The sequence below is a fragment of the Phaeobacter piscinae genome (genome assembly GCF_002407245.1).
GTDB lineage: Bacteria > Pseudomonadota > Alphaproteobacteria > Rhodobacterales > Rhodobacteraceae > Phaeobacter > Phaeobacter piscinae.
In genome coordinates this window covers 1,419,556-1,534,116 of sequence record NZ_CP010681.1, presented here as the reverse complement: position 1 = coordinate 1,534,116, position 114,561 = coordinate 1,419,556, and the positions used below count along the sequence as shown (strand labels likewise).

Annotated in this window: 107 protein-coding genes and 1 tRNA gene (2 of these 108 cut by a window edge); 59 read left to right on the top strand and 49 right to left on the bottom strand. The window is 60.3% G+C overall.

The genetic code is table 11. The annotated features are described in order from the left end of the window. The 6 genes from phaeop14_RS07155 to phaeop14_RS07130 all read left to right on the top strand — a co-directional run. Positions 1–10: the end of an alpha/beta hydrolase gene (locus tag phaeop14_RS07155; protein ID WP_024097294.1), read on the top strand. 644 nt of this gene lie to the left of the window's left edge; 10 of the gene's 654 nt are visible here — the last part of the coding sequence; its start codon lies off the left edge, out of view; it ends in the stop codon at positions 8–10. After that, on the top strand, positions 10–258 hold the full coding sequence (locus phaeop14_RS07150) for a hypothetical protein (protein WP_076615216.1): 249 nt from the start codon (positions 10–12) through the stop codon (positions 256–258). Before phaeop14_RS07155 ends, phaeop14_RS07150 begins: the two co-directional genes overlap by 1 nt. Then, positions 251–1,423 carry an HD domain-containing protein gene (locus tag phaeop14_RS07145; protein WP_096789144.1) on the top strand — a complete coding sequence of 391 codons (1,173 nt, stop codon included), beginning with the start codon at positions 251–253 and terminating at the stop codon, positions 1,421–1,423. Before phaeop14_RS07150 ends, phaeop14_RS07145 begins: the two co-directional genes overlap by 8 nt. Positions 1,424–1,468: 45 nt before the next feature. Next, a complete protein-coding gene (locus phaeop14_RS07140) occupies positions 1,469–1,804 on the top strand; it encodes a DMT family transporter (RefSeq protein WP_040169078.1) in 336 nt (111 codons plus the stop codon). Between the two features lie 148 nt (positions 1,805–1,952). After that, complete coding sequence (gene typA, locus phaeop14_RS07135; RefSeq protein ID WP_096789143.1) at positions 1,953–3,773, top strand: translational GTPase TypA; 1,821 nt, start codon at positions 1,953–1,955, stop codon at positions 3,771–3,773. 117 nt (positions 3,774–3,890) lie between these two features. After that, positions 3,891–4,472, top strand: coding sequence for a VOC family protein (locus phaeop14_RS07130; protein ID WP_096789142.1), 582 nt, complete (start codon positions 3,891–3,893; stop codon positions 4,470–4,472). A gap of 91 nt (positions 4,473–4,563) precedes the next feature. Here the strand turns inward: phaeop14_RS07130 and phaeop14_RS07125 are convergent, their stop codons facing one another. The 3 genes from phaeop14_RS07125 to recA form a co-directional block, all read right to left on the bottom strand. Further along, the gene (locus phaeop14_RS07125) at positions 4,564–4,851 is read right to left on the bottom strand and encodes a DUF1330 domain-containing protein (RefSeq protein WP_040169075.1); all 288 of its coding nucleotides are present in this window, start codon (positions 4,849–4,851) and stop codon (positions 4,564–4,566) included. Positions 4,852–4,945: 94 nt separating this feature from the next. Further along, entirely contained in the window at positions 4,946–7,597 is a 2,652-nt protein-coding gene (alaS, locus tag phaeop14_RS07120; RefSeq protein WP_096789141.1) for an alanine--tRNA ligase, read from the bottom strand. Between the two features lie 214 nt (positions 7,598–7,811). Beyond that, positions 7,812–8,879, bottom strand: a complete 1,068-nt coding sequence (gene recA / locus phaeop14_RS07115) for a recombinase RecA (RefSeq protein ID WP_096789140.1) — start codon at positions 8,877–8,879, stop codon at positions 7,812–7,814. Between the two features lie 204 nt (positions 8,880–9,083). On the opposite strand from recA, the gene phaeop14_RS07110 reads away from it, so the two are divergent. Next, a complete protein-coding gene (locus phaeop14_RS07110) occupies positions 9,084–9,677 on the top strand; it encodes a gamma-glutamyl kinase (RefSeq protein ID WP_096789139.1) in 594 nt (197 codons plus the stop codon). Positions 9,678–9,738: 61 nt separating this feature from the next. Here phaeop14_RS07110 and phaeop14_RS07105 read toward each other — a convergent pair whose 3' ends face one another. The 3 genes from phaeop14_RS07105 to guaB form a co-directional block, all read right to left on the bottom strand. Then, on the bottom strand, positions 9,739–12,054 hold the full coding sequence (locus tag phaeop14_RS07105; protein WP_040169068.1) for an ATP-binding response regulator: 2,316 nt from the start codon (positions 12,052–12,054) through the stop codon (positions 9,739–9,741). A gap of 94 nt (positions 12,055–12,148) precedes the next feature. Further along, positions 12,149–13,360 (bottom strand): RsmB/NOP family class I SAM-dependent RNA methyltransferase, encoded by a 1,212-nt coding sequence (locus phaeop14_RS07100; RefSeq protein WP_096789138.1) that lies wholly within the window; start codon positions 13,358–13,360, stop codon positions 12,149–12,151. A 50-nt stretch (positions 13,361–13,410) separates the two neighbouring features. After that, complete coding sequence (guaB, locus tag phaeop14_RS07095; protein ID WP_040178455.1) at positions 13,411–14,859, bottom strand: IMP dehydrogenase; 1,449 nt, start codon at positions 14,857–14,859, stop codon at positions 13,411–13,413. A gap of 263 nt (positions 14,860–15,122) precedes the next feature. On the opposite strand from guaB, the gene phaeop14_RS07090 reads away from it, so the two are divergent. The 4 genes from phaeop14_RS07090 to phaeop14_RS07075 all read left to right on the top strand — a co-directional run bounded on the left by phaeop14_RS07090 (position 15,123) and on the right by phaeop14_RS07075 (position 19,329). Further along, positions 15,123–16,298: a CaiB/BaiF CoA transferase family protein gene (locus phaeop14_RS07090; RefSeq protein ID WP_096790250.1), complete on the top strand. Its 1,176-nt coding sequence runs from the start codon at positions 15,123–15,125 to the stop codon at positions 16,296–16,298. Positions 16,299–16,459: 161 nt separating this feature from the next. Then, positions 16,460–18,556, top strand: a complete 2,097-nt coding sequence (locus tag phaeop14_RS07085) for an ASKHA domain-containing protein (RefSeq protein WP_096789137.1) — start codon at positions 16,460–16,462, stop codon at positions 18,554–18,556. A 75-nt stretch (positions 18,557–18,631) separates the two neighbouring features. Continuing rightward, positions 18,632–18,705 (top strand) — tRNA-Gly (locus tag phaeop14_RS07080). Positions 18,706–18,852: 147 nt separating this feature from the next. Then, the gene (locus phaeop14_RS07075; protein ID WP_167385674.1) at positions 18,853–19,329 is read left to right on the top strand and encodes an acyl-CoA thioesterase; all 477 of its coding nucleotides are present in this window, start codon (positions 18,853–18,855) and stop codon (positions 19,327–19,329) included. A 34-nt stretch (positions 19,330–19,363) separates the two neighbouring features. Here the strand turns inward: phaeop14_RS07075 and pgl are convergent, their stop codons facing one another. The 3 genes from pgl to phaeop14_RS07060 all read right to left on the bottom strand — a co-directional run bounded on the left by pgl (position 19,364) and on the right by phaeop14_RS07060 (position 22,051). Further along, positions 19,364–20,035: a 6-phosphogluconolactonase gene (gene pgl / locus phaeop14_RS07070; protein WP_096790249.1), complete on the bottom strand. Its 672-nt coding sequence runs from the start codon at positions 20,033–20,035 to the stop codon at positions 19,364–19,366. Next, complete coding sequence (zwf, locus tag phaeop14_RS07065; protein WP_096789135.1) at positions 20,032–21,519, bottom strand: glucose-6-phosphate dehydrogenase; 1,488 nt, start codon at positions 21,517–21,519, stop codon at positions 20,032–20,034. Before zwf ends, pgl begins: the two co-directional genes overlap by 4 nt. 262 nt (positions 21,520–21,781) lie before the next feature. Then, complete coding sequence (locus phaeop14_RS07060) at positions 21,782–22,051, bottom strand: usg protein (protein WP_040169058.1); 270 nt, start codon at positions 22,049–22,051, stop codon at positions 21,782–21,784. Positions 22,052–22,244: 193 nt separating this feature from the next. Between phaeop14_RS07060 and gyrA the strand changes: the two genes are divergently transcribed. Next, complete coding sequence (gene gyrA, locus phaeop14_RS07055) at positions 22,245–25,001, top strand: DNA gyrase subunit A (RefSeq protein ID WP_040178446.1); 2,757 nt, start codon at positions 22,245–22,247, stop codon at positions 24,999–25,001. A 131-nt stretch (positions 25,002–25,132) separates the two neighbouring features. Then, positions 25,133–25,483 (top strand): DUF6614 family protein, encoded by a 351-nt coding sequence (locus phaeop14_RS07050; protein ID WP_040169054.1) that lies wholly within the window; start codon positions 25,133–25,135, stop codon positions 25,481–25,483. Between the two features lie 94 nt (positions 25,484–25,577). Here phaeop14_RS07050 and phaeop14_RS07045 read toward each other — a convergent pair whose 3' ends face one another. The 3 genes from phaeop14_RS07045 to phaeop14_RS07035 all read right to left on the bottom strand — a co-directional run bounded on the left by phaeop14_RS07045 (position 25,578) and on the right by phaeop14_RS07035 (position 29,036). Next, the gene (locus tag phaeop14_RS07045) at positions 25,578–27,047 is read right to left on the bottom strand and encodes a carboxypeptidase M32 (protein ID WP_096789134.1); all 1,470 of its coding nucleotides are present in this window, start codon (positions 27,045–27,047) and stop codon (positions 25,578–25,580) included. A 2-nt stretch (positions 27,048–27,049) separates the two neighbouring features. Beyond that, positions 27,050–28,198, bottom strand: a complete 1,149-nt coding sequence (ctaA, locus tag phaeop14_RS07040) for a heme A synthase (protein ID WP_096789133.1) — start codon at positions 28,196–28,198, stop codon at positions 27,050–27,052. 91 nt (positions 28,199–28,289) lie between these two features. After that, positions 28,290–29,036 (bottom strand): RNA methyltransferase, encoded by a 747-nt coding sequence (locus phaeop14_RS07035; RefSeq protein ID WP_096789132.1) that lies wholly within the window; start codon positions 29,034–29,036, stop codon positions 28,290–28,292. A gap of 207 nt (positions 29,037–29,243) precedes the next feature. Between phaeop14_RS07035 and phaeop14_RS07030 the strand changes: the two genes are divergently transcribed. Then, on the top strand, positions 29,244–29,879 hold the full coding sequence (locus phaeop14_RS07030; protein ID WP_040169046.1) for a thiamine phosphate synthase: 636 nt from the start codon (positions 29,244–29,246) through the stop codon (positions 29,877–29,879). Between the two features lie 70 nt (positions 29,880–29,949). Here phaeop14_RS07030 and phaeop14_RS07025 read toward each other — a convergent pair whose 3' ends face one another. Next, entirely contained in the window at positions 29,950–31,158 is a 1,209-nt protein-coding gene (locus phaeop14_RS07025; protein ID WP_096789131.1) for a HupE/UreJ family protein, read from the bottom strand. Between phaeop14_RS07025 and phaeop14_RS07020 the strand changes: the two genes are divergently transcribed. The 4 genes from phaeop14_RS07020 (at position 31,157) to phaeop14_RS07005 (ending at position 34,697) form a co-directional block, all read left to right on the top strand. Then, positions 31,157–32,002, top strand: a complete 846-nt coding sequence (locus phaeop14_RS07020) for a DUF4198 domain-containing protein (protein WP_096789130.1) — start codon at positions 31,157–31,159, stop codon at positions 32,000–32,002. The genes phaeop14_RS07025 and phaeop14_RS07020 overlap by 2 nt on opposite strands. 48 nt (positions 32,003–32,050) lie before the next feature. After that, entirely contained in the window at positions 32,051–33,010 is a 960-nt protein-coding gene (locus tag phaeop14_RS07015; RefSeq protein WP_244905817.1) for a PfkB family carbohydrate kinase, read from the top strand. Continuing rightward, on the top strand, positions 33,007–33,921 hold the full coding sequence (locus tag phaeop14_RS07010; protein ID WP_096789129.1) for a pseudouridine-5'-phosphate glycosidase: 915 nt from the start codon (positions 33,007–33,009) through the stop codon (positions 33,919–33,921). Before phaeop14_RS07015 ends, phaeop14_RS07010 begins: the two co-directional genes overlap by 4 nt. Before the next feature lie 83 nt (positions 33,922–34,004). Next, positions 34,005–34,697 carry a DUF502 domain-containing protein gene (locus phaeop14_RS07005; protein ID WP_024097322.1) on the top strand — a complete coding sequence of 231 codons (693 nt, stop codon included), beginning with the start codon at positions 34,005–34,007 and terminating at the stop codon, positions 34,695–34,697. Positions 34,698–34,744: 47 nt separating this feature from the next. On the opposite strand, the gene phaeop14_RS07000 is transcribed toward phaeop14_RS07005, so the two are convergent. Continuing rightward, on the bottom strand, positions 34,745–35,773 hold the full coding sequence (locus phaeop14_RS07000; protein ID WP_096789128.1) for a patatin-like phospholipase family protein: 1,029 nt from the start codon (positions 35,771–35,773) through the stop codon (positions 34,745–34,747). Positions 35,774–35,907: 134 nt separating this feature from the next. Next, positions 35,908–36,681, bottom strand: a complete 774-nt coding sequence (locus tag phaeop14_RS06995; RefSeq protein WP_096789127.1) for a 3-hydroxybutyrate dehydrogenase — start codon at positions 36,679–36,681, stop codon at positions 35,908–35,910. 394 nt (positions 36,682–37,075) lie between these two features. On the opposite strand from phaeop14_RS06995, the gene phaeop14_RS06990 reads away from it, so the two are divergent. The 5 genes from phaeop14_RS06990 to phaeop14_RS06970 all read left to right on the top strand — a co-directional run bounded on the left by phaeop14_RS06990 (position 37,076) and on the right by phaeop14_RS06970 (position 41,352). Beyond that, the gene (locus phaeop14_RS06990; RefSeq protein ID WP_096789126.1) at positions 37,076–38,902 is read left to right on the top strand and encodes an extracellular solute-binding protein; all 1,827 of its coding nucleotides are present in this window, start codon (positions 37,076–37,078) and stop codon (positions 38,900–38,902) included. Between the two features lie 112 nt (positions 38,903–39,014). After that, positions 39,015–39,836 (top strand): arsenate reductase/protein-tyrosine-phosphatase family protein, encoded by an 822-nt coding sequence (locus phaeop14_RS06985; protein ID WP_096789125.1) that lies wholly within the window; start codon positions 39,015–39,017, stop codon positions 39,834–39,836. Between the two features lie 20 nt (positions 39,837–39,856). Next, positions 39,857–40,333 carry an arsenate reductase ArsC gene (locus tag phaeop14_RS06980; RefSeq protein WP_096789124.1) on the top strand — a complete coding sequence of 159 codons (477 nt, stop codon included), beginning with the start codon at positions 39,857–39,859 and terminating at the stop codon, positions 40,331–40,333. Next, positions 40,330–40,986, top strand: a complete 657-nt coding sequence (locus tag phaeop14_RS06975; protein ID WP_040178427.1) for an MIP/aquaporin family protein — start codon at positions 40,330–40,332, stop codon at positions 40,984–40,986. The genes phaeop14_RS06980 and phaeop14_RS06975 overlap by 4 nt, the downstream gene beginning before the upstream one ends. A 135-nt stretch (positions 40,987–41,121) precedes the next feature. Next, complete coding sequence (locus tag phaeop14_RS06970; RefSeq protein WP_040169031.1) at positions 41,122–41,352, top strand: hypothetical protein; 231 nt, start codon at positions 41,122–41,124, stop codon at positions 41,350–41,352. 153 nt (positions 41,353–41,505) lie between these two features. Here phaeop14_RS06970 and phaeop14_RS06965 read toward each other — a convergent pair whose 3' ends face one another. Further along, positions 41,506–42,129 (bottom strand): helix-turn-helix domain-containing protein, encoded by a 624-nt coding sequence (locus phaeop14_RS06965; RefSeq protein ID WP_024097329.1) that lies wholly within the window; start codon positions 42,127–42,129, stop codon positions 41,506–41,508. 65 nt (positions 42,130–42,194) lie between these two features. On the opposite strand from phaeop14_RS06965, the gene phaeop14_RS06960 reads away from it, so the two are divergent. The 3 genes from phaeop14_RS06960 to phaeop14_RS06950 all read left to right on the top strand — a co-directional run bounded on the left by phaeop14_RS06960 (position 42,195) and on the right by phaeop14_RS06950 (position 45,909). Continuing rightward, positions 42,195–43,802, top strand: coding sequence for a class I adenylate-forming enzyme family protein (locus tag phaeop14_RS06960; protein ID WP_096789123.1), 1,608 nt, complete (start codon positions 42,195–42,197; stop codon positions 43,800–43,802). Further along, positions 43,799–44,464 (top strand): DsbA family oxidoreductase, encoded by a 666-nt coding sequence (locus phaeop14_RS06955; RefSeq protein WP_040178421.1) that lies wholly within the window; start codon positions 43,799–43,801, stop codon positions 44,462–44,464. The genes phaeop14_RS06960 and phaeop14_RS06955 overlap by 4 nt, the downstream gene beginning before the upstream one ends. A 221-nt stretch (positions 44,465–44,685) precedes the next feature. Continuing rightward, positions 44,686–45,909, top strand: coding sequence for an MFS transporter (locus tag phaeop14_RS06950; RefSeq protein ID WP_096789122.1), 1,224 nt, complete (start codon positions 44,686–44,688; stop codon positions 45,907–45,909). A gap of 77 nt (positions 45,910–45,986) precedes the next feature. Here the strand turns inward: phaeop14_RS06950 and mfd are convergent, their stop codons facing one another. After that, positions 45,987–49,454: a transcription-repair coupling factor gene (gene mfd / locus phaeop14_RS06945; protein WP_096789121.1), complete on the bottom strand. Its 3,468-nt coding sequence runs from the start codon at positions 49,452–49,454 to the stop codon at positions 45,987–45,989. Between the two features lie 34 nt (positions 49,455–49,488). Beyond that, positions 49,489–50,013 carry a hypothetical protein gene (locus tag phaeop14_RS06940; protein WP_040169020.1) on the bottom strand — a complete coding sequence of 175 codons (525 nt, stop codon included), beginning with the start codon at positions 50,011–50,013 and terminating at the stop codon, positions 49,489–49,491. Between the two features lie 198 nt (positions 50,014–50,211). Here phaeop14_RS06940 and hemB point away from each other — a divergent pair, with 198 nt between their 5' ends. Further along, positions 50,212–51,210 (top strand): porphobilinogen synthase, encoded by a 999-nt coding sequence (hemB, locus tag phaeop14_RS06935; protein WP_096790248.1) that lies wholly within the window; start codon positions 50,212–50,214, stop codon positions 51,208–51,210. Between the two features lie 211 nt (positions 51,211–51,421). Next, positions 51,422–51,997, top strand: a complete 576-nt coding sequence (locus phaeop14_RS06930; protein WP_014874602.1) for a lipid-binding SYLF domain-containing protein — start codon at positions 51,422–51,424, stop codon at positions 51,995–51,997. Between the two features lie 110 nt (positions 51,998–52,107). Here the strand turns inward: phaeop14_RS06930 and phaeop14_RS06925 are convergent, their stop codons facing one another. Then, positions 52,108–52,980, bottom strand: coding sequence for an NAD(P)-dependent oxidoreductase (locus phaeop14_RS06925; protein WP_096789120.1), 873 nt, complete (start codon positions 52,978–52,980; stop codon positions 52,108–52,110). Between the two features lie 136 nt (positions 52,981–53,116). Between phaeop14_RS06925 and phaeop14_RS06920 the strand changes: the two genes are divergently transcribed. Further along, entirely contained in the window at positions 53,117–55,606 is a 2,490-nt protein-coding gene (locus phaeop14_RS06920) for a penicillin acylase family protein (RefSeq protein ID WP_096789119.1), read from the top strand. A gap of 98 nt (positions 55,607–55,704) precedes the next feature. Here phaeop14_RS06920 and hflX read toward each other — a convergent pair whose 3' ends face one another. The 4 genes from hflX to trkA all read right to left on the bottom strand — a co-directional run bounded on the left by hflX (position 55,705) and on the right by trkA (position 60,269). Further along, positions 55,705–56,976 (bottom strand): GTPase HflX, encoded by a 1,272-nt coding sequence (gene hflX / locus phaeop14_RS06915; protein ID WP_040169016.1) that lies wholly within the window; start codon positions 56,974–56,976, stop codon positions 55,705–55,707. Then, positions 56,976–57,215, bottom strand: a complete 240-nt coding sequence (hfq, locus tag phaeop14_RS06910; RefSeq protein WP_008204623.1) for an RNA chaperone Hfq — start codon at positions 57,213–57,215, stop codon at positions 56,976–56,978. Before hfq ends, hflX begins: the two co-directional genes overlap by 1 nt. Before the next feature lie 128 nt (positions 57,216–57,343). Further along, a complete protein-coding gene (locus tag phaeop14_RS06905; protein ID WP_040169012.1) occupies positions 57,344–58,891 on the bottom strand; it encodes a TrkH family potassium uptake protein in 1,548 nt (515 codons plus the stop codon). Position 58,892: 1 nt separating this feature from the next. Next, complete coding sequence (trkA, locus tag phaeop14_RS06900; RefSeq protein WP_024097341.1) at positions 58,893–60,269, bottom strand: Trk system potassium transporter TrkA; 1,377 nt, start codon at positions 60,267–60,269, stop codon at positions 58,893–58,895. A 45-nt stretch (positions 60,270–60,314) separates the two neighbouring features. Between trkA and phaeop14_RS06895 the strand changes: the two genes are divergently transcribed. Next, positions 60,315–60,860 (top strand): hypothetical protein, encoded by a 546-nt coding sequence (locus phaeop14_RS06895; RefSeq protein WP_096789118.1) that lies wholly within the window; start codon positions 60,315–60,317, stop codon positions 60,858–60,860. Positions 60,861–60,936: 76 nt separating this feature from the next. Here the strand turns inward: phaeop14_RS06895 and ntrX are convergent, their stop codons facing one another. The 5 genes from ntrX to dusB form a co-directional block, all read right to left on the bottom strand. After that, on the bottom strand, positions 60,937–62,352 hold the full coding sequence (ntrX, locus tag phaeop14_RS06890) for a nitrogen assimilation response regulator NtrX (RefSeq protein ID WP_040178411.1): 1,416 nt from the start codon (positions 62,350–62,352) through the stop codon (positions 60,937–60,939). Beyond that, positions 62,349–64,628 carry a sensor histidine kinase NtrY-like gene (locus tag phaeop14_RS06885; protein ID WP_040169006.1) on the bottom strand — a complete coding sequence of 760 codons (2,280 nt, stop codon included), beginning with the start codon at positions 64,626–64,628 and terminating at the stop codon, positions 62,349–62,351. The genes ntrX and phaeop14_RS06885 overlap by 4 nt, the downstream gene beginning before the upstream one ends. 99 nt (positions 64,629–64,727) lie before the next feature. Then, the gene (locus phaeop14_RS06880) at positions 64,728–66,140 is read right to left on the bottom strand and encodes a response regulator (protein ID WP_096789117.1); all 1,413 of its coding nucleotides are present in this window, start codon (positions 66,138–66,140) and stop codon (positions 64,728–64,730) included. A 6-nt stretch (positions 66,141–66,146) separates the two neighbouring features. Next, on the bottom strand, positions 66,147–67,292 hold the full coding sequence (locus phaeop14_RS06875) for a two-component system sensor histidine kinase NtrB (RefSeq protein WP_096789116.1): 1,146 nt from the start codon (positions 67,290–67,292) through the stop codon (positions 66,147–66,149). Beyond that, a complete protein-coding gene (gene dusB, locus phaeop14_RS06870) occupies positions 67,289–68,302 on the bottom strand; it encodes a tRNA dihydrouridine synthase DusB (protein ID WP_096789115.1) in 1,014 nt (337 codons plus the stop codon). The genes phaeop14_RS06875 and dusB overlap by 4 nt, the downstream gene beginning before the upstream one ends. Positions 68,303–68,493: 191 nt before the next feature. Between dusB and phaeop14_RS06865 the strand changes: the two genes are divergently transcribed. The 4 genes from phaeop14_RS06865 to phaeop14_RS06850 all read left to right on the top strand — a co-directional run bounded on the left by phaeop14_RS06865 (position 68,494) and on the right by phaeop14_RS06850 (position 72,104). Further along, on the top strand, positions 68,494–69,714 hold the full coding sequence (locus tag phaeop14_RS06865) for a bifunctional 2-C-methyl-D-erythritol 4-phosphate cytidylyltransferase/2-C-methyl-D-erythritol 2,4-cyclodiphosphate synthase (RefSeq protein ID WP_096789114.1): 1,221 nt from the start codon (positions 68,494–68,496) through the stop codon (positions 69,712–69,714). Continuing rightward, a complete protein-coding gene (locus tag phaeop14_RS06860) occupies positions 69,711–70,217 on the top strand; it encodes a phosphatidylglycerophosphatase A family protein (RefSeq protein ID WP_040169000.1) in 507 nt (168 codons plus the stop codon). Before phaeop14_RS06865 ends, phaeop14_RS06860 begins: the two co-directional genes overlap by 4 nt. Before the next feature lie 17 nt (positions 70,218–70,234). Next, positions 70,235–70,717 carry a CinA family protein gene (locus tag phaeop14_RS06855; protein ID WP_096789113.1) on the top strand — a complete coding sequence of 161 codons (483 nt, stop codon included), beginning with the start codon at positions 70,235–70,237 and terminating at the stop codon, positions 70,715–70,717. A gap of 205 nt (positions 70,718–70,922) precedes the next feature. Continuing rightward, positions 70,923–72,104 carry an ammonium transporter gene (locus tag phaeop14_RS06850; protein WP_096789112.1) on the top strand — a complete coding sequence of 394 codons (1,182 nt, stop codon included), beginning with the start codon at positions 70,923–70,925 and terminating at the stop codon, positions 72,102–72,104. Between the two features lie 82 nt (positions 72,105–72,186). On the opposite strand, the gene phaeop14_RS06845 is transcribed toward phaeop14_RS06850, so the two are convergent. Next, on the bottom strand, positions 72,187–72,633 hold the full coding sequence (locus phaeop14_RS06845) for a type II toxin-antitoxin system RatA family toxin (RefSeq protein WP_040168995.1): 447 nt from the start codon (positions 72,631–72,633) through the stop codon (positions 72,187–72,189). Positions 72,634–72,706: 73 nt separating this feature from the next. Between phaeop14_RS06845 and hpt the strand changes: the two genes are divergently transcribed. Both hpt and phaeop14_RS06835 read left to right on the top strand, forming a co-directional pair. Beyond that, complete coding sequence (gene hpt, locus phaeop14_RS06840; RefSeq protein ID WP_040168993.1) at positions 72,707–73,252, top strand: hypoxanthine phosphoribosyltransferase; 546 nt, start codon at positions 72,707–72,709, stop codon at positions 73,250–73,252. A gap of 214 nt (positions 73,253–73,466) precedes the next feature. Continuing rightward, entirely contained in the window at positions 73,467–73,793 is a 327-nt protein-coding gene (locus tag phaeop14_RS06835; RefSeq protein ID WP_096789111.1) for a hypothetical protein, read from the top strand. A gap of 51 nt (positions 73,794–73,844) precedes the next feature. On the opposite strand, the gene phaeop14_RS06830 is transcribed toward phaeop14_RS06835, so the two are convergent. Together phaeop14_RS06830 and lipA are read right to left on the bottom strand one after the other, a co-directional pair. Next, positions 73,845–74,987 (bottom strand): amidohydrolase, encoded by a 1,143-nt coding sequence (locus tag phaeop14_RS06830; protein ID WP_096789110.1) that lies wholly within the window; start codon positions 74,985–74,987, stop codon positions 73,845–73,847. After that, the gene (gene lipA / locus phaeop14_RS06825; protein ID WP_040169582.1) at positions 74,984–75,934 is read right to left on the bottom strand and encodes a lipoyl synthase; all 951 of its coding nucleotides are present in this window, start codon (positions 75,932–75,934) and stop codon (positions 74,984–74,986) included. The genes phaeop14_RS06830 and lipA overlap by 4 nt, the downstream gene beginning before the upstream one ends. A gap of 394 nt (positions 75,935–76,328) precedes the next feature. On the opposite strand from lipA, the gene phaeop14_RS06820 reads away from it, so the two are divergent. After that, a complete protein-coding gene (locus tag phaeop14_RS06820; RefSeq protein WP_040168987.1) occupies positions 76,329–76,877 on the top strand; it encodes a peroxiredoxin in 549 nt (182 codons plus the stop codon). Positions 76,878–76,991: 114 nt separating this feature from the next. On the opposite strand, the gene phaeop14_RS06815 is transcribed toward phaeop14_RS06820, so the two are convergent. Beyond that, the gene (locus phaeop14_RS06815) at positions 76,992–78,065 is read right to left on the bottom strand and encodes a DUF6456 domain-containing protein (RefSeq protein WP_040169579.1); all 1,074 of its coding nucleotides are present in this window, start codon (positions 78,063–78,065) and stop codon (positions 76,992–76,994) included. Positions 78,066–78,304: 239 nt separating this feature from the next. Between phaeop14_RS06815 and phaeop14_RS06810 the strand changes: the two genes are divergently transcribed. Next, the gene (locus phaeop14_RS06810) at positions 78,305–78,601 is read left to right on the top strand and encodes a DUF6477 family protein (RefSeq protein WP_040169577.1); all 297 of its coding nucleotides are present in this window, start codon (positions 78,305–78,307) and stop codon (positions 78,599–78,601) included. A 101-nt stretch (positions 78,602–78,702) separates the two neighbouring features. Here phaeop14_RS06810 and phaeop14_RS06805 read toward each other — a convergent pair whose 3' ends face one another. Continuing rightward, positions 78,703–80,256, bottom strand: coding sequence for a trimethylamine methyltransferase family protein (locus tag phaeop14_RS06805; protein WP_096789109.1), 1,554 nt, complete (start codon positions 80,254–80,256; stop codon positions 78,703–78,705). Between the two features lie 239 nt (positions 80,257–80,495). Between phaeop14_RS06805 and guaA the strand changes: the two genes are divergently transcribed. The 9 genes from guaA to phaeop14_RS06760 all read left to right on the top strand — a co-directional run bounded on the left by guaA (position 80,496) and on the right by phaeop14_RS06760 (position 90,627). Further along, positions 80,496–82,064: a glutamine-hydrolyzing GMP synthase gene (guaA, locus tag phaeop14_RS06800; RefSeq protein ID WP_040168984.1), complete on the top strand. Its 1,569-nt coding sequence runs from the start codon at positions 80,496–80,498 to the stop codon at positions 82,062–82,064. 145 nt (positions 82,065–82,209) lie between these two features. Next, a complete protein-coding gene (locus phaeop14_RS06795) occupies positions 82,210–83,790 on the top strand; it encodes a hypothetical protein (RefSeq protein ID WP_096789108.1) in 1,581 nt (526 codons plus the stop codon). Positions 83,791–83,899: 109 nt separating this feature from the next. Next, positions 83,900–84,802 carry a DMT family transporter gene (locus phaeop14_RS06790; RefSeq protein ID WP_096789107.1) on the top strand — a complete coding sequence of 301 codons (903 nt, stop codon included), beginning with the start codon at positions 83,900–83,902 and terminating at the stop codon, positions 84,800–84,802. A 107-nt stretch (positions 84,803–84,909) separates the two neighbouring features. Then, the gene (locus tag phaeop14_RS06785; RefSeq protein WP_040168979.1) at positions 84,910–86,016 is read left to right on the top strand and encodes an outer membrane protein transport protein; all 1,107 of its coding nucleotides are present in this window, start codon (positions 84,910–84,912) and stop codon (positions 86,014–86,016) included. A gap of 198 nt (positions 86,017–86,214) precedes the next feature. Beyond that, positions 86,215–87,078 (top strand): ATPase, encoded by an 864-nt coding sequence (locus phaeop14_RS06780; RefSeq protein ID WP_096789106.1) that lies wholly within the window; start codon positions 86,215–86,217, stop codon positions 87,076–87,078. A 108-nt stretch (positions 87,079–87,186) separates the two neighbouring features. After that, a complete protein-coding gene (gene metA, locus phaeop14_RS06775) occupies positions 87,187–88,104 on the top strand; it encodes a homoserine O-acetyltransferase MetA (protein ID WP_014874573.1) in 918 nt (305 codons plus the stop codon). Then, positions 88,055–89,086 (top strand): alpha/beta fold hydrolase, encoded by a 1,032-nt coding sequence (locus phaeop14_RS06770; RefSeq protein WP_244905815.1) that lies wholly within the window; start codon positions 88,055–88,057, stop codon positions 89,084–89,086. The genes metA and phaeop14_RS06770 overlap by 50 nt, the downstream gene beginning before the upstream one ends. Positions 89,087–89,147: 61 nt before the next feature. Continuing rightward, complete coding sequence (gene ppk2 / locus phaeop14_RS06765; protein WP_096789104.1) at positions 89,148–90,017, top strand: polyphosphate kinase 2; 870 nt, start codon at positions 89,148–89,150, stop codon at positions 90,015–90,017. Continuing rightward, positions 90,010–90,627, top strand: coding sequence for a TetR/AcrR family transcriptional regulator (locus phaeop14_RS06760; RefSeq protein ID WP_040168970.1), 618 nt, complete (start codon positions 90,010–90,012; stop codon positions 90,625–90,627). Before ppk2 ends, phaeop14_RS06760 begins: the two co-directional genes overlap by 8 nt. Positions 90,628–90,739: 112 nt before the next feature. Here phaeop14_RS06760 and rpsI read toward each other — a convergent pair whose 3' ends face one another. Further along, the gene (gene rpsI / locus phaeop14_RS06755) at positions 90,740–91,225 is read right to left on the bottom strand and encodes a 30S ribosomal protein S9 (protein ID WP_040168968.1); all 486 of its coding nucleotides are present in this window, start codon (positions 91,223–91,225) and stop codon (positions 90,740–90,742) included. A 5-nt stretch (positions 91,226–91,230) separates the two neighbouring features. Then, positions 91,231–91,689 carry a 50S ribosomal protein L13 gene (gene rplM / locus phaeop14_RS06750; protein WP_014874569.1) on the bottom strand — a complete coding sequence of 153 codons (459 nt, stop codon included), beginning with the start codon at positions 91,687–91,689 and terminating at the stop codon, positions 91,231–91,233. 297 nt (positions 91,690–91,986) lie between these two features. On the opposite strand from rplM, the gene phaeop14_RS06745 reads away from it, so the two are divergent. Then, complete coding sequence (locus tag phaeop14_RS06745; protein WP_096789103.1) at positions 91,987–92,511, top strand: hypothetical protein; 525 nt, start codon at positions 91,987–91,989, stop codon at positions 92,509–92,511. A gap of 94 nt (positions 92,512–92,605) precedes the next feature. Here the strand turns inward: phaeop14_RS06745 and phaeop14_RS06740 are convergent, their stop codons facing one another. Then, positions 92,606–94,021 carry an aminotransferase-like domain-containing protein gene (locus phaeop14_RS06740; protein WP_096789102.1) on the bottom strand — a complete coding sequence of 472 codons (1,416 nt, stop codon included), beginning with the start codon at positions 94,019–94,021 and terminating at the stop codon, positions 92,606–92,608. A 91-nt stretch (positions 94,022–94,112) separates the two neighbouring features. Here phaeop14_RS06740 and phaeop14_RS06735 point away from each other — a divergent pair, with 91 nt between their 5' ends. The 5 genes from phaeop14_RS06735 (at position 94,113) to asd (ending at position 97,259) form a co-directional block, all read left to right on the top strand. Then, positions 94,113–94,346, top strand: coding sequence for a DUF1127 domain-containing protein (locus phaeop14_RS06735; RefSeq protein ID WP_096789101.1), 234 nt, complete (start codon positions 94,113–94,115; stop codon positions 94,344–94,346). Between the two features lie 212 nt (positions 94,347–94,558). Further along, the gene (speD, locus tag phaeop14_RS06730) at positions 94,559–95,080 is read left to right on the top strand and encodes an adenosylmethionine decarboxylase (protein WP_040168959.1); all 522 of its coding nucleotides are present in this window, start codon (positions 94,559–94,561) and stop codon (positions 95,078–95,080) included. Then, entirely contained in the window at positions 95,077–95,931 is an 855-nt protein-coding gene (gene speE, locus phaeop14_RS06725) for a polyamine aminopropyltransferase (protein ID WP_096789100.1), read from the top strand. The genes speD and speE overlap by 4 nt, the downstream gene beginning before the upstream one ends. 104 nt (positions 95,932–96,035) lie before the next feature. After that, entirely contained in the window at positions 96,036–96,272 is a 237-nt protein-coding gene (locus phaeop14_RS06720; protein WP_096789099.1) for a hypothetical protein, read from the top strand. Between the two features lie 96 nt (positions 96,273–96,368). Next, a complete protein-coding gene (asd, locus tag phaeop14_RS06715; RefSeq protein ID WP_096789098.1) occupies positions 96,369–97,259 on the top strand; it encodes an archaetidylserine decarboxylase in 891 nt (296 codons plus the stop codon). Positions 97,260–97,277: 18 nt separating this feature from the next. On the opposite strand, the gene phaeop14_RS06710 is transcribed toward asd, so the two are convergent. Next, positions 97,278–97,700: a PaaI family thioesterase gene (locus phaeop14_RS06710; RefSeq protein WP_040168952.1), complete on the bottom strand. Its 423-nt coding sequence runs from the start codon at positions 97,698–97,700 to the stop codon at positions 97,278–97,280. Between the two features lie 128 nt (positions 97,701–97,828). Between phaeop14_RS06710 and phaeop14_RS06705 the strand changes: the two genes are divergently transcribed. The 4 genes from phaeop14_RS06705 (at position 97,829) to gluQRS (ending at position 101,847) form a co-directional block, all read left to right on the top strand. Then, positions 97,829–98,617: an enoyl-CoA hydratase gene (locus tag phaeop14_RS06705; protein ID WP_096789097.1), complete on the top strand. Its 789-nt coding sequence runs from the start codon at positions 97,829–97,831 to the stop codon at positions 98,615–98,617. Positions 98,618–98,983: 366 nt separating this feature from the next. Beyond that, positions 98,984–100,327 carry a methylenetetrahydrofolate--tRNA-(uracil(54)-C(5))-methyltransferase (FADH(2)-oxidizing) TrmFO gene (gene trmFO / locus phaeop14_RS06700; RefSeq protein WP_096789096.1) on the top strand — a complete coding sequence of 448 codons (1,344 nt, stop codon included), beginning with the start codon at positions 98,984–98,986 and terminating at the stop codon, positions 100,325–100,327. 33 nt (positions 100,328–100,360) lie between these two features. Continuing rightward, positions 100,361–100,975 (top strand): class I SAM-dependent DNA methyltransferase, encoded by a 615-nt coding sequence (locus phaeop14_RS06695; protein WP_096789095.1) that lies wholly within the window; start codon positions 100,361–100,363, stop codon positions 100,973–100,975. Then, complete coding sequence (gluQRS, locus tag phaeop14_RS06690; RefSeq protein WP_096789094.1) at positions 100,972–101,847, top strand: tRNA glutamyl-Q(34) synthetase GluQRS; 876 nt, start codon at positions 100,972–100,974, stop codon at positions 101,845–101,847. Before phaeop14_RS06695 ends, gluQRS begins: the two co-directional genes overlap by 4 nt. A gap of 56 nt (positions 101,848–101,903) precedes the next feature. On the opposite strand, the gene hisI is transcribed toward gluQRS, so the two are convergent. Next, positions 101,904–102,281, bottom strand: coding sequence for a phosphoribosyl-AMP cyclohydrolase (gene hisI, locus phaeop14_RS06685; protein ID WP_040168941.1), 378 nt, complete (start codon positions 102,279–102,281; stop codon positions 101,904–101,906). Between the two features lie 59 nt (positions 102,282–102,340). Between hisI and phaeop14_RS06680 the strand changes: the two genes are divergently transcribed. Then, positions 102,341–102,793, top strand: a complete 453-nt coding sequence (locus phaeop14_RS06680) for an iron-sulfur cluster assembly scaffold protein (RefSeq protein ID WP_096789093.1) — start codon at positions 102,341–102,343, stop codon at positions 102,791–102,793. A gap of 302 nt (positions 102,794–103,095) precedes the next feature. Here the strand turns inward: phaeop14_RS06680 and phaeop14_RS19970 are convergent, their stop codons facing one another. The 5 genes from phaeop14_RS19970 to sciP form a co-directional block, all read right to left on the bottom strand. Next, positions 103,096–103,218 (bottom strand): hypothetical protein, encoded by a 123-nt coding sequence (locus phaeop14_RS19970; protein WP_024097384.1) that lies wholly within the window; start codon positions 103,216–103,218, stop codon positions 103,096–103,098. Positions 103,219–103,409: 191 nt separating this feature from the next. Beyond that, positions 103,410–105,500: an ATP-dependent DNA helicase RecG gene (gene recG, locus phaeop14_RS06675; RefSeq protein ID WP_096789092.1), complete on the bottom strand. Its 2,091-nt coding sequence runs from the start codon at positions 105,498–105,500 to the stop codon at positions 103,410–103,412. Beyond that, positions 105,497–107,755, bottom strand: a complete 2,259-nt coding sequence (gene ligA, locus phaeop14_RS06670) for an NAD-dependent DNA ligase LigA (RefSeq protein WP_096789091.1) — start codon at positions 107,753–107,755, stop codon at positions 105,497–105,499. The genes recG and ligA overlap by 4 nt, the downstream gene beginning before the upstream one ends. 138 nt (positions 107,756–107,893) lie before the next feature. Next, complete coding sequence (gene ctrA / locus phaeop14_RS06665) at positions 107,894–108,613, bottom strand: response regulator transcription factor CtrA (RefSeq protein WP_014874550.1); 720 nt, start codon at positions 108,611–108,613, stop codon at positions 107,894–107,896. 125 nt (positions 108,614–108,738) lie between these two features. After that, complete coding sequence (gene sciP, locus phaeop14_RS06660; protein ID WP_040104126.1) at positions 108,739–109,017, bottom strand: CtrA inhibitor SciP; 279 nt, start codon at positions 109,015–109,017, stop codon at positions 108,739–108,741. 149 nt (positions 109,018–109,166) lie between these two features. Between sciP and mnmA the strand changes: the two genes are divergently transcribed. Then, the gene (gene mnmA, locus phaeop14_RS06655) at positions 109,167–110,312 is read left to right on the top strand and encodes a tRNA 2-thiouridine(34) synthase MnmA (protein ID WP_040168934.1); all 1,146 of its coding nucleotides are present in this window, start codon (positions 109,167–109,169) and stop codon (positions 110,310–110,312) included. A gap of 98 nt (positions 110,313–110,410) precedes the next feature. Here the strand turns inward: mnmA and lpxB are convergent, their stop codons facing one another. The 6 genes from lpxB to bamA all read right to left on the bottom strand — a co-directional run. Beyond that, positions 110,411–111,574: a lipid-A-disaccharide synthase gene (gene lpxB / locus phaeop14_RS06650; RefSeq protein WP_096789090.1), complete on the bottom strand. Its 1,164-nt coding sequence runs from the start codon at positions 111,572–111,574 to the stop codon at positions 110,411–110,413. Then, positions 111,571–112,359: an LpxI family protein gene (locus tag phaeop14_RS06645; RefSeq protein ID WP_040168931.1), complete on the bottom strand. Its 789-nt coding sequence runs from the start codon at positions 112,357–112,359 to the stop codon at positions 111,571–111,573. The genes lpxB and phaeop14_RS06645 overlap by 4 nt, the downstream gene beginning before the upstream one ends. A 4-nt stretch (positions 112,360–112,363) precedes the next feature. Next, a complete protein-coding gene (gene lpxA, locus phaeop14_RS06640) occupies positions 112,364–113,149 on the bottom strand; it encodes an acyl-ACP--UDP-N-acetylglucosamine O-acyltransferase (RefSeq protein WP_040178372.1) in 786 nt (261 codons plus the stop codon). Between the two features lie 5 nt (positions 113,150–113,154). Beyond that, positions 113,155–113,619 carry a 3-hydroxyacyl-ACP dehydratase FabZ gene (gene fabZ / locus phaeop14_RS06635; RefSeq protein WP_024097392.1) on the bottom strand — a complete coding sequence of 155 codons (465 nt, stop codon included), beginning with the start codon at positions 113,617–113,619 and terminating at the stop codon, positions 113,155–113,157. Positions 113,620–113,734: 115 nt separating this feature from the next. Then, complete coding sequence (locus phaeop14_RS06630) at positions 113,735–114,385, bottom strand: OmpH/Skp family outer membrane protein (protein ID WP_040168928.1); 651 nt, start codon at positions 114,383–114,385, stop codon at positions 113,735–113,737. 5 nt (positions 114,386–114,390) lie between these two features. Then, positions 114,391–114,561, bottom strand: partial view of an outer membrane protein assembly factor BamA gene (gene bamA / locus phaeop14_RS06625; protein ID WP_040168926.1) — the 3' portion only. It continues 2,226 nt past the right edge of the window; 171 of the gene's 2,397 nt are visible here — the last part of the coding sequence; its start codon lies beyond the right edge, outside the window — the gene reads right to left on this strand; it ends in the stop codon at positions 114,391–114,393.

Below are 114,561 nucleotides of genomic sequence, written 5' to 3'. Positions count from 1 at the left end.
CTCCCGCTGATGGGCACAATTGAGACGCTGGCCCAAAAACTGGCCGCCGACACGCTAAAGGTACAGGACGCCACCGGCGAAGAGCGCCTTTATATGGAGGTGAGCCAAGTTCTGGGGGCGGCGTCTCAATCCCTTGAGGAAGCCTTCCTCACTGAAATGCGGGTGCGCCTTGCCGAGCGTAAGGCGCGCGCCTTCCTCAACAGCAAAATCAGCGCCGCCAAGGCTAAGATTGCATCCAAGGCTCCAGACCATGACTGACACCTCAACGCGGCTTGAAAGCCAGTTCCGTTTTTTGTTGGAGGCGGACAAGCTGCGCCGCGTGGATCGTCAGAACCTGATCCTGGACGGCTCGCGCTGCGAAAACTCCGCCGAACACAGCTGGCATCTGGCGCTTTATGCGCTGGTCCTGGCCCCGTTTGCACCGGCTGACGTCTCGATTGAACGGGTGGTGCAGATGTTGCTGTTGCATGATCTGGTTGAGATTGATGCGGGCGACCATCCGATTGACGGTGATGTGGACTGGGAGGCGGTTGCCAGCGCCGAAGCGGTTGCCGCGACCCGGCTGTTCTCGCTGCTTCCGGCGGATCAATCTGCCTTTCTGCATGGTCTGTGGCGCGAGTTCGAAGCGAGCACAACGCCCGACGCGCAATGGGCCAAGCGCATTGATCACTGTCAGCCAATCTTTCAGACCCTTTACAATGCGGATGTGCCAGCAGCGCATATCGAGGTGGTCCGTGGCAACCTCTATGGCGGGCGTGCCGCAGCACTGAAAGAGGCCTTTCCTGAGGTTTACACCCATGCGGTCACGAAGCTTGAGGGGGGCAATCCACAGGATGTGCTGACCGCGCCCCTTGCCTTCCTCAATGAGGTCGATGCGTTGAAGACCGTTCTGCGCGCAACCACGCTCGGCGACGGCAGCCGCCATGAGAATTCCGCCGAACACAGCTGGCACATCATGCTTTACGCTTGGGTACTGGCGCAACACAGCCACGCGCCGGTGGATATGGCCAAAGTGCTGCAGATGCTGATGCTGCATGACATTGTCGAAATTGATGCAGGCGATGTGCCGATCCATTCGACCCTGTCGGAGGCTGATCACGCTGCCATCGCCGCAAGTGAACAGGCCGCTGCAGAACGGATCTTCGCCCTTCTGCCAGAAGATCAGGGCCAGGCCTTCCGCAGCATCTGGGAGGAATTTGAAGCCGCAGAGAGCGCCGAAGCGATCTACGCCAAGGCCATTGATCGCGTGCAGCCGGTCTTGCTGAACCTGATGTCCGGCGGCGGCAGCTGGCGAGAGTATAACGTCACTCTGGCTCAACTGGAGGCGCGTGTTGGCCAGAAAGTCGCCCGCGGCGCACCTGCTGTCTGGGAGTATGTCCGGGCCACTGTTGCCCCTTGGTTTGCCGAAAACACCAGCGCCTGATCCAAGCGCTGCGTGGGCAGGCAGATCCCCACTGGAAGTCTAAACATGCCGCTTCACTATCTCTATCTGGTCCTTGCGGTTGCCGCAGAAACCATTGGCACCACCGCCTTGCAGGCCAGCCAGCAATTCACCCGGCTTGGCCCGTCACTGCTCGTAGTGGTTGGCTATGGGTTGGCGTTTTACCTCATGGCGCTCACCCTGCGGCACATGCCTGTGGGGATCGTCTATGCGATCTGGTCCGGCCTTGGCATTTTCCTCATCGCGATCATTGGCTGGGTTGTATTCGGACAACGGCTTGATCTGCCTGCTGTTCTGGGATTGTTGCTGATCCTGGCCGGCATCCTGGTGATCCATTTGTTTTCTAACACCACCGGACATTGACAGCGATCATCACGTCCTCACGTATGGCCAGCCAAACGCCACAACACGGGTTCGATTGGGGCCACGCGGGCAAAAAGATGTATTTCCTCTGGCCTTTGGTGGCCTATCACGCTATGCGCGCGTCAACTTCCTTACAAAGGCTGACGTCATGGACCTGCGCAACATTGCGATCATTGCTCACGTGGACCACGGGAAAACCACCCTGGTTGACGAGCTTCTGAAACAATCCGGCGCCTTCCGCGAAAACCAGGCTGTGGCGGAACGCGCCATGGACAGCAACGATCTGGAACGCGAGCGGGGCATCACAATTCTGGCCAAGGCCACTTCGGTGGAGTGGAACGGCACCCGGATCAATATCGTCGACACCCCTGGCCACGCCGATTTCGGCGGCGAGGTTGAGCGGATCCTGTCGATGGTGGACGGTGTTGTCCTGTTGGTGGACGCCGCTGAAGGTCCGATGCCACAGACCAAATTCGTGACCTCCAAGGCGCTGGCACTGGGTCTGCGCCCGATCGTGGTCGTGAACAAAGTCGACAAACCCGATGGCGAACCAGACCGCGCACTGGACCAGTGTTTTGACCTCTTCGCCAACCTTGGCGCGGATGACGACCAGCTGGACTTCCCATCCATGTATGCGTCCGGTCGCTCTGGTTGGGCAGATATGGAGCTGGACGGTCCCCGCAAGGATCTCTCTGCCCTATTCGACCTCATCGTGGATCACGTCCCTGCGCCAAAGCAGATCGAGCACAAAGACGAGCCGTTCCGCATGCTCGCCACCACACTGGGCGCCGACCCTTTCATGGGTCGCATCCTGACCGGCCGTGTTGAATCCGGTACGCTCAAGGCGGGCGACAACCTCAAAGCGCTGAGCCGTGAAGGCGATCTGATCGAGAACTTCCGCTGCACCAAGGTTCTGGCCTTCCGTGGTCTTGGCCAGCAGGCCATCGACGTCGCCGAAGCCGGCGATATCGTCTCCATCGCGGGGATGACCAAGGCCACCGTGGCGGATTCGCTGGTAGATACCTCAGTCAGTGAAGCCCTGCCCGCGCAGCCGATTGATCCGCCCACCATCACCGTCACCTTTGGCATCAATGACAGCCCGCTGGCTGGTCGCGATGGCAAGAAGGTTCAGTCCCGCGTCATTCGCGATCGTCTGATGAAGGAAGCCGAATCCAACGTCGCGATTCAGATCTCCGACACCCCCGGCGGCGAGGCCTTTGAGGTTGCCGGTCGCGGCGAACTCCAGATGGGTGTTCTGATCGAGAACATGCGCCGCGAAGGCTTTGAACTGTCGATCTCCCGTCCGCAGGTTCTGTTCAAAGAAGAAGACGGCGTCCGCATGGAGCCGGTTGAGGAAGCCACCATCGACGTCGATGATGAATATTCCGGCGTTGTCATCGAGAAGCTGACCGGTCACCGCAAGGGTGAGCTGGTCGAGATGAAACCGGCAGGCGTTGGCAAGACCCGCATTATCGCGCATGTCCCCTCTCGTGGCCTGATCGGCTATCACGGTGAGTTCCTGACCGACACCCGCGGCACCGGCGTTCTGAACCGCGTGTTCCACGGCTGGACCCCGCACAAAGGCTCCATTCCTGGACGTCGCGCGGGTGTTCTGATTTCCATGGAAAACGGCACCTCGGTCGCCTATGCCCTGTGGAACCTGGAAGAGCGCGGCAAGATGATGATCGGCGCGCAGGAAGACGTCTACACCGGCATGATCATTGGCGAGCACAGCCGCGACAATGATCTTGAGGTGAACCCGCTGAAAGGCAAGAAACTGACCAACGTTCGTGCCTCCGGCACCGACGATGCGGTGCGCCTGACAACGCCGATGAAGCTCTCTCTGGAAGAGGCGATTGCCTATATCGACGATGACGAGTTGGTGGAGGTGACCCCGAACTCCGTGCGTCTGCGCAAGCGCTACCTCGACCCGCATGAGCGCAAGCGGATGGCCCGCGCCAACGCTTAAGATACAGTTGATACAGAAAATATCAGAGGCCGCCCAGAATTCAGGGCGGCCTTTTTGCTATCCGTTTGCCGCGTGCTACCCTGCGAGAAACAGGGGTTCATCCAAGGGAAAGACAGCATGCGCAAACTACAGGTCCAGGGCGTTCATCATATCACCTTGACCGGTGCCGACCGGCAGACGTCAATCGAGTTCTGGGAGGGCGTGCTGGGGATGCCGTTCATCTTCGACCAACCCAATCTCGATGACCCGGACGAAGGGCATCTCTACTTCGACCCCGGCGATGGCCGCCTGATCACCGTCTTCACCAATGAGACCCGCACGGCTGACCGTCGTCGCACGCCGATGGATCCTGGCTGTGTCCATCATCTGGCCTTCAACGTCTCAAAGGCCACTTTTGCCCAGGCCGTTGAACGGCTCAACGAGCGCGGCATCGGACATTCCGGTCCGAAGGATCGCGGCTTCATGGATTCGATCTACTTCAAGGATCCGATGGGGTTGCTGATCGAACTCGCCTGCTACAAATTTGAACCCCCGATGGGGTGCTCCCATACGGATGTGATGATCACCGCACATAAGATCCGGGTTGCGGCCGGAGACTATAATATTCAGGAAAAACACCTGGCCGACGCGATAGAGCAGCTGGTTGAGCGGCGGCAACAGACCCTGTCTGAGGATCGCACACCCCGCAATCCCTATTGAGAGATCTGCCACACTGCTAACAACGCTTTGACAAATGAATAAGAGCGGCCAAAGGCCGCTCTTATCACATCTGCAAGAGGCTGATCAGTTGTTATTCGCTGATCTCAACCACCATCAACTCCCGCTCGGAGGCGTCCCGGGCATGGCTCAGCGCCTCTTGGTATTCGGGGCTGTTATAGCACTCCACCGCGGCATCGACACTGGGGAATTTTGCCACGACATTGCGCGGACGTTCCTTGCCTTCCAGCTGCACAAACCGGCCACCACGGGCGATGAACTGACCGCCATGTTTGGCAACCGCCGGGCCGGCCAATTCAGCGTATTTGCCGTAAGCGTCTGCGTCGGTGACGGTGACATGTGCAATCCAGAGTGCTGGCATCGGGGACGTTCCTTTGTCTGACGATCTTTCCGGCAGGTTACGGGAATTGCCGGAAAGACCAAGTCATTTTTGATCAGATGATCAAACAGATGTTTTACACAGCCAACAGGGCCTCAGCTGCCTTGATCGCCTCCTCGGCGCCAGCGAAGTCCTTGCCGCCGCCCTGCGCCATATCAGGACGACCACCGCCGCCTTTGCCACCGACTGCCGGAACGGCTGCTTTCAAGACATCAACCGCAGACACTTCTGCCGTCAGATCATCCGTGACACCTGCGGCCACCGCCACCTTGCCGCCGTCATTGGCGATCAGCAGGATCACACCGGAGCCGATTTTCTGCTTATGGGCATCAATCAATCCGCGAAGATCCTTGCCCGAAACACCTTCCAGCGCCTGACCGAGGAAGGTCTTGCCACCAATTTCTTTGGTCTCGGATCCGCCACCAGCGCCGCCGCCCATGGCAACCTGCTGTTTCAGCTGCGACACCTCGTTCTGCAGCGCCTTGCGTTCATCCATCAGCGCCTTGAGACGGTCCATGACCTCCTCCGGCTGAGCCTTGAGACTATTGGCGACCTCCGCCATCCGCAGGGCCTCGCGGTCCAGATGAGCAAAGGCCTCTGCACCGGTCAGTGCCTCGATCCGACGCACCCCAGCGGAGGAGGCACTGTCGCTCAGGATCACAAAGGTGCCGATATCTCCGGTCTGGCGCACATGGGTGCCGCCGCACAGTTCGATGGAATAGGTGGTGCCATCCTGTCCCTTGCCAGTGTCGGCCTCACCCATGGAGACGACGCGCACCTCATCGCCGTATTTCTCACCAAACAGCGCCTGCGCGCCCAGGGCGCGGGCATCATCCGGCGTCATAATGCGGGTTTCGACCGCAGTGTTCTGGCGAATAAACCGGTTCACATCAACGGCCACCCGGCGCAGTTCTTCCGCGCTCAGCGCCTTGTTGTGGCTGAAGTCGAACCGCAGCCGGTCATCCGCATTGAGCGAACCGCGCTGCGCCACATGATCCCCCAGCGCCTCGCGCAGAGCCTCATGTAGCAGGTGCGTGGCCGAATGGTTGGCGCGAATGGCGCTACGGCGGATGTGATCGACCTCCAACTGGGCTGCGGCACCTTTGGTGATCAGGCCGCTTTCGACCTTGCCAAAGTGGATGAACACGCCAGCGGCTTTCTTGGTGTCCGTCACCCGAACCACGCCACCCTCGACACGGATCTCACCGCTGTCGCCGACCTGGCCACCGGACTCCGCATAGAACGGCGTCTGGTTCAGAACCACCTGCACGTCAGTGCCGGCCCCGGCTTCGGCAACCTGAGCGCCATCAACCACAAGCGCCATGATCTGACCTTCAGCCGCCTCGGTCTCATAGCCAAGGAAATCAGTGGTGCCCGCCTGATCGGCAACATCAAACCAGATGGTGCTATCCGCAGATTCACCCGACCCGGACCATGCCGCCCGCGCCTTGGCCTTCTGCTCCGCCATAGCGCTGTCGAACCCGTCGGTGTCCACGGTCCGGCCCTTTTCGCGCAAGGCGTCCTGGGTCAGATCCAGCGGGAAGCCGAAAGTGTCATACAGTTTGAACGCCGCAGCACCGGGCAGCGGTGCGCCCTCATCCAGACCGGCCAGCTCGTCATCCAGCAGTTTCAGGCCACGATCCAGCGTCTGCTTGAAACGGGTCTCTTCCTGATGCAGCGTCTCTTCGATCATCGGCTGTGCGCGACCCAGTTCGGGATAGGCTGCCCCCATCTGCTGCACCAGCGCCGGGACCAGACGGTGCATCACCGGATCCTTGGCACCCAGCAAATGCGCATGACGCATCGCGCGGCGCATAATACGGCGCAGCACATAGCCGCGCCCATCGTTTGACGGCATCACACCATCGGCCATCAGGAAGGATGTCGACCGCAGGTGGTCCGCAATCACCCGGTGGTGGACGTTCTGGTCCCCATAGGGATCCACATTGGTCACATCGGCCGAGGCCTCGATCAGCGCCTTGAACAGGTCGGTGTCGTAGTTGTCATGGCTGCCCTGCAACAGTGCGCCGATCCGTTCCAGCCCCATGCCAGTGTCGATCGACTGCATGTCGAGCGCCTTCATCGTGCCGTCTTCGAATTGCTCGTTCTGCATGAAGACGACATTCCAGATCTCGATGAACCGGTCGCCATCTTCATCAGCGCTGCCCGGAGGGCCACCCCAGATGTGATCGCCGTGATCATAGAAAATCTCGGTGCAGGGCCCACAGGGACCAGTCGGCCCCATCTGCCAGAAATTGTCGGAAGTATCGATGCGAATGATCCGGTCTTCCGGCACGCCGACCTTCTTCCAGATCTCGAACGCCTCGTCATCGGTGTGATACACCGTGGTCAGCAGACGGTTCTTGTCGATGCCAAATTCCTTGGTGATCAGCTCCCAGGCAAAGGTGATCGCCTCTTCCTTGAAGTAGTCGCCAAAGGAGAAATTCCCCAGCATTTCAAAGAACGTATGGTGACGCGCGGTATAGCCGACATTGTCGAGGTCGTTGTGCTTGCCGCCTGCCCGCACACATTTCTGCGAGGTCGTCGCGCGTTTGTAGTCGCGGGTTTCAACCCCGGTAAAACAGTTTTTAAACTGAACCATGCCAGAGTTGGCAAACATCAGGGTCGGGTCATTGCGCGGCACCAGCGGGCTGGAGGACACGACCTCGTGCCCCTGCTTGGCAAAGTAGTTCAGAAAGGTAGAGCGGATATCATTGAGCGTCGGCATAATCGGGATCTCTCGGCTGGCTGTCTCAGCGGTTCGGGAAGATGTATCCGCCCCCAGAGAGCCTGTCCAGCGCTGCGGTGCGGAAAGCCGACATGAAAAAGGGCGCGGAGAGGTCCGCGCCCTGTTTTGATCAGATTCTTCCGGCGTCATCTGTGCTTATGAACGGGCACTGCCGCATCCATGGCACGTGACCGGGCGACCTGCGCCCCTGTCGTCAGGCTTCCAGGATGTCATCATCCGCGCCTTCCGGCCGGTCAAACTCAAGCCCATGAGCCGCGCGGATCTTATCTTCGATATCAAAGGCGATATGGGCGTTTTCGCGCAGATAGGTTTTGGCGTTTTCACGCCCCTGCCCGATACGCTCATCCCCGTAGGAGAACCAGGCCCCGGATTTCGCGACAACACCTGCGGCCACACCCAGATCCAGCAGTTCGCCCATCTTGGAGATGCCTTCACCATACATGATGTCGAATTCCACCTGTTTGAACGGTGGGGCCACCTTGTTCTTCACGACCTTCACGCGGGTTGCGTTGCCGACAACCTCGTCCCGATCCTTGATCGCGCCAATGCGGCGGATATCCAGACGGACGGAGGAGTAGAATTTCAACGCGTTGCCGCCTGTGGTGGTTTCGGGCGAGCCGAACATGACGCCAATCTTCATCCGGATCTGGTTGATGAAAATCACCATGCAGTTGGAACGGCTGATGGAGCCGGTCAGTTTGCGCATGGCCTGGCTCATCAAACGGGCCTGCACGCCGACATTGCTGTCGCCCATGTCGCCTTCCAGCTCCGACTTTGGTGTGAGGGCTGCAACGGAGTCCACGATCACCATATTCACTGCGCCGGAACGCACCAGCGTATCAGTGATCTCCAGCGCCTGCTCACCGGTATCGGGCTGTGAAATCAGCAGCTCGTCCAGATCGACACCCAGCTTGGCCGCATATTGCGGATCAAGCGCATGTTCCGCATCCACAAAGGCGCAAACGCCACCTTTCTTCTGCTGCTCTGCAATACAATGCAGGGTCAGCGTGGTCTTGCCCGAGCTTTCAGGGCCGTAGATTTCGACGATCCGCCCCATCGGCAAACCGCCGATGCCAAGGGCAATATCCAGCCCCAACGATCCGGTCGACGACGCCTCGATCTCGTTCAAGGGGTTGCCGTCGCCGAGCTTCATAATGGAGCCCTTGCCGAACTGCCGCTCAATCTGCGCCAGAGCGCTATCAAGCGCCTTTTGTTTGTCGCCGCTCTTCTTATTGTCTTTCATGGTCAAAAGATCCGCCATAGTCCCTTGTCCCTTTCTATGTGTCACACCCGCGAGCGGGCGGCAATCACTGCTTTGTTCGCCTCTTGTTCTATATGAGATCAAAAGGAGAACATTGCAATGAAAATCTGACGTGGCCACTCCTGCCCTGATCTGGTGGCCAAGAGGGTTAAGAGAGTGTTATCCAAGGAAGACCCTTCGTCTTAGCCGCGGATTTTTCACGCTATGCTGATCTTTTTCAAGGAACGACTGGCACTGCTGAGCGTGCCCAAAACCGGCACCACGGCCTATCAGGCGGCGCTGAGCGCCCGCGCCGATATGGTCTTTGCGAACCCGCCACAGCTGAAACACGCCCCTGTCTACCGCTACAATCGCTGGATTCGCCCGATGCTGGCCAAGATTTGCGATGCCGAAATGGAGCTGGTTGCGGTCATGCGTGAACCGGTCAGTTGGCTGGGCAGCTGGTATCGGTTCCGGCAGCGCGACGATCTGCGCGGCCATGCCAACAGTACGCTGGGGATCAGTTTTGACGATTTTCTGCGGGATGCCTGCAAAGGAAAGCCGCCGCGTCACGCCGATGTCGGCAGTCAGGCAAAATTTCTGGAAGCCCAGCCCAATGGCTGCGCCGTCAGTCATTTGTTCCGCTATGAGGACCCAGACGCGCTCCATGGGTTTCTTCAGGAGAGGCTCCAGACTGACATCAACCTGCCCCGGCTGAATGTCAGCCCGCCGGGCGATCTGGCCCCCAGCAGTGCTGCGCTAGAGGTTGTCAGACGCAAACGTGCGGATGAGTTCTCACTTTATGCCAGTCTGAGCTGACACGTTCATGATCGCCATCACACGGAGCACAGCAACACCGCTCGAGAGCCCGTGAAGATGCTTAGTGCAGCTGTTCGTGAACGGTTTCTGTCAACTGGTTGAGCGAGAAGGGTTTTGGCAGGAACACCGAATTCGGGACCGATGGCTCGGCCTCGCCAAAGGCGCCTTCGGCATAGCCGGAGACAAAGACCACGCGGGTATCCGGACGCGTCTTCAATGCCTCACGCACCCAGCTGGGCCCGTCCATGCCGGGCATCACCACATCCGTGACGAAGACATCGACGGTAAGACCCGGATCTTCCAGGGTGCGCAATGCGTCCTCGGCAGATTCCGCCTCAAGCACCGTATAGCCGCGCATCCGCAGCGCGCGGGACGCAAAGGCCCGTACGGGCGCTTCGTCCTCCACCAGGAGAACAACCCCTTCGCCGTGCTGGGCGGCGACCGGTTTTGCGGTGGTATCTACAGTGATCGCAGCAGCGGCTTCCGCCTCCACCTGCGTGTTCACCGGGAAGAACAGGGTGAACTGAGTGCCCTGATCTTTGATCGAGTCGACGAAGATATAGCCGCCGGTCTGCTTGATGATGCCATAGGCTGTCGAAAGACCAAGGCCAGTGCCCTCACCCGTCCGCTTGGTGGTGTAGAACGGTTCAAACACCTTCTGTAGCTTGTCCGGGGATATGCCGACGCCTTCATCAGAAACCTTGACCGTAACCCAGTCGCCCGCAGGTACCACCGCACGGTTGCGTTCCAATGGTTGATCCAGCACCACGGCCTCAGTCTCGATCCGGATCTCGCCGCCCTGTGGCATCGCATCGCGCGCATTCACCACCAGATTCATCAGCACCTGTTCCAGCTGACGTTTGTCTGCCCGGATCGACCGCATCACGGGATCATGGCTCAGCGTCAGCGTTACTTTCTCCCCGACCAGTCGGTTCAACAGATGGGTGAGGTCAGACAGGGTGTCGCGCACATCCAGAACTTCAGGCTGCAACGTCTGCTTGCGGGAGAATGCCAGCAGCTGACTGACAAGAGCCGCCGCGCGGTTGGCGTTCTCATGGATCTGGATCAGATCACCAAAGTCCTGATCGCCCTGATCATGACGCAACAGCAGCAGATCGCAATGCCCGGAAATGGCCGTCAGCAGGTTGTTGAAATCATGCGCCACACCGCCCGCCAGCTGACCAATCGCCTGCATCTTCTGGCTCTGCACAAATTGCGCCTCAAGCGTCTTCAGCTCGGTCGCATCGTTCAGCACCGCGATGAGGACGGTTTCGCCCTCCTCGATGACCCGGGTCAAGGTCACCTGCACAAACACTTCCTTGTCACGGCGCGTCAGGCGCAGGAACTCGGACTTGTGCGAGGCTTGTCCGTCAGCGGTGTCGCGCAGCCAGTCCGACATCGGACGGCCAAGACCATCCATCAGCTGGCCGATATTCAGATTGCCGCAGGAGCTGATGCCCAGCAGGTGCATCCCCATCTTATTGGCCGAGATCAGCGCCCCCTTCGGATCAACCTTCACAAATGGCACCGGCAGGCTCTCGAGAGAGGCCTGTCCAACCGAGGTTTCGCTGTCATCCAACTGCAGGAAATACAGCTCGCTGCGCCCCTGACTGCGGTTCTTCTCGCAGACCAGAACCTCAATCAGCCCAGTTTTGGTGCTCATGGTGTTGATCTGTCCGGACAGCACCGGCAACGATGTGAAGAGGCGGTCGGTGGACTTCACCCGTTCGCCGATCACCCCGCGGGCCGCCTCGTTCATGAACAGGACTGCCCCGGTGCGCCCAACCGTCAGCATCGGAATTGGCACCGCATCGGCGCCACGGCTGGTGGTGGGGCGATCCGTGATCTCCTCCACCCGCCACAAAAAGCTACCGCCCTGCATCTGATGGACCGCCAGCCGTACATGGCCACGGCGGGTCACGATATCTTCGCGCGCAGCCCCATCAACACGGGCGCGACTTTGCAGGCGGAACAGAACCGCAGAGGGATTGGCAAGGATCGAACGCAACGTGCCGGCCAGCGTCTCGGTATCGGCATCGGCAAACCGTTTCAGCGCGGCCCCGTTGGAGGCATGGATCATCCCATCATCATCACAGACGAACGTCGCGGTCGCGTCCTTCTCGATGAACCCGGTGAGCAGCGCTGCCGCCATTGAGCGCGCCCGCAACCGCGTGCGCGCCTGCACCAGCATCATCAGCGCGACGGCAATCAGCGTCAGGCCAACCGTCACAAGCCCGCGCGTGATCCATTCTGGCGTTTGGAACAGCCAAGGCGCAGTGATGACCATGGCCGACAATAGCAAAACCGCCGCCAGGCGAGCATGTTCCGGCGTGTAGACGCGCAACTGGGGAACGGGTGAAGCATGGCGACCGTTCATTGCGGCTCCCTCGATGAAATTTATGTGCTTATATCGAGACGAATTAGGTTAAAACTGCGTTAAGACCGCAGGTTCCGAATTGCCTTAGTGTCGATCAACCGTCGCTGAAATGGGACAGAACGGCAACATAGAAACCATCGGTTCCGTCCTGGACCTGCCAGCCGTGATCCCGTTGCAACTGCCAATCGGGGTTTCGATCCAGGAACGCTGCGACCTGGTCGCCATTTTCTGCGTCCAGCATGGAGCAGGTCGCATAGGCTAGCGTTCCGCCGGGGGCCACCAGCTGGCTGGCGTCGTGCAGGATCTGCGTCTGCGTCTGGCACAGCTCATCCAGCCGCGCCTGCGTCAGGCGCCATTTGCCTTCGGGTGCGCGCCGCCAAGAGCCAGAGCCGGAACAGGGCGCGTCACACAGAACCAGATCAAAGGGTGCCTTGGCAGCGACATCATCGGGGGCCAGCACTGTGATGGCGGCCCCGGCCCGATCTGCGCGTGCGGGCAGGTCTTTCATTCTTTGCGGCGCGATATCATGGGCAAAAACTGCAAGCTTGGCGCGCGCCGCGATGGCGAGGCTCTTGCCACCGCCACCGGCACAGTAATCAAGCACCCGCTGGCCATCAGCCAGGGGCAGCGCCTCGATCACCGCCTGACTGGCAGCGTCCTGCAATTCGACCAATCCGGTCAGATAGGCGGAACTGTTGCGCAGCTTGCGCGCGCCTTCCGTTACCGACAAAGCCGTGTCTGCAGCGGGGTGCGCCTCGGTAAGGATCCCCTCCTCCGCCAGCGCGCGCACCGCTGCGTCACGATCAGTTTTGTGCCGGTTGACGCGCAGATGCACTGGCGCGCGTTGCTGCAACGCGCGCGCGGCCGCCTCAGCCGCATCGCCAAGGCTGGCGGCAAAAGCAGGCCAGAGCCAGTCCGGAATATCAAGCGCCTCCGCCTGCTGCATCTGAGACGCGGCGCTGATTGCGGTCTCCTCAGCCTCCTCAAGCGGCGCAGGTGCGTGGCCCACTCCAGTGAAGATCTCGCCTATATCAGCGCCTTCTGCCCGCAACGCCCCCAAGATCAACTGCCGACCCGTTGTATTGGCATCCGAGATCTCCCCCGCGCCACCGCCGCCGCCAAGGGCCGCATAGGAGCGCAAGCATCGCAGAGCATCAAAGACGTGATCGCGCACCGCTGCGCGGTCTTTGGATCCGGCAAAACGGCTGCGCCGCGCCCAAGCTGTCAGTGCTTTTTCCGCAGGCTCTCCGGTCAGGATCTGATCGAGGATTTCGATAGCGGCCTGACGGCGGGCAGCCGGGGTCATACCCCGGCCTCATGGTGATGCGTCACAGTCATCCGGCAGCGCTCCTGTGTTTAGCCGATACGGTAATTCGGGCTTTCGCGGGTGATCTGCACATCATGCACGTGGCTTTCTTTCAGGCCCGCGCCGGTGATGCGAACAAATTCGCAGTTTTTGCGCATCTCATCCACGGTTGCACAGCCGGTATAGCCCATAGCCGCGCGCAGACCGCCCACCAGCTGGTGGATCACCGCGCCAGCCGAGCCTTTGTAGGCGACCTGACCTTCGATCCCCTCGGGCACCAGTTTGTCGCTGGCCGCGTCTTTCTGGAAATAGCGGTCTGCGGAACCGCGCGCCATTGCGCCCAGCGATCCCATGCCGCGATAGGATTTAAACGAACGCCCCTGATAGAGGATCACCTCGCCCGGGCTTTCGTCGGTACCTGCAATCATCGAGCCAACCATGGCACAGGACGCGCCTGCCGCGATGGCCTTGGCAAAATCGCCGGAAAATTTGATGCCACCGTCCGCGATGATCGGAATATCGCCAGCAGCGCCGGCACAATCCATAATCGCCGTCAGCTGCGGCACACCCACACCCGCCACCATACGGGTGGTGCAGATGGAGCCCGGACCAATGCCAACCTTCACTGCATCGGCACCAGCATCAATCAACGCGCTGGTCGCTGCTGCGGTTGCGACATTACCCGCCACAACCTGCACACCGGAGGACAGCGCCTTGATACGTTTCACGGCCTCGATCACGCCTTCGGAATGACCGTGGGCGGTGTCCACGACGACAATATCAACACCGGCATCAATCAGCGCCTCGGAGCGGGCAAAGCCGCTGTCGCCAACAGAGCTGGCAGCCGCCACGCGCAGGCGCCCCAGATCATCCTTGCAGGCGGTGGGGTTCAAAACCGCTTGTTCGGTGTCTTTCAGCGTCAGCAGGCCTGTCAGTTTCCCGTCACCATCGGTCACCAGCAGCTTTTCGATGCGGCGCGCCTTCATCATCGACTTGGCCTCTTCCAGCTCAGCCGGCTCATGCAGCAGCGCGAGATTGTCAGAGGTCATCATCACCGAGACCGGCGTGTTGTCATCGGTGGCAAAGCGCATATCGCGGTTGGTAACGATGCCAACCACGCGCCCGTCGTTATCGACAACGGGGAAGCCGGTGACACGGTAGCGCTCCTGCAGGGCCTTGGCATCGGCCAGGGTCTGATCTGCGGTCAGGGTGATTGGGTTGTAGACAATGCCGCTCTCAAAGCGTTTGACCCGGCGCACCTGACGGGCCTGTTCTTCCAGATCCAGGTTTTTATGAATGACACCCATACCGCCGGCCTGCGCCATAGCGATGGCCATCCGCGATTCCGTCACCGTATCCATCGCCGAGCTGAGCAAAGGAATGTTCAGAGAGATGCCACCCGTGACGCGCGTGCGCGTGTCAGCCGTGTTCGGCAGAACGCTAGACGCAGCCGGAACCAGAAGAACATCATCGAATGTGAGAGCCTCACGAATCTGCATTTGTCATCCCCATGCATAACCCCGTTTGGCGATGACCCTATGGCACAGAAGCCGAAGGGGGAAAAGAGGTGGCGCCGGAAAAACGGGAGAATTGCGACGGTTTCTCAACCGGTGATGTGATGACCGCTGCCCCGCCTGCGACACTGGCCATGGACACCACGGCTGACAGCCTGCTCACCAAGACCGGGCTGATCTGCATCAAGGCAGGCTGCGGAGCATTCCGCCACCAAGAAACCGCGAACAGATCAGATAGGAGCCTCGCCATGATCCGTCCCCTCAGCGATATTGTTGTCCTCGACCTCACCCATGTGCTGGCAGGGCCTTATGCCTCCATGACGCTGCGCGATCTGGGCGCACGGGTGATCAAGGTGGAACGGCCGGGTCTTGGCGATGACACCCGTGCCTTTCCCCCCTTCAAAGACGGCGACAGCGCCTATTTTGCCACCATCAACCACGGGAAAGAAAGCATCGCTCTGGATCTGCGCGCCGAAGAGGATCGCGGCACCTTCGAACAGCTGCTGACGCAGGCTGATGTCATCCTTGAGAATTTTCGCCCCGGCGTGATGGAGCGGCTGGGGTACGGCTGGGAGGCGTTGCATGCCCGTTTCCCGAAACTCGTCTATGGCGCGGTCTCCGGCTTTGGTCACACCGGACCTGACCGGCTGCGCCCGGCCTATGACATGGTGGTGCAGGCCCGTGGTGGGGTGATGTCAATTACGGGCGAACGCGACCGCGAGCCGGTGCGCGTCGGCGCCTCCATCGGCGATCTCGCAGCGGGCATGTTCCTGTGTCAGGGTGTTTTGGCGGCGCTCTATGCTGTGCAAGGGGGCGCGCCTGGTCAAAAGGTGGATATCGCAATGCTCGACAGCCAGCTTGCGCTGTTGGAACACGCGGTGGCGATCACCTCGGTAACGGGCGAACCCCCACGCCCGTCAGGGGCGCGCCACCCGTCGATCACCCCGTTTGAGACGTTCCACGCCAGCGATGGGTTGTTTGTGATCGCGGCCGGCAATGACGCGCTGTTTGCGACGCTGTGTACCGCGCTGGACCTGCCGTTGGCCACGGATGCGCGCTTTGCCAGCAATCAGGCGCGCTGCGAAAACGCCCGCCTTCTCAAACGGTTGATTGAGGCTGTGACGCTGGACCAGCCCGCATCCTATTGGATTGACCGGCTGCAGCGCGCCGGTGTGCCGACCGGTCCGATCCAGTCCGTCGCCGAGGTGATGCAGGATCCCCAGATCCTCGCCCGCAATATGCTGGTGGATGTCTGTGGCCACGACGGCGCGCCACGGTTCAAGGCGGCGGGCAACCCGGTCAAACTCTCCGCACTGCCTGATGAGACCACGCGCCCGCCTGCGCCGATGCTTGACGAACACCGTGGCCAGATCCTGCATTGGCTGGGCGACATCGCGTCAAGATCACCCGACAACAACACCTGAGGCGGCTTGATTTTTGTCATCAATCCGCCAGCCGCAGCGGTCTTTCTCCAAAACCGCGCAGAAATGACGCCACGAGACCGCAAAATGACGCGCGCCGCCTTTCCTCCCGCCAAAAACGCCATATGCTCCGCCCAAACCGCGCAAGCAAGATAGGTACAGGCATGGCAAACGATCCCGCCCCCGAGATCTCGACCGAGACCGCAACTGATCCCGCATCGCATCCGCTGGTGGTCTTTACACCGTCCGGCAAGCGTGGCCGGTTTCCGATTGGCACGCCAGTTCTGACAGCAGCCCGCCAGCTGGGAGTCGATCTGGATTCCGTCTGCGGCGGGCGGGGTATCTGTTCGAAATGTCAGATCACGCCATCTTATGGTGAATTCTCCAAACATGGCGTGACCGTCGCCGATGACGCCCTGACCGAATGGAACAAGGTCGAACAGCGCTACAAGGACAAACGCGGCCTGATCGACGGGCGGCGCCTGGGGTGTCAGGCCCAGGTACAGGGCGATGTGGTGATCGACGTGCCACCGGAAAGCCAGGTCCACCGTCAGGTCGTCCGCAAACGCGCCGAGGCGCGCGACATCACCATGAACCCCTCCACCCGCCTTTATTATGTCGAGGTGGAAGAACCCGACATGCACAAACCCACAGGCGATATGGAGCGGCTGATCGAGGCGCTGGATGCCCAGTGGGATCTGAAGGGTGTCAAAACCGATTTGCACATCCTGAACGTGCTGCAACCGGCCCTGCGCAAGGGCGGCTGGAACGTCACCGTCGCCGTGCATCTGGGCGATGAAAATCACCCGCCCAAGATCATGCACATCTGGCCGGGATTCTACGAGGGCTCGATCTATGGTCTGGCGGTTGACCTCGGCTCCACCACCATCGCCGCGCATCTGTGCGATCTGAAAACCGGTGAGGTCGTCGCCTCCTCCGGCATCATGAACCCGCAGATCCGCTTTGGCGAAGATCTGATGAGCCGGGTTTCCTATTCGATGATGAACAAGGGCGGCGACCGGGAAATGACCCGCGCGGTGCGAGAGGGGATGAACGCGCTGTTCACCCAGATCGCGTCTGAGGCGGAAATCGACAAGGCGCTGATCGTGGATGCGGTGTTCGTCTGCAACCCGGTGATGCACCACCTGTTCCTTGGCATTGATCCGTTTGAACTGGGTCAGGCCCCCTTTGCGCTGGCGACCTCCAATGCGCTGGCACTGCGCGCCGTTGAGCTGGACCTGAATATTCACCCGGCCGCCCGCGTCTACCTGCTGCCCTGCATTGCCGGCCATGTGGGGGCTGACGCCGCCGCGGTGGCACTGTCGGAAGCGCCCGACAAATCAGAAGATCTGGTGCTGGTCGTGGATGTGGGCACCAATGCGGAAATCCTGCTTGGCAACAAGGACAAGGTGCTGGCCTGTTCTTCCCCCACCGGCCCCGCGTTTGAGGGCGCGCAGATCTCCAGCGGTCAACGGGCGGCCCCCGGTGCCATCGAACGGGTTGAGATCAACCCGGAGACCAAGGAGCCGCGCTTCCGGGTGATCGGCTCCGACATCTGGTCGGATGAGGACGGTTTTGCCGCCGCAGTCGCCACCACCGGCATCACCGGCATCTGCGGCTCCGGCATTATCGAGGCGATTGCCGAGATGCGGCTTGCTGGCGTGCTGGATGCCTCCGGGCTGATTGGCTCAGCTGAACAGACCGGCAGTGCGCGTTGTATCCAGGACGGGCGCACCAATGCCTATCTGCTGTGGGACGGCTCGTCCGAGGGCGGCCCGACCATCACCGTGACCAACCCCGATATCCGCGCGATCCAGATGGCCAAGGCGGCGCTCTATTCCGGCGCACGTCTCCTGATGGACAAATTCGGCATCGATACCGTTGATCGGGTGGTGCTGGCGGGCGCCTTTGGTGCGCATATCTCTGCGAAACACGCGATGGTCCTTGGAATGATCCCGGATTGTCCGCTGGACAAGGTGACCAGCGCGGGCAATGCCGCAGGCACCGGTGCCCGTATTGCGCTGCTCAACACAAAGGCCCGCACCGAGATTGAGGCCACCGTCCAGCGGATCGAAAAGATCGAAACCGCCGTGGAGTCACGGTTCCAGGAGCATTTCGTCAATGCCTCTGCCATCCCGAACTCCGCCGAACCCTTCCCGATCCTGAACAGCATCGTCACCCTGCCGGAGGCGAATTTCAACACCGGAGGTGGCGACGGCAATGAAGACGGCGGACGCCGTCGTCGGCGGCGGCGCGGATAAGGCATTTTTGCCGGTCGCGGGGGTGGTTGGGCGCTTGACCCTCCCCCGCGAAACCGGTAATCACCCCTTATTGGCGCGGGTATGGTGAAAAGGTATCACGGCAGCTTCCCAAGCTTTAGTTACGAGTTCGATTCTCGTTACCCGCTCCAAAATCCCTCACATTAAGACAGCCTCGCAGTTCACTGGATTTTCAGTGGTATTTTGCATTCACGGCATGTTGCGAATGCCCCTTATGAGACATCCTGTAGCGGCGTGCTGACTTGCACCTTGCTGCCAATCTCGCTAGCGACTTTCGCATGGATCTGATCTTTCACACCCCGCTCAGCCCGGATGCCCAACGCCATCACGGTCTCAAAAGCCCGCAGCCGCTGGCAATGGCAGACCGGGTGCGGTTTTCCGAGCTGGATATTCTGCATCACGTAAACAACAAGGCCTATCTGAGCTGGTTCGAGACCCTGCGCGTGGCCTACTACAATCGGTTTTTCGCTCCCCATTTCAACGGGATGCCTGCCCCTCGCAATGTGCTGCGCAACGCAAATGTGCATTACATGAAAGAGATGGTGCTGGACGAGGACTATATCACCACGGCTCGCGTCGTGTCCTTCCGCCGGACCTCATATGTGATGGAGCAGCAGATCTGGTCTGGTGATCTGCGTGCAACGATGACCGGTATCATGGTTCTCCGCACACCAGATGGGCAATCGGGCTACCCGCTGCCAGACAGCCTCCGCACCGCCCTGATCGAGCGAGACGGCGCTGTTTCAGAGGGTTAAGCGGCGGATCTCAACCCTCAACACTTTACCTGATCTAGGGCGCCCAATGCACTGTCATTTCTGACAATACTGCCTGAATTGGCGCCTCCTCCGGCGGCAAGGATTTGGCGGTTTCAAGCGCCTCCCGCTTTGCCTCTCCGTAAATCACCAGATGTTTGGCAATCGCCGCGTCCAACACCCGCGCCGATAGGCTGACACGCGGTTCCGGCTGGCTGTCGGGCCGCATCACCGCCAACACCGGCGCATCTGGCGCCAGTGCCTCGCTCAGCCCGCGCACGCCGGGAAACAGAGAGGCCGTGTGCATGTCTTCGCCCATCCCCAACAGGACAACAGAAAGCGGCAGATCCGGCTCAATCTGGCTTTCGACCTCAGCCAGCACATCCTCTGGCGCCCGCGCAGGCACATGAAACGGCACGAAGGTCGCGGATGCCGCCCGATTGACCAGCAGACGCTCGCGGATCATGCGCGCATTGGAACGTGCGCTGTCGGCGGGCACCCAGCGTTCATCCGTCGCCATCAGGCGCACCCGCACCCAGTCGATATCCGCGGCGCACAGATCGTCGAAAATCGGCGCTGGGGTGGTACCGCCTGCGACGGCAAAGGACGCGCTGTCATGGTGCAAAAGATGGGTTTTCAGATCACCAGCCAGTTGATTGGCCACGTCAATCGCCAGCATATCCCGATCTGCATATTCGATAATATTCATGGGTTGATCCCCCGCCATTCCCGTTCATCGCGCCGCATCAGGAGATCCGCATCTCCCGGTCCGGTGCTACCGCTATCATAGGGTTTTGGCACATCTCCGCGCGATGTCCAGCCCGCAATGATGGGATCCGTCCAGGCCCAGGCGGCTTCCACCTCATCACCGCGCATGAACAGCGTCTGATTGCCCCGGATCACATCGGTGATCAGCCGCTCATAAGCATCGGGCGCGCCGTCGATATCCGCCCCCAGCGCCTGGGCAAAGCTCATATCCAGCGGCACATCGATCAGCCGCATACCGCCGGGTCCAGGCTCCTTGATGGTCACCTTGAGGGTGATGCCCTCATTCGGTTGCAGACGAATGGTCAGCAGATTGGCGTGGCGTCCGGCATCGGCGCCAAAAATCGAATGGGGCGCGTCCTTGAAGAACACATTGATCACAGAGGAGCGCGCCACCAGCCGCTTGCCCGTGCGCAGATAAAACGGCGTGCCCGCCCATCGCCAATTGCTGATATGGGCCTTCAGCGCGACATAGCTTTCGGTGGTGGAGCGCGGATCCCCCACGGTTTCGCGGTAAGATTGGTCGTCGTCGCGCCCTGCCCCGTCCTCAGCCGACGTGTATTGACCGCGCACAATATGGTGGGGTTCCACCGGCTCCAGCGCCCGGATTACCTTCAGCTTTTCGTCGCGCACGGCATCGGGATCGAATTTTGCCGGGGGTTCCATGGCAATCAGGCACAGCAGCTGCATCAGGTGGTTTTGCATCATGTCCCGCATCGCACCGGACTTGTCATAATACGACGCTCTACCGTCAACACCGACCGATTCAGCGACGGTAATTTGAATATGATCCACATACTGACTGTTCCAGAGGGGCTCAAACAGCATATTGCCAAACCGGATCGCCATCAGGTTCTGCACCGTTTCCTTGCCCAGATAGTGATCAATCCTGTAGATCTGACTTTCATCGAAGTGGCCTGCCAGAGTGCGATTGAGCGCTTTTGCTGAACTCAGGTCATGGCCGAAGGGTTTTTCAACCACAATCCGGGTCTGGTCATCCGCCAGCTGATGCGTCCAGATCTGCTCCGCCAGTGGCGCAAACAGCGCCGGGCCGACGGAAAAATAAAACACCCGCACTCGATTCGAACTTGGCAGACCAAGCATTTGTTTCAGCGCCGCCCAGCCATCGCGCGCCTCCGCATCAATCGCCAAATACTCCAGCCGCGCCAGAAATCGCTCCAGTTCCTCACCGCGCGCAGCAATCTCCCCGCCTCTCAACTCATTTTGCAAGGCATCGCGGATCAGATCGCGATAGCCATCGCTGCCGAGCGCCCTCCGCGCCGCGCCCACAATCCGCGCATCCTGCGGCAATTGGCCCGCACAATGGCGCCGGAACAGTGCAGGCAGGATTTTGCGCCGCGCCAGATCCCCCGTGCCGCCAAATATCACAAGATCGAAGGCCTGAACCGGAATAACTCGGGAAACCATATTGCGCTTTCTCTCAACCAGGGGGGCACATTCCAACTTGAGGCGCATCAAACACGTCCCACAGGCCAGCACCTGTCACCGCAGCACCGGCTTGCACACGCAAAAGCCACTGCCATCGGGTCCATTCGGCGCCAGTATAAGCAGTTGCCTCAGAAAGAAAACAGATCTCCGCCCATGGTCGTCGCGACGCGCAGCCGAGCCCCGCGCACCCGAAGCGCCACGGATCTCACTTATAGCCCGGACTGGCCATTTAGCGGCGCGATCAGTGCATATGCAGCACACCCTTCACGTTGCGCCACTCGCCGGGGCTGATCATTTTGCGATGGGTAAATCGAACCGAATGCAGCGGGCCGTCAATCTCACGGTTCCAGAATTCGATGAACTCAAACAATCGCGGATGGTCTGGCGCCAGATCATATTCCTGCCAGACGAAAGTGTTCAGAACATGGGTGTGATCCGGCATGTGATAGGTCATCTCAGCCGTTGTCAGACCGTAGCCCTTCAGCATCAATTCAGTTTCGCGTGTCTCCATTTCAGGTCTCCCTTACGGATCCCCCCAAAGTAGCTTACCACGGAAAGGGTTAATTCCGAACAAATACAGCCCATTGGCAGAAAACCTCCAACGCGGGGGCGCTCCGCCGCCCTGCTTGCTTGCGCCTTATATGCCCTGTCTGTTATGGTGCAGACACAATATATAGACCCAATAATAACAACGGGCAGCCAACGTGAACGATACGCCGGAAACTCCTGAAAACATGGACGAAAACAAACCTGAACGGCCCCAGTATGACGGCCCAACGGTGTCCATCGAATCCGAGATGCGCACATCGTATCTCGACTATGCGATGTCGGTTATTGTCAGCCGCGCCATTCCTGACCTGCGTGACGGGTTGAAACCGGTTCATCGCCGGATTCTCTACGCCATGCATGAGGTCGGCAATTCGCATGACAAACCCTACCGCAAATCGGCGCGCCCGGTTGGCGATGTCATGGGTAAATACCACCCCCATGGCGACTCCGCGATTTATGACGCCTTGGTGCGGATGGCGCAGGATTTCTCCATGTCACTGCCGCTTCTCGACGGTCAGGGCAACTTTGGGTCCATGGATGGCGATAACCCAGCCGCCATGCGCTATACCGAAGTGCGGATGGACAAACCCGCCGCCTCAATCCTGGCTGACATTGAAAAAGACACGGTCGATTTTCAGGACAACTACGATGGCAAGGACCGTGAACCGACGGTTCTGCCCGCGCGGTTCCCCAACATGCTGGTCAATGGCGCTGGTGGTATCGCGGTTGGTATGGCCACCAATATCCCGCCCCACAACCTGGGCGAAGTGATTGATGCCACGCTCGCGCTGATCGAAGACCCGGATCTGACCAGTGAACAGCTGATCGACTTTGTTCCCGGCCCGGACTTTCCGACCGGCGGCGTGATGCTGGGTCGGTCCGGCGCGCGCAAGGCCTATCTGGAAGGGCGCGGCAGCGTCGTCATTCGCGCCAAGACCCGCGTTGAGGAAATCCGCAAGGACCGCTACGCCATCGTGGTCGAGGAGATCCCGTATCAGGTCAACAAGGCGGCGATGATCGAAAAGATCGCCGAACAGGTGCGCGAGAAAAAGATCGAGGGTGTCAGCCACGTTCAGGATGAATCCGATCGCAACGGCGTGCGGGTTGTTGTCGAACTGAAACGCGATGCCACGGCTGAGGTGGTGCTGAACCAGCTCTATCGTTTCTCGCCCATGCAGACGCACTTTGGCTGCAACATGCTGGCTCTGAATGGTGGTCGCCCTGAACAGCTGACCCTGCGCCGGTTCCTGACGTCTTTCCTTGATTTCCGCGAAGACGTGATTGCGCGGCGCACCGCCTATGATCTGCGCAAGGCGCGGGAACGCAGCCATATTCTGTGCGGTTTGGCCGTCGCGGTTTCTAATGTAGACGAAGTGGTCGCAACCATCCGCGCCTCTGCGGATGCAGCCGAAGCGCGGCAGAAGCTGATGACCCGGCGCTGGCCTGCGGTCGACATCGCACCTTATATCCGTCTGATTGACGATCCGACCCACACCATGAATGACGACGGCACCTATAATCTCTCCGAGATTCAGGCCCGCGCCATTCTGGAACTGCGTTTGCAACGTCTCACCCAGATTGGTGTCAAAGAAGTCACGGATGAGCTGGAAGAACTGGCAGGCAAGATCAAGGAATACCTTGAGATCCTGTCCTCGCGTGAGCGTATTCTGGGCATCATCTCGGACGAGCTGCGCGAAGTACGTGATAATTTCGCCGTTCCCCGTCGCACCCAGATCGTCGACTGGTCCGGCGACATGGAAGACGAGGATTTGATCGAGCGCGAAGACATGGTCGTGACGATCACCAGCGGCGGCTATATCAAGCGGACCCCTCTGGCCGACTTCCGGGCGCAGAAGCGTGGCGGCAAAGGGCTGTCGGGTATGCAGACCAAGGAAGAGGATGTTGTCACCAACCTCTTTGTGGCCAATACCCATACCCAGCTGTTGTTCTTCACCACCGATGGCATGGTTTACAAGCTGAAGACCTGGCGCCTGCCGCAAGGTGGCCGCACGTCGAAGGGTAAGGCGATTGTCAACATTCTGCCGATCCCGCCGGGCGTCTCCATCGCGGCGATCATGCCGGTCGATGTGCCAGACGACGAATGGGAAAACCTACAGGTGGTCTTTGCCACCTCGGGCGGGGACGTGCGTCGCAACCGCCTGTCGGATTTCACCAATGTGCGCCGCAACGGCAAAATCGCGATGAAGCTGCCGGAGGATGGCTCGGTCAGGCTGGTTAACGCGCGCATCTGCTCCGAGGATGATGACGTGATGCTGGTGACCAATTCCGGGCGGGCAATCCGCTTCCGCTCCACCGACGTCCGCGTCTTCAACTCCCGTGAATCGACCGGGGTGCGTGGGATCCGACTGGTAAGCGATGGGGATGAGGTCGTCTCGATGTCGGTGATCCGCCACTTCAGCGCAGAACCCTGGGAGCGCAATGCCTTCATTAAACGGTTCCGCTCCGAGTTTGGCGGCGAGGTTGCCGAAGACGAAAATGGTGAAGAAACCGAAGGTTCACTCTCCGAGGAGCGCTATCAGGAAATGCTGGCGGCCAATGATCTCTTGGTGACCATCAACCGCTCTGGTGTGGGCAATCTGACCTCCGCACATGACTACCGTGTCAGCGGGCGTGGCGGACAGGGTGTTGGTGCCATGAAAGGCGGCGCCATCGTCGCGACCTTCCCGGTCGAGCTTGAGGATCAGATCATGCTGGCAACGTCCAAAGGCCAGTCGATCCGCTGTCCGGTCAACGGCATCTCGTTCCGTTCCCGCAGCGCCGGTGGTGTGCGCGTGTTCAACACGGCCAAGGGCGAAGAGGTCGTCTCGGTTGCCTGGATCGCGGAACGCGACGACGAAGATGCAGAGGTTCCCACGTCTGAGGGTGCCAGCGAAGCTGCTGAGGCAACCTGATCTCACCCCTGTTATTGCGCCATGACGTCACTAAAACGCCGCCCTCCGGGGTGGCGTTTTTCGTTAATCGAAACCTAAGCAGTTTCTGTCAGCCTTCCAGCGATACACGCCATCGCCAAGGGAGGCCTGACATGAACCTCTATCACTGCTCGATCGATTTGCATCACGAGGCGAAGGCGATTGCCTTTGCAAATGCCGTGGACCAATGGATGTCCTATCTGCGTGAACGGGATGTCATTCAGGGCTGGCGCCTGCTGCGCCGCAAACTGAACCTGGCCAGCGACAATCACCGGGATTTTCTGCTGGAAATCGAATTCGCGAATATGACCCAGCTGGATCAGGCGTTTCGGGTGCTGGGTGAAATGGACGAGAATGTCGAGCGGCTCTATGCCAATGTGAATGCGCTGATTGCCTCTGCTGACTTCGGCCTGTACCGACCCTTCCCTGATCCTGAACGCGCCGAGCGTATGGCGCTGATCTGAACGGACCTGCGCCAGCGAGACGCGCGCGGCACCGGAACGGAAAAAACCCCGCCAGTGACTGACGGGGGCTTCGTTGATTGTGTGGCGTGTCGCTTTACAGCCCGTAAAGCGCGCCGAACTTCTCTTCCAGATAGCTGAGCAGCGGCTCCGGGCTGGGCGCCATGCCTGCGGCATGGGTGATGGTCTCAACCGGGCTGCGCAGCCCGCCATGGGTTTGCAGATTATCGCGCAGCCAGCTGGTTGCGGCGACCGTATCCCCCGCCGCCAGTTGCTTATCCAGATCCGGCACCGCCTGACGCAGCGTTTGATAGAGACAACCCGCATAGACATTGCCCAGCGAATAGGTCGGGAAATAGCCAAACAGCCCCACCGACCAATGCACGTCCTGAAGGCAACCATTGGAGGGTTTATCAACGTCATAGCCGAAATCAGCGGCGAAACGGTCATTCCAGGCCGCCTCCAGATCCTGCACCTGCAAATCACCGGACATCAGCGCGCGCTCCAGATCAAAGCGCATCATCACATGCAGGTTATACTGCAACTCATCGGCCTCAGTCCGGATGTAGCCGTTGTGAACCGCGTTCACGGCCGCATAGAACGCATCGGCATCTGCAATGCCAAAGTCACCGAACTGCGGCACCATTTGATCAAACAACCAGCCGGTAAAGGCACGGCTGCGGCCCAGTTGGTTCTCATAGATCCGGCTTTGGCTTTCATGCACACCCATAGATACGCCGCGCCCCAGTGGGGTCAGCAGATAGGCCTGATCAATGTTCTGCTCATAGGCAGCGTGGCCGACCTCGTGAATGGTGGAATAGAAACAGTTGAAGGGATCATCGTCGCTGGTCCGCGTGGTCACGCGCACATCCAGACCGCTTCCGGAACAGAAAGGATGCACTGCCTTGTCGACCCGACCATGGCGCATCTGGTAGCCAAAAGTCTCCGCCAGCGTTGTGGTCAACGCCATCTGCTTGTCGGCATCGAAATGCCCGCTGACGCCCTTCGGCGCGGGTTTGTCCAAAACGCGCGCGCGCAGATCAACCAGACGCGGGCGCATGGCATCAAACAGAGCTGCAATCTCGGCAGCGGTGGTGCCATGTTCATAGTCAGCGATCATCGCGTCATAGACATCGCCCCCGGCAGCCAAGGCCTGCCCCTCTTCGCGTTTCAGTGCGACCACTTCCTCCAGCACCGGCAGGAAGGCTGCGACGTCCTCAGCCGCCCGAGCGGCGGCCCATTTTCCCTGTGCCTCGGAGGTGACGCGGGCGATGCGTTTCGCCAGATCGCCGGGCACCTTGACGGCACGCTCATGACTGCGACGGATCTCGCGCAGCTGCGCCGCACCCACCTCATCCGGGGCCTCAGCCCGTGCCAGCCAGTCAGCGACCTGCGGATCGGAGCGCCGGGCATGCAGAACCGCCTCAATCGCGGCCATTTCTTCGCCCCGCTGGGGGGCGGCACCGCGGGGCATCATGGTCTCCTGATCCCAGCCCAATCGGCCCGCAATCTGGCCAAGCGCCTGGGTGTCCCGCTCATAGGCCATCAAGTCGTCAAATGCGCTCATTCTCAGTGATCCTTAATCGAAGTTGCAATGGGATAACCCGACAGATACCGCGCCCTGAGGATCAGGACCCAGAGGCAGACAGCCATCAGCTGATGCAGGATCGCGATCTGCCAGGGCGCCGCATAGAGCACGGTGACAATACCGAGGACCATTTGCAACAACAGCGCGGCAAAGACCGCGTTAAAGGCAAAGCGCGTGCGCAGGTGGGCGCTGTTACGCCCGCGCAACCACACCACCACGCCAAAGGCCAACAGGAGATAACCGCTGATCCGGTGAATGAACTGCACAAGGCCCGGGTTTTCAAAGAAATTGGTCCAGAGCGGCTGCAGCATAAACGGCTCAGGCGGCAGGATCTGCCCACCCATCAAGGGCCAGTCGGTGTAGGACCGCCCCGCGTCGATGCCCGCAACAAGCGCACCGAGGATGATCTGCAAAAAGCTGAAGTGCAGCAGGCCGGTAGAGAGACCAAACAGCTTGGTCTCCTTGGCCCGGCGCGCCTGCATCAGATCGCGCTCTTCGCGCCCCAGTAGGAACATATACCAAGCGATGAAGCCCAGAATGACAAAGGCCAACCCCAGATGCGTCGCCAAGCGGTAAGACGCGACCGAGGTCATGCCCTCGCCCTGCGTTACACCGGAGGCCACCATCCACCATCCGATCGCGCCCTGAACAGCGCCCAGAAGGCCGGGCAGTGCCAGCCGTCCGGCCCAACCAACCGGGATCTGCCGTGTAACCGCAAAGCCAAGGAACCCCAGCGCCCAGACCAGGCCAATCACCCGGCCCAACTGGCGATGGCCCCATTCCCACCAATAGATTTCTTTGAAATCCGCCAGCTGCATCCATTGGTTCTCAATGCGCCACTGATCGATTTCTTTGTATTTGTCGAATTCCGCCTGCCAGTCTGCCTCGCTCAGCGGTGGCATGGCACCGGTCACAGGCCGCCATTCGGTGATCGACAGCCCACTGTCGGTCAGCCGGGTCAACCCGCCGACAACAATCATCGTCACCACCAGCGCAAACAGCACTGCCAGCCACGCCCGAATTGCGCCTCTTGCGCCGCGGCGGGTGCGATCAATACCGCCGGGTGTCGCCTGTCGGCGTTCTTGCGGCTCGTTGCCAGAGACCTCTTCGAAAATGCTGCGCTTGCTCATGCTTGCCTCTTCCAATTTCCCGTCAAGCTAGGCCGCATGTTCGGCCCCGTCCAGTGGGCGACTGTGGTGCAAATTCGCCCGAAGTCGCGTCTCAGTCGCGTTTTTCTTTCCAGCGGACCATCTGTCGCATGACACCATGCAGCATCTGAACGTCTGCACGGGTCAGCGGCATCCGGCTGAACATGTTGCGGAACACTGTTTTCATGCTGGGCGCCTTATCCGGCGGAAAGAAGAACCCTGCCTCATCCAAACGGTCCTCATAATGGTTAACCAGCGCATCAACATCCGCGTGGCTGGCCCAGTCGGATTTGCCAAGATCGGTCACGACGGGCGCGACCTCAGCCATCTGACGCCGCCATTCATAGGCCGTCAGCAATACGCATTGGCCAAGGTTTAGCGACGCAAACTCGGGATTCACGGGGACCGAGATAATGGCGTTCGCGCGGGCAATGTCCTCATTCTCAAGGCCTGCTCGTTCAGGGCCGAACATCACCGCCACTTTTTCCCCTGTCGCAATTTTCTCTGCGGCCAGTTTCATCGCGGCTTCCGGGCTGTAAACAGGTTTCGTCAGCTCGCGCGGGCGCGCGGTGGTGGCAAAGACGAAATCGCAATCCTCTAGGGCGCCTGCCAGTTCCTCTGCCAGCCGCGCCTCATCCAGCAACCGCCCCGCGCCTGAGGCCATGGCGACGGCCTTGGGGTTGGGCCAGCCATCGCGCGGCGCCACGATGCGCATCCGGTCCAGCCCAAAGTTCCACATCGCGCGGGCGGCGGCGCCGATGTTCTCGCCCATCTGCGGGCGCACGAGGACAAAAGCGGGTTGAGGGGTGTCGCTGGGCATCCGGTTCTCCAAAAAAGCTGCACTGCTGTAGTCGGCACAGGCGTGATGGGCAAGGCCGCGCGGGGCGACTTCTGCGGGAAACCCGCTATATTCCTGATATATCAGCGCTGCATCACACGGAAATATCCCGCTCGGGATGTCGCCAAATCCTTGCGTCCAGTGGCAGATGCGCTAAACACCGACAACCACTGAACAGGAGCCCTCCCCATGGACAGCCCCGCTGACGCCCCCGAAACGCCGCAGATCTATCTGACGACGCCCCCCAGTTTTGAGCTTGGTCGCTTTCCCGACCAACTGGCGCGGGTGTTGGATTCGGTGGACATTGCCTGCGTCCGTCTTGAGCTGGCCAGCCGCGATGAGGACACGCTGAGCCGGGCGGGTGATGCCCTGCGCGCTGTGGCCCATGCCCGCGATGTGGCCATCGTGATTGCCGACCATCAGATCCTGGCAGAGCGTCTGGGCCTTGACGGGGTGCATCTGTCGGACGCCGCCCGTCCCATTCGCGCGGCACGCAAGGCGCTTGGCGCCGATGCGATTGTTGGCAGTTTCTGCGCGGCGTCGCGCCACGATGGTCTGACCGCCGCCGAAGCCGGTGCCGATTATGTCAGTTTCGGCCCGGTTGGGACCTCCGGTCTGGGCGATGGCAATCAGGCCCAGAAAGAGCTCTTTGAGTGGTGGTCCCAGATGATCGAAGTGCCGGTGGTGGCAGAGGGCGGCCTCACACCTGAGCTGGTCCGCGATCTGACGCCTTATACGGATTTCTTCGGCATCGGAGATGAGATCTGGCGCGAAGAGGACCCGCTCATGAGCCTGCGCAGCCTGCTGGCGGCGATGGAGGGCTAAAAGGCCCACACCGGTTGAATGTCGCCAAAGACACGTCCGAGACAGCACATCTGACCGGCGTCCCGTCCGGTCAGAGGAACAGCCGCTCCACGCACCAGTAGCCACCGATCAGCGCAATGGTGAAACTGGCCGGGATGGCGACCCGGCCCCGATATTTCGGATGCCGCCAGAACCAGAACCCGAGGAGCGCATAAGCCGCCCCCACAACGGTCAGCTGCCCCAGTTCGACGCCAACATTGAAGCCCAGCAACGCAGGCAGGAACTGCGCATCCGGCAGGCCAAACTCGCCCAACACCGAGGCGAACCCCAGCCCGTGCAGCAACCCGAAGCCAAAGATCACCAGCGTTCGCCAGCTGTGCAGTTTCCGGGCAAAGATGTTCTCCACCGCGACGAATACAATTGATCCGGCAATCAGAGGTTCCACAATGGCAGGATTGATCTGCACCAACCCCAGAGCGCCAAGCGCCAGGGTGATGGTATGTGCCACCGTGAAGGCGCTGATCTGCCAGATCAGAGGCCGCAGCCGGGTGCTGAAGAAGAATAAGCCCAGCACAAACAGGATATGATCCAGCCCCTTTGGCAGAATATGGGTGTAGCCGACGGGGATATAATCGACAAACGCCTCACTCGGCGTCTGCGCCAGTCCGCCAGACAGGGGAATGGTCGGGGTGGTTTCCCCGCCCTGCAGATAGCCGGTGTAGGGACCTTCGACACCATTTTGGCGCAGAACCACACCGCCCGACCCCTTTGGCCAGCCCAGTTTCAGCCCGCGCGCGCCGTCCGGGATTTCGCCCGAAAGCCGCAGCAAGGTACTGCGCGGCAGGCCAATGTCCCCCGGTTCCGGGATCTCAATCGCGGTTACCTCCATCGCGATAGCGCCGCGTGCCTCTACCTGAAGGCTCTGCAACCAATCTTCGGCAAAGAGCTGCACCATCGGCGCCAGCTCATCCGGGCCGAGCGCGCGCAGGTCGTCATAGTCCTGCGCCTGATCAGCCGTGTCAGTATCGGACATGCCATCCAGATCAATACCCGCCACAAATGCCTCGGCGTTGATCCGCAGATCCATGGCCAGCTGATCACCGGAAATCTCAAAATCCGCAATCGTCGGCGTGACTTCATGGGCGAAACCGCTAGAGTGTGAGACGCTCCAGAAGAGCAGGACCAGCAGCAGACGCCTCAGGTGATGCCGCCAGCGGATCAGCCCTCCGCGCGGCATCTGCGCCGCGCTCTGCCAATGTCTGTAACCCACCGTCCCAGCCAGAGGTCTCATCTGCGCCATGCGTTTTGCCCGCCCTGTTGCTTTTATCCTGCTCGCGCTTGCCGCAAACACCGTCGGTCGCGCTGCCCTTGCCCACGAGTTTTGGATTGCGCCAGAAAAATATCAAGTAAAATTAGGCGCCTCGGTTCAGGCAGATCTGCGCAACGGGCAAGTGTTCAGCGGTGCGCGGCTGCCATATTTCGACCGAAACATCGCCCGCTTCGAGATCTGGGATCAGGCGGAGGCCCGCCCCTATAGCGGACGCATGGGCGACCTGCCTGCGCTTCAGCTGGAGCCGCCTGCAGAGGGGCTGCTGGTGGTGGCTCACGAGACCACACCGGACGATCTGACCTATGACAGCTGGGAGGATTTCGCAAAATTCGCGGCCCATAAGGACTTCCCGGATATCGAGCAGCGCCACAGCGCCCGCAACCTGCCCCGCACAGGGTTTGCCGAGCGGTACACCCGCCACGCAAAATCACTGATCGCTGTTGGCAGTGGTGCGGGATCGGACCGCGCGGTTGGCCTGCTCACTGAATTTGTCGCGTTGGCCAACCCCTACAGCGATGATCTGAGCACCGGCCTACCGGTCGACCTGCGGTTTCAGGACCGCCCACGCAGCCACGCTCAGGTTGAGGTCTTCGAACGAGCGCCGGATGACACTGTGTCGATCACATTGATCCGCACTGATGCAGATGGCCGCGCCGTGGTGTCTGTGAAATCAGGCCACGTCTATCTCCTGGATGCCGTGGTGCTGCGCCCATTGGATCCTGAGGCCACATCCGGGCATGATAGCGCGACCACAGGCAAGCCCGCGCCGGTCTGGCAGACGCACTGGGCTGCCCTGACTTTCGCCATTCCCTAGGTCTGTTGTCGCTTGCGGGGGGCGAAAAAACGCGGCAATACGGGATTTATGACACAGCCTCCGCATGTTCCCGCCTCGCATCAATCTGACGCCACGCCCCCAACCGGCGGCACTGCCTCAGCGCAGCCTGATATCCTCTGTATCGGATCAGTGCTCTGGGACATCATTGGACGGTGCACCGCGGAAATGCAGCGCGGGTCGGATATGCCGGGGCGGATCACCCGCCTGCCCGGCGGTGTTGCGATGAACATTGCGATGACACTGGCCCGTTTTGGCCTGCGCCCGGCCCTCCTGAGCGCGATCGGTCGCGATCCTGAAGGGGATGAATTGGTCCATGCCTGCGCCCATCTTGGCCTGATCACGGACCACCTCTACCGCTCTGAGGATCTGCCCACCGACCGCTATATGGCGGTCGAGGGTGCCAATGGTCTGATTGCCGCCATCGCAGACGCCCATTCGCTGGAAGCCGCAGGTGCGAAGATCCTGCGCCCGCTGATTGATGGCGCCCTTGGCAGCGAGGATGCACCATATAGTGGCCCGGTGGCGCTGGACGGCAATCTGACCTTGTCGCTGCTGGATGATATCACCGCCAACCCGGCCTTTGCGAAAGCAGACCTGCGCGTCGCCCCTGCCTCACCCGGCAAGGCCGAGCGTCTGCGCCCGTTCCTGCTGCGCAGCTGTGGCACGCTTTATGTGAACCTTGAGGAAGCAGGCCTGCTCTGTCAGGACGAATTCACCGACAGCCCCACCGCCGCTCGCGCCATGCTGGATCGCGGCGCCGCGCGGGTACTGGTCACCGATGGCGGCAGCACCGCCACCGAAGCGGACCACAATGGGCTGATCACCCAGGCCCCGCCGCGCGTGACCGTCGCGCGCGTGACGGGCGCTGGCGATACCTTCATGGCTGCACATATCGCAGCCGAGGCCCGCGGCGAAGACCGCGAAACCTCCCTTGCATCGGCGCTGAAGGCCGCTGCAACCTATGTTTCAGGAGAACCCCCCCTTTGATCAACATGACATTTTCCGCCGAAGTCGCAGCAGCCCGCGCCTCCGGCCAGGCCATCGTTGCGCTTGAAAGCACCATCATCACCCACGGGATGCCCTATCCCCAGAACGTAGAGGTGGCCGCACAGGTCGAGGATGATATCCGCGCCGCGGGTGCCGTTCCGGCCACCATGGCCGTGATTGACGGCGTGCTGCACATCGGGCTTGAGGCGGACCAACTGCAGGCGCTTGGCCAGGCCAAGAATGTCGCGAAGATTTCGCGTGCGGATATGCCCGCCTGTATCGCCACCGGCGGCACTGGCGCCACCACCGTTGCGGCGACCATGATCGCGGCCCGGCTGGCCGGGATCAGTGTTTTTGCCACTGGCGGCATCGGCGGCGTCCATAAGGGCGCAGAAACCAGCTTCGACATTTCTGCCGACCTTATGGAACTGGCGCAAACCCCGGTTACCGTGGTGGCCGCAGGCGCCAAGGCGATCCTAGATATTCCCAAAACGCTTGAGGTGCTGGAAACCCAAGGTGTGCCGGTCATCGCCTATGGGCAGGACAGCATTCCGGCGTTCTGGTCGGCGACCTCTGACTTGGCTGCCCCCCTGCGCATGGACAGCGCCGCAGAGATCGCCCGCGCCCATGCCACCCGTCAGGCTATGGAGCTGCCCGGCGGACAGCTGATCGCCAACCCGACCCCGGCAGGCGACCAGATCGCTGCCGAAGATCTGGCACCGGTTCTGGCGCAGGCCCAGTCCGAGGCGGATGCGCAAGGCGTCGCCGGCAAGGCGGTAACCCCCTTCCTGCTGCAACGCATCTTTGAGCTGACCGAGGGCCGGTCACTGACCGCCAATATTGCGCTAGTGCGCAACAATGCCCGGCTGGCCGCTGAAATCGCCAAGGAATTGGTCAACTTGAAGCAATAAAGGCTCTTTCTGCGCAGCTGCCCATTGCGGTTGCGCAGATCCCTGCCTAGCTTCCTTACGTTCCTCACCGGTGAAACGCACAGATGACCACGCCATTTGACGACGAAAACACGCCCCGCCGCCCCGGCCTTTTTGCCCGGCTGCGGTCGTCCTTCTTTACCGGCATCGTGGTCATTGCACCGGTCGGGCTGACCATCTGGCTGTTATGGACGGTGATGGGCTGGATCGACGGTGTGGTGCTGCCGCTGGTGCCGCATACCGTGCGGCCCGAGCAATATATCGGAATCAACCTGCGCGGGGTTGGTCTGATCATCTTCCTGCTGTTCACCATTGTGGTGGGCTGGATCGCCAAGGGCATCATCGGCCGTTCACTTATCGGTTTTGCCGAAAGCCTGGTGGACCGCATGCCGGTGGTGCGCTCGATCTATTCGGGGATCAAACAGATCTCGGAAACGGTGTTTGCCCAGACCGAACGCAGCTTCGACACGGCCTGCCTTATCCAGTATCCGCGCCGTGGCATCTGGGCAATCGGATTTGTCTCCACCACCGCCAAAGGTGAGGTGGCAGCGCGGGCCGAGACGGGTGGCAACCTCCTGTCGATTTTTGTGCCGACCACACCAAACCCCACATCCGGGTTTCTGCTGTTCTTTCCTGAGGAAGATGTGATCCCGCTGGACATGACTGTGGAAGAGGCTGCCAAACTGGTGATCTCCGCCGGACTTGTCTATCCCAACGCCAAGGATCCGACGAAACCTGCCGAGCTCGTCTCAGACTGACTTCCGGCGCTCCCTATAGGGGGCACCATCAGGCCGAGGTTCTGCGCTCAGCCAAACATCTCCGCCAGATCCACCGTGGACCGGAGGCCGATGGCGTCGCTGTCCTGCTCCAGAAACTGCTCCGCAGCTGCACGTCCGGCGGCTTTCAGCTTCGCCAGAATCTGTGGGATCGGGATCAGCTTGGTATTGACGGACAGCTCCCGCATCAGATCATCATCGGCGATCATATGCACCAACACCCGTTTCATCTCTCCCGCCGCCAGCTGTCCCTCCGCCAGCAACCGCTGAACGAAGGAAATCGCCCGCAGCTCTCGCAACAGAGATGAGTTGAAGCTGATTTCATTCACCCGGTTCTGGATCTGCTGCGGCGTGCGCGGCAGCTCATCGCGTTCCAGCGGGTTGATGCTGACGATTACCACATCCGATGGCAATTCAGGCCGGTAAAGCGGAAACAGCGCCGGATTGCCGGTATAACCGCCATCCCAATAGCGCTCCAACCGTCCGGTCTTCGGGTCTTCAATCTCAATCGCCTGAAACAGGTTCGGCAGACAGGCTGAGGCCAGGATCGCGTCGGTCGTGACCTCCTCACCGGAAAACACCCGCACCTTGCCACTGCGTACCGATGTGGCGCAGATGAACAGCTGTGGCCCCTGATCTGCGCAAACCTCGGCAAAGTTGAACCCCTCCACCACGGGTCTGAGCGGATTGCGATAGAACGGCCCATAGCTATAGGGCGACAGGATCTGGCCCATGGCCTCACGCGGGGAAAACGGCGCGATCCAGTCCAATGCGCCCAGCAGCGGTGCTGCATCAAGCCCAGCCAGCCAATGGGCAAACCGCATGTCACCCACCGCCCCCATCCGGTGCCAGAGATGATCAAGACAGGCCCGCGCCCCTGCACGCCCTCCCTGAACCAGCCCGGATTTCAACGCCGCCCCGTTCAGGGCACCGGCAGAGGTCCCGGTGATCGCGGCGATCTCCAGATTCTCACACTCCAAGAGCCGGTCCAGAACACCCCAGGTAAACGCCCCATGCGCGCCGCCGCCCTGCAGGGCCAGATTGATCCGCTTTGTCACACTCTATCTCCTGACCGGCGGCGCAGATCGGGGCCTGCGCATTTCGCTTTTCACCTTTCCCAAAATACTCCGGGGGTGAATTGCCCCTGATGGGGCAAGAGGGGGCTGGCCCCCTCTCCACGTCTGCATCGCGACTACAGCGCGGTCCAGCCACCATCGACGCTCAGGGTGGTGCCTGTCATCTGCGCCGCCGCATCGGAACAGAGAAACACTGCCGTGCCGCCCAATTGTTCGACCGTTGCAAACTCGCGCGAGGGCTGGCGCTCCAGCATCACCTTTTTGATCACCTCTTCCCGGCCCATATTGTATTTTTCCATCGTGTCGGGGATCTGCGCCTCCACCAGCGGGGTCAGCACATAGCCCGGACAGATGGCGTTTGCGGTGATCGGTTCCTCTGCGGTTTCCAGCGCCAGCGTCTTGGTCAGACCGACCACGCCATGTTTGGCGGCGACATAAGCCGACTTGTAGGGTGACGCCGTCAAACCATGCGCCGAGGCGATATTAACCACCCGACCCCACCCTGCACTGCGCATCATCGGCAGGGCCGCGGCGGCGGTGTGAAAGGCCGACGACAGGTTGATGGCAAGGATGGCATTCCACTTGTCGACGGGAAATTCATCGACTGGCGCCACATGCTGAATACCCGCATTATTGATCAGTATATCGCAGCGGCCGGATTTGGTGATCAGGGCCCGACAGGCTTCCGCATCGGACATATCGGCCTGTATATAGCGTGCCTCAACACCGAATTCGGCGGCGATCTCGGCGGCCAGCGCATGGTCCTCGTCCCGGTCGGTGAACGAATTCAGAACCACATCTGCCCCGGCGCGCGCCATCTCCCGCGCAACCCCAAGACCGATCCCAGAATTCGATCCGGTAATCACCGCACATTTGCCGCTCAACGTCATCTTGCTCTTCCCTTCCCGTGCAAAACCTGATTGGTGCAACTGTGGCATGCTGCACCTGCAAAGGAAACGGCAATCACTGCGTGAAAGTTGCAAGAAACCGGTCAGAAAAATGCGCGTCCAGCAACCGGTGAGGCAGATCAGATGACATCCGGATCCGCCCTCTGCGGTGTAACAGGCTGATGCAATTGGAAACCGCTAAGCCAAAAAAAAACGCCCGCACGAAGCGGGCGTTAAGTTATTGAGGCAGGTTTCATACAGGCAAGAAACCTATCGAGCAGTGAGACCTTTATAAGCAATTTCCCCCGCTCATCCAAGCTAAAAGTTTGAATTGACCTGACAGCGCCGTTAGCGTTGGTGTTCATGAAAATAAGGCCAGAGCAGGATTGTTGCAAAAGTGCGTCCAGATTTTTTCTTTAGAGTTCGACCGGTCTTGGCCGGAATCATCCTCAGCGCAAGCGTTAATTTTGCACAAGCAGAATCAGCGCACGGCATAGCTATGTATGGGGACCCGGCATTACCACCGGATTTTGTGTCTTTACCCTATGCAAACGCTAATGCGCCCAAGGGCGGCAGGGTGGTCTTTGGCAACACCGGCGGCTTTGATACGTTGAACCCCTTCGCCGAGAAAGGCACCCCCCCTTGGCAGATGAGGTTCTGGGGATATGAGAGTCTGATGGGTCGATCCGCGGACGAGGCGTTCACGCTTTATGGGCTGCTCGCCGAATCGATTGAGGTGCCGGAGGATCGCGCATGGGTTGAATTCACACTGCGTCCGGAGGCCCGATTCTCCGATGGCTCACCAGTCACGGTCGCAGATGTCATCTGGTCTTATGAAACCCTCGGACAGGAGGGGCATATCCGCTATCGGCGGTTCTGGAACCAGATCGACAGCATCGAACAAACGGGCGCGCGCAGCCTGCGCATTACATTTAATGAGGACAATCGTGAACTGGCGCTCATCGCAGGTCTGCGTCCGATCCTGAAAAAGGGACAGTGGGAGGGCAAGGATTTTGCCGCCTCCGGTCTGGATGAGGCACCGATTGGCTCTGGTCCCTACACCGTCGCTGATTTCGAACCGGGCCGCTTCATCCGCTTTTCCCGCAACCCTGACTACTGGGGGCGCGATCTGCCGCTCAGACGCGGCACCAGTAACTTCGATGAGATCCGGCTGGATTTCTACGGCGACCAGACTGTTCTGCTGGAAGCCTTCAAAGCTGGCGAGATTTCTGCAATCCGCGAATTCAACGCCGCCAAATGGGACAAGGCCTATGATTTTCCTGCGGTGACATCCGGCGAGGTGATCAAGAGCGTCATCCCCAACGGCAAACCCTCCGGCATGACGGGTATCGCGATGAACACCCGCCGTGCCCCATTGAACGATTGGCGGGTGCGCGAGGCGCTGATCCAGGCGTTCAACTTCGAATATATGAACGAAACACTGACAGGTGGCAGCCAGCCGCGGATTTCCTCCTATTTCTCGAACTCCACCCTGGCCATGCAGCCCGGAGCTGCCGAAGGCAAGGTGCGCGAGCTCTTGAGCCCATTCAAAGACAGCCTGCTCCCCGGCGTGATGGAGGGCTATACGCTGCCGGTCAGCAACGGCAGCGAGCGCAATCGCAAGAACCTGCGCATCGCAACCAAACTGCTGGCGGAGGCCGGATGGACGGTCCAAGACGGCATCATGCGCAACGCAGATGGCGACGTGCTTGAATTCAAGGTGCTATTGACCCCCGGCAATCTGGGCGAGGGTGAGATGCGTTCGGTCGTGGAAATCTATGCCCGCGCGCTGGAACGCCTCGGCATCGCGCTCGAATCCGACATGGTGGACAGCGCCCAGTTTGTGCAGCGTCAGCAGGCGTTTGACTACGACATGACCTTCTTCCGCCGCTCGATGTCGCTCAGCCCTGGCAACGAGCAATATCTGTATTGGGGCAGCGCCGCTGCGCAGCAGCCGGGATCACGCAATCTGATCGGGATTGAGGATCCGGCGGTGGATGCAATGATCGACACCATGCTGACCTCCAAGAGCAAGGAGGATTTCACAGCCGCCGCCCGCGCGCTTGACCGTCTGCTGACAGCGGGACGCTATGTGATGCCGGTCTGGCAATACGCCGAAGCGCGCATTGCCCATCGCAAGGAGTTGAAATTCCCCGAGCAGCTACCAGTCAGCGGCGATGGCATCGCCTATATGCCCGAAGTCTGGTGGTATCAGGCCGACTGACGCCAGGACCCGCGCCGACATCCCGGCCCGCTCCGACCTTTTTCGGGGCGGGCCTTTTTATGGCCAGAACTTCTCGTTGACCCAACATATATAATTCTGTATTTCGTGAAATATGGAAATAGAGATCACATCGCAACTTTCGGCTTTGGCGCATCCAAATCGGCTGGCGCTGTTTCGCCTGCTGATGCGGCGCTATCCCGATGCTGTTCCGGCGGGTGAAATCGCCACCGCTTTGGCGCAGAAGGCCAACACCGTTTCCAGCTACCTCTCGACGCTCAGCTCCGCCGGCTTGATCCGCGCCGAACGGCAAGGCACCTCGCTGCTCTACCGGGCGCAGTTGGAGGGGCTGCGGAGCTTGTTCGACGATCTGTTGTCTGATTGCTGCTACAATCGACCCGATATCTGCCAGCCTGCCGTGGTTCAGCAACCCTTGGTGCCTCGCAGCGACCATCCCCTGAACGTTCTGTTTCTCTGCACTGGCAACTCCGCCCGCTCCATCATGGCAGAGGCGATCCTGCAAAAGGAAGGCGACGGACGGTTCCGCGCCTATTCCGCAGGTAGCCGCCCCTCCCCCGCGCCGCGTCCGGAGGTTCTAGATCTGTTGCAAGAGAAAGGCCACGAAACCAATGGGCTTCGTTCCAAGGATCTCACCGCGTTTTCGACCGGTGCTGCGCCGCAAATGGATTTCATCTTCACCGTCTGCGACCACGCCGCGAACGAAGACTGCCCCACTTGGCCCGGTCAGCCCATGAGCGCCCATTGGGGGCTCCCCGATCCCGTCAAAGCCACAGCACCTGATCTTGCATATCAGCAGACCTATGAGGCGCTGCGCAACCGCATCCGCAACTTCGCCACACTCCCCTTTGAAAGCCTCGACCGAATATCGCTACAGCACCAGCTGGATGACATCGGCCGTCTTACATCTTCTGCATAGCCATCAAACGAGTTCATCATATGAATATTCTGGTCCTCTGCACCGGCAACTCAGCGCGCTCTATCCTATTGGAAACCCTCCTGAACAGCCATGGCAACGGGCGCGTCAACGCCTATTCCGCAGGCTCCAGGCCGGCTGGGGCTGTTCACCCGCAGTCGCTCACGCTTCTGGCGGAGAAAGGCCATGACGCCAGCGCTGCACGGTCTAAGAGCTGGGATGAATTTGCCACCGAGGGCGCACCTCAGATGGATCTGGTGATCACCGTCTGTGCCTCCGCTGCGGGCGAGACCTGCCCGATCTGGCCCGGCACCCCGTTGCGCGCCCATTGGGGCGTCGAAGATCCGGCGGCAGCCGCGAAACCTGACTGGGATGCGGCCTTCCGCGTTGCCTATGATCGGCTGGAGCGACGCGCGCTGGCGTTTCTGGACCTGCCACTGGAAGACCTCGACACTGACACACTACGCCAAGACCTGATCCGTATCGGAGAGCTGCCATGACCATACAAAAACTGATCGCCGAAACGCTCGGCACCGGCTTTCTGCTGATCGGCGTTGTGGGGTCGGGGATCATGGCCGAAACCCTGTCGGGTGGAAACATCGGCTTGGCTTTGCTGGCCAACGCCGTAGCGACGGGCGCCATGCTCTATGTGATCATCACGACGCTGGGGCCGATTTCTGGCGCACATTTCAACCCGGCGGTCACGCTGGCCTTCGCGCTGCGAGGTGATCACAGCTGGGGGGCGGTGCCGCCCTATGTGGCCGCGCAGATCATTGGCGGCATCCTCGGCGTCTGGGCCAGCCATGTGATGTTTGATCTGACCATCCTGCAGACCTCTACTACCATGCATCGGACCGGGGGCGCCCAATGGTTCTCGGAAATCCTCGCAACCTTTGGTCTGTTGTTTGTGATCTTTGGGGGGCTGCGATCACGCCCCGATGCAGTGCCCGCCCTTGTCGCTTTTTATATCACCGGAGCCTACTGGTTCACTGCGTCGACCAGTTTTGCCAATCCGGCGGTGACCATTGCGCGCGGGTTCAGCGATACATTTGCAGGCATCTACCCCGGTCATATTCTGATGTTCATCGTCATGCAGTTTATCGGTGTTGGCCTCGCGCATCTGGTGCTGACCCGCCTGTTTCGGCCCGATTAACTGCGGCCCGGCCCAAAGCAAACCTCAGGTGAAACCCGGCCCCCGGATGCATTCGACAGGACGCGGACTTTCTTTTTTTGCAAAAAATGCTAGCATCAATACCCATTCGAAATTTTGACCCGGAGGGAGCCCCCCATGCCTGTTCAAACAGCCCGCGCCAGCTGGTTCGACAGGATGCCCCGTCTCAAACAACGGTTTCCGCATCTGCAGACCCGCTCGGCCCCATCCCTGTTCGACGATAAAGATAAGTTCGTCGCCTATCTGGCCCGCACCCATCACCTGACGCTGACAGAAGCGCGGGAGGAGGTGGATGATTTCCTCTACACCGAGAGCCTGCACCGGGAGCTGGAACGTAAATTCAACTGATCTAAACCGACCCTGCTGCGGTCGAAAACACACCCAGGGACGGCTAGTCTGTGGAAATCTGAATGATGTAATCAGTCAAGAACAGATCCGTTTTGACCGTGAAGTTCACGCTCGGCGCTGGACTGGCGAGAGATTTGTTTCAAAGCCACCTGCTCAGGACAGCGATGTCACCCAGAGGATCGTTGCATCCTCGTCGCTGAGCGAGATCACGTTATGCCCCATGGCCGCGTCGTAATAGGCGCTGTCGCCACGCCGCATTTCGATCGGTTCGTAGAACTCAGTATAAAGCCGTACGACACCGGTCAGTACGTATAGGAATTCCTCACCGTCGTGGCGCACCCAGCCCTCGAACTCATCCATCGATCTCGCCCGTACACGGGCGCGATAGGGCAACATCTGTTTGCGTGTCAGGCTGTCGGCCAGCAGCTCATGTTCATAGGTCGTGGTGGCATGGGCAGATCCCTGACCGGTTTTGGTAACAGTCAAACGGCCATTCACCTGATCCCGTTGCGGCTGGGTAAACAGCTGTGGAACCGAGATCTGAAGCCCCACCGCCAGCTTCTTCAACGCCTCGTAAGTCGGTGACATCTGACCATTTTCAATCTTCGACAGGGTTGATCGCGCCAGCCCCGCCTGATTGGCGGCATGTTCCAGCGTCCAGTCCCGCGCCTTGCGCAACTCGCGCACCCGAGCGCCGAGATCCAATGGCTCGGTTTCGGCAGCCTCACCCGATGCACGGGCAATAGTGATAAGCGATTTGGGATCACGAGCGGTCATGCTTTTTCCTATAGGCCGGGGGACGCAATCTTGCAACGCGTGGTTTGCCAAGTTAGCCAATCGAGATGCAATCTGTGTTTGACAGCGGGCCTTTCGCGCCCTGCCCCATGCCGTTCAATCTGGCCGACCACGTGCTCTACCAGCGCGCGGCAGCGCGTCCCGCAAAAGCGGATGCAGACGCGCTGCGCGTGCTGTCGCCGCAGTCTCAGCCCGACGCGGACACATCAGATCAATTGCAAGCGCCGTCGTCAAAGATCTACACCTACGGGGCCCTGCGCGCTGCGGTGCGTGGACTGGGCGCCGGACTGCTGGCCGAGGGGCTGTCTCCCGGCGACCGGGTGCTGTTGCGGCTGGGCAATACGCCGATCTTTCCGATTGCCTATCTGGCCGCCATCGCGGTCGGACTGGTGCCGGTTCCAACCTCCGCGCAGCTGACCGAGCCTGAGGTGGCGCGCATCATAGATGACCTGTCGCCTGCTGCGATCCTGCGCGATCCGGGGATCGCCTCAGCACCGCACCCCTGCGAGATCAACCGCGACTCACTTGAGGCCATGCAGCGCGCCGCACCGCCTGAAAACCAGTTTCAGATGCAGCTCGGCGATCCTGATCGACCGGCCTATATCGTCTACACCTCCGGGACCGGCGGAAATCCGCGCGCGGTTGTGCATGCCCACCGGGCAATCTGGGCGCGCCAAATGATGATCCGTCACTGGTATGATCTGCACCCCACAGATCGCCTGCTCCATGCCGGTGCGTTCAACTGGACCTTTACGCTGGGCACCGGGCTGATGGACCCGTGGAGCCTCGGGGCAACGGCACTTATCCCAGAAGATGGCACCCCGATCGCCGCGCTGCCCAACCTCTTGCAGCAGCATGATGCCAGCCTCTTTGCCGCAGCGCCCGGCGTCTATCGCAAACTGCTGCAAAACGACCGGACGCTACATCTACCCGTCCTGCGCCACGGTCTCTGCGCCGGGGAGAAACTCTCAAGCCAGGTGGCGTGGGATTGGCGGGCAGCCACCGGCACCGCGCTCTACGAGGCGTTTGGCATGTCGGAATGTTCCACCTTCATCTCGGCCGATCCGGCGCGCCACCGCGATCCGGCGCAGGTGGGCGACACATTGGGCTGGCCACAACCGGGGCGCCGGATTGCCATTCTGGATCCAGCCGGGCAACCTGTGCCCCCCAACTCCCCCGGCGTCATCGCCATTGATCGCCGCGATCCGGGGTTGATGCTCGGCTATCACAACGCCGCAGCCGCCACCGAGCACCGCTATCAGGGTGAGTGGTTCCTGACCGGCGATCTGGGCGCGATGACAGAGGACAATCAGATCCGCTATCTCGGCCGCAACGACGACATGATGAACGCAGGCGGCTATCGCGTCTCCCCGCTTGAGGTGGAAGCCGCGTTGGCAACCCACCCCGATCTGGAGCAGGTGGCGGTCGCCTCTGTCGAGGTAAAACCCGATACCCACATCATTGTCGCGTTCTATACCAGTGCCAAAGACGTGACCGCTGAGGCGCTTTCGGCTTTTGCCAAGGACCGACTGGCGCGCTACAAACAGCCGCGCGCCTATCTGCGTCTCGACGCGCTGCCCAGCGGTGCCAACGGCAAACTGCTGCGTCGCGCCCTGCCCGATTGCTACATCCGACACCAAAGGACCCCGTCATGAGCCTTGTAAAGCTTGATATACTGTCCGATCCGATCTGCCCCTGGTGCTATATCGGCAAAACCCATCTGGACAAGGCGCTGGCCGAGGTTGGCGATCATCCGTTTGTCATTGAATGGCACCCGTTCCAGCTCAACCCCGATATGCCGCGCGAAGGCATGGATCGGCGCAGTTATCTTGAGGCGAAATTTGGCGGCAAGGACGGCGCGGTGAAAGCCTATGCCCCGGTTGTCGAACACGCCAGCGCCGCCGGGCTTCAGATCAATTTCGAAGCCATGGAGCGCACGCCGAACACGCTGGATGCGCACCGCCTGATCCACTGGGCGGGGATTGAGGGCAAGCAGAGCGCGGTGGTCGATGCGCTGTTTGATGCCTATTTCGTGCAGGCCAAGGATATTGGCGACGCAGAAATCCTCGCCGATATTGCTGAGGCTGCGGGAATGGACCGCGCCGTTACCCTACGGCTGTTGTCTGGCGACACCGACGCCGAGGAGATCCGCAACCGCGACGCCCACTCGCGCAAGATGGGGGTCACATCTGTGCCAACATTTGTTGTCGCGAACCAGCACGCCGTGCCGGGCGCGCAGCAGCCCGAACTGTGGAAACAGGTGATCGCCGACATCCAGAGACAGCTGCAGGAAGGTGACGCCGCGGAGGCCGACTAAGCCTGAACGCGCGCCCTCAGTACACCTAGCCCTATATTGAAAGTCTGGATCTGCTGCACAGGGCAGTCCAGACCTTTGCGGCGCGGCCAGATACAACGATGCACATAAAACTGTGCGTTTTGGCTGCTGGTCCAATCCCGAGAGATATGTTAGCGCGGACAGAGCGCCGCCCAGACAGCTCCCGATTACCGGGGCTCCTGATGTGTCGCCTGAGGTTTCAAATGACAAAAGATATACAGATCAGCATGTCCAAAGCTGAGTTCATTGCCCTGATTGCGATGATGTTCGCAACTGTTGCATTTTCCATCGACGCCATGCTGCCTGCGCTGCCCGAAATTGGTCAGACGCTCAGCTCCGACAACCCCAACCGCGCGCAGCTGGTCATTGCGACCTTTGCGCTTGGCATGGGGATCGGCACGTTTTTTACCGGGCCGCTCTCCGATGCCTTTGGCCGCCGAACCGTCATTTTTGCCGCTGCGGGCCTTTATATTGCTGCCGCGCTGGTGGCCTACGCCAGCTCTTCCATCGAAATGCTGCTCTTGAGCCGTGTGGTGATGGGGCTCGGTGCTGCCGGACCGCGCGTCGTGGCACTGGCGATTGTGCGCGACCTCTATTCTGGTCGGGAAATGGCCCGGATGATGTCCATCGCCATGCTGATTTTCACCCTCGTGCCAGCCATCGCTCCGATGATGGGCGCGGGCATTATCGTGCTGACCAGCTGGCGCGGCATCTTCCTGGCCTTCGCGCTGTTTGCGGTCATCATCGTCCTGTGGATGGGCCTGCGCCTACCCGAGCCGCTGCCCGTCGAAAACCGCCGCCCGTTTCGCCTGCCAAATCTTAAGGCAGCCCTGATCGAGATGCTGCGGCATCCCACGGTTCGGCTGTCGATGATGGTGCAATGTTTCTGTCTTGCGATGCTGTTTTGCATGATCACATTGGTTCAGCCCATCTACGATGTGGTCTTTGATCGCGCAGCCAGTTTCCCGTTCTGGTTTGGTTTCATAGCCATCATGTCGGGCAGCAGCAGCCTCATCAACGCGTCGCTTGTGGTGCGCCTTGGCATGCGGCGTATGGTGTCCTGGGCACTGGGGGGGCAGATCATCTTCTCAACCCTCATGCTGAGCCTCGAGACATTTCCACTTTCCGGAGATCTTATGTTCGGGCTGTTTGTGGCCTGGCAGACCAGCGTGTTTTTCATGGCCGGTCTGACGCTTGGCAACCTCAACGCCATGGCGATGGAGCCGATGGGCCATATCGCAGGCATGGCCGCCTCTATCGTGGGTGGTGTGTCCACGGTGTTTGCCGCCGCAGCTGCCGCGACGGTGGGTCTGTTGTTTGATGGCTCCATTGCGCCACTCACTGGGGCGATCCTGCTGATGGTGGTCGCAGGCTACGCCATCATGGTGCATATGGCACGGGTCGAAAACCGGGTGGCGGCGGAGTAACCCCGCATATCACGATAGAAAACAAAGCCCCTCCAAGCAGTTGGAGGGGCTTTTTCATGTCCAGCGCGTCAGCCTATTCAACCAGATTTCGCCTTCGCCTTGGCTTTCTTCTTTTCGGCAACAACCTTTTCAGCCAGATCCCGCGCGATGGCAAAGGCACCTTTGATCTTGTCGCTGTCTTTCTTCCAGTCACGGCGTACGACAATCTTGTTGTCCTTCACCTTGGCCAGACCGTCCTGCGCCTGAATGAATTCCACCAAACCCTGCGGTGAGGCGAATTTATCATTGTGGAACTGAATGGTTGCACCTTTTGGCCCACCGTCTAGCTTGGCGATCCCGGCGCGTTTGCACATCGCCTTGATCCGCACCACCAGCATCAGCGTGTTAACCTCTTTGGGCAGCGGCCCAAAACGGTCGATCAGCTCCGCGGCAAAACCTTCCAGCTCCACCTTGCTGCTCAAATCCGAGAGCCGTCGATAAAGACCCAGACGCACATCCAGATCCGGCACGTAATTCTCCGGGATCAACACAGGTACGCCAAGGTTGATCTGCGGCGCCCATTGGTCATCGCTGCCGGACAGGCCTTCCAGCTCACCAGATTTGATCTTGGCAATCGCCTCTTCCAGCATGGATTGATAAAGCTCATAGCCCACATCGCGCATCTGGCCGGATTGCTCTTCACCCAGGAGATTGCCCGCCCCGCGAATATCCAGATCCTGCGAGGCCAGCGAGAACCCTGCCCCCAACGTATCCAGCGATCCCAGCACGCGCAGACGTTTTTCCGCACCGGGCGTCAGCCGCACACGGGGCTTGGTGGTGAGATACGCATAGGCGCGCGTTTTTGACCGCCCCACGCGGCCCCGGATCTGATAAAGCTGCGCCAGACCGAACATATCCGCGCGATGCACCACCATCGTGTTGGCGGTCGGGATATCCAGACCGGATTCGACAATTGTTGTGGCCAGCAGAATGTCGAATTTGCCATCGTAAAAGGCATTCATCCGGTCATCCAGATCGCCCGCCGCCAATTGACCATGGGCGACGACATAGGACAGTTCGGGCAGCTGCTCCTGCAGGAAGGCCTCAACGTCCGGCAGATCGGTGATGCGCGGCACCACATAGAAACTCTGCCCGCCGCGATAATGCTCCCGCAGCAGGGCTTCTCGGATGGTGACCGCATCAAACTCGCTCACATAGGTGCGGATGGCCAGACGGTCCACCGGCGGGGTGCCGATGATGGAGAGATCCCGCACGCCAGTCAGGCTCAATTGCAGCGTTCGCGGGATTGGCGTTGCGGTCAGCGTCAGCACGTGGATGTCGCTGCGCATCTGCTTTAGCCGTTCCTTATGGGCGACACCGAAATGCTGTTCCTCGTCGATAATCAGCAGGCCGAGGTTCTGGAACCGGACGGATTTTGCCAGCAAAGCATGGGTGCCAACGACAATATCAATGGTCCCTTTGGCCATACCCTCGCGGGTTTTGGCGGCTTCCTTTGCAGTAACAAACCGCGACAACTGCCTGACTTCCAAAGGAAACCCGCGAAACCGCTGCGCGAAGGCCGCCGCATGCTGACGGGCAAGCAACGTGGTGGGCGCAACAATCGCGACCTGTACACCGGACATCGCCGCAATGAAGGCAGCGCGCATCGCAACCTCAGTCTTGCCAAAACCGACATCACCGCAGATCAGCCGATCCATGGGAGAGCCGGATTGCAGGTCCTCCATCACTTCGCCAATCGCGCGCAGCTGATCGTCGGTTTCCTGATAGGGGAAGCGGGCGGAGAATTCTTCCCAGGCATGCGGCGGTGGATCCATCATCGGCGCCTTGCGCAGCGCGCGCTCTGCGGCGACCCGGATCAGCCGATCCGCCATCTCGCGGATCCGCTCCTTCAGCTTTGCCTTTTTGGCCTGCCAGGCACCGCCGCCCAGACGGTCCAGAAGACCCTCGTCATGGCCGTATTTGGACAGCAGCTCAATATTTTCAACCGGCAGGTACAGCTTTGATTGCTCTGCATATTCCAGCAGGATGCATTCATGCGCAGCGCCTGCGGCAGTGACAACCTCAAGCCCCTTGTAGCGGCCAATCCCGTGGTCCACATGCACCACCAGATCGCCGGGGCTGAGCGATTGTGTCTCGGTCAGGAAATTCTCCGCCTTGCGGCGTTTCTTTGGCGCGCGGATCAGCCGATCCCCCAGCACATCCTGTTCGGAAATCACCGTCAGATCATCGGTCTCAAACCCATGTTCCAGCGCCCAGACTGCCAGATGCAGACCGGATTTGCCAATCCGGGTTCCGTCCTTGATCGCGATGACCTCCGCCAGGCCCTCATCCTCAATCAGACCGGTCAACCGCTCCCGTGCGCCCTCGGAATAGGAGGCGACCACAACCGGTCCCACCTGCATCCGTGCTTTAATGTGATCCGCCAGAGATTTGAAAAGGCTGACACTTTCCAGCTGTCGTTCAGGAGAAAAATTACGCCCTATCCGCCCCCCCGCATCAATCACACCCGGCTCGCTGGCCTGTGGCAGCGGATGGAACTGGATCACCCGATGATCCCCGATTGCCGCCTCCCAAGATGCGTCATCAAGATAAAGCAACCCCGGCGGCACAGGTTTGTAGACCGTGTCCATCCGCCCCTTTTGCGCCATCGCAATCTTGCGGGTCTCATACTGATCCACGATGCTGTCCCAGCGCGCCAATCGGGCGGGCGTCACCTGATCGTCCAGAGTCACTGTGGCCTGCGGCAGATAGTCAAACAACGTCTCCAGCCGATCATGGAAAAACGGCAACCAATGTTCGATGCCCTGGTATTTCCGCCCTGCAGACACCGCCTCATACAGCGGATCATCCGTGCCCGCCGCGCCAAACTCGATCCGATAGTTCTGCCGGAACCGGGTTACCGCGGCCTCGTCCAAAATCACCTCGGAAACCGGCGCCAGCTCGACAATCGACAGCTTCTCCGTGGTCCGCTGGGTCGCCGGATCAAACCGCCGCGCTCCATCCAGCACATCACCAAAAAGATCCAGCCGCACCGGGCCGCTCTGCCCGGGAGGAAAGATATCAATGATCCCGCCCCGCACGGCAAAATCGCCCGGCTCCATCACCGTCGGGCTCTTGGTGAAGCCCATCCGCGTCAGGTAGCTGCGCAGCGCCTCCTCATCGATACGTCGATCCACCTCCGCCACAAAGGCGGCATCCTTCAGAACCTGGCGCGCAGGGACACGCTGAGTGGCCGCATTGAGCGTAGTCAGCAGCACAAACTGCCCCGGCATCTGATGCACCAGCGCCGCCAGCGTGGCCATCCGCGCGGCGGCGATATCGGCATTGGGGGACACCCGGTCATAGGGCAGGCAATCCCAACCCGGAAAGCTGATCACAGGCATATCCGGCGCAAAGAAAGCCAACGCCGCCCGCGTCGCCTCCATTCGCTTGTCATCCCGTGCGACATGCACCACCGGCGCATCGCTGCTTGCGGCTTCCTTCAGGATCAGCCGCGCATCAAAACCCTCTGGTGCGCCGCCTGCGGTGATTGCCCGTTGCGCCATCTCTGTCTCTCTTTCGTCGTCTGCCCGCAGGCAATTAGCCGAGGAACCCGATCTGCAGGTTCTGATACATGCCCCAGAGCGCGGTCACAAAAATCGCGACCATACCCACCAGCTGGATGAACAACCGGGTGATGGTCAGTTGCCGGGCCAGGGCCTCCCCCGCCAGCCCCTCGCGATGGATGCGACGCGCCGAGCTCCAGTTAATTAGGCCGACGATCGCCATGGGAAAGGCCAGAAGAAACACCGCTTGGGCAAATTCCACCCCGTAGTAGAAGCCCAGCATCCCCAGCATCGCGAGCACAAAGCAGGTCATCCCCAGAACCCAATGGCCCGACACCTCAGTGATATACATCATCCGGTTCACATTGACGCGGGCAATGGCCTCCAGATCCAGCGCAGCCTGCCCGCCTTGCTTGCGGGCGCGATAGACCATGTCAAACGGCACCCCCATCACCCAATGGCTGGCGGAGGACCAGACTACGGCCAGCGCGATCCAGTACCACAGGTTGGAAAAGGACCGCAGATCAATCAGCTCGGTCAAGGTATGAAACAGATCCACTGCGCGGCCCTTCTCTCGTCCAGTCGTTGCGCCCCTATATCCCTCGCGCGGCACTCTGGCACAAGGGGTGGTCCCACTGGCCACAGGATAGGCAGGCTGGCGCGGCGAATCTGTCACTTGTCGCCGCCGCCATTCCATGCGACCCAAGGGATCAACTGCGACCGCTTGCCGGATCGCACCCTGATCTGCGAGGACCCGATGAAGCCGACCGTCGCCCCTTTTCCTGCTGCCCGCCCGCGTCGTTTGCGCAGCGCCCCTGCCCTGCGCAATCTGGTGCGCGAGACCACGTTGACCAGCGATGATCTGATCTGGCCAGTCTTTGTGCGGGATGGCGACGCGATTGAGGAGCCGATCCCCTCCATGCCCGGCGTTACCCGTCGCAGCATCGACAAGGTGGTGGAGGCCGCGATTGAGGCGCAGGCGCTTGGCATCCCGGCGATCTGCCTGTTTCCCTATACCGACCCCGCGCTCAAAACCGAGGATTGCGCCGAGGCCTGGAGCCCGGACAACCTGGTGAACCGGGCCATTCGTGCCATTAAATCCGCCGCGCCGGATATAGCAGTGATGACCGATGTGGCGCTGGATCCTTATAATATCAACGGGCACGACGGCTATGTGGTGGACGGTGAGATCGTCAATGACGAAACCGTCGAGGCGCTGGTGAAGATGACCGTGGCCCAGGCCGATGCAGGTGCCGATATCATCGGTCCGTCGGATATGATGGATGGCCGGATCGGAGCCATGCGCCGCGCGCTGGAGGCCGCAGGCCACCGCAATGTCACCATCCTCTCCTATGCCGCCAAATATGCCTCTGCCTATTACGGCCCGTTCCGTGACGCCGTCGGTGCCTCCGGCGCGCTCAAGGGCGACAAGAAAACCTATCAGATGGACCCCGGCAACACTGATGAGGCCCTGCGCATGATCGAACGCGATCTGACCGAGGGCGCAGATATGGTTATGATCAAACCCGGTCTTGCCTATCTCGATATCTGCCAGCGGGTGAAATCCACTTTCGGCGCGCCTACGTTTGCCTATCAGGTCTCTGGCGAATACGCGATGATCGAGGCCGCCGCCCAGAACGGGTGGATCGATGGCGAACGTATCATGATGGAGAGCTTGATGGCCTTCAAACGCGCAGGCTGTGATGGGGTGTTGACCTATTACGCACCGGCAGCTGCACGGCTGCTGAATGGCTAGGTGACATAGGCGGCACCACCGGACCCGCAGGGTGAATGATCACGCAAAATTGCCGGCAGGAAGCCGCTGATTGCACCTGTCTCAGTGATGACAGGCGGCAGCTTTCCGCGTATACCTTGCCGCAGAGCCAGAAAACTGGCCGCAATTGAACAGTGACAGGCCGAGACAATAGCCCCGCGCGGCCCCGGCCCCAGATAACAGGCAACCCAAGATGAGCAGTTCTTATTCTTCCCGTTTGACCCGGCGTGGCTTTGCGCTTGGCGCGCTGGCTGGTGCTGGTGTCACCGCCGCATGTGGCAATGGTATCGGAAACAGCAACGCCTCCACCATCGACGCCCGCGTCGATGCGACCCTGAGCCAGATGTACAGCCAGTACCCCGGCGCCGTCACCCTGGCTGAGAAATCAACCGGCATGCTGGTGATGCCGCTGGTGACAGAGGCCGGCTTCTTCGTCGGCGGGGCCTTTGGTCGTGGCGCCCTGCGCATTGATGGCGTGACGGTCGACTATTATTCCACGGTAAAGGGCAATGCAGGTCTGCAAATCGGCGCCCAGCAATATGCCCATGTGCTGTTCTTCATGACGCAGGACGCACTCTCCAACTTCCGCCGCTCCTCCGGCTGGGCCGCAGGCGCCGATCTGGAGTATGTGATCCGCGACGAGGGCGACTCGCTGGCGGCAGACACCAATACGCTGAACAGCCCGGTTCTGGCCGCTGTCTTCGGTCAGGCAGGCCTGCGCCTGGGTGCCACGCTGGAAGGCACCAAGTATACCCGGATCATCCCCTGATCCGACCCGGCTGCGTGCCGTAAGATCCGATTTATCTTCTGGCTGAAAATATCCCCGCCGGAAGCATGGCCTTTCCGTCAGGAAAGGCCATTATCATTTCGTGCTTTTACTTACTCAAACGCCTTCAAACGTTTGAACAGGCTGGAAGTATCCCAGCGCCCGCCGCCCAGTTTCTGCACCTCTTTGTAGAACTGATCGACCAGAGCGGTGACCGGCAGGCTGGCCCCGGTCTCCTCCGCCGCATCAAGGCAGATGCCCAGATCCTTGCGCATCCAGTCAACCGCAAACCCATGCTCAAAATGGTCATCCAGCATGGTCTCATGCCGGTTGGCCATCTGCCAGCTGCCTGCGGCCCCCTGGCTGATCACCTCGACGACCGCGCGACCATCCAGCCCAGCCTTTTCGGCGAAATGCAGTGCCTCGCTGAGCCCCTGAACCAACCCGGCAATCGCAATCTGATTGCACATCTTGGTCATCTGACCGGCGCCGCTTTCGCCGATCCGGCGGCAGATCCGAGCGTAAACTGCGATAGTCGGCTCGGCCTTGTCGTAGGCCGCCTGATCGCCGCCGCACATAACTGAAAGCACACCGTTTTCTGCCCCGGCCTGACCGCCGGAAATCGGCGCATCCACGAAAGACAGCCCCAGGTCCGCCGCCGCCGTGTTCAGCTCGCGGGTCACCTTCGCCGACACCGTTGTGTGGTCCACGAAAATCGCGCCCGCATCCATACCACCAAAGGCCCCGGCATCGCCAAGGCACACGCTGCGCAAATCATCGTCGTTGCCAACGCAGGCCATCACGAACTCCGCGCCCGCTGCCGCCTCCCGTGGTGTCGCAGCGGCGGTGCCAGTATGCTCCTTTGCCCAGGCTTCCGCCTTTGCTGCGGTGCGGTTGTAGACTGTCACCTCATGTCCGGCAGCGGCCAGATGACCTGCCATCGGATAGCCCATCACTCCCAAACCCAAGAATGCAACCTTCGCCATCTGCTTTCCCCCTGATGCGTCTTGTCCTATGTTGGCGCCACCCTAACAGCCGCGCCGCCCGGTGCAATCTGCGAGGGCGAGAAACTGCGCCGTAACCGGGCCAATAACGTCAAAAATCTGAGGAAACGCACCACCGATGGGACTTCTCTTTCGCTGGCTTCTGCGCCTTGCCGCCGCTTTGATTCTACTCTTGGTGATGGGGCTTGGACTGGTCTATTTCCTCGCGGCGCAATCACTGCCGGACTACAATAAGGAGATCACCCTGCCCGGCCTTCTGGCGCCGGTGGAAATTGTGCGTGATAACGCCAATGTGCCACATATTTTCGGCAGCTATGGCGCCAGCGACGAGGATGTCTATTTTGGCCTCGGCTATGCCCATGCCCAGGACCGCCTGTGGCAGATGACTACGATGCGACGTACCGCCATGGGCCGCCTGTCGGAGATCTTCGGCAGCCGCACGCTGCAGGTCGACACGCTGATCCGCCGCCTCGATATCTACCGTCTGGCGCAGCAATCCGTCGCCGCCCAGACCCCCGAAACCATGACCGCGCTGCGCGCCTATTCTGCCGGGGTCAACGCACGCCTGCAGGAAATCAATGAGGACGCACTGGGGCGCGGGGCGCCGGAGATGTTCCTCTTTAACGTCCCAATGGCGCCGTGGCAGCCTGCTGACAGCATTGCGGTGATGAAGTTGATGGGGCTGAAACTCTCCGGTCATATGCAGGAAGAAATCCTGCGCGCCCGTACCTCTCTGGCGTTGCCCGACCCCGAACGGTTGAAGGATATTCTGCCGGATGCGCCGGGCAACGGTGTTGCCGCGCTGCCGGAATATGCGGCGCTGTTTCCAAACCTGCCGCGCCATGCCAGCGCCAGCACGGACATCAGCCGGACCCTGCCCTTCATGCCGATTGCTCCCCGTGGGCTGGCAGGCGCGTCCAATGCCTGGGCTGCCGCACCCAGCCGGTCTGCCGCAGGCGGCACGCTGATGGCCAACGATCCCCATCTGGAGCTGACCGCCCCCGGCGTGTGGTATCTGGCGCGGCTGGAACTGGGCACCGGCGGTGTGATCGGCGCCACCATTCCCGGTATCCCCGCTGTCATCTCCGGCCGCTCGGACCTGCTGGGCTGGGGCGTGACCTCCTCTTATATGGATGATCAGGATCTGTTCATCGAACAGCTGAACCCCGACAATGCCGAGGAATACAAAACCGCCGACGGTTACAAGCGCTTCACCAGCCGCCCCTCGATCATCAACATCAAGGACGAAACCCCGGTCACCCTGACCCTGCGCTGGACCGACAATGGCCCGGTTCTGCCCCGGTCCCTGTTTGATCTCGCGGCAATCACGCCGCCGGGTCACGTTGTCAGCCTTGGCTGGACGGGCCTCAGCGCTGAGGACACCTCCATCAGCGCAGCGCTTGAGCTGATGCGTGCGAACTCCGTGGCTCAGGCGATTGAGATCAGTGAAGGTTATATCGCCCCCTCGCAGAACCTGACCCTTGCCGACAAGACGACTGTTGCGCTGAAAACCGTTGGCGCCATTCCGCAACGTGACGCCCGCCATCAGAGTCAGGGCCGGATGCCGAGCCAAGGCTGGCGGAGTGAGAACCAATGGCAGGGCCGCGCGCCTTATGCTGCCAATCCTGAGTTCGTCTCCCCCATTGGAGGCATCCTCGGAAACACCAACAACAAGCTCTTGGACCGCCCGTTTCCCAATCACGTCTCTTACACTTGGGGCGATACCCAGCGCATCAATCGCTGGAAGAAGCTGATGCAGGACCGGCAGGTCCACACCCGTGACAGTTTCATCGAGGCACAGCTGGATACCGTCTCCTATACCGCCCGCAGCCTGTTGCCACTCATTGGCGCCGATCTGTGGTTCACCGGCGAAGCCGCGCCCGAAGGCACCCGTGAGCGGCAGCGCCAGATTGCACTGACGCTGCTGTCGGAGTGGAACGGCGAAATGAACGAACATCTGCCAGAGCCGCTGATCTATGCCGCCTGGGTGCGGGCTTTGCAAAAACGTCTGATCACAGACGACCTTGGGCCGCTGGCTGCTGAATTTACACAGGTGGATCCGTTGTTCCTTGAGCGGGTGTTTCGCGATGTGGAGGGGGCCTCGGTCTGGTGCGATATTCGCCAAAGTGCTCCCACTGAAACCTGTAGTGAGCTGGCTCGTCTGGCGCTGGACGATGCGCTGATCTGGATCGAAGAAACCTATGGTAACGCCTTGGAAGCGCTGCGTTGGGGTGATGCGCATCAGGCGACACAGAACCACGAGGTGCTGGGGGATGTACCGCTGCTTCGGGTCTTTGTGAATATCCGCCAGTCCACAAGTGGTGGCGACAATACACTGCAACGGGGGCGCACCTCCGGTGAAGGGAAACACCCGTTCCGCAATGTGCACGCCGCAGGCTATCGGGGGGTCTATGATTTTGCTGATCCCGATAGTTCCGTCTTCATCATCGCCACCGGCCAATCCGGGCACTTCCTGTCACGTTACTATGACGACATGTCCCAGCTCTGGCGGCGGGGAGAATATATCCCAATGTCACTGGATGAGGATCTGGCCCGCGCGGCCGCCGTTGGTGTCACGCGCCTAATCCCGGCCACCGCCACCGAATGACCGCGACAGAAACCATCCCTAACCGACTGCAGTAAAACAAAAACCCCCGCTACCGAATGGGCTGCGGGGGTTTCTTGATGTCCTGTCAGAAACGCTGATTAGAGCGCAGCGAACCGGTTTTTCTGGGTTTCGGTCCACAGAACCGTCAATTCGAACCCGGTCTCTGTCTGGGTTTCGCTTTGCACAACATCCTGCTCAAACAGCCAGGCACGTTGCTTGCCTTGCGCAAATGTCAGGGTGATCTCATCTTCATGGCGGATCAAACGCAGCTTTGCGGTGATATCCGCAAGCAGATCCTCCAGCCCCTCACCGCTGATCGCAGAGATGGCGTGGATGCCCTCTTCACGCTCCGCGCGCTGGCGGCGCGCCTCAGCCTGCTCATCGTCCAGCAGATCCAGCTTGTTCCAAACCTCCAACCGCGCGCGGCTGTCATCAACCCCGAGAGAGGTCAGAATGCTTTCGACATCTGCGGCCTGGTTCTGGGTCTCGTCATGGCTGATGTCGCGCACATGCACGACCACATCAGCGGCCAGCACCTCTTCCAGCGTGGCGCGGAAGGCCGCAACCAGCTCCGTCGGCAGATCCGAGATAAAACCAACGGTGTCAGACAGGATGATTTCCGGCCCATCCGGCAGCTGAACCCGACGCATTGTCGGGTCCAATGTGGCAAAGAGCATATCCTTCGCCATCACCTCTGCACCGGTTAACCGGTTGAACAAAGTGGATTTTCCGGCGTTGGTATAGCCGACCAGCGCCACAATCGGATAGGGGATCTTCGCCCGCGCCGCACGATGCAGGGTCCGGGTTTTGACCACCTTGTCGAGCTGACGACGCAAGCGCACCAGCTGTTCGTCAATGGCACGACGGTCCGCCTCGATTTGGGTTTCGCCGGGACCACCGACAAAGCCAAGCCCACCCCGTTGACGTTCTAGGTGGGTCCAGGCCCGCACCAACCGCGTCCGCTGATAGCTGAGCGCCGCCATCTCCACCTGCAGCACGCCTTCACGGGTGCGCGCACGATCCGAGAAGATCTCAAGGATCAGCCCGGTCCGGTCAAGGATCTTGACCTTCCAGGCCTTCTCCAGATTGCGCTGCTGCACCGGTGAGACCGGGCCATCAATCAACACCAATTCCACCTCTTCATCGTGGAACAGCGTTTTCAACTCATCGATTTTACCCGATCCAAACAACATCCCCGCATGCGCCTTTGGCAGGCGCACAACATCGGAGCCGATCACCTCAATGTCGGGCAAGGCCTCGGCCAGGGACACGCCCTCAGCAAGGGCGGACACCGGGTCGCGGCGGTCGCGGTCTGATTTGATATCGGGATGCACCACCCAGGCACGGGTGGGCGTCCTATCATGCTCCATCAAGAGGCGTCTTCACCTTCATAAAGGCTGATCGGCTGGGCAGGCATGATCGTCGAAATGGCGTGTTTGTAAACCAGTTGCGACTGCCCGTCCCGACGCAGCAGGACACAGAAATTGTCAAACCATGTGATCACACCCTGCAACTTAACGCCGTTGATCAGAAAGATGGTGACCGGAACCTTGGTTTTACGAACGTGGTTCAGGAAGGCATCCTGAAGATTCTGTCTGTCCGAAGCCATTATTATTATCTCGCCTTTGTTCTTGTCGCGCTGCGGACCAGCGCCCTGTTAATGAATACTATGAACGCAGATAGTCGGAGTTTCCACCCGAAAATTACTCATATGACATTCACGGTAACCATGATTGATCAACTGCGCCAGAGGTTTGGTGTCATCAGCGCAATGATCGCCAGAGTTTCCAGCCGCCCCAGCACCATGGCAAAGCACAGGATCAGCTTTGCAGTGGCCGTCAGATGGATGAGCGCGATGGGTTCGGACCCTGCGATTTCAGTCAGCGGCCCTGTGGTCGAGAGTGTCGCAATGGTCAGAATCAGCGCCTGCTCAAAATCCGACCCCACAGCGGCGAGGCTGATGCTGATCACTGCCAGCGACAGCGCAAACAGCATGAAAAATACCCAGGCCACAAAGGCGCCATTGCGTTGGAGACGCCGGTTGCCCTTGCCCTCATTGCTTACGGAAGAGGGATGAATCAGCCGTTCCATCTCCCGCAACCCATTGAGGTAGAGCGCATAGACCCGCAGCAGCTTCACACCGCCCGCGGTGGTTGCCACACCACCGCCGATCACTGCCAACCCCAGAAGGATCATGCCTGGCGTGTCCAGCCCCGACCATTGTCGCGCGGTTTCCCAATCGGCACTTTCGAACCCAGTGGTCGACAGGAACGACAAAACGGTAAACGTCGCCCCCCACCAGGAGTGCAGCCCCTGCACCAGATCGCTGGTGGTGGCGACGTCAAAACTGGCAATCCAATGGCGCAAAATCAGCAGCAATGGCACGCCAAAGACAATCAGCAGACCAATGCGGAACTCAGGATCCCTGTCCAACCGACTATGACCACTGGTCACTGTATCGGTCGAAAACGTGAGCCGCGACAGGGCAAAGAACATGAACAGGAACATCACCATTTCGCCGGCAATGCCGCTGGCACCATTCTCCGCCCCGCCAACCGCAGAAATACCGGAGGTGGCCAGAACCGACATCGCATGGCCGAGCGCCACCAGGGCCGTCTCACCGGTGACGATCAGCAAAATCCACAACACCAGTGTCAGCCCGGCATAAAGCGGCGCCAGGGTTTTGGTCACCACCACCAGTTTGCGACGGGGATCTGCGCGCTGCATATGCAGCGGTGTTTCGGTGCCGCGTCCCGGCTCGCCCCGTGCGGTAACCTCAAACCCGCCCAGCGACAGCGGTGCCAGAATGGCCGAGGCCGCCACCCACATCAGCAGCCCTCCAAGCCAGCCAACCATGGCCCGCCACAGATGTACGCTGGGCGGCAGCCGGTTCGGGTCGGCAAATACATCCGCGCCCGTCGTGGTAATGGCGCTGACCATGTCGAAATATGCGTTGAGATAGCTGGTATTCCCTAACGCATCCTGCACCGGAACCGCCAGAAACGCAGGCAGCACCGCAAAACTTGCCAGCAGCGAGGTTAATTGCCCAGGCATACTGTAGCGCGGCACGCGGTTGCCCATCGACAGCCCGACCAGCACAACGACGATCAGCCCCACAACGCCAGAGTAGAAGAAGCTGCGCGAGGTCTGATGATCATCAAGGATCAGCGCGTGGATGGCCGGCACCCACATCGCCAGCGCTGCCACCAACAGGATCAGCAGAAACAGCGGCAGGCGCAAAAGGCCGCGCGTCCTCTCCTGCGAGGGTTTGCGGTGCCGCGACATCCTAGAAGAAGTCAATCGAGACCTGCATCAGGCGCTCGACCTCGGGCACATCCGCGGCCATGGCGAAGAGGGCAATCACATCGCCTTCCTCAATCCGCATGCCGCCCGTTGGGCGCATCACAACACCGTTTTTGCTGACGGCGCCAACCAGCACACCTTCAGGGAAATCGATATCGCGGATCATCTGCCCGGCCATCGGGGAGGTCGACATCACCTCGGCCTCGATCACCTCGGCTTCGGCGTCGCCGATCGAATAGACCTGTCGCACCCGGCCATAGCGAATGTGGCGCAAGATCGAGCTTACGGTGGTGGCGCGCGGGTTGATATAAGCATCAATGCCCAAGGGCGCCATCAGCGGCACCAGTGTCGGATCATTGATCAGCGCAATGGCCAGAGGGCAGCCTTCGGCCTTCGCGCGCACAGCTGCCAGCATATTGACCTTATCGTCATCGGTCACAGCCAGCATGGCGTCAGCGCGGTCTATCCCCGCCTCAATCATAAGGCTGCGATCCAAGCCATCGCCGTTCAGCACGATTGTCCGTTCCAGCGTCTCCGCCGCACGTTCGGCGCATTTGCGGTTCCGCTCAATCATCTTGGCGCGCGTGCGTCCTGTGCGGGATTCTAGCGCCTTGGCCACTTCAAGGCCGACATTGCCGCCGCCCACGATCACCACACGATCCTGACGTTTTTGTTGTTTGCCAAAGACTTCGATGGTGCGGCTCACATCATCCACATGGGCAAACACATAAGCACTGTCGCCGACGAAGAGCTGGTCGCCCGGCTCCGGTGCAAATAGGCTGCCGTCCCGGCGAATGCCGACAACGATGGCCCGCAGGGTCGAAAACAGATCTGTCAGCTGGCGCAGCGGCGTGTTGACGACAGGACAATCCTCGTCGATCTGCACCCCAAGCAGCTGCGCGCCGCCTTCCATGAACATCTCAGTATCAAAAGCAGCCGGCGCCGACAGGCGTTGCATCGCCGCAGCGGCCACCTCGCGCTCGGGGCTGATCACCACATCAATCGGCAGATGGTCACGGCGATACAAATCCGAGTAAATCGCCTCCAGATAGCTCTTGGAACGCAGCCGCGCGATCTTGCGTTGGATGGAAAACACGGAATGCGCCACCTGGCAGGTGACCATATTCACCTCATCCGAATGGGTGGCCGCGATGATCATATCCGCATCCCGCGCCCCGGCCCGGGTCAGCACATCCGGATAGGAGGCAAACCCCGCAATCCCCTGAACATCCAGCGTATCCGTCGCACGACGCACCAGATCAGGGTTGTTATCCACCACCGTCACGTCGTTGTGCTCACCCGACAGGTGGCGGGCGATCTGCCAGCCGACCTGACCTGCGCCACAAATAATTACTTTCATGTGCTTGTCCCTCGGGGCGCTGATACGCGCAATCGCCGGTTTTGAATGACAGAAGCCGCAGTAACGGTCAATTCAATTGTCTTGCAGAGGAATTTGCAGCACAATCACAGGATGTTCTTCGCAAAACATACGTTTGCCGCACTGTTGCTGGTCTCGGGACTGGCGGCCTGCGGACCGGTTCCGGTCTATTACCGCGCGGGCGCGGATGTGGCCCGACGCGACGCGGATCTGCTGTCTTGCGAGGTCAGCGCCCTGCGGGATGCACCCGTCGCGACCCAAATCCGACAGCACCCACCCATCTATCGACCCGGCGGCGAAATCTGCCGCAATGGGCGCTGCTATCACCGTGCGGGCTATTGGGAGGACGGCGGCATCTATACCGTCGACGTCAACGCAGATCTGCGCGGGCGGGTGGAGCAGTCCTGCATGGCGTCCAAAGGCTATCAGAGCATCGCCCTGAAACGCTGTCCGCAATCGATGGCGGATGCCGTGGGCAGCCGCCGTGCATCGACGCTTCCGCCGCTGACCCAGACATCCTGCGCCATTGCGCGGCGCGGTCAGCCCCCTCAGATTATCGCCTCCGCTCCCTGACGACCCGCAGCATGGTTTACCATTGACCGCCAAGACATTGATCTGAAACCAAACATGGGCCGTGGGTAGGTTCAGGTCAAACCATATCCTCCTCTGCTTCTTTCTCAACATGTGCAATCCGCGCGCCCGCCTTGTTGGAGGTCACCACCCCCAGCGACTTCAGTTTGCGATGCAACGCAGACCGTTCCATACCGACAAAGGACGCGGTGCGGCTGATATTGCCACCAAAGCGGTTGATCTGTGTGAGCAGATACTCCCGCTCAAACGCCTCACGCGCCTCCCGCAATGGCAGGGTTGCTAGTGCGCCGGACAGAACAACACGGCTTTGATCTTCCGCGGCCTCATCTTCGCGCGGAAGGTCTTTTGGCTCGATTGGACCACTGCTTTCACCAAGGATCAGAATACGTTCCACCATGTTCTTCAACTGGCGCACGTTGCCAGGCCACAGCATCGTCTGCATCAGCGCGATGGCATCTTCGCTCAGCCTGCGCAGTGGTAGGCCTTGGCTCTGGTTGAACTGTGCAATGAAATGATCAGCCAGCAGCGGAATATCCTCGCGCCGTTCCGCCAGTGATGGAACTGGGATCGGCACCACATTCAGGCGATGATAAAGCTCCTGCCGAAAGCGATCCGCCTCAATCTCGCGTTCCAAGTCCTTGTTGGTCGCGGAGATAACCCGCAGATCGACGCGCACCTTGTCAGAGCCGCCAACCCGCTGGAACTGCTGATCAACCAGCACGCGCAGGATCTTTGACTGGGTGCCAAGCGGCATATCCGCAACCTCATCAAAGAACACAACGCCGCCATGTGCCTGCTCCAAGAGACCCGGCTCAACCCCGCGCTCGGCACTTTCGCGGCCAAACAGCACCTCCTCCATCCGGTCGGGTTCAATGCTGGCACAGTTCACCGTCACAAAAGGCGCTGAGGCGCGGTTGGACTGGGTATGGATATACCGCGCGGCAATTTCCTTGCCGCTGCCCGCAGGCCCGGTCAGCATCACCCGCCCGTTGGATTTTGTCACCTTATCCAGCTGGCTGACCAATGCGCGATAGGCAGCTGAGGCGCCAATCATCTCGCTGGCGCCGGAGTCCTGACGTTTCAGATCCGTGTTCTCGCGACGCAGCTTTGAGGTTTCCATCGCGCGGCGAATAACGACCAGCAACTGGTCAATATTAAACGGTTTTTCAATAAAGTCATAGGCGCCCTGCTTGATCGCAGCGACCGCGATCTCGATATTGCCATGACCGGAAATGATCACCACGGGGATTTCCGGATTGTCCCGTTTCACCACTTTCAGAATGTCGATGCCGTCCATCTGGCTGTCCTTCAGCCAGATATCCAACACCATGAGCGCGGGCGGCGCCTCATTCAGAGCGGCCATGCATTCCTCGGAACTGCCAGCCTTGCGCGTCGCGTAGCCTTCATCCTCCAGGATATCAGAAACCAGCTCACGGATGTCGCGTTCATCGTCAACAATCAGAATGTCACTCATGTCAGACCTGCTTTCACTGTACTCTTATGATGGTCTGCCGCCTCATGTGCAGCAGGCAGGCGGATCACAGCCATGGCCCCGTAGTGGGTCTGACCGTCGAATACCGGCGCATCTTCCAGCGCCAGTGTTCCGCCGTGTTCTTCGATAATTTTCTTGACGATCGGCAGGCCAAGACCGGTGCCTTCGTCGCGGGTGGTCACATAGGGTTCAAACAAACGGGCGCGGTCTTCTGGCAGACCGATACCATTGTCGGCGATGGTGACCTCATAGCCGGATTTCGTCGGACTTACTGCGATGCGGATTTCCGGATCAAGATCCGCAACGGTGCCTTTTTGTTTCAGCGTTTCAACGGCTTCGCCCGCATTCTTGATCAAATTGGTCAAGGCCTGGCCAATCATCGTCGCGTCCAGATCCGCCAGCATCGGCTCCGACGGCAGATCCGCGACAATACGCAAATCAGGCTGACCGGCCTTTTGCAGGGTCACCGCCTCGCGAAGCAGCTTCACCAGATCTTCCTCACGCCGCTCGGGTTCCGGCATCCGGGCAAATTTGGAAAACTCATCAACAATACGGCGCAAGTCGTTGGTTTGACGCACAATCACATCTGTCATGGATTGTAGAAGGTCACTGTTTTCCTCGCCCAATTTCGGCGCAAATTTGCGTTTGATGCGCTCCGCGCTCAACTGGATCGGTGTCAGCGGGTTCTTGATCTCATGGGCGATCCGACGTGCGACATCGCCCCAGGCCGCCATCCGCTGCGCACTGACCAGATCCGTGACATCGTCAAAGGCCACCACATAGCCCTCAAGCCGGTCTTCCTCGCTCCGCCGGGGGGACATCCTCACCAGAAGGTTCTCCAGCTGCCCCTGACGGGTCACCTTGATCTCACCCTGCACCACATCGGCGCCAGTTTCGGTCAATTCCTGAAACAGCGGTCCGAACTCCGGCACGGCCACTGCCAGGGCCAGCGACTGGCGATCACCGCTCCAACCCAAGAGCCGCTCCGCGGACCGGTTCACAAAGGTCACCCGCCCCTCAGGATCCAGCCCTACCACGCCCGAAGTCACCGACATCAGCACGGAATCAAACAACCGGCGGCGGCGTTCAATCTGATGGGTGTTTTCCAGCAGCGTGTCGCGTTGTTCCCGCAGCTCCAGTGTCATCTGGTTGAAGTAGCGACCCAATTGCGAGATCTCATCATCGCCATCGTCCTCTGGCACCTGCACATTCAGGTTGCCTGCCCCGACGCGCCGCGCCGCAATGGTCAGCCGCCCAACCGGGCGCGACAGCCGTTCGGCAAACCACATGCCAAGCCACATTGCCGCGAGGATCAGGATCACCGCAAAGCCCAGATACAGCAGGACAAAGTCAAACAGTACCCGCCCCCGCTCGCTCTCCAACTGCTGATAGAGATGCGCAGTCTCCTTGGTGTCATCCAGGAGGCTCAGCAATTCGCCGTCCACATCCCGGCTGACATAGAGAAACCGGTCGACAAACGCATCCAGCCGCACCAGTGCGCGCAGTTCGCTGTTCTCCCAATCCTGGATCAGGGTGACACCTTCAAAAGAGGCCTGGCTGATATCCGCTGTGCTCGGCTCTTCAAAGTCGAACTCGTAAGACCGCTCACCACGGGCCCGAATAGCGCCTGCACCATCCACCACATAGGCTTCTTGCAACCCGCGTTGGATTTGCAACTGCCCCTGTGTCAGAACCTGGCGCAGTTGCCCGTCACTGATAAAAAAATTGCGGTTTCGGCTGTTGTCAATATAGCGCGCCAGCGCCACTGCATCCTCAGAGAGGTCACGCTGCTGCTGGTCCTGATAGGCCTCGGCCGCCGCAAGAGAGCTGCCCACGACTTGCCGCACCCGGTCAGAGAACCAGCCTTCAAGGCCAACATTAACCGTCAGCCCAGCAAAGAGCGCCACAATCACGGTGGGCGTCAGCGCCAGAAAGGCGAAGGCCCCGATCAGACGCAGGTGCAACCTGGAGCCTGCGGATTTGGCCCGGCGCGCGGCGATCAGACGTCCCACCTGCGTCAGCACAAGCGCCGCGACAGCCAGCACATAAATCAGATCGGCAAGCAGGATCAGCCGCAGCGACAGCGACGCCACCCCTTGCGAAAACGGGCCAATGATCAAAAATGTCGAAAGCGCCAGCACCGGCCCCAAAACAACCAGCCCGAGCGCGCCAACATTGCGCGCCCTGCGTGTTCTGCGCCACCGGTCAAGGGCCGCAAATGGCCCATATGCCGAGCGAAGATGTGACCTCTGCGCCACGTACTGCCCTCATCCTGATGTGCGACCCTTCTGGTCGACCGCCATATGTCGTGATCATCACCAGCCTAAACGCCGATCCGCCACGGTTCTGTGGCTATATTACATCAGTTTGCGACGGCGTGTCACCTCAATATCAAGATCCGTGATCTTCTTGCGCAACGTATTGCGGTTAATGCCAAGTAAATCCGCACATTTTGCCTGATTTCCGCCTGTCATCGCGAGCGATATTTCGATCAATGGGGTCTCAACTTCGCGCATCAAACGGGCATAGAGCCCCGGCGGTGGCAGAATATCGCCATGCAGATCGAAATACCGCTGCAGATGGCGCGCCACTGATTCCGACAGTTTTTCACTGCTGAGTGCGCCACCAGTCGCCGCCATCGGCTCACCGCCCGTTTGTGCGCCCAGCGCCGCGTTGACTTCGTCGAGGCTGATCTCCTCGCTGCGGGCCGTCAGCGCCAGACGGCGCACCACGTTTTCCAGCTGACGCACATTGCCCGGCCACGGAAACTGCCGCAACGGCTCACGGGCCGCCTCGCTCAGCCGGCGGTGCGGCGCGCCCTCGTTCTCAGCACGCGTCAGGAAATGCGCGCAGAGCAGGGAAATATCGTCCACGCGGGCACGTAAGGCAGGCACCGGCAGCTCGGTGCCGCTGATCCGGTAGTAGAGATCCTGTCGCAGCGTGCCGGCCTCCATCGCCGCAGTGAGATTCTGCTGACTGGTGGCGATAAATCGGGGCTGATGATCCCCCGGCGCATCCATCATCCGCACCACGCGGGCCTGCGCCTCCTCCGACAGATCCGCCAGCTCATCCAGCAACAGCGTTCCGCCACGGACCTTGGCCAGCAGCTGCGCCGGACCGTCAAGTGACGCCAGATCAGCCGCCTCCGCCCGGACAAACGGCAGCGTGCGGCGGTCCGACAGATCATGCATCGACCGGGCAATCAGGGATTTTCCGGTGCCGCTTTCACCGGTAATCAGCAGCGGGATATCGGTGTTCATCACCCGCGCGATCAGCCGGTAAAGCGTTTGCATCACCTCGGTGCGCCCGACCAGCGGCAGATCCTCATGGCTCTCGTTCGCGGTCTCCGCCCCATCCGGCGTGGCGCCAGTCTGCGGAGCAGCGCGCAACGCCCCCTGCCCGCTCCGCCTTTCAGTCAGCGCCTTGGCCGTCCGCTTCATCAGCTCCGGCAGATCAAACGGTTTGGGCAAGTAATCATAGGCTTCCGCCTCCGCCGCCTTGATCGCAGTCATAATGGTGTTCTGCGCCGAAATCACGATCACTGGCAGCCCGGGACGGTCATCAGCAATCTTCGGAAGCATTTCCAGCCCGTTGCCATCCGGCATCATCACATCGGAGATCACGACATCGCCTTTGCCCTCTCCCACCCAGCGCATCAGCGTGGTCAGGGAGGAGGTCGCATGGACCTTACACCCGGCACGCGTCAGAGCCTGGGTCAAGACCGTGCGAATTGTGCGATCGTCATCTGCGACCAGAACGGTGCCGTCCATGATGTGCTACTCCTGCCGTGGGGCGTTTGGGATGGGTACTGGACGCGGTGCGGTCGGCACGCGCGACAGTGACAATCGAAAAACCGTCCGGCCAGGTTCGGAATTGACCGAGATCCAGCCCTGATGATCGGCGATGATTTTGCTGACCAGCGCCAACCCCAGTCCGGTGCCATTCTCCCGACCCGAGACAAAGGGATCAAAGATATCGTCGCGGATTGCCTCAGGCAGGCCGGGGCCATCATCCGAGATCTCAATTTGCAGCGGCAACAGCTTGCCGGACCCGTCACTGCGGCGCAGCCGGAAGGAATGTTCATAGAACGTCCGGATCCGAATGGTGCCACCCCCCGGATCCGCGGCCTCAGCTGCGTTCTTCAGAAGATTCAGCACCACCTGCAACAGCTGATCCCCATCCCCCCAGGCCATCGGGAGGGAGGGATCATAATCTTCGACAATCGTCATCTGCGCGCCAAAACCCAAAAGCGCCGAACGGCGGGCGCGGTCCAGCACATCGTGAAGATTGACCTCCTGAAAGGCCGGGACAGAGAGATTGCCGAATTGCTCGACCTGCTCCAACAGCTTCACAATACGTCGGCTTTCGCTGACGATCAGATCGGTCAGCTCCAGATCATCGCCCGACAGCCCCATCGACAACAGCTGCGCAGCCCCGGTGATCCCAGCCAGCGGGTTCTTGATCTCATGGGCCAGCATCTCCGCCATGCCGATCGCAGATTGCGCGGCAGATTTGGCGGAGTGGTTCTGCGTCAGCCGCCCGGCCAGTTCGCGCGGGGAGAGCAGGATCAGCATCCGCCCCTCAACGCCCTGCACCCGCGCCACCTGTACATTGCATTGCAGCGGCGCACGCCCCGGCGCACCAACATCAATGTCATTGACAAACAGGGGCGTGCCATTGTCGCGGGCACGCGCCACCGCCTCGTCAATGGCCGGAGCAATGATCACATGCTGCCAGATCGCCTTCCCCAGCAGCGCCTTGCGCGAGGTGTTGAGGAACCCTTCACCAGCGGAGTTCACATCTTCGATCCGGGCCTCTGGATCTATCACAAAGGCCGGCACGGGCAACGAGGCCCAAAGCGCACTATCGGCCCCGTTCCATCCTGTAACCCCCGCAGGGGCCTCCCCCACGTGGCCGGTCATGCTGCCTGCCCTTGCGTCAGGTCGGGGCTGCGATCGGGCCCAGCGCCACTGGTCAGCGCATCAGGCAATAGCTTCAGCACCGCCTTAGGGTCTTTGGCCGTGAGCACCTCGCGGCGCAGCGGCGCCGGTGTAGCAGCCTCATCCATATACCAACCCAGATGCTTGCGCGCGACCCGCAGGCCCAGGTCAGTGCCATAGAACGCGATCATCGCCTCATAGTGGGCGCAGACCATCTGAACCAGTTCCGCACCGGTGGGAACATCGGGGGCGGCGCTGCCCCAGATGTCATGGGCCACCTCAGCCAGCAGCCAGGGTTTGCCCTGCGCGCCACGACCGATCATCACACCATCCGCGCCAGACTGGGCCAGCGCGCGACGTGCGCTCGCCGTATCGACAATATCGCCATTGGCCAGCAGCGGCACGGTCAGAGCGGTTTTTACGGCAGAGATCGCCTTCCAATCCGCGCTCCCCTTGTAGAACTGACAGCGGGTGCGGCCATGAATGGTGACCATCTGCACGCCCGCATCCTGCGCGCGGCGGGCCACGTCAGCGGCATTGAGGCTGTTGTCGTCCCAGCCAAGCCGCGTCTTCAGCGTGACCGGCACTGAAACCGCAGCCACCACCGCCTCAATCAGCGACAGCGCGTGATCCGGTGTCTTCAGCAGCGCGGAGCCGGAATAGCCATTGGTCACCTTCTTGGCAGGACAGCCCATATTGATATCGATGACCTTGGCCCCGCGGCTCTCCACCTGGCGCGCGGCCTCTGCCATCCAATAGGCGTCGCGCCCGGCAATCTGCACGGCGGTATTCTCGACATCGGCGCTCAGCTCGGCGCGTTCACGCACACCGGGCTTGGCCTGTACCATCTCCTGACTGGCGACCATCTCGCTTACCATCAGCCCAACACCAAAGCTGCGCACCAGATCGCGAAAGGGACGATCCGTGATTCCGGCCATCGGCGCCAGCGCGATGGGAGGTGTCAGAGAAGTGGAACCGAGAGTGAAGGACAACTGCCTAATCCTTGTGCATATGAAGCGTTTCTAACCGAAGCAGCCTCTATGCGACAATGAAACCCCCGGCGGCAAGGCTGCATCTTTTGGCATATGCCTAATTTTTGAGCATATTACGCGGGGTGACCTGCTGCCATTGCCTCCCCTTGCATCACCTCCTAAACAATTGCGACCCAACAATGAGGCGCCTGATGCCGTCCGATCCCTTCCCCTCCCCGTCTGTAGCCGTCGGCGCAGACACACCCGAGGCGCCCCATGCCCCGGAACACCGAACCGCCGCACTGATTGTCGCCGCAGGCAAGGGGCTGCGCGCGGGCGGAGGTCTGGCCAAACAGTGGCGCCCGCTGGCGGGACGCCGGGTGATCGACTGGACGCTGGATGCCTTCCTCACTGCAGGCGTAGACCGGGTCGCACTGGTCCTCAATGCCGAGGATCACGACCACTGGCGGGAGTTTTCTGCCCAGCCGGGCCTTCTTCTGGCCAGTGGAGGCAGCACTCGTGCGCAATCGGTGGCAAACGGCCTTGATCTCTTGGCCGCACACGGTCTCGACCGGGTGCTGATCCATGACGCCGCCCGCCCTTGTGTCTCAGCACGCATGATCCGGGGAGTAATGACCGCGCTCGACACCCATCTGGCGGCGGCCCCGGCGCTGGCCGTGACGGATGCGCTTTGGCGCGGGGGCGATGGTTATGTCACCGGCACTGAAGACCGCAATGGGCTGTTTGCAGCGCAGACCCCGCAAGGCTTCCACCTGCCCCAGATCCGCGCTGCTCATCAGCAGCTTGCGGCAAATGGCGGTGACGCCGCCGATGATGTGGAGGTCGCCCGCGCGGCAGGGATTGACGTTGCCATCATTCCGGGCGACGCAGACAATATCAAAATCACCCGCCCGGAGGATTTCGATCGGGCTGCGCGCAATTTAGGGGGCGACATGGATGTAAGGCTTGGCAATGGCTATGATGTTCACCGGTTTGGACCGGGGGATGAGGTCGTGCTCTGCGGGGTGCCGGTGGCCCATGATCGCGGCCTTCAGGGGCATTCTGACGCCGATGTCGGGCTACATGCCATCACCGATGCCCTCTACGGCGCGCTGGCAGAGGGCGACATCGGCCGCCACTTCCCGCCGTCTGATCCGCAATGGAAAGGTGCCGCCAGCGATATCTTCCTGCGCCATGCCGCCGAGCTGACGCGTTCCAAAGGCTACCAGATCTCCAATGTGGACTGCACGCTGGTCTGTGAATTCCCCAAGATCACCCCCCACGCCCCCGCCATGCGCGCCGCCGTGGCGGAGATCCTGTCGATTGATCTCTCACGCGTCTCGATCAAGGCGACAACCTCCGAACGGCTTGGGTTCACCGGGCGCGGCGAAGGCATCGCCGCCATTGCCACAGCCTGCGTGGTGAAACCATGAAACGGTCGCGCCTCGCCTTTCTGATTGGCACCGTCGGCGGTGTTGGCTATCTGCGCCCCGCCCCCGGTACATGGGGCTCACTGGCAGCCCTCCCTCTGGCGTTTGTCCTGCACCAGCTGGGCGGCTTTCTCCTGCTGGCGCTTGCGACCGTGATTTGCATGGTGGTCGGCGTCTGGGCTGCAGAGGCGATGACCCGCAACCGCGAGAACATGGACCCCTCCGAATTTGTGCTAGATGAGGTGGCAGGCCAGTTCGTCGCTCTTTGGGCAATCTCTTACCCTGCATGGGCGCATGACATCGCAATCACCGCGCTCTGGCCGGGCTGGATCGCCGCCTTTGTGCTGTTTCGGCTGTTCGACATCTGGAAACCTGGCCCCGTCGGCTGGGCCGACCGCCAGAAGGGCGCCACAGGCGTAATGATGGACGACATCATCGCCGGTATCCTTGCCGCGATTGGCGTCGCCGCCCTTGCTGGATTCTCACATGGGGTGCTTGGCCTCTAATCTGAGGAGAGGGTGATATGGACACGACAGACATAATCCGTGAGGCCCGTGCCAAAGGCCTCACCCTTGCCACCGCAGAAAGCTGCACCGCCGGCATGATTACGGCGGCCCTCACCGATGTGGCCGGATCCTCCGCGGTCGTGGACCGGGGCTATGTCACCTATTCCAACCGCGCCAAGCAGGAGATGCTGGGTGTCGAGCAGGCAACCCTGGAAGCCGTCGGCGCCGTCAGCGAGGAGGTGGCCATTGAGATGGCTGAGGGTGCGCAGAGCCGCGCCGATGTGGACATCGCCGTAGCGGTCACCGGTATTGCTGGTCCCGGCGGCTCGGAGCACAAACCTGAGGGGCGGGTTTGCTTTGCGCTGGCACGGCGCAACCAACCCACGCACGTCGAAACAATTGATTTCGGCCCGCTTGGCCGCGACGGCGTGCGCATAGCGACACGCGACCATGCGCTGACCCTGATCTGGCAATCGCTCACTGCCGACCCGCTGGGCTGACGCAAACCGCAGCCCATCTGCCGCTATTTCGTAGAACGGGCGGGAATTGAGCAACACGCCCGCAGGGTCGCTCATTTTTTCAGCATTTTGACAAAAGCCCGGTTTTCTGGCGCCGATATGAAACCTGCCGCTTTTTTCAACGCCCCAGTTCCGCTTTGTCAGGCTTCAGATCAAGAAACAGCCTGCAGATGCGGAAGGAACGGCGATGAACGCAGCCGATACAGCTTGGATTATTGTGGCCACGGCCCTTGTCCTCTTCATGACTTTGCCGGGGCTTGCCCTGTTTTACGGCGGCCTTGTCCGTGCCCGAAATGTGCTCAGCGTGTTTATGCAATGTTATGCCATTGCCTGTTTGATGAGCGTTCTGTGGCTCGCCTTTGGCTATTCCATTGCCTTTGGTGGCGGCACCTCTGGCCTCTGGGGCGGGCTGGACAAGATGTTCCTGTCCGGCGTCACCGCAGACAGCCTCTCTGGCACCCTGCCCGAGGTGCTGTTCTTTGCCTTCCAGATGACCTTTGCCATCATCACGCCTGCCCTGATCGTCGGCGCCTATGTTGAGCGCGTGGGCTTTGGCTTTGTGCTGGTGTTCTCCGGTCTCTGGATGCTCCTGTGCTACGCGCCCGTCGTGCATTGGATCTGGGGCGGCGGCATGCTGGCCGATGGCGGCATCTTTGGCGAGATCGGCGTGCGCGACTTTGCCGGTGGCATCGTGGTGCATGAAACCGCAGGTCTGGCGGCGCTGATCATCGCGGTGTTCCTTGGCCCGCGCAAAAACCGCACCACTCCGCCGCATAACCCCGGCTATGTCTTCATCGGCGCGGCCATGCTCTGGGTTGGGTGGTTCGGCTTCAACGGTGGTTCGCAGCTGGCCGCAGACGGTGGCGCGGCGATGGCCCTCACGGTCACCCATATCTCCGCCGCCACAGCCTCGCTGACCTGGGCGCTCTGGGAGAAGATCAAATACGGTAAGGCGTCCATGGTGGGCCTTGTCACCGGCACCATCGCGGGCCTTGCCTCTATCACGCCCGCCTCCGGCTTTGTCGGCCCGGTTGAGGCCCTGGTGATCGGTGCTGTCGCAGGTATCCTCTGCCAGGAGGCCGTGAACGTCGTCAGAAACCTGCTGAAGATCGACGACACGCTGGATGTCTTTGCGGTGCATGGTGTCGGCGGCATCTTCGGCACCATCATGATCGCGGTCTTTGGTGCGGGCAGCTGGCTGGCGCAGCTGGGTGGTCTCGCGGTTGTCGGCATCTTCACGGCTGTCGTGACCGTCGTTCTGGTCAAGGTTACCGCCGCTATCACCCCGCTGCGCGTCGACCTGGAGACGGAGACCAACGGTCTGGATATCACGGTTCACGGTGAACGCGCCTACGACATGACCAGCTGACGTCAATCAGCCAATATCACAAACGAAAACGGGCCTGCATCGCGGGTCCGCTTTTATTCAACGGCTTAGCCGTGGTTGCGGATCAGCCATAAAGCTCCGCCGCGCGACGTTCAAAGGCACGCACGATCCGCTGCATCGCCTCGTTGAACACCACACCGATGATGCCCTGCAGCACGGCGTTCTTGAATTCGAAATCAACATAGAACGACACATCACAGCCACCATCCGCGCGATCCGCAAAGGCCCAATTGGATTTCATGTAACGAAACGGCCCGTCCAGATATTCCGTGTCGATTTTCTTCTCCTCTGCGAACAGCGTGACCCGGCTGCCGAAGCGTTCGCGAAACACCTTGAAGGAGATCACCAAGTCCGCCTCCATCACCTCAGCCTCCCCCAAGGGCGTGCGGCTGCGGATACGGGCAGCGGAACACCAAGGCAGAAACTTGGGGTAATCCCCGACATCAGCCACCAGATCATACATCTGCTGCGCCGTGTAAGGCATTGGCCGGGTTTCTGAATGGGTAGGCATAAGAGGCGCATTTCCTGCTATGATCGTCCCGCGTCATGTCATATGAACGCGCGGGAAATTCAAGGGGGCACCCATGACACAGCGGCCATATGTCATCGATGTGATGATCTCAGCCAAGGCCATTGCGGCCCGGATCGAAGAGCTTTGCGCCGAGATCCAGACGGAATTTGAAGGCACCGACAAACTGGTGGTGGTGGGGCTCTTGCGCGGCAGCTTCGTCTTTATCGCCGATCTGGTGCGGGAGCTGGATCTGCCGATCGAAGTCGATTTTCTTGAGGCATCTTCTTACGGTGATGCTATGGAAAGCAGCCGGGAGGTTCGCATTCTCAAAGACTTACGCGGCGCAATTGAAGGGCGCGATGTGCTGGTTGTTGAGGATATCGTCGACACCGGCCACACGCTGAACCACGTGACGCATCTGTTGCGCAGCCGCCAGCCAGCCCGGCTGAAATCCATCGCGCTGCTGGACAAACCCTCCCGACGAGAGGTGGATTTCCGCTCTGATTGGATCGGTTTTGAGATCCCGGACGAATTTGTCGTCGGCTATGGAATCGATTACGCGCAGCGCAACCGGAACCTGCCCTTTATCGGCAAGGTTCGCTTTACCGAAGAGGGCTGAACCCGCGCCCGGTCCCTCCCGGTCGCCAATATCCGCCGAACAATCCGACGTGGGGCGCAAACATCCGCGCCCTGCGCCCTGCGGTTTTTAAAACCGGCACCAGCCCGCCGATGACCCGCTGTTGCGTCAGCGTCTTTCGGCACAGTCCATTTGCCAAATCCCCCGATCCCCGCCAAGCCTCATCCAAGTGTTGAGATCATGAAGGAGATCGCCAATGAGACTGGCCTATATCGCTGCAGCCTCGCTCGCCCTGTCCCCTGTCGCAGGCGCCGCCGCGCCCCCGAAATGGGCCCCCGACCACAAAAGCACTGTCGCACACCATTCCCCCGGTCAGATCAAGAGACAGCACAAACCGCGCCACAAGGGTTTCCAGCAGCTGCGCGGTGACTGGGACTATATTGACGATCATGCCCGTTGGGGGCTGGCGCCGCCTGCTCCGGGTCACCGCTATATCCGCAAGGATGACCGGATTTACGAAGTGGTGCGGGACACGCTGGCGATTGTGGGCGCGGTGGCGCTGGTTGATGCGCTGATCGATTGATCGCCGTTTCTCAACATCAACATGCGCAGATAAGATACTGTAAGATAAAACTTATCTCAGCATGTTATCGATGACAGCCGTAAAAATGGACACGCCAACCGGGATCGCATCATCGGGGAAATCATAGTCAGGATTATGAAGCTGCGGCTGCATTTCACCTGAGCCAAGCCAGAGCATCGCGGCCCGTGCGCTCTTCCCAAACTGGCCGAAATCTTCGGACCAGCGCTGCGGTTGATCACGCATTTCAACCGGGTGCCCTGCGGCGCGGCAGGAAGTCTGCAGGAGTGCAACAGCCTCAGCCTCATTGGTGCACGCCTCAAACACATCGTCAAAGCTGATCTCAACGCCCAGGCCACACTCCGTGCAGATCTGACGTGTCAGATCCTCGGCCTCAGCGATCAACGCCTCCATCCGCGCATCATTCACCGTGCGCAAGGTCGCCCAGACCTCGCCCTCACCGGGCGCGATGCCAAAGGTTGCCTCGCCAAGGCGCGCATGGGTGAGCGTGACCAGCGCATAGTCAGCGCCAAGATCGTCCCCACCGCCAAGCGCCACCAGCCCCGGCAGCAGCTGCGCCATGGCACCGGCAGGTGAAATCCCGTCCTGCGGGGCCGCCGCATGGGAGGTCTTGCCCGTTAGTCGGATGCGCATCCCGCGGGACGCACAATTGGCCGGGCCGCTGCACAGGGCAAGCTGCCCCACCGGCAGCCCCGGTAAATTGTGAAGGGAAAACGCATAGTCTGGCGCAAGTTCGCCAAAGGCCGGATCGGCAATGACCGCAGGCGCGCCCTTGCCGGTTTCTTCGGCCGGCTGAAACATCAGCACGACACGGCCCCGCGCAGGGCGCCGTGCGGCCAGATCCTGCGCCAGCGCAGCCACGATGGTCATATGTCCGTCATGCCCACAGAGATGGCCCCGCCCGGCATGGGTGGAGCGATAGGGTTGGTCAGATATCTCTTCGATCGGCAGCCCGTCCAGCTCACAACGGATCATCACGGTCGGCCCATCCGCCGCGCCGTCGTAGACTGCCGCAACACCGTGCCCACCTAGGCCCGTCAGCAGCTGGTCAGGATCATACCCGCGCAGATAGTCGGTGATGAAGACCGCAGTCTTTTCCTCGGCGCCCGACACTTCCGGGATCTGGTGCAACGCGTGGCGCAGCTCTGTCAGCTGCGCCAGACGGTCCGGCGTCATGCCAAGCCGAGCTTCTTGTTGCGGGCGGCGCGCAGCTGGGCGAAATCATCCCCCGCATGGTAGGACGACCGGGTCAGCGGCGTTGCCGAAACCATCAGGAAACCCTTGCCATAGGCGGCTTTCTCATAGCTTTCAAACTCTTCCGGCGTCACAAACCGATCGACCGCATGGTGTTTCGGCGTCGGCTGCAGATACTGGCCAATGGTCAGGAAATCGATGTCCGCGGCGCGCATATCGTCCATCACCTGCTTCACCTCCTGCGCATTCTCGCCAAGGCCGACCATGATGCCGGATTTGGTAAAGATCGCCGGATCCATCTCTTTCACCCGCTGCAGCAGCCGCAGGGAGTGGAAATACCGCGCGCCGGGCCGCACACCGGGATAGAGGCCGGGCACAGTTTCCAGATTGTGGTTGAAGACATCGGGCCGCGCTTCCACCACGGTTTCCAGCACTTCAGGTGCGCATTTCAGAAAATCCGGCGTCAGGATCTCAATCGTGGTCTTCGGGCTGCGGTGACGCACCGCACGGATGGTCTGGGCAAAATGCTCCGCGCCGCCATCTTCCAGATCGTCGCGATCCACAGAGGTGATCACCACGTGATTCAGTCCCAGCTTCTGCACCGCATGGGCCACCCGCCCCGGTTCAAACGCATCCAGCGTATCCGGACGACCAGTGGCAATGTTGCAGAAGGTACAACCCCGGGTACAGATTTCGCCCATGATCATCATGGTAGCGTGACCCTGGCTCCAGCATTCGCCAACATTCGGGCAGCCGGCCTCTTCGCAGACGGTGACGAGGTTATTCTCACGCATGATCTTATGCGTCTCCGCGTAGCCCTTGCCCCCTGGCGCCTTGACCCGGATCCAGCTTGGCTTTTTCGGCTGAGCATTGTCAGGGCGATGGGCCTTTTCCGGGTGGCGTTGCTCGGGGATTTTCAGATCTCGCACGTCGATGTTCCCTTGCGGCAATGGTCTTTTGATCTTCGTAACATAGTTGCAATCGCTTGGCACGACCAGTTCTCGGCCCGGTCCACATTCCCGCGCGACGCAACTCACCAGTGCAATACACTGTTTATATGAATATTTTGATCCAGATTGCGGATGGTGCAACCCCGCCACCCGGTTTTGAACAACCGGGCAATCTGCCCGCTGGTCCCGGCTGCCGAGTCGCTGCGGGCAGGTCGCATCACTCTCGCTAAACGGCGCGAATTGGCAACCCTTCTGGTGCGATCCGCATCCCGTCATCCGCTGCGGCATTGCGCCCGCGAAAACCCCATTGCAGGCGATTTAGAACTATTATAAATCACCGCGCGACGACGAATTGATCCTTAAGGAGCCGATGATGAAAGCTGGCGTAAAACTGCCCGACGTGACCTTCCGCACCCGTGTTCGCGACGAATCCGTAGGCGGCCCCAACCCGTTCCGCTGGGAAGACAAAACCACCGCCGACTATTTTGCCGGCAAGCGCGTTGTGCTGTTCTCCCTGCCCGGCGCCTTCACCCCCACCTGTTCGACCTATCAGCTGCCCGGTTTTGAAAAAGGCTTTGCCGATTTTCAGGCCGAAGGCATCGACGCGATCTACTGCATGTCGGTGAACGACAGCTTTGTGATGAACAAATGGGCCGAATCCCAGAACCTGAAAAACGTCGGTGTTATTCCTGACGGATCCGGTGAATTCACCCGCAAGATGGGCATGCTGGTGGCCAAGGACAACCTGGGCTTTGGCAACCGCTCCTGGCGCTATGCGGCCATCGTCAACAACGGTGTGGTCGAGGCATGGTTCGAAGAGCCAGGCCTGTGCGACAACCACGGCGAAGATCCCTATGGTGTGTCCTCGCCGGAGACCGTTCTCGAGTACCTGAAAACTGCCAAGGCCGAAGTCGCCGCCTGATCGACAGGTCTTCAGATGCGCCCTGATCTACAGCATCCCGGTGCAATCTGATTTGATTAACAGAACGAAACCGGCGCCCGATGGCGCCGGTTTTTTAGTTAAAGTGCAACGCGTTCAGCCAATCAACTCATCCCGTGTCTGCTGTCTGTCATAGTGTAGTTTCAACTGTTGCAATGCAATGCGCAGCACCACTTTGCCGGATCGCGCTGACCAACCCAGTTGACGTTCGGCGGCTTCCAAGCCTTCCAAATGGCAACAACAACGCATTACGATATCACTCAGCCCTTCACCAAGCGCATTCAGCGCGGCGGCGGCTCGCTTTTTGGCCGCTGAAGCGGCCTGTCCAGGCCGCCGACGACGGGCCGTAGCGGGACAGCAATCCCCCTCACTGAACTGCGCAGTCGATTGCGCGAGATGTTCAGCCACCTGCGCAAGCTCAAAATCCTCGCGCAGGCGCTCTCCCGCACGTACCAGATCGGTGGTCAGAAACGGAGTGCCATTGCGATCGGTCAGCCGTGCCAGCATATGCAACGGGGTCTCTCCCAGGCCATAACGGGCCCGCCGGGGGCGGCGTCGGTTGCGGCTGGATTTGCGCGTCGCCAAGCTGGCGCTTTCCAGCCGTGACCGGGCGCGGTTTTCACGACTGGCCACAAACTGGCTGAGCGCGCTGCGGCCCTCCGATGTAATATGATAGCGGCTAAGCCGCCCGGGCGCTTGACAGGCAATCCAGTCGCGCAGCGCCAGCGCCTCCGCCAGAGTGCGGTCGACAACGACCTTCTTGTCACCGGCCGTTGCCTCGCGCACCACCACCGCCTTCTCCATCCCATCCGCCACCGCAAGGACAGCGCCCTGCGGATTTAGACAGGTCAGAACCTCAACCGCCTCACTCTCGAAAGCCTCAGCGCAGGCTGGCACGGTCCCCAAAGCCAACGCACGGGCTGACATCGGTCGGGGCCCCGTCATGCCAGCGGAATAGTGACTGGCAGCAAGCGACGCCAAGGCCGCATCAACCAGCGGATCATCGCGCCGGGTCTCAACCCGACGGACCTGTCGCAGCACGGTAGACGGGTGGCAGCCCGCCTGTTTCGCCAGATTGCGGATCGACCGGCCCGCTTCGGTATGTTCAAGATATCGGCACGCCTCCTCAGGCACCCATTCCGGCAAGCCGGATACAGCCATAGTTTGCATTTTATCACCCCACATGTGATCATTCGAAACTATCCTCCCACGGGCCGCTTACGTGTTATTCACAGACACAATTCACCGTACTGGCCTGATTTTTTTGGATAGTCTCAGTCAGAGCATCATTGGTTTCAAATTTTCATCAATCAATATCGAATAGACCGTTCGCAGAACCGCCCCTTTCGGCAACACCCGCACTGGTTGTGTTAAACAGCGCTATCGACGGAGCTGGAAAGGACATGACGATGCAGGATATCTTTGCTCATCTAGCCGCTTTGCGCCGCCCTCGGCTGTTGGTGCGGACAGCGAGGATCGGGGCGCGCGACTATAGCCGACGGCGTGATCTGAAACGGGTGCTAGGGTATGGCACATTGCCCAAACCCGCAGCAGCTGTGATGCGGCTTCTGGATCTGGAGCGCGATCACAACCGCAGGCGTGAAGCGGGAGATGCCGGGTATTCACTGACTCGCCACGTTGACGTATTGATCGCGCTGATGGGCGAAGCAGACGGGCTGCGCCGCCCCCGTTTGAACGTCGCCTGACCGACACATGCGATGAAACCGCAAAACGGCGGCCCCTTGGGACCGCCGTATGCCAGCCGGGCTATGCCGGTTGGTGCATGTGCAGATATAAACCGCCGCTCTTACATGAAGGCGTCAGGCATGGAGGCTTTTTTCTCAGCAACATAAGCTTCCAGCTTACCCAGGATCTCAGGATCCAGCGGCGGCGCCTCATAGGCGTTCAGCAGGGTTTCAACCCGGTTGCTGGCCAAAGCAACAGTGTCGCGCGCGCCTTCCTCTTCCCAGGTTTCAAACGGTTTGTAGTCCAGAAGATCGGATTTCCAGAACGCGGTTTTGAAGTTGGCCTGCGTGTGTTCGCAGCCCAAATAGTGACCGCCCGGACCAACTTCGCGGATCGCGCCCATGGCCAACGTGTCGTCGTCAACCACAACACCTTTGGCCAAACCATGCAGCGCGCCCAGCTGATCGGCATCCATCACGAATTTCTCAAAATCAGCAACCAAACCGCCCTCCAGCCAGCCACAGGAGTGCAGCTGGAAATTCACACCGGCCAGCAGACCCATATTGAGCGAGTTCGCCGTTTCATAAGCCGCCTGTGCATCCGGCAATTTGGAGCCGCAGAAGGAGCCGGCGGACCGGAACGGCAGGCCCAGACGGCGGGCCAGCTGGCCTGCACCATAGGTGATCTGGGAGGCTTCGGGTGTGCCAAAGGTGGGCGCGCCGGAATTCATGTCGATCGAGGTCACCATGGCACCAAAGATCACCGGCGCACCGGGGCGGATCAACTGGCTGTAGGCGACACCGGCCAGAACTTCGGCCAGGACCTGAACCAATGTCCCGGCAACCGACACCGGCGCCATCGCGCCACCAACGATGAACGGCGAGATGATGCAGGCCTGGTTGTGTGCGGCATAGACCTCCAGCGCGCCCATCATCACATCGTCAAATGTCATTGGCGAGTTGATGTTGATCAGCGAGGTCATCACCGTGTTGTCGCGCACAAAATCTTTACCGAACAAGATTTCGCACATCTCGATGGAATCCTGCGCCCGGCTGGGTTCCGTCACCGACCCCATGAAGGGTTTGTCGCTCAGCGTCATATGCGCCATCAGCATGTCGAGGTGACGCTTGTTCACCGGCACATCGGTCGGCTCGCAAACGGTGCCGCCGGAATGGTGCAACCACTTCGACATATAGCCCAGCTTCACGAACTTCTGGAAATCATCCAGCGTCGCATAGCGACGGCCGCCCTTGGCATCGCGCACAAACGGCGGGCCGTAGACAGGTGCCAGCACCATGTTCTTGCCACCAACTACCACAGATTTCTCAGGGTTGCGCGCATGCTGGGTGAATTCGGACGGGGCGGTTTTGCAAAGCTCACGCGCCAGACCACGCGGGATGCGAACGCGTTCCCCATCAATGGTGGCGCCAGCTTCACGCCAGCGCTCCAGCGCGGCGGGGTTGTTCACGAAATTGACGCCCACCTCCTCGAGGATGGTCTCGGCGTTGGCTTCGATGGCCTGCAGCGCCTCTTCGCTCAGCACCTCAAAGTTCGGGATATTCCGCTCAATGTATTTTGCGGTGTCGATCTTGACGCCGGTACGTTCTGCGCGACGGGCGGCACCACCGCCTCCACGTGCGCGGCGGCGCGGTGCTGCTGGAGCTGCTTCTGTCATGGTTTTTCCTCACCACAGGCATTTCGTTGCAGCTGTGATTATATCGCTCAGACAAAAGGCCGCCGCAGGATTACGGCCATTGAAGTTGAAAAGCGACATTCCCGACAGGTTTCTCGCGAAACCGGCCGGGATTTTCACCTTGCCACCGGCGCAGCGACCGCACGCGGCAGATAGCGCAAACGCGCTCCGAGGCGCGAAAATCCCTTGCGAATTCTGCGCCACTGCCCTATGGCGCGTGCATGACAGAGACATCCCACGACAGCCTTCTCATCATCGACTTTGGCAGCCAGGTGACGCAGCTGATCGCGCGCCGCCTCCGCGAGCTGAATGTCTATTGCGAAATCCATCCCTACCAGAATGTCACTATGGACTTTGTGCGCGAGATGGCGCCCAAGGCGGTGATTTTCTCCGGTGGACCCGACAGCGTGACCCGCGACGGCAGCCCCCGCGCCCCGCAGGAGATCTTTGATCTTGGGGTGCCGATCCTGGGCATTTGCTACGGCCAGCAGGTGATGATGCACCAGTTGGGCGGCAAGGTGCTATCCGGCCATGGCACCGCCGAGTTTGGTCGCGCCTATGTGACCCCAACAGTCAGCAGCCTGCCCCTGCTGGACGGCTGGTTTGCCGACGACAGCGACCGTGAACAGGTCTGGATGAGCCACGGTGACCACGTCAGTGAGATTGCACCGGGGTTTGAGGTCTACGGCACCTCCCCCAATGCGCCCTTCGCGATCACCGCAGATGTCAGCCGCAATTTCTACGCCGTGCAGTTCCATCCGGAGGTGCATCACACCCCGAATGGCGCCAAACTCTACGAGAACTTCGTGAAGATTGCCGGCTTCACCGGTGACTGGACCATGGGTGCCTACCGTGAGCAGGCGATCCAGGCGATCCGCGATCAGGTTGGCGACAAGAAAGTTATCTGTGGTCTCTCCGGCGGTGTCGACAGCTCGGTGGCTGCGATCCTGATCCATGAGGCAATCGGCGATCAGCTGACCTGCGTGTTTGTAGACCATGGCCTGCTGCGCAAGAATGAGGCTGAAGAGGTCGTCACGATGTTCCGTGACAACTACAACATCCAGCTGATCCACGCGGATGAGCAGGAGTTGTTCCTGGGCGAGTTGGACGGTCAGTCGGATCCCGAAACCAAACGCAAGATCATCGGCAAGCTGTTCATCGACGTATTCCAGAAACACGCCAACACGATTGAGGGCGCCGAGTTTCTGGCCCAGGGCACGCTCTACCCGGATGTGATTGAATCGGTGTCCTTTTCCGGCGGCCCATCAGTCACCATCAAGAGCCACCACAATGTCGGTGGCCTACCAGAGAAGATGGGCCTCAAGCTGGTGGAGCCGTTGCGCGAACTGTTCAAGGACGAGGTCCGCGCCCTGGGCCGCGAACTGGGCCTGCCGACAAGTTTCATTGGCCGCCATCCCTTCCCCGGACCAGGTCTTGCGATCCGCTGCCCAGGTGAGATCACCCGCGAGAAGCTGGAGATCCTGCGCGAAGCCGATGCGATCTATATCGACCAGATCCGCAAGCACGGTCTCTATGACGACATCTGGCAGGCCTTTGTTGCAATTCTGCCGGTCCGCACCGTGGGTGTGATGGGCGACGGGCGCACCTATGACTACGCCTGCGCCCTGCGCGCGGTGACTTCTGTTGATGGCATGACGGCGGATTACTATCCATTCAGCCACGACTTCCTTGGTGAAACCGCCACGCGAATCATCAACGAGGTGAAAGGCATCAATCGCTGCACCTATGACATCACCTCAAAACCGCCCGGCACCATCGAGTGGGAATAAACCTACACACCAAACCCCGGCCCAGCGGCCGGGGTTTCTCTTTTTTGGAAAGCCCTGCTCTTATTGTGTTTTCATCTGTCTATTAATGATTTGAACAATTCTCTCTGCGAGGTTTCGTAGAACCTTAATTGAGAGTATCTTCAGAATGATCATCTGCCATCCGCTCAAGCTTATTTTCATCAAGACAAAGAAAGTTGGCGGAACCTCATTTGAGATCGCACTGTCCAGTTATTGCGACGAAAACAGCATCATTACGCCGATCAGCCCAAAGGATGAAGAGATCCGGAAGGCATTGAGCTACCCGGGGCCTCAGAACCATCAAACCCAGACCTGGCCAGATGGAAATGAGGGCAAGCAGGCGTTCGTCAATCACATGACCGCCGGGCAGATCCGCGCCGCTGTTCCGCAGGAAATCTGGGAGAGTTACACCAAGATCACGATATGGCGTGATCCCTATGATGCGATTATCTCGCGCTACTACTGGGAGGGCATGGACAAACGCAACATTCCATTTGATCTGTTTGTCGAGAACTTCCGCAGCGTTTTGAGCGAGAACCGTCGTATCGCGCCGCTGGGTGGGCCGAACAGCCCCGACATCTTCCTGCGATACGAACATCTTGAGGAGGATGTCAACGCGCTGGGTGTCGATGACCTCTGGGCGCGGTTCTCAAGCCTAAGCGCCAAGGCCGCACTTCGTCCCAAACGTGGCGCCGATCCGGCAACCCTCTTCGCCAAGCATCCCGATACAGCTGATCTGATTGAACAGGAAGCCGCATCCGAAATTGCCCGGTTCGGCTACACGCGCCCAAATCCAACGCCAGCCCCCGGCACAGCCGAGCATGCCCCCCCTCGTGCGTCCGGCGACACCCCCTCAGTCAGCGCCCCGTCAGATAGCTCTCAGCCCGATTTCATCTTCACTCTCTCTGCAGGGCGCACCGGCACCGCCTGGCTCGCGCGATTTCTTAGCGATAACCTGAATATTCCGTCAGTGCATGAACCCCTTGGCCTTGATGCCTATGGCACCCGCCTGCCCAGTATCGGCCATATGAGGCACTTCAACACCTACGGCATGAACGGACCTCTCTGCGATTTTTGGGAGGGCAAGCTTAGTGAGCTTCAAGCGCCCTACGCTGAAAGCAATCACACCTTAGGAAAGTGCGGACTCATTGAGGCCCTTATTGACCACGGTCTTGCGCCGCGCACCACCATCATCATCCTGCGTCGCAACCTTGCCAAACAGATCGCAAGCTATGTCGTGCGCAATGATTTCTTCAATATCACCATCCCTTGGCAATGGTACCTGCATCCCGATTATCACAACAAGATTGTGGATCCGGCTCCTCTGAAGCATTTGGGAGATGTCGGCAGCGCGATCTGGTATGCGTTGGAAATGGAGGCGCGATATGCCTACTATAAACATATCTATGGTGGTCAGCTCCAATTCATCGAGTCTACATTGGAAGACGCCGTTACCCCGGATGGAGCGGCGAAACTGCTTCGGGCGCTAGGACATAAAGGGCACCCAAAGCTGCCACCCAAGGCGAATGCATCACCGCAAAATGGCAATATAACGGATACACTTGTTGCTGAGGTGGAAACACTGCTTTCACGGGTGAATTTCGATGCCGAAGAGGCAGCCCTGGCCTTTATCCAGCGCGGGAACCGGCTCGATGTTCCAGCCCTGCCACGCCAGTGCGCGGCGACCGGGAGGGTTGCTGCCGAATAGCTGTCACGGCATATCAGTGTCCCGGCACTGGACCGCGCGGCGAACATAGCTTGACCTAAGTTGAAAACTGACCCCTTCTGCCCGTTAGAATGGCGCATGAGGGGCAGTGATGGAATTGAACGACCGACCGATTGGGACGGCTGCGATCTGGATGATCGGGGCGATTATTTCTTTCTCCTCAATGGCGATTGCCGGACGGGAGGCGGGTTTGAGCCTCGACACGTTTGAGATCATGACCTACCGCAGTGCTGTCGGCCTGGTGATCGTCGTCGTGGTTCTGACCGCCACGGGCAGCTGGCCACAGGTGCGGCGCGACCGGCTGGGCCTGCACCTCATCCGCAACGCGGCCCATTTCACAGGGCAGAACCTCTGGTTTTTTGCTGTGACCCTGATCCCGCTGGCACAGGTTTTTGCGCTGGAATTCACCTCTCCGCTCTGGGTGTTGATGCTGTCACCGCTGCTGCTGGGCGAAGCTTTGACAAAACCGCGCGTGCTGGCGGCGGCTCTTGGTTTTATCGGGATCCTGATCGTGGCGCGCCCAAGCCCAGAGACCCTGAACCTCGGCGTGATCGCTGCGGCCAGCTCTGCTGTCTTCTTCGCGCTTACCATCATGTTTACCAAGCGGCTGACCCGGCATGAGCCGATCAGCTCCATCCTGCTGTGGCTCACCCTGATGCAACTGGCAATGGGTCTGGCGATATCTGGCTGGGACGGGGTAATTGCAATCCCAAATGCCGCAACGGCACTTTGGTTGCTGATCATCGGCTGCGCCGGGTTGGCCGCGCATTTTTGCATGACCAAGGCGCTCTCTATTGCTCCGGCCACTGTTGTCGTGCCCATCGATTTCGCTCGCCTGCCCACCATCGCTGTGGCCGGAATGTTGATTTATGGTGAAGCGCTTAACCACTGGATCTTGCTGGGCGCTGCAGTGATCTTTTGCGCCAACTACATCAATATTCTGGATGCTGCCGGGCGTCTGCCTAGGTATTTGGACCAGGAAACATCAGCCTGAGTTTCTCACCGTAGATTGCCTTTGCGTCAACATTGACCGAAAAATTCCCCCTTGCTAGCGTTTTCCAATGTTAAAACCAGACGCTCAAGTCTGGACAGGGAGGAACAATGAAACGCTATCTTGCAACGTCAGCGGCGCTGGCGCTGGCTTCTGGCTCAGCTATGGCCAGCGGTCTTGACCGCACCGGTCAGCCGATTGGCATCATCTTCGAAGAAGGCTCCTATGCCGAATTTTCGATCGCCACCACCTCGGCTGACGTCTCGGGCAAAGACCTGACGACGCTCAACCCGTTCGGGTCTGCCTCCGGCGATGTTGGCGATCGCTTCAACATGTTTGGCGCTGGCTACAAACGGGACATCAATGAACAGCTGTCCTTTGCTGTGATCTTCGATCAGCCCTGGGGCGTTGACATTGCCTATCCCGTTGGAAACTCGCTGCTTCTGGGCGGCACCACCGCCGAGGCAAATTCGAACGCAGTAACCGCACTGCTGCGTTACCGGTTCAACGAGAACTTCAGCGTCCACGGCGGCATTCGCTACCAAGAAATCGACGGTGAGATCAATCTGGCCGGAGGAGCCTACGCCTCTATTCCCGGTGGCACTTATAATGTCCGTGTGAATAAGGATGGTGCGTTTGGCTGGGTTGCCGGTGTTGCGTATGAAATTCCAGAAATCGCCCTGCGCGCAGCTCTGACCTACAGCTCCGAGATCACTCATAATTTCACCACCAATGAGAACCTCACTCCCGGCGGTGCCGCCACTTCGGCTGAGACCAAGACACCTCAATCGGTAAATCTGGATTTCCAGACCGGCATTGCGGCGGATACATTACTGTTTGCGAATATTCGCTGGGCCGAGCATAGCGTGACAAACCTCATCCCAACGACCTTTGGCCGTGACCTGATCGATCTGGACGATTCCTTCACCTACACGATCGGCGTTGGGCGCAAATTCAATGAGAATTGGTCCGGATCGCTGGCGTTCATCTATGAAGATGCCGACGGTGACAACCGGGTCTCCCCGCTTGCACCAACCCAAGGCATGGAAGCCATTCGCCTGGGCGTCCAGTACCAGCAGGATAAGATGAAAATCTCCGCTGGCATCCGCTACACAAAGCTGGGTGATGCATTCGCCTCGCCAGGTGGCACCCCCGTTGCCTATTTCGAGGACAACGACGCCGTCAGCTTTGGCCTGAAAGTCGGCTACAGCTTCTGATCCTGCGTAAAACCTGCGTGCGCTACAGGCCGCGCTGTAACAAAGACAGGGCCAGGACCAGCTTTGCCCCCGCACCCATGGTGCGGGGGTTTTTCGTGTCACGACTACATCTGATCAGGTCACCTTCGGGTGCTGCTGATTGACCCACGCGACATTGGTCAGTAGCAAGGCAAGGAACCAACAGGGACCGGATTTCAAATGCTCTATTCGTCTGCCGAAGAGTGGCGTAAGGCGCCGCATAAGCGGGTTTTGTTCTTTGGCATGTCCGGTCTGGGCAAGACCTATGTCAGCAATATCCTGCGCGGTGCGGGCAGCTGGTTTCACTATTCCATCGATTACCGCATCGGCACCCGCTACATGGGCGAATATATCGCCGACAATGCCAAGGCCGAGGCGATGAAAGTGCCGTTCCTGCGCGATCTGCTGTTGTCGGACTCGATATACATCGGCTCCAACATCAGCTTTGAGAACCTGACACCGGTCGCGTCCTACCTGGGCAAACCCGGTGATCCGGCCAAGGGCGGGCTGGCGATGCAGGAATATACCCGCCGTCAGGACCAGTTCCGCACGGCTGAGCTGAACGCGCTGCGTGATACTGGCTATTTCATCCACCGGGCTGCGCGGCTTTATGATTATCCGAACTTCATCTGCGACACTGGCGGCAGCATCTGCGAATGGGTCGACGCAAGCGACCCCAACGACCCGCTGCTGACGGCGCTGTCGCAGCAGACGCTGATGGTCTGGATCAAGGGCGACGAAGCCCATACCCAAGAGCTGATCCGCCGGTTCGACCGCGCGCCGAAACCCATGGCCTATGAACCGGCCTTCCTCACCCGCGTTTGGCAAAAGTATCTAAAGGAAAACACCCTATCAGAGGCCGATGTGGATCCTGATAGTTTCATTCGCTGGACCTATGAGCAGGCGCTGGCCCATCGCCAGCCGCGCTATGCCGCTATGGCTGAGAACTGGGGCGTCACGGTGACAGCCGATCAGATATCAGGCATCCGCACCGAGGCTGATTTCACAGACGTGATCGCGGGCGCTCTTGAGGCGCGCGGCTAGGCCTTCTACATCACGAGGGGCCAGAGACAGGCCCCTCGCCGGAGATCATCTCCGGATCAGAACGATCCCGACCGCTATGGGCGGGGCAAACATACCAAAGGACACGATATGCCGATCAAGATCCCTTCAGACCTCCCTGCCTATGACGTTCTCACGAACGAAGGCGTGATGGTCATGTCGCCGGATCAGGCGGCCCGTCAGGACATTCGCCCGCTGCGCATCGGCCTGTTGAACCTGATGCCGAAGAAGATCCAGACCGAGAACCAGTTCGCCCGGCTGATCGGCGCGACGCCCTTGCAGATCGACCTGTCGCTGATCCGCATGACAGAGCATCAGACCCGCAACACTGCCGCTGAACATATGGCCGAATTCTACCGTCCCTTTCAGGAGATCAAGGACCAGCGCTTTGACGGGTTGATCATCACTGGCGCGCCGATTGAGCATCTGGAGTTCGAGGACGTCACCTATTGGGACGAGCTGTGCGAGGTCTTTGACTGGACCCAGACCAATGTGCATTCCACCTTTGGTGTCTGCTGGGGCGGCATGGCGATGATCAACTACTTCCACGGGGTGAAAAAACACCTCCTGGATCACAAGGTCTTTGGCTGTTTCCGGCATCAGAACCTTGATCCTGCCTCGCCCTATCTGCGGGGGTTTTCGGATGATTGCGTCATTCCGGTGTCGCGCTGGACCGAAATCCGCCAGTCCGAGATCGACGCACGCCCCGGCCTGCGCAGCCTTCTGGGCAGTCAGGATGCCGGTCCCTGCCTGATCGAGGATCCGAGCCACCGGGCGCTCTATATCTTCAACCACTTTGAATACGACAGTGATACGCTGAAGCAGGAATATGACCGCGACGTGGCCAGCGGGACGCCGATCAACGTGCCGATGAACTACTACCCGGATGATGATCCTAGCCGCAAACCGCAAAACAGATGGCGCAGCCATGCGCATCTTCTTTATGGCAACTGGATCAATGACATCTACCAATCCACCCCCTTCGACATGGCTGAGATTGGTCGTTAAGGGCATGGTGACCGCCGGGTTGGTTCTGGCGCTTGGCGTTGGCGTGACGCTGTGGCGCGCAAACGCGCGCGAGGCGGAAGCGGTGTCGGCTTACCCACCGCAGGGCACATTTGTGACTGTCGAGGGGCAGCAGATGCACCTGCTGGATCTGGGACAGCCTGCCACCCTGCCCGCAGGCGAACGCGCGCCGGATCTGGTGCTGATCCACGGCGCGAGCGGCCATATCCGCGATATGACCTTCCGCCTCGCACCAGCCCTCAGCGACCGCTACCGGGTGATCATCGTCGACCGGCCCGGATTGGGCTACAGTGACCGCACCCGCGGCGCGCAAGCCTCCCTGAGCAAGCAAGCCGCCCTGATCCGTGGTGCGGTGGCCGACCTGGGGGCAGAGCGTCCCATCGTCTTGGGGCAAAGCTACGGCGGCGGGGTTGCGCTGGCCTGGGCGCTGGATGATCCCGACAGTCTCTCAGCGCTGGTCACCGTGGGTGCGGTCTCTCACCCCTGGCTGACGCCGCTCAGCACCTTCTACAAGGTGACCTCCTCACCCTTGGGTCAGCGGCTGGCGGTCCCCCTGCTGACCGCCTATGTGCCGGAGACCACCATTCGCGACACGCTGACTGAGGTCTTCGCCCCGCAACCCGTTCCGGCGGGGTATTTTGAGCATTTCGGCCCCGGCCTGACCCTGCGCCGCTCTGCCTTGCGGGCCAATGCGCGCCAGCGCGCTGACCTTCTGGCCGAAATCAAATTGATGGCGCCCCGATACAATGCCCTTCGCCTGCCCATTGAGGCGGTCCATGGCAGCGCGGATACCACCGTCGGGCTGGATCTGCACGCGCGCCAGCTGGAACGCGATGTGCCCACGCTCACTCTCACGGTGCTGGATGGGATCGGCCATATGCCGCATCAGGTCGCCACCGATGCGGTTGTGGCGGCGGTAGACCGGGCGGCAGCGCGGGCCGCACCGACAGAGAATTTGCGTTAAAACGATTCACATTTCTCTGCAAAGCCCCATATAAGGGACAGAAGACAGAAGGAATTTTCGAATGCCCCTGCCCTTTGACGGTGCCATCAGCGCGTTTTACCAGACCGAAGCCCCGGATGAGATCCGCGCCGCCCTCAAAAGCTCGGACAAGGACGATGTGCTGGATCCCGGCTTTCCCTATGACACACGGATGAGCCGCAAGCGCTATGACAAAGAGATGAAGCGCCTGCAGATCGAACTGGTGAAAATGCAGTCCTGGGTGCGCGCTACCGGCGCGCGGATTGCGATCATTTTCGAAGGCCGCGATGCGGCTGGCAAAGGCGGCACCATCAAGAGGTTCCGGGAAAACCTGAACCCACGCGGTGCCCGCATCGTGGCCCTGTCGAAACCCAGCGAACGCGAACAGACGCAGTGGTATTTCCAGCGCTATATCACCCATCTGCCTGCGGCCGGTGAAATCGTTTTCTTTGATCGCAGCTGGTACAATCGAGGCGTGGTGGAGCCAGTCTTTGGCTTTTGCACCGACGGCCAACGCGAACGGTTCTTTGATCAGGTCAACGGGTTTGAGGATGCACTGGTTGAGGATGGCATTCAGGTCTTCAAGATCTGGCTCAACGTCGGGCGCGCGGAACAGCTGCGCCGGTTCCTGTCGCGCGAAACCGATCCTTTGAAACAATGGAAGTTGAGCCCGATTGACGTAAAGGGGCTGAGCCTCTGGCAGGAATACTCCACCGCGATTGCAGACACGCTGACGCGCAGCCATTCGGACCACGCGCCCTGGACCATCGTCCGCTCGGATGACAAACGCCGCGCGCGGCTGGCCGCCATCCGCCGGGTGCTGCATGCGGTTGATTATGCCAACAAGGACGCCAAGGCGCTTGGTGATCTGGATGGTACGATCTGTGGCGGACCGGAACTTTGGGATGCCTAAACGCGGATATCACCACGGCAACCTGCGTCAGGCGCTGGTCGAAGCCGCATTGCACCTGATCGAGGCGAAGGGTCCAACCGGGTTTACGCTATCAGAGGCGGCCAAGAAGGCAGGCGTCACCCCAGCTGCGGTCTACCGTCATTTCGACGGGCGAGAGGATCTGATTGCCGAGGCAGGCCGACAGGGCTACGTCATGTTTGCCGATCTGATGCAGCACGCCTATGACAAATATCAGCCCTCTGCCCTGGCCGCGTTTGAGGCCACAGGCCGGGCCTATCTCGCCTTTGCGCGCAAACATCCAGGCCATTACATCGCCATGTTTGAAAGCGGCATTTCCGTGAACCGCACCCCGGAGCTGGCCGAGGCCGCCAATCGCGCGCGTGCCATTCTGGAGCGGGCCGCAGCGGATCTGAGCCAGCACATCCCGGCCGAAAAACGCCCGCCCGCCTCCATGTTCTCCGCTCATATCTTGGCGATGAGCCATGGGGTGGTTGAGCTTTATGCGCGCAACTCACCCGGTGCCGCCTCTCCCTTCCCGCCTGAGGATCTGCTGGAAAGCGGCATTGGCATCTATCTGCGCGGGTTAGGTCTGATTGAACCGGATAGCTGAGACTGACGGCCGGTGGCATCTGCACCGACTGACGTAGCCTCTAAACAGTCCAGACAACGAAAAAAGGCCGCAGATTGCTCTGCGGCCTTTTCCAATCCATGTGATCCAGCGATTAACGCTTGGAGAACTGGAACGAACGACGCGCTTTGCGACGACCGAATTTCTTACGCTCAACGACACGGCTGTCGCGGGTCAGGAAGCCAGCAGCTTTCAACGCGCCACGCAGGGACGGGTTGTAGAGTTGCAGCGCCTTGGAGATGCCGTGCTTGACCGCACCGGCCTGACCGGAGAGGCCACCGCCCTTGACGGTTGCGTAGACGTCGAATTCGCCTTCGACACCGGCAACCTGGAACGGCTGGCGCAGGATCATCTGCAGCACAGGGCGTGCAAAATATGCGTTCAGCTCTTTACCGTTGACGGAGACCTTGCCGGAACCCGGCTTGATCCAGACGCGGGCAACCGCATCTTTCCGCTTGCCGGTGGCATAGGCGCGGCCCAGTTCGTCACGAACGGGTTCGCGCGAAATGGTTTCTTCGGCTACGGTTTCTACGCCTGCAACGGCGCCGAGCTCTTCGAGAGTGTTGATCTGATCAGCCATCGGTCTCAGCTCCGGGTGTTTTTCTTGTTCATGGATTTAACATCCAGAACCTCGGGGGACTGGGCTTCATGCGGGTGCTCGGCACTTGCATAGATGCGCAGGTTGGTCATCTGCTGGCGCGACAGGCGGTTGCCGGGCAGCATGCGCTTCACAGCCTGGTAGACCACGCGCTCAGGGTGCGCGCCTTCCAGAATTTGCTGTTTGGTGCGGGATTTGATGCCACCGGGGTGACCGGTGTGCCAGTAGAAGTGCTCTTCGCGCTTCTTGCCGGTCATCTGGATTTTGTCAGCGTTGATCACGATGACATTGTCGCCCATATCCATGTGAGGAGTGAAGGACGGCTTGTGCTTACCACGCAGGCGCATGGCGACGATCGAGGCAAGACGGCCCAGCACCACGCCTTCGGCGTCGATGATGATCCACTTCTTCTCGATGTCTGCCGGAGTAGCAGAGAAGGTTTTCATATCAGGTCAATCCTGTTTGACGTGAAGGGCACACCAAGGCGGCACGCCCGAATTCGATGGACGGGGTTTACGGCAGCCCAATGCGCAGGTCAACACCCGTAAATCAGATTTAATTGTTCAAAAACATACACTTAAAAAATAGGTATAATAATACCCCAAATTTTGACACCGACCGACGCGCTGCTGCACCGATCAAAAACCGCAACTGTCGACGCGGAGCAGGCTAACACGCCTTTTCAGCCGTTACCCCACACGTTAAAGCTGCATCGGAAAGACGAATTATAGGATCTCACTAACATGTTTCGAAAACTTGCTCTGGCTGGCGCCCTGCCGCTGGCCCTTGGTGCCTGCATGCAAAACGCCGAAGTTACCGCTCCCCCGGTGACGGTGGCGCTCAAGAATCAAAATGCGACAGCGCCGCGCATTCAGGGCTACAAAGAGCTGACCTTCCGCACCCATGTCGTGCTGGACAAGGAGAAGATGAAGGCGACGGGCGGTCAACCCAGCAGCGCCAATATGCGCGAGGTTGTTGGCGCCAGGTGCACAGTCGAAAGCACCGAATTCAAGGCAACATTCATCACCCCGGCAAAAGTCAACGTTCCGGTGCTCAAACGTCGTCCGACACCGGCTTATGTGCAATGCAACGCAGGCGAACAGTCCGGCCGGACCATGCTCAAGCCTGAGCTGAACGGCACAGTGGTGGGCGGCGCCTCGGCTGCAGGTCTTCTGACTGCTGCCATTACCGCAGGCATCGCTGCTGGTCGCGACAACTGGTCGTTCATCGGCAACCATACCTCGGGCGTGTCGATCCTGGTCGAATAACCGACCCGGTCGATCATCCTATCATATATAAAGGGGCCTGACTGTTCAGGCCCCTTTCTCCTTCGCCGGACAGCCCTCCCTGAACTGGTCAACATCACACGCTGATTTGCTCTGGCGGGTTGTCCAAGAGGGCCCGCAGGCGCAGCATGGCGTCTTCGAACTGCTTCGGCGTGACATGGCCGTTCACCGCGATCCGCACCGCATTAGGGGCGCGGCCATCGCGCAGGGCAAACTCATCGGCCGACCGGATCTGAACGCCCTCGGCCTCCGCCGCGCGGGTAAAGGCGGCGGCGCGCCAGCCCGAGGGCAGTTTTAGCCACAGAAACGGCACGCTCTGCGACCAGATCAGATCAAACCCACCCAGAGTGTTGACCGCGATCCGTATGTAATTGTCCATTTCGCGACGCACATCGGCGACCAGCTTTCTGGTGCGCGGATCAGACAGCAGAATACGCGTCAGCTCAGCAACCGGCTGCGCAATTCCGAAGTAGCTGTATTCCGCCATCCGTCGCAGATCCCGGCCACGCCCCTTGGGGGCCAGCGCAAACCCAACCCGCAGCGACGGTGTCAGAGTTTTGGAAATCGACGAAACATGCCAAGAGAGATCCGGCGCCAGCGCGCGATAGCTTGGCGCGCGGGCTTCGCCCATGCGATAACAGTCATCCTCAATGATCTGCACCTCATGGCGGCGCAGCACTTCAAGGATCTGCTGGCGGCGTTCCAGCGGCGTATAAAGCCCGGTTGGATTATGCACCTCGGGACTGGTGCAGAGCACCATGGCGCCGGTTTTGCGGATCGCAAGTTCCAGAGAGTCGGGCAGAATGCCATGCTCATCCATCGCAACGCCCACAACCCGCGCGCGCACCAGTTCCGCCGCGCGCCGGAACCCAGCATAGGAGAGATCTTCCACCAGCACGGTCGGTTGCGGCCCCTTCAGAATAGCCTGCATCACCGTCAGGATGCCGTTCTGTCCACCATGGGTCAGCACCACGTCACGCTCATCCAGCGGGCCCAGCGGGTCCTGCGACAGCCAGTCGACCACAGCCTCACGCAGGGGGCGGTAGGCATCTCTCGTTGGGTAATTCAGGAGCTGTAACGGGTCCCCTTGCGAAATCTTGACCAGCGCCTCCCGGATCGCCGCCACCTGCCCCACATCCACCAACCGGGGGCTAAACAGGCTGACATGACCCGGATCTTTGACTTCCTTCAGGTGGAGCTGCCGCGACCAGACATCGTCCTGAACCTTGGTTTCCGGTTCCGCCACAAAGGTGCCGCGCCCCACCTCAGCCTGCAAAAGCCCCGCATCCGTCAGCAGAGAATAGGCCCGCGCCACAGTGCCCGGGGTGATCTTCAGCTGGTAAGCAAGCTCCCGCACCGGCGGCAGCTTTGTACCGATACAAAGGGTGCCATCCTCAACCGCGTTTCGGATTGTATCGGCGACCCGCTGATATTTGGGACCGGATCGGCCAGAAAGATCAGTTGGCAACTCATTCGGCCAAATTGTACCCATTACAATCCTTCCTTGGACATGATGCCTCACAAATTGTACCCAAGCATTGTGATATTAACACAGGATTGTATCAATACAATAGGAAAATGCCATGACACAGAACGCAACTCCCCCTTCGACGGATATGCTCTATCTCTCCAGCCGCCCCGCCCTGCCGGTGCTGGCGGAGGTTGCAGTCTCCTTTGCGGTTCTGGTCACCAAATGGACAGTGCGCCAGCGCACCCGCCAGGCATTGCGGCAATTGCCTCCGGAACTGCTCAAAGATGTTGGGCTGACCCGTGAAGATGCGCGACATCAAGGAACTCTTCCGTTCTGGCGCCCATGATCCCCGGGCAACGGAACCACCTGACGGCCGGGGCTTGCCCCGGCCTTTTTTATGGGCAGACCGCATCCATTTTAGAAAAAACCTCTTGATCGAATCCCGCACCCACCATAGATGCCGCTTCACTTTCGGTACCGATCCCAACCCCGGACTCTTATCCGGGGGGGCGCTAAGGGCCGGCTGGATTGTCATCTACTGGAACGAAGGGGAGTGTCATGACGGACGCCAACCTCTTCCAACTGGGGATCGGTCTGGAGACAGGCGCCCAAGAGGAAGATACCGCCCGCAGTGCAACCACTGCGATCGTAAACTCACTTGTGGATTCGGATCGCGAAGACCATTTCATCCGTCGGGATGGAAAGGTGTTTGCCGGAACCCATCTTATTATCGAGGTCATGAACGGCAGCGGTCTGGATTGCGAAACCCGCATTCAGAACGCATTCCGTAAATGCGTGGACGTCTGCGGCGCCACGCTGCTCCATATCCACACGCATAAATTCTCGCCGCAGGGCGTGTCCGGTGTCGCGGTGCTGGCCGAGAGCCATATCTCCGTCCATACTTGGCCCGAGATCGGCTATGGCGCCTTTGACGTCTTCATGTGTGGCGATGCCGAACCATGGAAAGCGGTTGATGTGCTGAAAGAGGCCTTTGACACGCCCACCGTTGAGGTGCGTGAACTGCTGCGCGGTGAGGAATTCCTCGCCAAGGGCATTCCTTCGAAGGAGGCGGCAGCATGAGCGATCAGACCTGGATCACAGAACGCCTGCACGCCCATTATGCGCAATCCCTGCGCGTTGATGAGATGCTCTATGACAGCAACACCGAGCATCAGCGCCTAAAGGTGTTTCAGAACGGCCAGTTCGGCCGCATCCTGACGCTGGACGACGTGGTGCAGACCACCGAAGGCGACAATTTCATCTACCATGAGATGCTGACCCATGTGCCGATCCTGGCGCATGGCAATGCAAAGCGCGTGCTGATCATCGGCGGCGGCGACGGCGGCATGGCCCGCGAGGCGCTGCGCCACACTTCGGTCGAGCATGTCACCATGGTGGAGATCGACGGCGGCGTGGTGGATTTCTCGAAAGAGTATCTGCCGATGCTGAGCGACGGCGCCTTTGACGATCCGCGCCTCAATCTAGTGATCAATGACGGTGCGCTCTTCATGAAAGAGAACACCGAACAGTTCGACGTCATCATCGTCGATTCCACCGATCCGATTGGCCCCGGTGAAGTGCTGTTCACCGACACCTTCTATGGCCACGCGGCCCGGTCGCTGTCTGAGGATGGCATCATCGTCACGCAGAACGGCGTGCCCTTCATGCAGGGCGATGAGCTGACCGGCACCCTGCGCGCGTTCAAGGCGCTGTTTGCCGATGCCTCCTGCTATCTGGCGACCGTGCCCACTTATGCTGGCGGACCGATGGCCTTTGGCTGGGGCAGCCATTCGGACAAGGCCCGCAATGTGCGCCATGAGGATCTGGAGGCACGCTTCGCCGCGGCTGGGATCGAGACCGGATACTACAACCCCGAGGTTCACAAGGCCGCCTTTGCCTTGCCGAACTACGTCAGAAAACTGTTCCCCTAACGGGACAGGCATTTGGGGGCTTCGGCCCCCTTTTTCTTTTGCGCTGACTTTACGCTTGCAGCCCGCGCTCTGCGCAGCTGACGCTGCTCTGCAGGGAGAGACATATGGCTCATATCAACAAGGTTATCAAATCGATCAACTTGGACGGCGAGTTGATCTGCACCGATATTTTTCAGCGACCTGACGGGAGTTATGGCTTCGACGAGTTCCGCCGCGATCCCGAGGATGGACGCGGTTGGTACAGCATTGGTCATTACGGCGAACAGGTGTTTACAGATGCCGAAGCCGCGATTGCCGCTGCAAAGACGCAAATCCACTGGGTACAGGATAAGATCGATTGAAGGACACGGCCCGGTAGCGAGGGTCGTTAAACCCTTGGCCCGGGGCGCGCTTCTTGCTAGGCGCGACGGGAGCGAAACAAATTCTGGCAGGCCCCTATGCAGCGCGACCCGATCCTAGTTGTTGACCGCGACACCGGCGAAACCTTTGAGGAGGTGGTGCTTGGGGAAAAATGGATCCGCTGGGCCTATCAGAACGCCAGCGCAAAACCGGTGGAAAAACTGCTGTTCCGCTCCGCCCTGATCAGTCGGTTGATGGGCGCGTGGTTCGACTCGCGGTTCTCCAGAGGCAAGATCAGCGCCGTGATCGAGGATCTATCCATCGACATGAGCGAAGCCACCCAACAGGCTGATAAATATAAGACATTCAATGAGTTTTTCGCACGGAACCTGAAGCCTGAGGCGCGGCCTTTTGATCCTTCCCCCAGCGTGATTGCCAGCCCCGCAGACGGCCGCGTGCTGGTGTTTCCTGAACTGGCCGAGGATGTCTTTGTCCCCGTGAAGGGTCATCCGATGTCCATTCGCACCATGCTGCCCGGCATCGCGGATCGTTTCATCGGTGGCGCGCTCGCCATCGTGCGGCTGTGTCCTGCGGATTATCACCGCTATCATTTCCCCGCCTCCGGTCGGATCAGCGCCGCAAAGGATCTGCCCGGCGCGCTCCATTCGGTGAACCCGATTGCACTGGGCGCCGGGCCGGATGTCTTTGGCGAGAACAAACGCAGCTGGACCCTGATCGACACAGACGCCATCGGCAGCTACGCCTTTGTTGAAGTGGGCGCCTTTGGCGTCGGCTCCATCATCAACACCCGCACCTCAGGCGCTGTCGAGAAGATGGACGAAAAAGGCTACTTCAAATTTGGTGGCTCCACGGTTGTGGTGGTGTTTGAACCGGGCCGCGTGCAGTTCAGCGACGATCTGGTCGCCAACAGTGCCAAGGGCCGCGAGACGCTGGTGAAAGTCGGCCAGCCGCTGGCCACGGCTATCTGACGTCTAGCGCCCAGGTGCTTATCGTTCTGGCGGGATCGCATAGGTCATGGTGGAGCGCGCCACCGGTCGCGGATCCCCTTCCGAAAACAACAGCACATCGCCCACCGCAAGCTGGCGGCCCAGTTTCAACAGCTTGCCCTCCGCCACCAGAGGCGTGCCGCCGACCGGCTTGCGCATGAAATCGAAGGAGGCGTTGGTGGTCACCGCCAGCGCCTTGCGCCCCAGTCGCGACAGAACCAGCGCATAAACCGTGACATCGGCCAGCCCGAACATCGACGGGCCGGAGATCGTCCCGCCGGGGCGCAGGTGGCGCTCATCCACCAGAAGCCGCATGGTGATGCCGTCCTCGTCCAATCTGTCGATGACAAAGTCATTGGCAACCTCTGCAAATACCTCTTGCAGATACGCCCCCAGCCCTGCGGCATCAAACGCCAATCCCATTATGTGCTCTCTCCCTCATTTTCCCGGTTCCCTGCGAGCGGATGTCGCATGGGGTTGCCGCGCAATACCGGTTCCCCCCTTTGCGCAACATGGTCTAACGTTGGCCTCAATCCGGGGAGGGACACAAGATGACAATTTTGGAACGTCACGACAGCAACGGCATCGCCACGCTTCATCTGAACGCGCCGGAGCGGCTAAATGCGCTCTCAGATGCGATGCTGGGCGCCTTGCAGACAGAAATCGACCGCCTGCGCCACGACAGTGAAACCCGCGTGGTGATCCTGGCCGGACGAGGCAAAGCCTTCTGTGCCGGCCATGATCTGCGTGAAATGACCGCGGGACGTCAGGCAGAAGATGGCGGGCAGGCCTATTTTGCGGACCTCTTTGACCGCTGCACGAAGGTCATGCTGGGCCTGCAGCAGATCCCCCAGCCGGTAATCGCGCAGGTGCACGGCATCGCCACCGCAGCGGGCTGCCAGCTGGTTGCCTCCTGCGATATGGCTGTCGCTGCGGAGGGCACGCGGTTCGGGGTCAATGGCGTCAATATCGGCCTGTTCTGCTCCACGCCCATGGTGGCGCTCACCCGAAATATCTCGCGCAAACACGCGTTTGAGATGCTGACCACGGGCGAATTCATCAGCGCCGCGCGCGCAGAGAAGTTGGGCCTGATCAACCGTATCGCCGCGCCTGAGGATCTGACAGAGGTCACACAGGCTCTGGCCCGAACCGTTGCCGACAAGCTCGGCGCCGCCGTTAAGATCGGCAAACGCGCGTTTTATGACCAGCTCCAGCTACCCACCGCCGAGGCCTATGCCCATACCGGCGCGGTGATGGTTGAAAACCTGATGCTGGGCGACACCATCGAAGGCATTGATGCCTTTCTGGAAAAACGCGACCCGAACTGGAAAAATCGCTGATCCGCTTAAAAAATATAAAAGATGTCGAAAATTTTAGTCTTTGTTTACGATTGGCGATTTATTGTTTCCATGTCGGGTCTTTCAAACAAGGCAAGATCATGGCAAAGATTGGGCAGGGCTTGTGAGACACGGTCACAAACCCCGGCACAATTAGGGTCGCTGATGCGGACCGTCCCTCCACCGGGTCTCTCCCCCGGCCAGACAGTTCCCCAGCGACCCCAATACCCCTCCCGCGCAGACCAATCGACATTGCGACTGATGGCGTTGGGTTAGCACAGACCCAAAAATGCCAGTTTTTCGCACCGATCAGCACAAGCCGCACCGCGCAATATTGCGTGACGGCCCCAGCTGCCCTATGTGGCGGGCATGACAAAAACATTGCATATCGTGGGCGGCGGCATGGCCGGCTCAGAGGCCGCATGGCAGGCCGCACATATGGGCGTAGACGTGGTGCTGCATGAAATGCGCCCGAAGGTAGAGACCTTTGCCCATCAAACCGGCAATCTGGGTGAGATGGTCTGCTCCAACTCCTTCCGTTCGGATGATGATGAGCAGAACGCCGTCGGCCTGTTGCATTGGGAAATGCGAGCGGCAAACGGTCTGATCATGTCCACCGCCGAGCAGCATCGCCTGCCCGCAGGGGGCGCATTGGCCGTGGACCGTGAGCCCTTTGCCGAAACCGTGACAGCCCGGCTGAAAGCGCTGCCGAATATCTCCGTTTCTTACGAGGAAATCACCGACCTGCCCACGGACGGTCACTGGATCTTTGCCACCGGCCCGCTGACCTCCGCCAGCCTGGGACAGGCCATTCAGCAGGAAACCGGCGCCGAGGCGCTGGCCTTCTTCGATGCCATTGCGCCAATCATCTACGCCGACAGCATCGACATGTCGAAGGCCTGGATGCAATCGCGCTATGACAAAGGCGAGACCGAGGAAGAGCGCACCGCCTATCTCAACTGCCCGATGGACAAGGACCAGTATGAGGCCTTCATCGACGCGCTTCTGGCCGCCGACAAGACCGAGTTCCACGACGGCGAGACCGCAGGTTATTTTGACGGCTGCCTGCCGATCGAGGTGATGGCCGAACGCGGCCGTGAAACCCTGCGCCACGGCCCGATGAAGCCCGTCGGCCTGACCAATCCGCATCAGCCAGAGGTCAAGGCTCATGCGGTCGTCCAGCTGCGTCGCGACAATGCGCTGGGGACCCTTTTCAACATCGTCGGCTTCCAGACCAAGATGAAATACGGCGCCCAGACAGAGGTTCTGCGGATGATCCCGGGGCTGGAGAACGCCAGCTTTGCCCGGCTCGGCGGCATTCACCGCAACACTTTCCTCAACTCGCCCACGCTTCTGGACAATCAGATGCGGCTGAAATCGAAACCCCATTTGCGCTTTGCCGGGCAGATCACCGGGGTTGAGGGCTATGTCGAAAGTGCCGCGATGGGTCTGCTTGCGGGCCGGATGGCAGCAGCGGAAATTCTGGGCAAAACCCTACCCGAAGTGCCGCAGGACAGCGCCATGGGTGCCCTGATCCACCACATCACCGGCGGTGCCGAGGCGAAGACCTTCCAGCCGATGAATGTCAACTTCGGACTGTTCCGCCCGGTGGAAGGGTTGAAAGGGGGCCGCCGCGGCCGCAAAGACCGCTACAAGGCCTACACCGACCGGGCAAAGGCCGCTTGGCAGGAATGGCTGGCAAACTTTTCCTAGACGCCTCATGCGGGCAGCGCCTAAACTGCCCGCATGAGCAAAAAGTTTCTCGACAAAGCCTATGACCTTGAAACACCGGAAGCGACCCTGACCCACTACGACCGATGGGCCGCTTCCTATGACGCCGAGATCGCCGAAAACGGCTATGCCACCCCCGGTCGCATTGCAGAGGCTTTGGCAAGCGTTCAGTCCGATATGTCCGAACCGGTTCTGGATTTTGGCTGTGGCACCGGACTTTCCGGCCTGGCGCTGCGACGCGCGGGATTTCAGACCATCGACGGTATGGAACCCTCTCGCGAAATGTTGGAACAGGCGCGTGCCAAAGGCGCCTATCGGCACCTGACGCAGATAGAAGTGACCGACACCCAACCAATCACCAAAGGCGCCTATCGCCTGATCACCGGTTGCGGCGTATTGGGAACCGGGGCCGCCCCACCAGCGGTATTTGATATGATTATGCACGCATTGCCACGGGGCGGGTTGTTTGTGTTCTCCTACAACGATCACGCGCTGGCGGATCCCGCCTACACGGGCAAGCTCAATGAATGGCTGGACTGTTCCGCTGCGCGGCTGCTATCTCGGGAGCATGGCGATCATCTCCCCGGTATCGACCTTAAGTCCACCGTCTACGTAATTGAGAAATCTTGACATTCACCACCCGCTTTGCGCCCTCGCCAACCGGTCCGCTGCATCTTGGCCACGCCTATTCCGCCCTTCTGGCACAGGACATGGCCGCCGCGAATGACGGCGTCTTTCTACTTCGGATCGAAGATATCGACACGGCCCGGTCTCGCCCGCACTGGGAACAGCAGATCTACGAGGATCTGGCCTGGCTGGGGATTGACTGGCCGCAGCCGGTGATGCGGCAATCACAGCGGCTGCCCCGTTACCGGGCCGCGCTTGATCAGCTCAGCACCATGGGGCTCACCTATCCCTGCCGCTGCAATCGCCGCGATATTGAGGCCGCCGCAGGTGCACCCCAGGAAGGTGTGCCGCAATTCGGCCCCGACGGACGCATCTACCCCGGCACCTGCCGGAACCGCGCGATGGCGGACGCTGGCGCCGAGGATGTGATCCGCCTCAATATGGAAAGCGCCGTGCGCGCTGCCCGGCTGCGGTCCTTCACGGAGACCGGTGAGACATATGGCGGCCAATATCCGCTTGATCCTGAGCGACTGATCACAACCGTCGGGGACATTATCCTTGTGCGCCGCGGCATGGGCAGCGCCTATCACCTCTCGGTGGTGGTAGATGATGCAGACCAGCATATCACCCATGTGGTGCGCGGCGCTGATCTGTTTGAGGCAACGCAGATCCACGTGCTGCTGCAAGCGCTGCTCGGCCTGCCCACGCCACTCTACCACCATCACACTCTGATCCGCGATGACAGCGGCAAACGGCTCGCCAAACGCGACGATGCCCGCGCCATTGCCAAATACCGTGCCGAAGGCGCAACCCCGCAGGATATACGCGCCCTGGTTGGCCTCATTGAGGCCAGCCCAGCCCCATCGTCTGGCTAAAAATATCCCCACCGGAGGCGCGGCCCCTCAGGGCCGTCTCCAGCGGGCAGCACGCCTTAGACCATTGGCTGCATCAACTCCACCTCTTCGCCATCGCGAATGGCGGTGTAGAAACAGCTGCGCCGGTTGGTGTGGCAGGCCGCCCCGGTCTGACGCACCACCGCCAACAGGCAATCGCGGTCGCAATCCACCCGCAGATCAACCAGCTCCTGCACATGGCCGGAGCTTTCCCCTTTGATCCAGAACGCCTGACGGGATCGTGACCAATAGGTGACCCGGCGGCTCTCCAGCGTTTTCATCACCGCATCAGCATTCATCCAGGCCATCATCAGGACCTCACCGCTGTCTTCCTCCTGTGCAATGCAGGGGATCAGACCGGCCTCATTATACTTTAGGCTAAGAGGATCAAACGACATGGCAAAAACCTTTTGCATCTGGGAACTGGCCCCCTATGTATTGGGAACAGCGCATAAGGGAAAGCCCGAGGTACCCCATGTCCGGCGAGACTGATCTGATAAAACTCTACTCCGCACGGATCCTGGCGCTGGCCGCCGATATTCCGCATCTGGACCGGCTCGACACCCCGGATGTGACCGTGAAAAAACGCTCCCCCCTCTGTGGCTCGACCGTGACGGTGGATCTTCAGATCAAGGAGGGCGCCATCGCCGCCTTTGGACAGGATGTGAAAGCCTGCGCGCTGGGTCAGGCCTCCGCCGCAGTTGTGGGTGATGTCATCCTTGGCCGCACCCTGCCTGAGGTCGCGCAGGCCCGCCAGCAGCTGAAGGCGATGCTGACCGAAGACGGGCCAGTCCCGGATGCACCTTTTGACGGGTTTGAGGTGCTGATCCCGGCGCGGGAGTTCAAGAACCGCCACGCCTCGATCCTGCTGGCGCTGGATGCCACCTTTGAGGCGATGCAGACCCATCAGGAACAGACCTGCGCCTAAGCGGTCTGCGCTCAAGCCTGACCACAGGCCCGCAAGCTGCGTGGCTACGACGCAGCCCTGACATCCGCGCACGGCGGTCGTCGGATCCATATTCCACGAACCACACGAAAAAACCGCCGCACACCCGAGGGGGTGGCGGCGGCAGTATGCTCTCTCATGCGGGACCCGAACGGGACCTGTTGACCTGAGGCAGGTCGGCCAGACCGGCAGGCAAACCGGGCAGGCTTGGGACAGGCGGCCCCGTCCGGCATAAAGAGTGCGATCAGGAAATCTAAAACCTCACAGCTGGCCGGTCGGTCGCATCACAGCAGGCCGGGCAGGTGCAAACCCGCCACCAGCATCACAACCAGCGCTGCCGCGCCAATGGCGTCCTGCAGCAGTGTCGATTGGGCATTCTGAACAGTCGTCTTGATTTGGGTCATCATGGTACGTCCTCCTGTCTGTCTTGCTATCGCTCTCTGGCGTCTTGTTGCCTATTTGTTCTCATATCCAGCGGAACCTGTAAAGAACTTTATGAGAACATTTGCGAACACGAAAGAACATGGAACAGGAACAGCGACAGAAACGCCGACAACGGATGCCGCGTTTTCTGTACTCCCTCGACGCTGGGACGAGATTAACCCACAGAAATCAAACGAATTGCTTGGTCCTGCTTCATCAACCACAGAAGAACCCGCGCCGCCTGCCCTCGTGGGCTGGACAGATCAGGATCAGAGGCCAGCAAGGCCCGCGCATCACTTTGCGCCACTGCCATCAGACCCGCCTGCCGATCCAGATCGGCGATACGGAATCGCGGCAAACCCGATTGCGCGGTGCCGATGACATCCCCCGCACCCCGCATCTCCAGATCGGTCTCGGCAATGCGAAAGCCATCCTCGGTCTCGCGCAGGATCTCCAGGCGTTTCTGCCCGCCCTTGCTGAGCGGCGCTTGGTACAGCAGAAGACAGGTCGAGGCCGCCTCCCCGCGTCCGACACGTCCACGCAGCTGGTGCAGCTGCGCCAGGCCAAAGATCTCTGCCCGCTCAATCACCATGATCGAGGCATTGGGCACGTTGACGCCCACCTCAATCACTGTGGTCGCCACCAGCACCTTGGTCTCCCCGGCCTGAAACGCCGCCATCGCCGCGTCTTTCTCTGCGGGTGGCATCTGCCCGTGGACCAGCCCAACCACATCGTCCCCCAACACGGCGCGCAGTTGCTTGAACCGCTCTTCGGCGGCAGTGAGGTCCATCACTTCGGATTCTTCGACCAGAGGGCAGACCCAATAGCATTGCCGCCCTTCGTCGATTGCCCGGCGCAGGTGGCTGACCACCTCCTGCATGCGCTCCGTGCTGATGACGGCGGTTTTCACCGGCTTACGCCCGGGTGGCTTTTCGTCCAGCACCGACACATCCATATCGCCGTACTGCGTCAGGGCCAACGATCGCGGGATCGGCGTTGCGGTCATCACCAGAACATCGGCCCCCTTGCCCTTTTCCGCCAGTTCCATGCGCTGGCGCACACCAAACCGGTGCTGTTCATCGACAATCGCCAGACGCAGATCCCGGAACGCCACATCTGCCTGAAACACCGCATGGGTGCCCACCAGAATTTGGATATCCCCCCGCGCCAGCGCCGCGCATTTCGCAGCCCGTTCCCGACCTTTGTCACGGCCGGTCAGAATCTCCAGCACCACGCCAGCAGTTTCCGCAAGCGGGCGCAGCGCCTCCAGATGCTGACGGGCCAAAATCTCGGTTGGCGCCATCATCACGCCCTGCCCGCCCGCTTCAACTGCGACAAGCAAGGCTATGAAAGCAACCAGAGTTTTCCCGGCGCCGACATCGCCCTGCAGCAGGCGGTTCATGCGCGCGTCCCGCGCCATATCGGCGGTGATTTCATCAATGGCGCGGGCCTGTGCGCCCGTCGGACGATACGGTAAGGCCGCCAGCACCCGCGATTGCAAACTGCCATTGGCCAGACTGCTGCGCCCAGGCAGTCCACGATCCCGCAGCCGCGCCAGCGCCAGCGTCAACTGATGGGCAAACAGCTCATCATAGGCCAGCCGTGTCCGCCCCGGCGATTCTGCCGCCAGCGCATCCATACCATCCGGCGTATGGGCGGCAATCAGCGCTTCCTGCCAGGTCGGCCACTCCTCCTGTCGGATCTGCGAGGGATCCGCCCATTCCTGAAGCTCCGGCAGCCGCGACAGCGCGCTTTGCGCTGCCTTGAACATCGTCTTTTGCGAGACCCCATGGGTCAGATGATAGACTGGCTCAAACTCCGGGATATCACCCGTCTCTGCCACCGGCACCATGTGATCGGGATGCACCATCTGTGCCATCCCATCAAACAGCTCCAGCTTGCCCGACACCACCCGGCGCGCGCCCTCCGGCAGCTGCGCCTCCAGATAGCGGCTGCGCCCATGGAAGAACACCAGCTGGAACTCTTCCTCCGCATCGCTCACATGGATGCGGTAGGCACCGCCCTTGTTGCGCGCAGGCCGATGGGCACCGATGGTGACCTCCACCGTGGCAACCGTGGGGTAATCAAGTCCGCGAATACTGTCGCGGCGGCGGCGATCCACAATCGAATAAGGCAGCGAATACAACAGGTCACGCGGCGTTTCTATATCGATCTGCGCGAAATGCTGCGCCGTCTTCGGGCCGATCCCCTGTAAGGTTTCCAAGCCGGCGAATAGTGGAAACAGGATCTCTGGTCTGCCGCTCATGCGCCTGCAATCAGCTCCAGCCAGCCGTCCTCATCCAGGATCCGCACCCCCAAATCGCGGGCTTTCTGCTCCTTGGACCCGGCACCGGGGCCTGCGACCAGAATATCGGTTTTCTTTGATACCGAGCCCGCCACTTTGGCACCCAGACCTTCGGCGCGGGCCTTGGCCTCTGCGCGGGTCATCTTCTCCAATGTGCCGGTGAACACCACTGTCAGCCCGGTGACGGGACTGTCATTCTGGGGCGCCTCTGGCGGAATGATGTCCAGATGGCCGCGCAGCGCATCAAAAGCCGCCCGTTCTTCCGTATTGGCAAAGGCATCGGACAGCGACAGCCCAAGCGTGGCGCCAATTCCGTCAATTCCTGTCAGGTCGTCCCATGCCGCGCGGGCCTCGGACGGCACGTTCAGCGCGGCGATGGCGCGGTCGCGTGCTTCCTTGATCCGGGCGCGGCGTCCCTCCTGCGCGGCCGCGATCCGTTCACGGTCCTCCGCCTCATCCGCCGCCCGCTGCGCCAGGGCGGCTGGACGCGCTATATCCACCGCCGCAGCCATCGCGTCCCAGTCGCCATAATGCAGTGCCAGATCGCGCGCGCCGACCTCGCCCACATGACGGATCCCAAGGCCAAAGATCAGCCGTGCCAGCTCAATCCTGCGCTTTTCCTCAATCGCGGCAAAGAGATTCGCAGCCGAGGTCTCGCCCCAGCCATCGCGGTTTTTCAACTTGGCGAGCGTCTTTGCATCCCGCGCCTGAAGGGTAAAGATATCGGCAGGGGTTTTGATCGCCAGCACCTCGTCACCGTAGAAGGCTTCGATCTGCTTCGCCCCCAGTCCGTCGATATCAAACGCCTTGCGGGAGACGAAATGCTTCAGCTTTTCAACCGCTTGCGCCGGGCAGATCAGACCACCAGTGCATCGGCGCACCGCGTCTCCCTCCTCGCGGACCGCATCACTTCCGCATTCAGGGCACACCGCAGGGAAGGCAAAAGGCACCGCGTCCTCGGGGCGTTTGGAGAGGTCTAAATCGGCAATCTTGGGGATCACATCGCCCGCGCGATAGACCTGCACCCAATCGCAGATCCGGATATCCTTGCCGTTACGGATTTCGTCGCCCTTCGAATCCAACCCGGCGATATAGTCCTCATTGTGCAGGGTCGCATTAGAGACCACAACGCCACCCACGGTGACCGGCTGCAATCGGGCCACCGGGCTAAGCGCGCCGGTCCGTCCCACCTGAATGTCGATGCCGTCCAGTCGCGTCCACGCCAGTTCCGCCGGGAATTTATGCGCGATGGCCCATCGCGGCGTGGTTGAGCGAAAGCCGAGACGCGCCTGCAACGCCAGCGCATCCACCTTGTAGACCACACCGTCAATATCATAACCCAGCGTCGCGCGCTGTGCCTCAATCAGGCGATATTGCGCGATCAGCGCGTGCGTTGTGGTGCAGTGTTTGGTCAGCGGGTTGGTCTGAAAGCCCATCTCCCGTAACCGCGCGAGCGCCTCAAACTGCGTTTCTGCCAAAGGTTCCGACAGCTCCCCCCAGCTGTAGGCAAAGAACCGAAGGGGCCGCGACCGGGTGATCTCCGCATTCAGCTGGCGCAACGATCCCGCCGCCGCATTGCGCGGATTGGCAAATGTCTTGCCCCCCTGCGCAGCGTGGCGATCGTTCAGTGCCGCGAAATCCTCGTGGCTCATATAGACTTCGCCGCGCACCTCCAGCACCGCCGGCGCGGCACCGATCTCTTGCGGGATATCCGCAATTGTGCGGGCATTTTCAGTAACATTTTCCCCCACTGCGCCATCCCCGCGGGTGGCGGCATGGATCAGTTTGCCGTTCTCATAGCGCAGCGACAGCGACAACCCGTCGATTTTCGGCTCCGCCGTATAAGCAAGCGGATCCGAGGCGCCGAGGCCTAAGTATTTGCGCAACCCCATGTCGAAATCCCGCACATCCTCATCGTCAAAGGCGTTGCCCAGTGACATCATCCGCTGCGCATGGGTGATCTTGCCAACGCCGGAGGCCACCGGCGCACCAACCGTCTCCAGCGCGGTTGCGCCGTCTGCCAGTTCCGGAAATTGCTCGGCAAGTGCGCGATATTCACGTTTCTTGGCGTCGTAGTCGGCGTCGCTGATCTCTGGATCATCCGCCTGATGATAGGCAAGATCCGCCGCGCGCAGCTCGTCCTGCAACGCCAGAAATCGGCTGCGCGCCTCGTCGCTGGTCAAATCCTTAAGATCGTTCTTGCCTGACTGGGTCACGGTTCTCGCCTCGCTCTGTCTAAGCTAGGTGATAGGACGGTGACGCCATCGCGTCCAGCCGCAGCAAGGTTCGCGATATGAAAAATCCCGCCGCGGCGGGATCGTTCGGGTATCAAACTAGAGTGGTAAAGTGCCCTCTCAGGCTCCTACCGCCATCCGATGACCACCGGACATCTGATCGTCCTGCGGGTCGCGCAGCACATAGCCCCGGCCCCAGACCGTTTCGATGTAATTGTCACCGCCCGTCGCCGTGCTCAGTTTCTTGCGCAGCTTGCAGATGAAGACGTCGATGATCTTCAGCTCAGGTTCGTCCATGCCACCATAAAGATGGTTGAGGAACATTTCCTTCGTCAGGGTGGTCCCCTTCCGCAGGCTCAGCAGCTCCAGCATCTGATATTCCTTGCCGGTCAGATGCACGGCCTTGCCACCAACCTCGACAGTTTTTGCGTCAAGGTTAACAGAAATCTTACCGGTATTGATAATCGATTGCGAATGCCCCTTGGAGCGACGGATGATGGCGTGAATACGGGCCACCAGTTCCTCGCGATGGAAGGGTTTCGTCAGATAGTCATCGGCCCCAAAGCCAAAGCCCTTGATCTTGTTCTCGGTGTCATCGGCACCGGACAGGATCAGGATCGGCGTCTCGATACGGGCCATCCGCAGCTGCCGCAGCACCTCGTGGCCATTCATATCGGGCAGATTAAGATCCAGCAAAATCAGATCGTAATCATAAAGTTTGGCCAGATCGATCCCCTCTTCACCGAGATCGGTCGAATAAACGTTGAGGTTCGCATGAGTCAGCATCAACTCAATGCTCTTCGCCGTTGTTGGATCATCCTCAACAAGAAGAATGCGCATATTATTTTCTCCGCCTGTACACTGTTTCCCTCAGGTCGAATTAACCTTGCTGGAAAAAAGTTAATGGCCCGTTACCATGATGGTTAATTTGCGCGATCACCTCAAGTGTGAATGATTTTTTTGTATCAGGATTTACGATAGTCCTTCAAACGGGTGGCTTTCAGCGCGTCCTCCCCGAAATCAGCCACGGCTGAGACCCAGCTGCGAAACTCTTCCTCGCTCAGGCTGTATCGGCGCAGTGCCTCGCTTTGCGGGATCAAGCCGTAGAGCACACCACGCACGACTGCTGCCTTGCGCGACGCGACCCAACGCCGTGTGGTCTTTGGCGGCAAATCCGCACGCGTCATCACCGTGCCATCCGGCAGGGTGACAGCGCGGGGGCCATCGACTTTCTTCAAGAACATCTTCTCTTCCTTCGTGTGGAGCATCGAAATTGGTCCGTCCCCACATTTCGCGCAAACGCCTTAAGGAGGGGTGAACCTGCCCCCTTGAGGATCATTAGGATTTTCCTATATTCTGCGGTGTCTTTCCTACATATCCGAGGAGTCGCCTGATGGCGCAGGATGCACATCCCCAACTGAATTCGCTTGGCTTTGCCAAACCACCCGCCGAAACTCGGGTGGTCGTGGCCATGTCCGGCGGCGTCGACAGCTCTGTTGTTGCTGCACATTTGGCCGATGAGGGCTATGATGTGGTGGGTGTGACCCTGCAACTTTATGATCATGGCGCGGCGCTTGCGAAGAAAGGTGCCTGCTGTGCCGGCATCGATATTCACGATGCCCGCCGCGTTGCGGAGGAGCGGGGCTTTCCGCACTACGTGCTGGATTATGAGAACATTTTTAAGGATGCGGTCATTGATGAGTTCGCAGACAGCTATCTGGCTGGCGCAACCCCGGTGCCCTGTATCCGCTGTAACGAACGGGTGAAGTTCAAGGATCTGCTGGAAACGGCCCGCGATCTGGAGGCCGATTGCATGGCCACCGGCCATTATATCCAGCGCAAGGACGGCCCAAACGGGCCGGAGCTGCACTCCGCCGAAGACGCCAATCGCGACCAGAGCTACTTTCTGTTCTCCACCACCCCGGAGCAGCTGGACTACCTGCGCTTTCCGCTCGGCCATCTGCCGTCCAAGGATGCCACCCGCGAGATGGCGTCTCAATACGGTCTGGCCGTCGCGGATAAGCCGGACAGCCAGGACATCTGTTTTGTCCCGAATGGCGATTATGCCAGCGTGATCGAAAAACTGCGCCCCGGCGCGGCAGACCCCGGCCAGATCGTCCATGCCGATGGGCGCGTGCTGGGCAGCCATGAGGGCGTCATTCACTACACCATCGGACAGCGTCGCGGTCTTGGCATCGGCGGGCTGAGCGAGCCGCTCTACGTGGTGAAGCTGGATGTTGACACCAAACAGGTGGTGGTCGGCCCCAAGGAGATGCTGGCCACCCGTACGATCCCTGTGCGCGAGATCAACTGGCTGGGGGATGAGGCGTTCACCAGCCGCGACGCATGGCATCTGAAGGTCAAGGTGCGGTCGACCCGCCCCCCGCGTGACGCCATCATCCGCCCGATTTCGGAGACCGAGGCGGAGGTCGAACTGCTGACCCCCGAGGAAGGCATCTCCCCCGGTCAGGCCTGTGTGTTCTACGCCGGTGAGGGCAGTCGTATTTTTGGCGGCGGCTGGATCTGGCGCGGCTACTGACAGGCACCTCTAAAAAACAAAATCGAGATAGTGTCTGAGGGCAGAGCTGCCCTCAGGCGCGGCTCTGCATCCGGCAGGCGTCAGGTCGGGGCGGAGGACTACGTCGGCAGACGATCCAACACGGCGCGGGCCGCGCGCAGGCCGGGATCTTCGCCGCCCTCACCCAACCGCTCCATCGTGGTGGCCATGGCAGAGGATTGCGCGGTCGGCTCCGCCTTCACTTTGATCAGCGCCTTGGCAATAGCCTCCGGCGTGCACTCAGGGCCAAGGCATTCCGGCACCACGCGGGTGTCGCTGACCAGATTGACCAGCGTCACAGTATCAATCAGTGCCATCCGCCGCATGATGTGCCAGGTGAGCCACTGGAACTTATAGGCGATCACCATCGGGGTGCGCGCCGCCGCCAGCTCCAGCGAGACGGTGCCAGAGGCTGCCAATGCCAGATCCGCCGCTGCGAAAGCTGCGCGTTTGTGCGCCTTCGCCACCTCAGGCTCCAGCGTATTGGGGTCAATCACCACCGCCGTATCCGACCATTCCGCCAGATGGCTGCGGACCAGATCGGCAACCGGACCCGCAGCAGGCACCACGATCCGGTATTCCGGGTGACTGTTCTGAAACTGTTTGAGCGCGGCGCCAAACACCGGCGCCAGACGTGTCACCTCAGAGCGGCGCGACCCCGGCAGCGCCAGAACAGTTGGCGTATCGTCAAGCTGGTAGGCACTGCGAAATCCGGCAATCTCCTCCGCCGATGCCTGTGGTTCGCCCACAACGGGGTGGCCAACAAAATCACACTCCATACCAGCCGCCTGCATATAGGGCGGCTCAAACGGCAAGAGCGCCAGCACATGGTCGATCACCTTGGCCATCTTCTGTGCCCGTTTGGGGCGCCAGGCCCAGACCGAAGGCGCGACGTAATGCACCGTGCGGATATTGCTGGCCTCTTTCACCAATCCAGCGACCCGCAGGGAGAAATCCGGGCTGTCGATGGTGATCATCACATCCGGCTTCATGTCCAGCACTGCATCCGCAGTTTCACGAATGCGACGTTTCAGGTGACGGTACTTCGGCAGCACCTCCGCCAGCCCCATCACCGACAATTCCGACATATCGAAGCGCGAGACCAGCCCCTGCTCTGCCATCAACGCGCCGCCCACCCCCTCGAAACTGACATCCGGGCGAAGCTGGCGCAGACCAGCCATCAGGGCCCCTCCCAGCCGGTCACCCGAAGGTTCCCCCGCAAGGATGAACACCCGCAGGCTCATGCGCTGCGCAGCCAGAGAAACAGGCCCAGACGATTGCAGGTGGCCACCACATCATCCTGGTTCAGGACAATAACGCCCCCCGCTTCCAGCACGATCCCGGAGAGCCCGGCCTTCGCCGCCAGCTCAACCGTCTGCACGCCGATGGTGGGCAGATCTGCGCGGCGGTCCTGCCCCGGTTTGGGCGCCTTGAACAACAGCCCACCGGTGCCATCCGGGCGTTTTTGCAGCGCGCTCAGCATCCAATCGGTACCAAAGAGGTTCTCCACCGCAATCGCCTGCCCCCGACGCACAGCACAGGACTGGCCCACATCGGCGCGGCTCATGGCGTCCACAACCTCGGCGCCACGCTCTGCATCGGGCTTGTCCAGTTCGCCCGGTTTGATCTCGGTCGGAATGCCTTCGGCCATCAGCAGATCCGGTGCCACCTCATGAGCGGCGCGCACGGTCATACCTGCCTGTTCAAAGATACCGATGATGGCCCGCAGCGCGCCGTCATCGCCGGCCGCCAGAGCGCCCTGAAGCACCGGCACCAGCGGCAGGGTCTCGGCGTCAATCTCGCCGGGCTCAATCGCCGGACGACGCACCGCCCCCGCAAGGCAGATCTCCGTCACGCCTGAGGCTGCCAACCGCGCGATAAAACTGCCGAGTTGTTCCAGACGAAAGGTCAGTTCCGGCTCGATGTGATCCGGCTCCGATCCGCGCATCGCGCAGATCAGCGGTCGATCAGACAGGCGTGCGGCCAGTTCGGCAGGCAATGCGCCCTGCCCTGCAATCAATGCCAGCATGTGATCAGCCCCCCGGCGTCAGGAAAGAGCGGTCGCTCTCACCGGTGATGAATTCGACGATTTCCTGCACGTATTCACTGTCGCTTTCGGCACCCAGACGGCGCGCACGCTCCTGAAAGGTGCCTTCACCCTGTGCCAGCATCTGAAACGCGGCCCGCAGCGCGGTGATATCAGAGCGTTGCACGCCCCGGCGTTTCAACCCGACAAGGTTCAGCCCGTCCAGCTCCCCGCGCGGGGCCTGCACCAACCCATAGGGAATCACATCATTGGTCACCATGGTGACGGCCCCAACGATGGCACCGTGCCCGATCCGCACCCATTGGTGGATGCCAGACAGACCGCCGATGATGACGTCATCTTCCAGCACGCAATGGCCCGCGACCGCGGCCGAGTTCACAACGATCACCCGATCCCCGACCTGCGCGTCATGGGCGATGTGACAGCCGGCCATGAACAGGCCATCGTCGCCGATTTTGGTCACACCGCCGCCGCCTTCTGTGCCGGCGTTCACCGTCACATGCTCACGGATACGGTTGCGCTTGCCGATCACGGTCTTGCAGCGCTCGCCCTTGAACTTCAGGTCCTGCGGGATCTCCCCCAGAACGGCGAAGGAAAACACAACTGTATCTTCGCCGATCTCGGTATCACCGGTCACCACAACGTGAGATTTCAGCTCCACCCGGTCGCCAAGCACGACATCAGAGCCAATCAGGCAGAACGGGCCGATGACGCAATCCGCACCGATCTTGGCCCCCTCTTCAATCACCGCGCTGGGGTGGATCCGGCTCATCTGGGTCAATCCTTTTGCACGTCGACCATAGCGGAGAATTCCGCCTCTGCCGCCGTTTCACCATCAACAGTCGCGACGCCCTTGAATTTGAAGATCTTGCCGCCGGGCTTGCCACGGGTGGTTTCCACGCGCATTTCCAACACATCCCCGGGGATCACTTTGCGACGGAATTTGCATTTGTCGATGTTCATGAAATAGATCAGAAGCTCGGTGTCGATCATATCCATGCCAACGCCCAGCATCACCCCGGCGGTCTGCGCCATCGCCTCAACGATGGTGACGCCCGGCATGATCGGCGTGCCCGGGAAATGGCCCTGAAAATGCGGCTCATTCATAGTGACATTCTTGATGCCACAGGCCGAGGAATAGCCATCGATCTCGACGACCTTATCGACCAGCAAAAACGGGTAGCGATGCGGCAAAATCCGCTGGATCAGGTGAATGTCGGCGCTTTTCAGCTCGGTTGTCATTGCGGTTTTCCCGTTTTCTGAATGTTAGGTATGTCCTAGCAAGTGGCCACAGCTTCGGCAAGCCGCCGGGCAGGTCCGGGCAGATCTGACCTCTGCCAGACCTGCGATCTCCAAATCACTCGCTGTCGACCTCAGACTGACTGTCGCGACCATCGCCCAGAACCTCATTCACCCGCGCAATCGCCAGATCTGTCACATCCGCCGCATCTGCACTAAGGAACACGCTGGCATGCTCCAGAATGGCCCCGGCGCCCGCTTCCAGCATGATCTGCTGCAGCACGGGCAAGGACGCAGTGAAGAAATCGCGTCGCGCGTCTTCGCCCATCTGGTTGATATCACGCAGTTTCTGATCCTGATTGCGGCGGGTTTCCTGGACCTTCTTGTCAAAGGCATCCGCCAACGCGCGAAAGGCCTCGGGATCCATACTGCTGCGCCGCTCCGTCAGATCCAGCTCCTCCGCACGCAGCTCCGCCTCGATCCTGCGGTTCTCCGCCGTCAGCACCGCGCCCTCGGCGTCCAGCTCCTGCGTGACCCGTTGGCCAAAGGCACTCTCGGCATAGAGCCGCTCGGACTGGATGGTCAACAGCCCCGTCTGTGGCGACCCCAGTTGCAGTGTTTCCCCAATCGGAAACCCCGCCGCGGGCACCGTCGCCTCCTGCGCGATACCGGGCAGGCTCATCAACGGCAGCACGACAAGAGCGCGCAGAAAAGGCGCCAGCCAACCAGCCAGCGCCCCCCTGTGCCGTGTGTCCACAGCTTGTGTCATTGCGATCAGAACCGCGCCTGAAGTGTCAGGTCAAAGCTCTGCTCCTGGTCGAAGTCTTCTTTCTTCAGCGCCTTGGAGAAGTTGAAGCGCAAGGGCCCGAAACCTGTGGTCCACAGCAGCGAGAAGCCAACAACATGACGATAAGAGCCGCCGCGTCCAACGATATTGCCACCGGC

Excerpts from the sequence above, each read along its gene's own strand:
- phaeop14_RS07150 (WP_076615216.1), top strand. The coding sequence starts at position 10 with ATGGGCACAATTGAGACGCTGGCCCAAAAACTGGCCGCCGACACGCTA.
- phaeop14_RS07145 (WP_096789144.1), top strand. The coding sequence starts at position 251 with ATGACTGACACCTCAACGCGGCTTGAAAGCCAGTTCCGTTTTTTGTTG.
- phaeop14_RS07140 (WP_040169078.1), top strand. The coding sequence starts at position 1,469 with ATGCCGCTTCACTATCTCTATCTGGTCCTTGCGGTTGCCGCAGAAACC.
- typA (WP_096789143.1), top strand. The coding sequence starts at position 1,953 with ATGGACCTGCGCAACATTGCGATCATTGCTCACGTGGACCACGGGAAA.
- phaeop14_RS07130 (WP_096789142.1), top strand. The coding sequence starts at position 3,891 with ATGCGCAAACTACAGGTCCAGGGCGTTCATCATATCACCTTGACCGGT.
- phaeop14_RS07125 (WP_040169075.1), bottom strand. The coding sequence starts at position 4,851 with ATGCCAGCACTCTGGATTGCACATGTCACCGTCACCGACGCAGACGCT.
- alaS (WP_096789141.1), bottom strand. The coding sequence starts at position 7,597 with ATGCCGACGCTCAATGATATCCGCTCTACCTTTCTGAACTACTTTGCC.
- recA (WP_096789140.1), bottom strand. The coding sequence starts at position 8,879 with ATGGCGGATCTTTTGACCATGAAAGACAATAAGAAGAGCGGCGACAAA.
- phaeop14_RS07110 (WP_096789139.1), top strand. The coding sequence starts at position 9,084 with ATGCTGATCTTTTTCAAGGAACGACTGGCACTGCTGAGCGTGCCCAAA.
- phaeop14_RS07105 (WP_040169068.1), bottom strand. The coding sequence starts at position 12,054 with ATGAACGGTCGCCATGCTTCACCCGTTCCCCAGTTGCGCGTCTACACG.
- phaeop14_RS07100 (WP_096789138.1), bottom strand. The coding sequence starts at position 13,360 with ATGACCCCGGCTGCCCGCCGTCAGGCCGCTATCGAAATCCTCGATCAG.
- guaB (WP_040178455.1), bottom strand. The coding sequence starts at position 14,859 with ATGCAGATTCGTGAGGCTCTCACATTCGATGATGTTCTTCTGGTTCCG.
- phaeop14_RS07090 (WP_096790250.1), top strand. The coding sequence starts at position 15,123 with ATGATCCGTCCCCTCAGCGATATTGTTGTCCTCGACCTCACCCATGTG.
- phaeop14_RS07085 (WP_096789137.1), top strand. The coding sequence starts at position 16,460 with ATGGCAAACGATCCCGCCCCCGAGATCTCGACCGAGACCGCAACTGAT.
- phaeop14_RS07075 (WP_167385674.1), top strand. The coding sequence starts at position 18,853 with ATGGATCTGATCTTTCACACCCCGCTCAGCCCGGATGCCCAACGCCAT.
- pgl (WP_096790249.1), bottom strand. The coding sequence starts at position 20,035 with ATGAATATTATCGAATATGCAGATCGGGATATGCTGGCGATTGACGTG.
- zwf (WP_096789135.1), bottom strand. The coding sequence starts at position 21,519 with ATGGTTTCCCGAGTTATTCCGGTTCAGGCCTTCGATCTTGTGATATTT.
- phaeop14_RS07060 (WP_040169058.1), bottom strand. The coding sequence starts at position 22,051 with ATGGAGACACGCGAAACTGAATTGATGCTGAAGGGCTACGGTCTGACA.
- phaeop14_RS07050 (WP_040169054.1), top strand. The coding sequence starts at position 25,133 with ATGAACCTCTATCACTGCTCGATCGATTTGCATCACGAGGCGAAGGCG.
- phaeop14_RS07045 (WP_096789134.1), bottom strand. The coding sequence starts at position 27,047 with ATGAGCGCATTTGACGACTTGATGGCCTATGAGCGGGACACCCAGGCG.
- ctaA (WP_096789133.1), bottom strand. The coding sequence starts at position 28,198 with ATGAGCAAGCGCAGCATTTTCGAAGAGGTCTCTGGCAACGAGCCGCAA.
- phaeop14_RS07035 (WP_096789132.1), bottom strand. The coding sequence starts at position 29,036 with ATGCCCAGCGACACCCCTCAACCCGCTTTTGTCCTCGTGCGCCCGCAG.
- phaeop14_RS07030 (WP_040169046.1), top strand. The coding sequence starts at position 29,244 with ATGGACAGCCCCGCTGACGCCCCCGAAACGCCGCAGATCTATCTGACG.
- phaeop14_RS07020 (WP_096789130.1), top strand. The coding sequence starts at position 31,157 with ATGCGTTTTGCCCGCCCTGTTGCTTTTATCCTGCTCGCGCTTGCCGCA.
- phaeop14_RS07025 (WP_096789131.1), bottom strand. The coding sequence starts at position 31,158 with ATGGCGCAGATGAGACCTCTGGCTGGGACGGTGGGTTACAGACATTGG.
- phaeop14_RS07015 (WP_244905817.1), top strand. The coding sequence starts at position 32,051 with ATGACACAGCCTCCGCATGTTCCCGCCTCGCATCAATCTGACGCCACG.
- phaeop14_RS07005 (WP_024097322.1), top strand. The coding sequence starts at position 34,005 with ATGACCACGCCATTTGACGACGAAAACACGCCCCGCCGCCCCGGCCTT.
- phaeop14_RS06995 (WP_096789127.1), bottom strand. The coding sequence starts at position 36,681 with ATGACGTTGAGCGGCAAATGTGCGGTGATTACCGGATCGAATTCTGGG.
- phaeop14_RS06985 (WP_096789125.1), top strand. The coding sequence starts at position 39,015 with ATGGAAATAGAGATCACATCGCAACTTTCGGCTTTGGCGCATCCAAAT.
- phaeop14_RS06980 (WP_096789124.1), top strand. The coding sequence starts at position 39,857 with ATGAATATTCTGGTCCTCTGCACCGGCAACTCAGCGCGCTCTATCCTA.
- phaeop14_RS06975 (WP_040178427.1), top strand. The coding sequence starts at position 40,330 with ATGACCATACAAAAACTGATCGCCGAAACGCTCGGCACCGGCTTTCTG.
- phaeop14_RS06970 (WP_040169031.1), top strand. The coding sequence starts at position 41,122 with ATGCCTGTTCAAACAGCCCGCGCCAGCTGGTTCGACAGGATGCCCCGT.
- phaeop14_RS06965 (WP_024097329.1), bottom strand. The coding sequence starts at position 42,129 with ATGACCGCTCGTGATCCCAAATCGCTTATCACTATTGCCCGTGCATCG.
- phaeop14_RS06960 (WP_096789123.1), top strand. The coding sequence starts at position 42,195 with ATGCAATCTGTGTTTGACAGCGGGCCTTTCGCGCCCTGCCCCATGCCG.
- phaeop14_RS06955 (WP_040178421.1), top strand. The coding sequence starts at position 43,799 with ATGAGCCTTGTAAAGCTTGATATACTGTCCGATCCGATCTGCCCCTGG.
- phaeop14_RS06950 (WP_096789122.1), top strand. The coding sequence starts at position 44,686 with ATGACAAAAGATATACAGATCAGCATGTCCAAAGCTGAGTTCATTGCC.
- mfd (WP_096789121.1), bottom strand. The coding sequence starts at position 49,454 with ATGGCGCAACGGGCAATCACCGCAGGCGGCGCACCAGAGGGTTTTGAT.
- hemB (WP_096790248.1), top strand. The coding sequence starts at position 50,212 with ATGAAGCCGACCGTCGCCCCTTTTCCTGCTGCCCGCCCGCGTCGTTTG.
- phaeop14_RS06930 (WP_014874602.1), top strand. The coding sequence starts at position 51,422 with ATGAGCAGTTCTTATTCTTCCCGTTTGACCCGGCGTGGCTTTGCGCTT.
- phaeop14_RS06925 (WP_096789120.1), bottom strand. The coding sequence starts at position 52,980 with ATGGCGAAGGTTGCATTCTTGGGTTTGGGAGTGATGGGCTATCCGATG.
- phaeop14_RS06920 (WP_096789119.1), top strand. The coding sequence starts at position 53,117 with ATGGGACTTCTCTTTCGCTGGCTTCTGCGCCTTGCCGCCGCTTTGATT.
- hflX (WP_040169016.1), bottom strand. The coding sequence starts at position 56,976 with ATGGAGCATGATAGGACGCCCACCCGTGCCTGGGTGGTGCATCCCGAT.
- hfq (WP_008204623.1), bottom strand. The coding sequence starts at position 57,215 with ATGGCTTCGGACAGACAGAATCTTCAGGATGCCTTCCTGAACCACGTT.
- phaeop14_RS06905 (WP_040169012.1), bottom strand. The coding sequence starts at position 58,891 with ATGTCGCGGCACCGCAAACCCTCGCAGGAGAGGACGCGCGGCCTTTTG.
- trkA (WP_024097341.1), bottom strand. The coding sequence starts at position 60,269 with ATGAAAGTAATTATTTGTGGCGCAGGTCAGGTCGGCTGGCAGATCGCC.
- phaeop14_RS06895 (WP_096789118.1), top strand. The coding sequence starts at position 60,315 with ATGACAGAAGCCGCAGTAACGGTCAATTCAATTGTCTTGCAGAGGAAT.
- ntrX (WP_040178411.1), bottom strand. The coding sequence starts at position 62,352 with ATGAGTGACATTCTGATTGTTGACGATGAACGCGACATCCGTGAGCTG.
- phaeop14_RS06880 (WP_096789117.1), bottom strand. The coding sequence starts at position 66,140 with ATGGACGGCACCGTTCTGGTCGCAGATGACGATCGCACAATTCGCACG.
- phaeop14_RS06875 (WP_096789116.1), bottom strand. The coding sequence starts at position 67,292 with ATGACCGGCCACGTGGGGGAGGCCCCTGCGGGGGTTACAGGATGGAAC.
- phaeop14_RS06865 (WP_096789114.1), top strand. The coding sequence starts at position 68,494 with ATGCCGTCCGATCCCTTCCCCTCCCCGTCTGTAGCCGTCGGCGCAGAC.
- phaeop14_RS06860 (WP_040169000.1), top strand. The coding sequence starts at position 69,711 with ATGAAACGGTCGCGCCTCGCCTTTCTGATTGGCACCGTCGGCGGTGTT.
- phaeop14_RS06855 (WP_096789113.1), top strand. The coding sequence starts at position 70,235 with ATGGACACGACAGACATAATCCGTGAGGCCCGTGCCAAAGGCCTCACC.
- phaeop14_RS06850 (WP_096789112.1), top strand. The coding sequence starts at position 70,923 with ATGAACGCAGCCGATACAGCTTGGATTATTGTGGCCACGGCCCTTGTC.
- phaeop14_RS06845 (WP_040168995.1), bottom strand. The coding sequence starts at position 72,633 with ATGCCTACCCATTCAGAAACCCGGCCAATGCCTTACACGGCGCAGCAG.
- hpt (WP_040168993.1), top strand. The coding sequence starts at position 72,707 with ATGACACAGCGGCCATATGTCATCGATGTGATGATCTCAGCCAAGGCC.
- phaeop14_RS06835 (WP_096789111.1), top strand. The coding sequence starts at position 73,467 with ATGAGACTGGCCTATATCGCTGCAGCCTCGCTCGCCCTGTCCCCTGTC.
- phaeop14_RS06830 (WP_096789110.1), bottom strand. The coding sequence starts at position 74,987 with ATGACGCCGGACCGTCTGGCGCAGCTGACAGAGCTGCGCCACGCGTTG.
- phaeop14_RS06820 (WP_040168987.1), top strand. The coding sequence starts at position 76,329 with ATGAAAGCTGGCGTAAAACTGCCCGACGTGACCTTCCGCACCCGTGTT.
- phaeop14_RS06815 (WP_040169579.1), bottom strand. The coding sequence starts at position 78,065 with ATGCAAACTATGGCTGTATCCGGCTTGCCGGAATGGGTGCCTGAGGAG.
- phaeop14_RS06810 (WP_040169577.1), top strand. The coding sequence starts at position 78,305 with ATGCAGGATATCTTTGCTCATCTAGCCGCTTTGCGCCGCCCTCGGCTG.
- phaeop14_RS06805 (WP_096789109.1), bottom strand. The coding sequence starts at position 80,256 with ATGACAGAAGCAGCTCCAGCAGCACCGCGCCGCCGCGCACGTGGAGGC.
- guaA (WP_040168984.1), top strand. The coding sequence starts at position 80,496 with ATGACAGAGACATCCCACGACAGCCTTCTCATCATCGACTTTGGCAGC.
- phaeop14_RS06795 (WP_096789108.1), top strand. The coding sequence starts at position 82,210 with ATGATCATCTGCCATCCGCTCAAGCTTATTTTCATCAAGACAAAGAAA.
- phaeop14_RS06790 (WP_096789107.1), top strand. The coding sequence starts at position 83,900 with ATGGAATTGAACGACCGACCGATTGGGACGGCTGCGATCTGGATGATC.
- phaeop14_RS06785 (WP_040168979.1), top strand. The coding sequence starts at position 84,910 with ATGAAACGCTATCTTGCAACGTCAGCGGCGCTGGCGCTGGCTTCTGGC.
- phaeop14_RS06780 (WP_096789106.1), top strand. The coding sequence starts at position 86,215 with ATGCTCTATTCGTCTGCCGAAGAGTGGCGTAAGGCGCCGCATAAGCGG.
- metA (WP_014874573.1), top strand. The coding sequence starts at position 87,187 with ATGCCGATCAAGATCCCTTCAGACCTCCCTGCCTATGACGTTCTCACG.
- phaeop14_RS06770 (WP_244905815.1), top strand. The coding sequence starts at position 88,055 with ATGACATCTACCAATCCACCCCCTTCGACATGGCTGAGATTGGTCGTT.
- ppk2 (WP_096789104.1), top strand. The coding sequence starts at position 89,148 with ATGCCCCTGCCCTTTGACGGTGCCATCAGCGCGTTTTACCAGACCGAA.
- phaeop14_RS06760 (WP_040168970.1), top strand. The coding sequence starts at position 90,010 with ATGCCTAAACGCGGATATCACCACGGCAACCTGCGTCAGGCGCTGGTC.
- rpsI (WP_040168968.1), bottom strand. The coding sequence starts at position 91,225 with ATGGCTGATCAGATCAACACTCTCGAAGAGCTCGGCGCCGTTGCAGGC.
- rplM (WP_014874569.1), bottom strand. The coding sequence starts at position 91,689 with ATGAAAACCTTCTCTGCTACTCCGGCAGACATCGAGAAGAAGTGGATC.
- phaeop14_RS06745 (WP_096789103.1), top strand. The coding sequence starts at position 91,987 with ATGTTTCGAAAACTTGCTCTGGCTGGCGCCCTGCCGCTGGCCCTTGGT.
- phaeop14_RS06740 (WP_096789102.1), bottom strand. The coding sequence starts at position 94,021 with ATGGGTACAATTTGGCCGAATGAGTTGCCAACTGATCTTTCTGGCCGA.
- phaeop14_RS06735 (WP_096789101.1), top strand. The coding sequence starts at position 94,113 with ATGACACAGAACGCAACTCCCCCTTCGACGGATATGCTCTATCTCTCC.
- speD (WP_040168959.1), top strand. The coding sequence starts at position 94,559 with ATGACGGACGCCAACCTCTTCCAACTGGGGATCGGTCTGGAGACAGGC.
- speE (WP_096789100.1), top strand. The coding sequence starts at position 95,077 with ATGAGCGATCAGACCTGGATCACAGAACGCCTGCACGCCCATTATGCG.
- phaeop14_RS06720 (WP_096789099.1), top strand. The coding sequence starts at position 96,036 with ATGGCTCATATCAACAAGGTTATCAAATCGATCAACTTGGACGGCGAG.
- asd (WP_096789098.1), top strand. The coding sequence starts at position 96,369 with ATGCAGCGCGACCCGATCCTAGTTGTTGACCGCGACACCGGCGAAACC.
- phaeop14_RS06710 (WP_040168952.1), bottom strand. The coding sequence starts at position 97,700 with ATGGGATTGGCGTTTGATGCCGCAGGGCTGGGGGCGTATCTGCAAGAG.
- phaeop14_RS06705 (WP_096789097.1), top strand. The coding sequence starts at position 97,829 with ATGACAATTTTGGAACGTCACGACAGCAACGGCATCGCCACGCTTCAT.
- trmFO (WP_096789096.1), top strand. The coding sequence starts at position 98,984 with ATGACAAAAACATTGCATATCGTGGGCGGCGGCATGGCCGGCTCAGAG.
- phaeop14_RS06695 (WP_096789095.1), top strand. The coding sequence starts at position 100,361 with ATGAGCAAAAAGTTTCTCGACAAAGCCTATGACCTTGAAACACCGGAA.
- hisI (WP_040168941.1), bottom strand. The coding sequence starts at position 102,281 with ATGCAAAAGGTTTTTGCCATGTCGTTTGATCCTCTTAGCCTAAAGTAT.
- phaeop14_RS06680 (WP_096789093.1), top strand. The coding sequence starts at position 102,341 with ATGTCCGGCGAGACTGATCTGATAAAACTCTACTCCGCACGGATCCTG.
- phaeop14_RS19970 (WP_024097384.1), bottom strand. The coding sequence starts at position 103,218 with ATGATGACCCAAATCAAGACGACTGTTCAGAATGCCCAATCGACACTG.
- recG (WP_096789092.1), bottom strand. The coding sequence starts at position 105,500 with ATGAGCGGCAGACCAGAGATCCTGTTTCCACTATTCGCCGGCTTGGAA.
- ctrA (WP_014874550.1), bottom strand. The coding sequence starts at position 108,613 with ATGCGCATTCTTCTTGTTGAGGATGATCCAACAACGGCGAAGAGCATT.
- sciP (WP_040104126.1), bottom strand. The coding sequence starts at position 109,017 with ATGTTCTTGAAGAAAGTCGATGGCCCCCGCGCTGTCACCCTGCCGGAT.
- mnmA (WP_040168934.1), top strand. The coding sequence starts at position 109,167 with ATGGCGCAGGATGCACATCCCCAACTGAATTCGCTTGGCTTTGCCAAA.
- lpxB (WP_096789090.1), bottom strand. The coding sequence starts at position 111,574 with ATGAGCCTGCGGGTGTTCATCCTTGCGGGGGAACCTTCGGGTGACCGG.
- phaeop14_RS06645 (WP_040168931.1), bottom strand. The coding sequence starts at position 112,359 with ATGCTGGCATTGATTGCAGGGCAGGGCGCATTGCCTGCCGAACTGGCC.
- lpxA (WP_040178372.1), bottom strand. The coding sequence starts at position 113,149 with ATGAGCCGGATCCACCCCAGCGCGGTGATTGAAGAGGGGGCCAAGATC.
- fabZ (WP_024097392.1), bottom strand. The coding sequence starts at position 113,619 with ATGACAACCGAGCTGAAAAGCGCCGACATTCACCTGATCCAGCGGATT.
- phaeop14_RS06630 (WP_040168928.1), bottom strand. The coding sequence starts at position 114,385 with ATGACACAAGCTGTGGACACACGGCACAGGGGGGCGCTGGCTGGTTGG.